122 protein-coding genes and 1 pseudogene (1 of these 123 cut by a window edge) are annotated in these 111,556 nt (G+C 68.7%); 57 read left to right on the top strand and 66 right to left on the bottom strand.

Translation table 11 applies throughout. The annotated features are described in order from the left end of the window. A protein-coding gene (locus tag ACFV1L_RS06370; protein WP_380363411.1) for a TetR/AcrR family transcriptional regulator crosses the window boundary here: on the bottom strand, positions 1-161 show its start. 421 nt of this gene lie to the left of the window's left edge; the window shows 161 of its 582 coding nt (coding positions 1-161); the start codon lies at positions 159-161; its stop codon lies off the left edge, out of view. Positions 162-419: 258 nt separating this feature from the next. Between ACFV1L_RS06370 and ACFV1L_RS06365 the strand changes: the two genes are divergently transcribed. The 3 genes from ACFV1L_RS06365 to ACFV1L_RS06355 all read left to right on the top strand — a co-directional run bounded on the left by ACFV1L_RS06365 (position 420) and on the right by ACFV1L_RS06355 (position 4,775). Beyond that, positions 420-548, top strand: a complete 129-nt coding sequence (locus tag ACFV1L_RS06365; protein WP_380363409.1) for a DUF6408 family protein — start codon at positions 420-422, stop codon at positions 546-548. Between the two features lie 161 nt (positions 549-709). Beyond that, the gene (locus tag ACFV1L_RS06360; RefSeq protein WP_380363407.1) at positions 710-2,782 is read left to right on the top strand and encodes a DNA/RNA helicase domain-containing protein; all 2,073 of its coding nucleotides are present in this window, start codon (positions 710-712) and stop codon (positions 2,780-2,782) included. Between the two features lie 112 nt (positions 2,783-2,894). Further along, positions 2,895-4,775 (top strand): DNA/RNA helicase domain-containing protein, encoded by a 1,881-nt coding sequence (locus ACFV1L_RS06355; protein ID WP_380363405.1) that lies wholly within the window; start codon positions 2,895-2,897, stop codon positions 4,773-4,775. A gap of 167 nt (positions 4,776-4,942) precedes the next feature. On the opposite strand, the gene ychF is transcribed toward ACFV1L_RS06355, so the two are convergent. Next, positions 4,943-6,016 carry a redox-regulated ATPase YchF gene (gene ychF, locus ACFV1L_RS06350; protein WP_380363403.1) on the bottom strand — a complete coding sequence of 358 codons (1,074 nt, stop codon included), beginning with the start codon at positions 6,014-6,016 and terminating at the stop codon, positions 4,943-4,945. Positions 6,017-6,194: 178 nt separating this feature from the next. Here ychF and ACFV1L_RS06345 point away from each other — a divergent pair, with 178 nt between their 5' ends. Then, positions 6,195-6,770: a DUF6542 domain-containing protein gene (locus ACFV1L_RS06345; protein WP_380363401.1), complete on the top strand. Its 576-nt coding sequence runs from the start codon at positions 6,195-6,197 to the stop codon at positions 6,768-6,770. 164 nt (positions 6,771-6,934) lie between these two features. Here the strand turns inward: ACFV1L_RS06345 and ppgK are convergent, their stop codons facing one another. Continuing rightward, positions 6,935-7,693, bottom strand: coding sequence for a polyphosphate--glucose phosphotransferase (gene ppgK / locus ACFV1L_RS06340; protein WP_380363400.1), 759 nt, complete (start codon positions 7,691-7,693; stop codon positions 6,935-6,937). Positions 7,694-7,863: 170 nt separating this feature from the next. Further along, positions 7,864-8,838, bottom strand: a complete 975-nt coding sequence (locus ACFV1L_RS06335; protein ID WP_380363398.1) for a 4-hydroxy-3-methylbut-2-enyl diphosphate reductase — start codon at positions 8,836-8,838, stop codon at positions 7,864-7,866. 75 nt (positions 8,839-8,913) lie between these two features. Between ACFV1L_RS06335 and ACFV1L_RS06330 the strand changes: the two genes are divergently transcribed. The 3 genes from ACFV1L_RS06330 (at position 8,914) to ACFV1L_RS06320 (ending at position 12,341) form a co-directional block, all read left to right on the top strand. Beyond that, positions 8,914-10,287, top strand: a complete 1,374-nt coding sequence (locus tag ACFV1L_RS06330; protein ID WP_380363396.1) for an APC family permease — start codon at positions 8,914-8,916, stop codon at positions 10,285-10,287. A 105-nt stretch (positions 10,288-10,392) separates the two neighbouring features. Continuing rightward, positions 10,393-11,607 (top strand): exodeoxyribonuclease VII large subunit, encoded by a 1,215-nt coding sequence (gene xseA / locus ACFV1L_RS06325; RefSeq protein ID WP_380363395.1) that lies wholly within the window; start codon positions 10,393-10,395, stop codon positions 11,605-11,607. Between the two features lie 167 nt (positions 11,608-11,774). Then, entirely contained in the window at positions 11,775-12,341 is a 567-nt protein-coding gene (locus ACFV1L_RS06320; protein WP_380363394.1) for an RNA polymerase sigma factor, read from the top strand. An 11-nt stretch (positions 12,342-12,352) separates the two neighbouring features. Here the strand turns inward: ACFV1L_RS06320 and ACFV1L_RS06315 are convergent, their stop codons facing one another. Next, a complete protein-coding gene (locus ACFV1L_RS06315) occupies positions 12,353-12,832 on the bottom strand; it encodes a GNAT family N-acetyltransferase (protein WP_380363392.1) in 480 nt (159 codons plus the stop codon). A gap of 61 nt (positions 12,833-12,893) precedes the next feature. Here ACFV1L_RS06315 and ACFV1L_RS06310 point away from each other — a divergent pair, with 61 nt between their 5' ends. Then, the gene (locus tag ACFV1L_RS06310) at positions 12,894-13,124 is read left to right on the top strand and encodes an exodeoxyribonuclease VII small subunit (RefSeq protein ID WP_380363390.1); all 231 of its coding nucleotides are present in this window, start codon (positions 12,894-12,896) and stop codon (positions 13,122-13,124) included. Positions 13,125-13,258: 134 nt separating this feature from the next. After that, entirely contained in the window at positions 13,259-13,852 is a 594-nt protein-coding gene (locus tag ACFV1L_RS06305; protein WP_380363388.1) for a malonic semialdehyde reductase, read from the top strand. Between the two features lie 68 nt (positions 13,853-13,920). Here ACFV1L_RS06305 and ACFV1L_RS06300 read toward each other — a convergent pair whose 3' ends face one another. Beyond that, the gene (locus tag ACFV1L_RS06300) at positions 13,921-14,448 is read right to left on the bottom strand and encodes a DUF4245 domain-containing protein (RefSeq protein WP_380363386.1); all 528 of its coding nucleotides are present in this window, start codon (positions 14,446-14,448) and stop codon (positions 13,921-13,923) included. A gap of 183 nt (positions 14,449-14,631) precedes the next feature. Here ACFV1L_RS06300 and glpX point away from each other — a divergent pair, with 183 nt between their 5' ends. Then, positions 14,632-15,672 (top strand): class II fructose-bisphosphatase, encoded by a 1,041-nt coding sequence (glpX, locus tag ACFV1L_RS06295; protein ID WP_380363385.1) that lies wholly within the window; start codon positions 14,632-14,634, stop codon positions 15,670-15,672. Positions 15,673-15,757: 85 nt separating this feature from the next. Here the strand turns inward: glpX and ACFV1L_RS06290 are convergent, their stop codons facing one another. Next, positions 15,758-16,114, bottom strand: coding sequence for a WhiB family transcriptional regulator (locus tag ACFV1L_RS06290; protein ID WP_380363383.1), 357 nt, complete (start codon positions 16,112-16,114; stop codon positions 15,758-15,760). 242 nt (positions 16,115-16,356) lie between these two features. After that, on the bottom strand, positions 16,357-17,088 hold the full coding sequence (locus ACFV1L_RS06285) for a DUF1707 domain-containing protein (protein ID WP_380363381.1): 732 nt from the start codon (positions 17,086-17,088) through the stop codon (positions 16,357-16,359). Positions 17,089-17,278: 190 nt separating this feature from the next. Between ACFV1L_RS06285 and ACFV1L_RS06280 the strand changes: the two genes are divergently transcribed. Continuing rightward, positions 17,279-18,940 (top strand): fumarate hydratase, encoded by a 1,662-nt coding sequence (locus tag ACFV1L_RS06280; RefSeq protein ID WP_380363379.1) that lies wholly within the window; start codon positions 17,279-17,281, stop codon positions 18,938-18,940. Positions 18,941-19,006: 66 nt separating this feature from the next. On the opposite strand, the gene ACFV1L_RS06275 is transcribed toward ACFV1L_RS06280, so the two are convergent. After that, entirely contained in the window at positions 19,007-19,225 is a 219-nt protein-coding gene (locus ACFV1L_RS06275; RefSeq protein ID WP_380363378.1) for a hypothetical protein, read from the bottom strand. Between the two features lie 208 nt (positions 19,226-19,433). Here ACFV1L_RS06275 and ACFV1L_RS06270 point away from each other — a divergent pair, with 208 nt between their 5' ends. The 3 genes from ACFV1L_RS06270 to ACFV1L_RS06260 all read left to right on the top strand — a co-directional run bounded on the left by ACFV1L_RS06270 (position 19,434) and on the right by ACFV1L_RS06260 (position 25,345). After that, on the top strand, positions 19,434-22,406 hold the full coding sequence (locus ACFV1L_RS06270; protein WP_380363376.1) for a BTAD domain-containing putative transcriptional regulator: 2,973 nt from the start codon (positions 19,434-19,436) through the stop codon (positions 22,404-22,406). A 425-nt stretch (positions 22,407-22,831) separates the two neighbouring features. Further along, on the top strand, positions 22,832-23,569 hold the full coding sequence (locus tag ACFV1L_RS06265; protein WP_380363374.1) for a class I SAM-dependent methyltransferase: 738 nt from the start codon (positions 22,832-22,834) through the stop codon (positions 23,567-23,569). 57 nt (positions 23,570-23,626) lie between these two features. Then, positions 23,627-25,345, top strand: coding sequence for a SpoIIE family protein phosphatase (locus ACFV1L_RS06260; protein ID WP_380363372.1), 1,719 nt, complete (start codon positions 23,627-23,629; stop codon positions 25,343-25,345). Positions 25,346-25,352: 7 nt separating this feature from the next. Here the strand turns inward: ACFV1L_RS06260 and ACFV1L_RS06255 are convergent, their stop codons facing one another. The 3 genes from ACFV1L_RS06255 to ACFV1L_RS06245 form a co-directional block, all read right to left on the bottom strand. Continuing rightward, complete coding sequence (locus tag ACFV1L_RS06255; RefSeq protein WP_380363371.1) at positions 25,353-26,078, bottom strand: HNH endonuclease; 726 nt, start codon at positions 26,076-26,078, stop codon at positions 25,353-25,355. Further along, positions 26,075-26,992, bottom strand: a complete 918-nt coding sequence (locus ACFV1L_RS06250; RefSeq protein WP_380363370.1) for an AAA family ATPase — start codon at positions 26,990-26,992, stop codon at positions 26,075-26,077. The genes ACFV1L_RS06255 and ACFV1L_RS06250 overlap by 4 nt, the downstream gene beginning before the upstream one ends. A gap of 534 nt (positions 26,993-27,526) precedes the next feature. Further along, positions 27,527-28,501: a LysR substrate-binding domain-containing protein gene (locus tag ACFV1L_RS06245; RefSeq protein ID WP_380363368.1), complete on the bottom strand. Its 975-nt coding sequence runs from the start codon at positions 28,499-28,501 to the stop codon at positions 27,527-27,529. Between the two features lie 165 nt (positions 28,502-28,666). Between ACFV1L_RS06245 and ACFV1L_RS06240 the strand changes: the two are divergent. After that, a pseudogene (locus tag ACFV1L_RS06240) lies at positions 28,667-28,801 on the top strand (redoxin domain-containing protein); the annotation flags it as partial. A 129-nt stretch (positions 28,802-28,930) separates the two neighbouring features. Continuing rightward, positions 28,931-30,508, top strand: a complete 1,578-nt coding sequence (locus tag ACFV1L_RS06235) for a recombinase family protein (protein WP_380363366.1) — start codon at positions 28,931-28,933, stop codon at positions 30,506-30,508. 170 nt (positions 30,509-30,678) lie between these two features. Here ACFV1L_RS06235 and ACFV1L_RS06230 read toward each other — a convergent pair whose 3' ends face one another. The 17 genes from ACFV1L_RS06230 to ACFV1L_RS06150 form a co-directional block, all read right to left on the bottom strand. Continuing rightward, positions 30,679-30,927: a hypothetical protein gene (locus ACFV1L_RS06230; RefSeq protein ID WP_380363364.1), complete on the bottom strand. Its 249-nt coding sequence runs from the start codon at positions 30,925-30,927 to the stop codon at positions 30,679-30,681. 129 nt (positions 30,928-31,056) lie between these two features. Continuing rightward, positions 31,057-32,853: a DNA polymerase gene (locus ACFV1L_RS06225; RefSeq protein ID WP_380363362.1), complete on the bottom strand. Its 1,797-nt coding sequence runs from the start codon at positions 32,851-32,853 to the stop codon at positions 31,057-31,059. Positions 32,854-32,946: 93 nt separating this feature from the next. After that, positions 32,947-33,132 (bottom strand): hypothetical protein, encoded by a 186-nt coding sequence (locus tag ACFV1L_RS06220; protein ID WP_380363360.1) that lies wholly within the window; start codon positions 33,130-33,132, stop codon positions 32,947-32,949. A gap of 123 nt (positions 33,133-33,255) precedes the next feature. Continuing rightward, positions 33,256-33,396: a hypothetical protein gene (locus ACFV1L_RS06215; protein WP_380363359.1), complete on the bottom strand. Its 141-nt coding sequence runs from the start codon at positions 33,394-33,396 to the stop codon at positions 33,256-33,258. 67 nt (positions 33,397-33,463) lie between these two features. Then, positions 33,464-33,958: a hypothetical protein gene (locus ACFV1L_RS06210; protein ID WP_380363357.1), complete on the bottom strand. Its 495-nt coding sequence runs from the start codon at positions 33,956-33,958 to the stop codon at positions 33,464-33,466. Positions 33,959-34,181: 223 nt separating this feature from the next. Further along, entirely contained in the window at positions 34,182-34,724 is a 543-nt protein-coding gene (locus ACFV1L_RS06205; protein WP_380363355.1) for a hypothetical protein, read from the bottom strand. 11 nt (positions 34,725-34,735) lie between these two features. Beyond that, positions 34,736-35,548, bottom strand: coding sequence for a metallophosphoesterase (locus ACFV1L_RS06200; protein WP_380363353.1), 813 nt, complete (start codon positions 35,546-35,548; stop codon positions 34,736-34,738). After that, positions 35,545-35,667 carry a hypothetical protein gene (locus tag ACFV1L_RS06195; RefSeq protein ID WP_380363351.1) on the bottom strand — a complete coding sequence of 41 codons (123 nt, stop codon included), beginning with the start codon at positions 35,665-35,667 and terminating at the stop codon, positions 35,545-35,547. Before ACFV1L_RS06195 ends, ACFV1L_RS06200 begins: the two co-directional genes overlap by 4 nt. 80 nt (positions 35,668-35,747) lie before the next feature. Beyond that, a complete protein-coding gene (locus tag ACFV1L_RS06190) occupies positions 35,748-36,209 on the bottom strand; it encodes a DUF3310 domain-containing protein (RefSeq protein WP_380363349.1) in 462 nt (153 codons plus the stop codon). Further along, on the bottom strand, positions 36,206-36,799 hold the full coding sequence (locus tag ACFV1L_RS06185) for a toprim domain-containing protein (protein WP_380363347.1): 594 nt from the start codon (positions 36,797-36,799) through the stop codon (positions 36,206-36,208). The genes ACFV1L_RS06190 and ACFV1L_RS06185 overlap by 4 nt, the downstream gene beginning before the upstream one ends. Beyond that, a complete protein-coding gene (locus tag ACFV1L_RS06180) occupies positions 36,723-37,103 on the bottom strand; it encodes a CHC2 zinc finger domain-containing protein (RefSeq protein ID WP_380363464.1) in 381 nt (126 codons plus the stop codon). The genes ACFV1L_RS06185 and ACFV1L_RS06180 overlap by 77 nt, the downstream gene beginning before the upstream one ends. Positions 37,104-37,111: 8 nt before the next feature. Then, positions 37,112-37,450 carry an endonuclease VII domain-containing protein gene (locus ACFV1L_RS06175; RefSeq protein ID WP_380363345.1) on the bottom strand — a complete coding sequence of 113 codons (339 nt, stop codon included), beginning with the start codon at positions 37,448-37,450 and terminating at the stop codon, positions 37,112-37,114. 79 nt (positions 37,451-37,529) lie between these two features. Then, positions 37,530-37,877, bottom strand: a complete 348-nt coding sequence (locus ACFV1L_RS06170; RefSeq protein ID WP_380363343.1) for a hypothetical protein — start codon at positions 37,875-37,877, stop codon at positions 37,530-37,532. A gap of 14 nt (positions 37,878-37,891) precedes the next feature. Continuing rightward, complete coding sequence (locus ACFV1L_RS06165; RefSeq protein WP_380363341.1) at positions 37,892-38,707, bottom strand: AAA family ATPase; 816 nt, start codon at positions 38,705-38,707, stop codon at positions 37,892-37,894. Positions 38,708-38,824: 117 nt separating this feature from the next. Further along, on the bottom strand, positions 38,825-39,613 hold the full coding sequence (locus ACFV1L_RS06160; RefSeq protein ID WP_380363340.1) for a RecB family exonuclease: 789 nt from the start codon (positions 39,611-39,613) through the stop codon (positions 38,825-38,827). Further along, a complete protein-coding gene (locus tag ACFV1L_RS06155; RefSeq protein ID WP_380363338.1) occupies positions 39,610-39,966 on the bottom strand; it encodes a hypothetical protein in 357 nt (118 codons plus the stop codon). Before ACFV1L_RS06155 ends, ACFV1L_RS06160 begins: the two co-directional genes overlap by 4 nt. 268 nt (positions 39,967-40,234) lie before the next feature. Beyond that, on the bottom strand, positions 40,235-40,717 hold the full coding sequence (locus tag ACFV1L_RS06150; protein ID WP_380363336.1) for a hypothetical protein: 483 nt from the start codon (positions 40,715-40,717) through the stop codon (positions 40,235-40,237). 265 nt (positions 40,718-40,982) lie between these two features. Here ACFV1L_RS06150 and ACFV1L_RS06145 point away from each other — a divergent pair, with 265 nt between their 5' ends. The 22 genes from ACFV1L_RS06145 to ACFV1L_RS06040 all read left to right on the top strand — a co-directional run bounded on the left by ACFV1L_RS06145 (position 40,983) and on the right by ACFV1L_RS06040 (position 61,625). Continuing rightward, positions 40,983-41,315 (top strand): HNH endonuclease, encoded by a 333-nt coding sequence (locus ACFV1L_RS06145; protein WP_380363334.1) that lies wholly within the window; start codon positions 40,983-40,985, stop codon positions 41,313-41,315. Further along, positions 41,312-41,737: a hypothetical protein gene (locus ACFV1L_RS06140; protein ID WP_380363332.1), complete on the top strand. Its 426-nt coding sequence runs from the start codon at positions 41,312-41,314 to the stop codon at positions 41,735-41,737. Before ACFV1L_RS06145 ends, ACFV1L_RS06140 begins: the two co-directional genes overlap by 4 nt. Before the next feature lie 156 nt (positions 41,738-41,893). Continuing rightward, positions 41,894-42,331: a hypothetical protein gene (locus ACFV1L_RS06135; RefSeq protein WP_380363331.1), complete on the top strand. Its 438-nt coding sequence runs from the start codon at positions 41,894-41,896 to the stop codon at positions 42,329-42,331. Positions 42,332-42,702: 371 nt separating this feature from the next. After that, entirely contained in the window at positions 42,703-43,356 is a 654-nt protein-coding gene (locus ACFV1L_RS06130) for a hypothetical protein (RefSeq protein WP_380363329.1), read from the top strand. A gap of 26 nt (positions 43,357-43,382) precedes the next feature. Beyond that, complete coding sequence (locus ACFV1L_RS06125) at positions 43,383-44,828, top strand: phage portal protein (protein ID WP_380363327.1); 1,446 nt, start codon at positions 43,383-43,385, stop codon at positions 44,826-44,828. A 61-nt stretch (positions 44,829-44,889) separates the two neighbouring features. Next, positions 44,890-45,438 (top strand): hypothetical protein, encoded by a 549-nt coding sequence (locus tag ACFV1L_RS06120; RefSeq protein WP_380363325.1) that lies wholly within the window; start codon positions 44,890-44,892, stop codon positions 45,436-45,438. Between the two features lie 751 nt (positions 45,439-46,189). Then, the gene (locus tag ACFV1L_RS06115) at positions 46,190-47,263 is read left to right on the top strand and encodes a hypothetical protein (RefSeq protein ID WP_380363324.1); all 1,074 of its coding nucleotides are present in this window, start codon (positions 46,190-46,192) and stop codon (positions 47,261-47,263) included. A 26-nt stretch (positions 47,264-47,289) separates the two neighbouring features. Next, positions 47,290-47,613, top strand: coding sequence for a hypothetical protein (locus ACFV1L_RS06110; protein WP_380363322.1), 324 nt, complete (start codon positions 47,290-47,292; stop codon positions 47,611-47,613). 8 nt (positions 47,614-47,621) lie between these two features. After that, positions 47,622-47,948, top strand: coding sequence for a hypothetical protein (locus ACFV1L_RS06105; RefSeq protein ID WP_380363320.1), 327 nt, complete (start codon positions 47,622-47,624; stop codon positions 47,946-47,948). A 17-nt stretch (positions 47,949-47,965) separates the two neighbouring features. Beyond that, positions 47,966-48,292, top strand: coding sequence for a hypothetical protein (locus tag ACFV1L_RS06100; RefSeq protein ID WP_380363318.1), 327 nt, complete (start codon positions 47,966-47,968; stop codon positions 48,290-48,292). Positions 48,293-48,315: 23 nt separating this feature from the next. Then, entirely contained in the window at positions 48,316-48,678 is a 363-nt protein-coding gene (locus ACFV1L_RS06095) for a hypothetical protein (protein WP_380363317.1), read from the top strand. A 129-nt stretch (positions 48,679-48,807) separates the two neighbouring features. Continuing rightward, positions 48,808-49,377, top strand: a complete 570-nt coding sequence (locus ACFV1L_RS06090; RefSeq protein ID WP_380363316.1) for a hypothetical protein — start codon at positions 48,808-48,810, stop codon at positions 49,375-49,377. Between the two features lie 75 nt (positions 49,378-49,452). After that, on the top strand, positions 49,453-49,737 hold the full coding sequence (locus tag ACFV1L_RS06085; protein ID WP_380363315.1) for a hypothetical protein: 285 nt from the start codon (positions 49,453-49,455) through the stop codon (positions 49,735-49,737). A gap of 14 nt (positions 49,738-49,751) precedes the next feature. Then, on the top strand, positions 49,752-50,141 hold the full coding sequence (locus ACFV1L_RS06080) for a hypothetical protein (protein ID WP_380363314.1): 390 nt from the start codon (positions 49,752-49,754) through the stop codon (positions 50,139-50,141). 12 nt (positions 50,142-50,153) lie between these two features. Beyond that, entirely contained in the window at positions 50,154-54,653 is a 4,500-nt protein-coding gene (locus ACFV1L_RS06075; protein WP_380363312.1) for a transglycosylase SLT domain-containing protein, read from the top strand. 16 nt (positions 54,654-54,669) lie between these two features. After that, positions 54,670-55,659, top strand: a complete 990-nt coding sequence (locus ACFV1L_RS06070) for a phage tail domain-containing protein (protein WP_380363311.1) — start codon at positions 54,670-54,672, stop codon at positions 55,657-55,659. Between the two features lie 12 nt (positions 55,660-55,671). Further along, positions 55,672-56,901, top strand: a complete 1,230-nt coding sequence (locus tag ACFV1L_RS06065) for a siphovirus ReqiPepy6 Gp37-like family protein (RefSeq protein WP_380363309.1) — start codon at positions 55,672-55,674, stop codon at positions 56,899-56,901. An 8-nt stretch (positions 56,902-56,909) separates the two neighbouring features. Further along, positions 56,910-57,977: a hypothetical protein gene (locus ACFV1L_RS06060; protein WP_380363307.1), complete on the top strand. Its 1,068-nt coding sequence runs from the start codon at positions 56,910-56,912 to the stop codon at positions 57,975-57,977. 9 nt (positions 57,978-57,986) lie between these two features. Further along, positions 57,987-59,570 carry a GDSL-type esterase/lipase family protein gene (locus ACFV1L_RS06055; protein WP_380363305.1) on the top strand — a complete coding sequence of 528 codons (1,584 nt, stop codon included), beginning with the start codon at positions 57,987-57,989 and terminating at the stop codon, positions 59,568-59,570. 107 nt (positions 59,571-59,677) lie between these two features. Beyond that, complete coding sequence (locus ACFV1L_RS06050; protein WP_380363303.1) at positions 59,678-59,842, top strand: hypothetical protein; 165 nt, start codon at positions 59,678-59,680, stop codon at positions 59,840-59,842. 101 nt (positions 59,843-59,943) lie between these two features. Then, positions 59,944-60,963, top strand: a complete 1,020-nt coding sequence (locus ACFV1L_RS06045) for a peptidoglycan-binding protein (RefSeq protein WP_380363301.1) — start codon at positions 59,944-59,946, stop codon at positions 60,961-60,963. Positions 60,964-61,346: 383 nt separating this feature from the next. Beyond that, the gene (locus ACFV1L_RS06040) at positions 61,347-61,625 is read left to right on the top strand and encodes a hypothetical protein (protein ID WP_380363299.1); all 279 of its coding nucleotides are present in this window, start codon (positions 61,347-61,349) and stop codon (positions 61,623-61,625) included. A 297-nt stretch (positions 61,626-61,922) separates the two neighbouring features. Here the strand turns inward: ACFV1L_RS06040 and ACFV1L_RS06035 are convergent, their stop codons facing one another. Further along, positions 61,923-62,240 carry an Lsr2 family protein gene (locus ACFV1L_RS06035; RefSeq protein WP_380363298.1) on the bottom strand — a complete coding sequence of 106 codons (318 nt, stop codon included), beginning with the start codon at positions 62,238-62,240 and terminating at the stop codon, positions 61,923-61,925. 373 nt (positions 62,241-62,613) lie between these two features. Here ACFV1L_RS06035 and ACFV1L_RS06030 point away from each other — a divergent pair, with 373 nt between their 5' ends. Next, positions 62,614-63,219, top strand: coding sequence for a hypothetical protein (locus ACFV1L_RS06030; RefSeq protein ID WP_380363296.1), 606 nt, complete (start codon positions 62,614-62,616; stop codon positions 63,217-63,219). A gap of 597 nt (positions 63,220-63,816) precedes the next feature. Here the strand turns inward: ACFV1L_RS06030 and ACFV1L_RS06025 are convergent. The 16 genes from ACFV1L_RS06025 to ACFV1L_RS05950 all read right to left on the bottom strand — a co-directional run bounded on the left by ACFV1L_RS06025 (position 63,817) and on the right by ACFV1L_RS05950 (position 76,214). Beyond that, complete coding sequence (locus ACFV1L_RS06025; protein WP_380363295.1) at positions 63,817-65,640, bottom strand: hypothetical protein; 1,824 nt, start codon at positions 65,638-65,640, stop codon at positions 63,817-63,819. Between the two features lie 146 nt (positions 65,641-65,786). Continuing rightward, on the bottom strand, positions 65,787-67,262 hold the full coding sequence (locus ACFV1L_RS06020; RefSeq protein ID WP_380363294.1) for a DUF3987 domain-containing protein: 1,476 nt from the start codon (positions 67,260-67,262) through the stop codon (positions 65,787-65,789). A 19-nt stretch (positions 67,263-67,281) separates the two neighbouring features. Continuing rightward, positions 67,282-67,467 carry a hypothetical protein gene (locus ACFV1L_RS06015; protein WP_380363293.1) on the bottom strand — a complete coding sequence of 62 codons (186 nt, stop codon included), beginning with the start codon at positions 67,465-67,467 and terminating at the stop codon, positions 67,282-67,284. 83 nt (positions 67,468-67,550) lie between these two features. Beyond that, positions 67,551-67,787: a hypothetical protein gene (locus ACFV1L_RS06010; protein WP_380363291.1), complete on the bottom strand. Its 237-nt coding sequence runs from the start codon at positions 67,785-67,787 to the stop codon at positions 67,551-67,553. Between the two features lie 77 nt (positions 67,788-67,864). Next, on the bottom strand, positions 67,865-68,047 hold the full coding sequence (locus ACFV1L_RS06005; RefSeq protein WP_380363289.1) for a hypothetical protein: 183 nt from the start codon (positions 68,045-68,047) through the stop codon (positions 67,865-67,867). 128 nt (positions 68,048-68,175) lie between these two features. Then, the gene (locus ACFV1L_RS06000) at positions 68,176-68,532 is read right to left on the bottom strand and encodes a hypothetical protein (RefSeq protein WP_380363287.1); all 357 of its coding nucleotides are present in this window, start codon (positions 68,530-68,532) and stop codon (positions 68,176-68,178) included. A gap of 12 nt (positions 68,533-68,544) precedes the next feature. Beyond that, positions 68,545-68,790, bottom strand: coding sequence for a hypothetical protein (locus tag ACFV1L_RS05995; protein WP_380363285.1), 246 nt, complete (start codon positions 68,788-68,790; stop codon positions 68,545-68,547). 2 nt (positions 68,791-68,792) lie between these two features. Next, positions 68,793-69,110 carry a hypothetical protein gene (locus ACFV1L_RS05990; RefSeq protein ID WP_380363283.1) on the bottom strand — a complete coding sequence of 106 codons (318 nt, stop codon included), beginning with the start codon at positions 69,108-69,110 and terminating at the stop codon, positions 68,793-68,795. Between the two features lie 920 nt (positions 69,111-70,030). After that, positions 70,031-70,786 carry a hypothetical protein gene (locus tag ACFV1L_RS05985; RefSeq protein ID WP_380363281.1) on the bottom strand — a complete coding sequence of 252 codons (756 nt, stop codon included), beginning with the start codon at positions 70,784-70,786 and terminating at the stop codon, positions 70,031-70,033. Between the two features lie 101 nt (positions 70,787-70,887). Continuing rightward, positions 70,888-71,172, bottom strand: a complete 285-nt coding sequence (locus ACFV1L_RS05980) for a hypothetical protein (RefSeq protein WP_380363280.1) — start codon at positions 71,170-71,172, stop codon at positions 70,888-70,890. 364 nt (positions 71,173-71,536) lie between these two features. Further along, complete coding sequence (locus ACFV1L_RS05975) at positions 71,537-71,698, bottom strand: hypothetical protein (protein ID WP_380363278.1); 162 nt, start codon at positions 71,696-71,698, stop codon at positions 71,537-71,539. Between the two features lie 89 nt (positions 71,699-71,787). Beyond that, positions 71,788-72,033 (bottom strand): hypothetical protein, encoded by a 246-nt coding sequence (locus ACFV1L_RS05970; protein ID WP_380363277.1) that lies wholly within the window; start codon positions 72,031-72,033, stop codon positions 71,788-71,790. Beyond that, on the bottom strand, positions 72,030-72,236 hold the full coding sequence (locus ACFV1L_RS05965; RefSeq protein WP_380363275.1) for a hypothetical protein: 207 nt from the start codon (positions 72,234-72,236) through the stop codon (positions 72,030-72,032). The genes ACFV1L_RS05970 and ACFV1L_RS05965 overlap by 4 nt, the downstream gene beginning before the upstream one ends. A 98-nt stretch (positions 72,237-72,334) precedes the next feature. After that, positions 72,335-72,982, bottom strand: a complete 648-nt coding sequence (locus ACFV1L_RS05960) for a hypothetical protein (protein WP_380363273.1) — start codon at positions 72,980-72,982, stop codon at positions 72,335-72,337. Positions 72,983-75,211: 2,229 nt separating this feature from the next. Next, entirely contained in the window at positions 75,212-75,433 is a 222-nt protein-coding gene (locus ACFV1L_RS05955; RefSeq protein ID WP_380363272.1) for a DUF397 domain-containing protein, read from the bottom strand. Next, the gene (locus ACFV1L_RS05950; protein WP_380363462.1) at positions 75,423-76,214 is read right to left on the bottom strand and encodes a Scr1 family TA system antitoxin-like transcriptional regulator; all 792 of its coding nucleotides are present in this window, start codon (positions 76,212-76,214) and stop codon (positions 75,423-75,425) included. Before ACFV1L_RS05950 ends, ACFV1L_RS05955 begins: the two co-directional genes overlap by 11 nt. Before the next feature lie 173 nt (positions 76,215-76,387). Between ACFV1L_RS05950 and ACFV1L_RS05945 the strand changes: the two genes are divergently transcribed. The 8 genes from ACFV1L_RS05945 (at position 76,388) to ACFV1L_RS05910 (ending at position 81,335) form a co-directional block, all read left to right on the top strand. Beyond that, positions 76,388-76,561, top strand: coding sequence for a hypothetical protein (locus ACFV1L_RS05945; protein ID WP_380363270.1), 174 nt, complete (start codon positions 76,388-76,390; stop codon positions 76,559-76,561). A 165-nt stretch (positions 76,562-76,726) separates the two neighbouring features. Further along, positions 76,727-77,311 (top strand): hypothetical protein, encoded by a 585-nt coding sequence (locus tag ACFV1L_RS05940; RefSeq protein ID WP_380363269.1) that lies wholly within the window; start codon positions 76,727-76,729, stop codon positions 77,309-77,311. 121 nt (positions 77,312-77,432) lie between these two features. Continuing rightward, the gene (locus ACFV1L_RS05935) at positions 77,433-78,392 is read left to right on the top strand and encodes a hypothetical protein (RefSeq protein WP_380363267.1); all 960 of its coding nucleotides are present in this window, start codon (positions 77,433-77,435) and stop codon (positions 78,390-78,392) included. A gap of 285 nt (positions 78,393-78,677) precedes the next feature. Then, positions 78,678-78,884 carry a hypothetical protein gene (locus ACFV1L_RS05930; protein ID WP_380363266.1) on the top strand — a complete coding sequence of 69 codons (207 nt, stop codon included), beginning with the start codon at positions 78,678-78,680 and terminating at the stop codon, positions 78,882-78,884. An 18-nt stretch (positions 78,885-78,902) separates the two neighbouring features. Further along, positions 78,903-79,364 (top strand): hypothetical protein, encoded by a 462-nt coding sequence (locus ACFV1L_RS05925; RefSeq protein ID WP_380363264.1) that lies wholly within the window; start codon positions 78,903-78,905, stop codon positions 79,362-79,364. A gap of 143 nt (positions 79,365-79,507) precedes the next feature. After that, on the top strand, positions 79,508-79,687 hold the full coding sequence (locus tag ACFV1L_RS05920) for a hypothetical protein (RefSeq protein WP_380363263.1): 180 nt from the start codon (positions 79,508-79,510) through the stop codon (positions 79,685-79,687). Beyond that, positions 79,687-80,220, top strand: coding sequence for an NUDIX domain-containing protein (locus tag ACFV1L_RS05915; RefSeq protein ID WP_380363261.1), 534 nt, complete (start codon positions 79,687-79,689; stop codon positions 80,218-80,220). Before ACFV1L_RS05920 ends, ACFV1L_RS05915 begins: the two co-directional genes overlap by 1 nt. Positions 80,221-80,408: 188 nt before the next feature. After that, a complete protein-coding gene (locus ACFV1L_RS05910; RefSeq protein WP_380363260.1) occupies positions 80,409-81,335 on the top strand; it encodes a TauD/TfdA family dioxygenase in 927 nt (308 codons plus the stop codon). A 12-nt stretch (positions 81,336-81,347) separates the two neighbouring features. Here the strand turns inward: ACFV1L_RS05910 and ACFV1L_RS05905 are convergent, their stop codons facing one another. The 3 genes from ACFV1L_RS05905 to ACFV1L_RS05895 all read right to left on the bottom strand — a co-directional run bounded on the left by ACFV1L_RS05905 (position 81,348) and on the right by ACFV1L_RS05895 (position 83,988). Next, positions 81,348-82,121, bottom strand: coding sequence for a glycosyltransferase family 2 protein (locus ACFV1L_RS05905; RefSeq protein WP_380363258.1), 774 nt, complete (start codon positions 82,119-82,121; stop codon positions 81,348-81,350). A 310-nt stretch (positions 82,122-82,431) separates the two neighbouring features. Then, positions 82,432-83,121, bottom strand: a complete 690-nt coding sequence (locus ACFV1L_RS05900) for a hypothetical protein (protein WP_380363256.1) — start codon at positions 83,119-83,121, stop codon at positions 82,432-82,434. Between the two features lie 36 nt (positions 83,122-83,157). Continuing rightward, positions 83,158-83,988, bottom strand: a complete 831-nt coding sequence (locus tag ACFV1L_RS05895; RefSeq protein ID WP_380363255.1) for a hypothetical protein — start codon at positions 83,986-83,988, stop codon at positions 83,158-83,160. Positions 83,989-84,325: 337 nt separating this feature from the next. On the opposite strand from ACFV1L_RS05895, the gene ACFV1L_RS05890 reads away from it, so the two are divergent. Both ACFV1L_RS05890 and ACFV1L_RS05885 read left to right on the top strand, forming a co-directional pair. Then, positions 84,326-84,886: a peroxiredoxin gene (locus ACFV1L_RS05890; RefSeq protein ID WP_380363253.1), complete on the top strand. Its 561-nt coding sequence runs from the start codon at positions 84,326-84,328 to the stop codon at positions 84,884-84,886. A gap of 5 nt (positions 84,887-84,891) precedes the next feature. After that, complete coding sequence (locus tag ACFV1L_RS05885) at positions 84,892-85,425, top strand: alkyl hydroperoxide reductase (RefSeq protein ID WP_380363251.1); 534 nt, start codon at positions 84,892-84,894, stop codon at positions 85,423-85,425. Positions 85,426-85,550: 125 nt separating this feature from the next. Here the strand turns inward: ACFV1L_RS05885 and ACFV1L_RS05880 are convergent, their stop codons facing one another. From ACFV1L_RS05880 to ACFV1L_RS05865, 4 genes are all read right to left on the bottom strand, one after another. After that, the gene (locus ACFV1L_RS05880; protein ID WP_380363250.1) at positions 85,551-86,996 is read right to left on the bottom strand and encodes an AI-2E family transporter; all 1,446 of its coding nucleotides are present in this window, start codon (positions 86,994-86,996) and stop codon (positions 85,551-85,553) included. A 403-nt stretch (positions 86,997-87,399) separates the two neighbouring features. Beyond that, positions 87,400-88,074: a transglycosylase SLT domain-containing protein gene (locus ACFV1L_RS05875; RefSeq protein ID WP_380363249.1), complete on the bottom strand. Its 675-nt coding sequence runs from the start codon at positions 88,072-88,074 to the stop codon at positions 87,400-87,402. 408 nt (positions 88,075-88,482) lie between these two features. Continuing rightward, positions 88,483-89,814, bottom strand: a complete 1,332-nt coding sequence (locus tag ACFV1L_RS05870) for a PhoH family protein (RefSeq protein ID WP_380363248.1) — start codon at positions 89,812-89,814, stop codon at positions 88,483-88,485. A gap of 214 nt (positions 89,815-90,028) precedes the next feature. Next, a complete protein-coding gene (locus ACFV1L_RS05865; protein WP_380363247.1) occupies positions 90,029-90,823 on the bottom strand; it encodes an isoprenyl transferase in 795 nt (264 codons plus the stop codon). Positions 90,824-91,160: 337 nt separating this feature from the next. Between ACFV1L_RS05865 and ACFV1L_RS05860 the strand changes: the two genes are divergently transcribed. Beyond that, positions 91,161-92,768: a chitinase gene (locus ACFV1L_RS05860; protein ID WP_380363246.1), complete on the top strand. Its 1,608-nt coding sequence runs from the start codon at positions 91,161-91,163 to the stop codon at positions 92,766-92,768. Between the two features lie 109 nt (positions 92,769-92,877). On the opposite strand, the gene ACFV1L_RS05855 is transcribed toward ACFV1L_RS05860, so the two are convergent. Continuing rightward, positions 92,878-93,543, bottom strand: a complete 666-nt coding sequence (locus tag ACFV1L_RS05855) for a prepilin peptidase (protein WP_380363244.1) — start codon at positions 93,541-93,543, stop codon at positions 92,878-92,880. Between the two features lie 119 nt (positions 93,544-93,662). Between ACFV1L_RS05855 and ACFV1L_RS05850 the strand changes: the two genes are divergently transcribed. Next, positions 93,663-94,877 carry a pyridoxal phosphate-dependent aminotransferase gene (locus ACFV1L_RS05850; RefSeq protein WP_380363242.1) on the top strand — a complete coding sequence of 405 codons (1,215 nt, stop codon included), beginning with the start codon at positions 93,663-93,665 and terminating at the stop codon, positions 94,875-94,877. 81 nt (positions 94,878-94,958) lie between these two features. On the opposite strand, the gene ACFV1L_RS05845 is transcribed toward ACFV1L_RS05850, so the two are convergent. After that, entirely contained in the window at positions 94,959-96,785 is a 1,827-nt protein-coding gene (locus ACFV1L_RS05845) for a phosphoenolpyruvate carboxykinase (GTP) (RefSeq protein ID WP_380363240.1), read from the bottom strand. Positions 96,786-97,049: 264 nt separating this feature from the next. Here ACFV1L_RS05845 and ACFV1L_RS05840 point away from each other — a divergent pair, with 264 nt between their 5' ends. Beyond that, positions 97,050-97,718 carry a hemolysin III family protein gene (locus ACFV1L_RS05840; RefSeq protein WP_380363239.1) on the top strand — a complete coding sequence of 223 codons (669 nt, stop codon included), beginning with the start codon at positions 97,050-97,052 and terminating at the stop codon, positions 97,716-97,718. Between the two features lie 23 nt (positions 97,719-97,741). Here ACFV1L_RS05840 and ACFV1L_RS05835 read toward each other — a convergent pair whose 3' ends face one another. Together ACFV1L_RS05835 and ACFV1L_RS05830 are read right to left on the bottom strand one after the other, a co-directional pair. Beyond that, complete coding sequence (locus ACFV1L_RS05835; RefSeq protein ID WP_380363237.1) at positions 97,742-98,014, bottom strand: hypothetical protein; 273 nt, start codon at positions 98,012-98,014, stop codon at positions 97,742-97,744. Between the two features lie 177 nt (positions 98,015-98,191). After that, positions 98,192-99,139, bottom strand: coding sequence for an NADP-dependent oxidoreductase (locus ACFV1L_RS05830; protein WP_380363236.1), 948 nt, complete (start codon positions 99,137-99,139; stop codon positions 98,192-98,194). 43 nt (positions 99,140-99,182) lie between these two features. On the opposite strand from ACFV1L_RS05830, the gene ACFV1L_RS05825 reads away from it, so the two are divergent. Then, complete coding sequence (locus ACFV1L_RS05825) at positions 99,183-100,214, top strand: GlxA family transcriptional regulator (RefSeq protein WP_380363235.1); 1,032 nt, start codon at positions 99,183-99,185, stop codon at positions 100,212-100,214. 7 nt (positions 100,215-100,221) lie between these two features. On the opposite strand, the gene ACFV1L_RS05820 is transcribed toward ACFV1L_RS05825, so the two are convergent. Then, positions 100,222-101,046: a hypothetical protein gene (locus ACFV1L_RS05820; RefSeq protein WP_380363233.1), complete on the bottom strand. Its 825-nt coding sequence runs from the start codon at positions 101,044-101,046 to the stop codon at positions 100,222-100,224. An 11-nt stretch (positions 101,047-101,057) separates the two neighbouring features. Then, positions 101,058-101,705, bottom strand: coding sequence for a papain-like cysteine protease family protein (locus tag ACFV1L_RS05815; RefSeq protein ID WP_380363232.1), 648 nt, complete (start codon positions 101,703-101,705; stop codon positions 101,058-101,060). Between the two features lie 241 nt (positions 101,706-101,946). On the opposite strand from ACFV1L_RS05815, the gene ACFV1L_RS05810 reads away from it, so the two are divergent. After that, a complete protein-coding gene (locus tag ACFV1L_RS05810; RefSeq protein WP_380363231.1) occupies positions 101,947-102,879 on the top strand; it encodes a hypothetical protein in 933 nt (310 codons plus the stop codon). 9 nt (positions 102,880-102,888) lie between these two features. On the opposite strand, the gene ACFV1L_RS05805 is transcribed toward ACFV1L_RS05810, so the two are convergent. Beyond that, the gene (locus ACFV1L_RS05805) at positions 102,889-103,653 is read right to left on the bottom strand and encodes an SDR family NAD(P)-dependent oxidoreductase (protein ID WP_380363460.1); all 765 of its coding nucleotides are present in this window, start codon (positions 103,651-103,653) and stop codon (positions 102,889-102,891) included. 5 nt (positions 103,654-103,658) lie between these two features. Continuing rightward, positions 103,659-104,390: a DUF4386 domain-containing protein gene (locus ACFV1L_RS05800; RefSeq protein WP_380363230.1), complete on the bottom strand. Its 732-nt coding sequence runs from the start codon at positions 104,388-104,390 to the stop codon at positions 103,659-103,661. Positions 104,391-104,471: 81 nt separating this feature from the next. On the opposite strand from ACFV1L_RS05800, the gene ACFV1L_RS05795 reads away from it, so the two are divergent. After that, positions 104,472-105,008, top strand: a complete 537-nt coding sequence (locus ACFV1L_RS05795; protein ID WP_380363228.1) for a MarR family winged helix-turn-helix transcriptional regulator — start codon at positions 104,472-104,474, stop codon at positions 105,006-105,008. Between the two features lie 120 nt (positions 105,009-105,128). Here the strand turns inward: ACFV1L_RS05795 and ACFV1L_RS05790 are convergent, their stop codons facing one another. From ACFV1L_RS05790 to mca, 5 genes are all read right to left on the bottom strand, one after another. Continuing rightward, complete coding sequence (locus ACFV1L_RS05790; protein ID WP_380363226.1) at positions 105,129-105,977, bottom strand: GNAT family N-acetyltransferase; 849 nt, start codon at positions 105,975-105,977, stop codon at positions 105,129-105,131. A gap of 66 nt (positions 105,978-106,043) precedes the next feature. Continuing rightward, positions 106,044-108,077, bottom strand: a complete 2,034-nt coding sequence (locus ACFV1L_RS05785) for a thioredoxin domain-containing protein (RefSeq protein WP_380363225.1) — start codon at positions 108,075-108,077, stop codon at positions 106,044-106,046. 83 nt (positions 108,078-108,160) lie between these two features. Further along, positions 108,161-108,952 (bottom strand): DUF4365 domain-containing protein, encoded by a 792-nt coding sequence (locus ACFV1L_RS05780; protein ID WP_380363223.1) that lies wholly within the window; start codon positions 108,950-108,952, stop codon positions 108,161-108,163. A gap of 66 nt (positions 108,953-109,018) precedes the next feature. Further along, positions 109,019-109,210: a hypothetical protein gene (locus ACFV1L_RS05775; RefSeq protein ID WP_051653339.1), complete on the bottom strand. Its 192-nt coding sequence runs from the start codon at positions 109,208-109,210 to the stop codon at positions 109,019-109,021. Between the two features lie 54 nt (positions 109,211-109,264). Continuing rightward, positions 109,265-110,134, bottom strand: coding sequence for a mycothiol conjugate amidase Mca (gene mca / locus ACFV1L_RS05770; RefSeq protein ID WP_380363221.1), 870 nt, complete (start codon positions 110,132-110,134; stop codon positions 109,265-109,267). A gap of 159 nt (positions 110,135-110,293) precedes the next feature. On the opposite strand from mca, the gene ACFV1L_RS05765 reads away from it, so the two are divergent. Together ACFV1L_RS05765 and greA are read left to right on the top strand one after the other, a co-directional pair. Continuing rightward, positions 110,294-110,719 (top strand): DUF4307 domain-containing protein, encoded by a 426-nt coding sequence (locus ACFV1L_RS05765; RefSeq protein WP_380363220.1) that lies wholly within the window; start codon positions 110,294-110,296, stop codon positions 110,717-110,719. Positions 110,720-110,979: 260 nt separating this feature from the next. Continuing rightward, the gene (greA, locus tag ACFV1L_RS05760; RefSeq protein ID WP_380363219.1) at positions 110,980-111,477 is read left to right on the top strand and encodes a transcription elongation factor GreA; all 498 of its coding nucleotides are present in this window, start codon (positions 110,980-110,982) and stop codon (positions 111,475-111,477) included. Positions 111,478-111,556 lie beyond the last annotated feature (79 nt).

Below are 111,556 nucleotides of genomic sequence, written 5' to 3'. Positions count from 1 at the left end.
AGCTCCCGGTGCGTCGCGAAGTACCGCCGCGGCGCCCCGTGCGACACCCCGGCCCGCCGCGCGATCTCCCGCAGCCCCACCGCCCCCGACCCCTCCGCCAGCACCAACTCCACCCCGGCATCCACCAGGCGCTCGCGCAGCGGCATCTGCTCATCGCTCATAGACACTGTCTACCAGCACCCAGTAGACAGCGTCTACCCCCACGGGCGGTCGGACGCGCAACGGTGCGTCGCAAGTCGCTGTCGCATGGGCTTCGACATGAGCTAGCGTTCGGATTCGCACCGCGCCACCTCTCGAAGGCGGACGCGACGCGACCTCGGAGGAATCGGCCCCTCGGCCCGATGACACTGCCCACGGTGCGTTCCCGGCGGGAGCCATCCGGCATCCGTCATCGGTCATCACCGAAGGGACGCTCCCCCGTGGCTGTCGTCGAGTACACGCGCAAGCACCGCAGTTGGATCCGCGATGTCCTGGTGGGCATCGCGGCGGGCCTCGGCTCGAATCTGGCGTGGGCGCTGGCGCTGATCGTGGTGCACCGCCTCGGCTGAGCCGGGCGGCGGGCGGGTCCTTCGGGACCCGCCCTTGTCCGTTTCGCCGGCAGGCTAGTCTTCGAATCGTCATTGCGGCCCGCCGGGCTTCCGCTCCACTCCGCTGGAGCCACGAAGGACATGCCCCCACCCGCACGAACCTCTCGTGCCTGGGGATCTTCGTGCTTCTGCAGCTGTCGACGGCCGAACTCGGCCAACTCCTCGTCGCCCGCGAAGGGTCGGAGCGTCTCGCTCTCACCGAGCGGCTGATCGACCTGCACTCCGAGCTTCACGGTACGAAGGCGCAACCCGGTGACATCAACGCCTGGAACAACAGCATTCCCATCGTGGTCGAGGCCTTGCTGGACTGCGGCCTGGGCGAGGTCGTGGTGCAGGTCGAGGTGAACCTGCCGCACACCAACTCGGCCGTCGACCTGGTGCTGTGCGGTCAGCATCCGGGCACTGGGGCCGATTCCTACCTCGCGGTCGAACTGAAGCAGGCCCGCCGTGCCGTCGTCGACCCCCGCTGTCCGATCGCGGTGGATCTCGGATTCAACGACGGCAAGAACCGGAACAAACTGCACCCGGTGCGCCAGATCCAACGGTATTGCGAGTACATGGTGCGCTACATCTCCCATCTCCGGGAGAACGAGGGCAGCCTGATGGGGGCTGCTTTCCTGCACAATGCCCGGGATGCGGACGTCGAGGCGCTGTTCGATCTGCCCGAGAGCCCCTACGGGGCGCTCTACACCCTCGACGACCTGCACCGCTTTCGCCGAGTGCTCACCTCGCGATTTGCTCCCGCGTCCGGACTCCGGGCCGCGACCGCCTTGGAGGATTCACGGCGCGATCCGCTGCTGAAGGTGACCGACCTGGCTCGCCAGCGGTCTGTGGTCCGAGGCGGGCTGGTCCTTCTCGACGAGCAACACCTTGCGACTGACCTGATCGTCCGGCACCTCAAGAGGGCCGATCCGCGCGGCGCATTCAACGTGGGCCTGTTCGACACCTCGGACACCGTGCCCGAAGCCGTCGACGCGGGCCCGGAACACAAACGTGTCTTCATCTTGCGGGGCGGTCCTGGCAGCGGAAAGAGCGCCGTCGCACTCGAATTGCAGCGGTTGCTCGGCAACGAGGGCCACGAGGCTGTTCTGGCGAGCGGTTCGCGCGCGTACACCGAGACACTGCGCCAAATCATGATCAGCAGCGCGCGGAAGGGCCAGAAGTCGGACAAGGAGAAGTCGGCCAGGAGACGCTACCAGTACTTCAACAGTTTCACCGGAAGCGCTCCCAACAGCATCGGCGTCCTGATCTGCGACGAAGCCCATCGGATGCGACGCAGCTCGACCCACCGCAACACCCCGAAGGAACTGCGCGACGACGACCGGCCGCAGGCGACCGAACTACTGGCTGCCGCGCGGGTTCCGGTGTTCCTGCTCGACGATCACCAGTCGATCCGGCCCGACGAAGTCGGCAGCGCGGACTATCTCAAGGAACTCGCGGAGAGCCTCGGCTACCAGGTCAGGGTGGACGACCTCGAGGGAACCTTCCGGGCTGGCGGGAGCAAGCGGTACCAGAGCTGGGTCCGGCGGCTACTGGGACTGGGCACTTCGTCCGATCCGGAGGTCTGGCACCCGGACGGCCGGACGACGCTGACGATCGCGGACTCCCCGGAAGATCTGGAGGAGTTCATCGGAGTGTGCGGCCAGCAAGGATTCACCGCTCGCATCACCGCAGGCTTCTGCTGGAAGTGGAGCAATCCGCAGCAGGGCCGGCTCGTTCCCGATGTGCGGATCGGGGACTGGCACCGGCCGTGGAACGTGAAACCCACACACCACGTACCGGGCGCTCCCCCCTCGTACCTGTGGTCCACCGACCCACTCGGCATCGGCCAGATCGGCTGCGTCTACACGGCCCAGACCTTCGAATACGACTGGAACGGCGTCATCATCGGACCGGACCTGCTGTTCCGGGACGGAAAGTTCATCGTCGATCGGAGCGCTTCCCGGGACCCGGCGTTCCACAGCGGGGTCGAGGAGGCTGTCGTGAACCGGTGCATCCGCAACGCCTACCACGTGCTGCTCACCCGCGGCATCGCCGGCACCATCGTCTACGCGGTCGACCCTGAGACCCAGAACGCCCTGCGGAAGTTCGTCACCGGCACCATCGGCAGGCAGAACATCAAGGGGACCCGGTCCCGGCCGCTCACCGCGGAGGGAGCGCAGCTGCCACCCGCCTATCGCGAGCACCAACGGTAATCTTGCTCCCGTCGTTGTTGCGGCCCGCCGGGCTTCCGTTCCACTCCGGTGGAGCCACGAGGGACATGCCCCCACCCGCACGAGTTCCTTCGTGCTGCCTGGGGGGCCTTTCTTGCTGATCCGCGACTCCGCCGCCACGGTCGCCGCCGAATGTCTGTCCGGCGGCCTGTTCTTCCGCCTCACGGAGCAGTTCGTTCGCGCACACGGTCACCGGCCCAGCCCTTCCGAGGCCCGCTCGTGGGAGCGGAGCATCCCGGTGCTTGCCGGCGTGCTCAACGATGCCGGCCTCGGCCAGGTGGAGGTGCTCCTCGAGTACGGGCTCCCGTTGAACAGCAAGCGGGCCGATGCCGTACTCGCCGGCATCCATCCTGAGACCGGCCTGCCGTCGTACCTGGTCGTGGAACTCAAGCAGTGGAGCAGCGCCGAACCGGACAACGAGGACCCGTCGCTCTGTTGGATCGACGGCTACACCCGCCCCGTGCTGAACCCCGTCGACCAGGTTCGCGGCTATTGCGAGTACCTGGTCTCGTTCAACGGGACGCTTGCGGAGCATCCGGAACGCCTCCACGGCGCGGCCTACTTGCACAATGCCACCGAGTTCGGCGTCAGCGGTCTCTACGAGGCCGACCAGGACCAGTTCGGTGCGCTCTTCACCGGCGCCCGGCGCGGTGAGTTCATGGACTTTCTCCGCACCAGGTTCGCGCCTGTCTCCGGGGCCTCCGCGGCGGACGACCTCCTCGGAGGAAAGATCGGACCGTCCAAGCAGCTGATGGCCGTGGCCGCGAACGAGGTGCGCGAGCGCGAGCAATTCGTGCTGCTGGACGAGCAGAAGGTCGCGTACCGGACGGTACTCAATGCTGTCCGCCGTGCCCGACAGGCCGACCACAAGGAAGTGGTGGTCGTCACCGGTGGGCCAGGAACCGGCAAGAGCGTCATCGCGCTGTCACTCCTCGGCGAGTGCTACCGCCAAGGCCTCACCGCTCTGCACGCCACCGGTTCCAGTTCCTTCACCACCACCATGCGAAAGGTCGCCGGCACGCGGAAGCGCGAAGTGCAGGACCTCTTCAAGTACTTCAACAGCTTCATGACCGCCGAGCGCAACGGCCTGGACGTGCTGCTCTGCGACGAGGCCCACCGCATGCGGCAGACCTCGGCCAACCGCTACACACCCGCCGCCAACCGCTCTGGCAAAGCCCAGATCGAGGAACTCATCGACGCCGCCCGGGTACCGGTGTTCCTGCTGGACGAACATCAGGTGGTCCGTCCCGGCGAGATGGGCACGGTCGCGGAGATCCAGGCCGCTGCGGCCGCCAAGGGACTCGACTGCCGGGTCGTCCCGCTCGACAGCCAGTTCCGCTGCGGTGGAAGCGACGCCTACCTCAGGTGGGTGGTCAGGCTGTTGGGCCTCGAACCGGGCGGGCCCGAGGTGTGGGAGCCGGACGGCAGGATGCAACTCATCCACGCCGCCACCCCACAGGAGATGGAAGCGATCCTGGACGCGCGGCGCGCACAGGGCCACAGCGCACGCATGTCGGCGGGCTACTGCTGGAAGTGGACGAAGAAAGTACCGGTCGGTCAGGCACTGCCCGCCGACGTCGTCATCGGCGACTGGGAGCGTCCCTGGAACGTCTTCGGCGACCGGTCCGTCGCCGGTGCCCCTCCCGCCGCTCTCTGGGCGACCGATCCAGCGGGATTCGACCAGGTCGGTTGCGTCTACACCGCCCAGGGCTTCGAGTACGACTGGAGCGGCGTTGTCATCGGCCCGGACCTGGTCTGGCGCGGCGACCGATGGGTCACCGACCGGACCGCATCCAAGGACCCGGTCTTCAAGTCCTCGACACCCGACGCCGAGGTGGACCGGCTGATCCGCAACACCTACAAGGTCCTGCTGACCCGAGGAATGATCGGCACCGTGGTGTATTCGACCGACGCCGAAACCCGCGAAAAGCTGCACGAACTCACCGGCTCGCTCGCCGCCCTTGCGACCGTCTGACTCGATCCGACCCCGGGGGTGCCAAACGTTGTGCTCGGCACCCCACCACTGATCGCGCACGGATCCGCGCACACGGTTGGGACATGGACGTTTCGTCCGGCAGATACGCCGAGGGGCCGGACGCTACCGCGTCCGGCCCCTTCTGACTTGCTCAGGTGACCTCGTGTCTAGACGTTGAAGCGGAACTCCACCACGTCGCCGTCCTGCATGATGTAGTCCTTGCCTTCGATGCGGGCCTTGCCCTTGGCGCGGGCCTCGGCGATGGAGCCGGTGGCGACGAGGTCGTCGAAGGAGGTGACCTCGGCCTTGATGAAGCCCTTCTGGAAGTCGGTGTGGATGACTCCGGCGGCCTCGGGGGCGGTGGCGCCCTTCTTGATGGTCCAGGCCCGGGCTTCCTTGGGGCCGGCGGTGAGGTAGGTCTGCAGGCCGAGGGTGGCGAAGCCGACGCGGGCGAGGGTGGCGAGGCCGGGCTCGTCCTGGCCCATGGACTGGAGGAGTTCGAGGGCCTCGTCGTCGTCGAGTTCGATCAGCTCGGACTCGATCTTCGCGTTGAGGAAGATGGCCTCGGCGGGGGCGACCAGGGCGCGCTGGGCGTTCTTGAAGTCCTCGTCGGAGAGGGCGTCCTCGTCGACGTTGAAGACGTAGAGGAACGGCTTCGCGGTCATCAGGTGGAGGTCGCGGACGAGGGTGGTGTCGAAGCCCGCCTCGAACAGGGTCTTGCCGGTTTCGAGGATGGCCTGCGCGGCCTCGGCGGCGGCGAGGACGGGGGCGGTGTCCTTCTTGAGCCGGGCTTCCTTCTGGAGCCGGGGCAGCGCCTTCTCGATGGTCTGCAGGTCGGCGAGGATCAGCTCGGTGTGGATGGTGTCGATGTCGTCCTTGGGCGACACCTTGCCGTCCACGTGGACCACGTCGGGGTCGGTGAAGGCGCGGACGACCTGGCAGATCGCGTTGGCCTCGCGGATGTTGGCGAGGAACTTGTTGCCCAGGCCCTCGCCCTCGCTGGCACCGCGGACGATGCCGGCGATGTCCACGAAGTCGACGGTGGCGGGCAGGATGCGCTGCGAGCCGAAGATCTCGGCGAGCTTGTCCAGCCGCGGGTCGGGGACACCGACGACGCCCACGTTGGGCTCGATGGTGGCGAACGGGTAGTTGGCCGCCAGCACGTCGTTCTTGGTCAGGGCGTTGAAAAGGGTCGACTTGCCGACGTTCGGCAGGCCGACGATTCCGATCGTGAGCGACATGGAGAGTGGTGTCCCGTGGCTTGGAGGGCGTCGAGGTGGCCCGTACGGGCCGATCCCCCAGTCTACGGGGCGTGCGGGGGCCCGAGGCAGCGCGGTGGGGCGCGCACCGGCCGGACACGGACCAATTGCTCGGCGGCCATTACACAGGGTGTCGATGATCGGACCGTACGTTGGTCGGGTGGAGCAGAGCATCCGTACCCAGCCGCCAGGGCCGAGGAGACGAGCGCCGGGGCGCGGCGCCGCCGAGGCCGCCGTTCCGGGGCAGAGCGGGCCCCCCGAGTCCAGGTTGCGGTCGGCCTCCGGCGGCCGGACCGGTCCGCCGGCCCTGCAGGTGCTGCAGCGGCTGCTGACGGCCCGTCGGCAGCGCGCCGGCGGCCCGCCGGCCCGGCTGACGGCGGTGGGCACCGGGGTGGCCGCGGTGGCCGGGACGCTGGTGTTCGCGGCGGTGGACCGGCTGGTGTTCGGGGGGCTCGGGGTGCTGTTCGGGCTCGGCTATCTGGTGGTGTGCTTCCAGCTGGCCGTGCGGGTGCGGTACCCGGACCTGCCGGCGGCGCCGATCTGCGGGCCGATCGCGTTCGCGGCAGCGCTGGTGCTGCTGCAGCCGGACGCCGCGAACGGCATCACCGGCCACGTGGTGGCGCTGGCCGGCGGGCTGGCGCTGCGCGCGGGCTGGCTGTTCACCGGTACCGGCCTGGCCGCCGCGATCGTCACCGCGCGTTACGTCGCCCAGCGCCGCCGCCACCGCCCCAGGTAGCCCGCACCGCGGGGGCGCAGCGGCCCGGCCGCTCGGACCCGGCGGTCAACGGTCAGCGCCCGGCGGTCAGCGCGCAGCGGTCACCGCCCGGCGGTCAACGGTCAGCGCGCAACGCACAGCGGTCACCGCCCGGCGGTCAACGGTCAGCGCGCAACGCACAGCGGTCACCGCCCGGCGGTCAACGGCTGCCGGCCGGCGGCCATCGCCGCGCCGACGATGCCCGCGTCGTTGCGGAGTTCGGCGGGCACCACCTCGGCGCGGCGCTCCTTGAGCAGCGGCAGGAACTTCTCGTGCTTGCGGCTGACGCCGCCGCCGACGATCACCAGCTGCGGGGAGAACAGCATCTCGACCAGGTCGAGGTACTCGTCGACCCGTCCGGCCCACTGCGACCAGCTGAGGTCGTGGCGTTCCTTGGCGGCGGAGGAGGCGCGCCGTTCGGCGTCCTTGCCGCGCAGTTCGAGGTGGCCGAGTTCGGTGTTGGGGACGAGCACGCCGTCGGAGAACAGCGCGCTGCCGATGCCGGTGCCGAAGGTGAGCAGCAGGACGACGCCGGAGCGGCCGCGCCCGGCGCCGTGGGTGACTTCGGCGAGGCCGGCCGCGTCGGCGTCGTTGACCACGGTGGCGGGCATGCCGAGGGCCTCGCTGAACCGGGTGGCGGCGTCCAGGCCGATCCAGCCCTTGTCGACGTTGGCGGCGGTGCGGGTGTGCCCGTCGACGACCACGCCGGGGAAGGTCAGGCCGACCGATCCGCGGTGGTCGAAGTGCCGGACGACCTCGCACACCGCGTCGATCACCGCGTCGGGCCCGGACGGGTGCGGGGTGAGGACCTTGTGCCGCTCCTGCGCGAGCACGCCCCTGTCCAGGTCGACCGGTGCGCCCTTGATGCCCGACCCGCCGATGTCCACGCCGAAGACCGTCGTCACTGCCGTCGCCTTCCGTACCGCCGGGGGCGTCCGCTGCCCGCCTGCTCTCGCACCAACGTACGGGCGCGCGGGGGCGGGCGCAGCCGTTCCCGGACGGTCGCCGCCCGCACGGCGGACGCCCGGCCCCCTCGGGAGAGGGGGTCCGGGCGTCGAACGGGGCTGACGGGGGCTCAGACCTTGCCGGCGGCCTCGGCGCGCAGGTCGCGGCGGAGCTCCTTGGGGAGCGAGAAGGTGAGGTGCTCCTCGGCGGTCTTGACGATCTGGACGTCCTCGAAGCCGTGCGCGGCGAGCAGCTGCAGGACGCCCTCGACCAGGATCTCCGGCACGGACGCGCCGCTGGTCAGGCCGACCGTCTGCACGCCCTCCAGCCAGGCGAGGTCGATCTCGTCGGCGAAGTCGACCAGGTGGGCGGCCTTGGCGCCGTACTCCAGGCCGACCTCGACCAGGCGGACCGAGTTGGAGGAGTTCTTGGAGCCGACCACGATCAGCAGGTCCGCCTCGGGGGCGAGCTGCTTGACGGCGACCTGGCGGTTCTGGGTGGCGTAGCAGATGTCGTCGCTGGGCGGGGAGACCAGCAGCGGGAAGCGCTCCTTGAGGGCGCCGACGGTCTCCATGGTCTCGTCCACGGAGAGGGTGGTCTGGGAGAGCCAGACCAGCTTGGACTCGTCGCGGATCTTCACGTTGGCGACGTCCTCGGCGCCGTCCACCAGGTGGATCCGGTCCGGGGCCTCGCCCATCGTGCCGACGACCTCCTCGTGGCCCTCGTGGCCGATCAGCAGGATGTCGTAGTCCTCGTCGGCGAACCGGCGGGCCTCCTTGTGCACCTTGGTGACCAGCGGGCAGGTCGCGTCGATGGTGGCGAGCTTGCCGGCCTCGGCCTCGTCGTGGACCGAGGGGGCGACGCCGTGCGCGGAGAACACCACGATCGAGCCCTCGGGCACCTCCTCCGTCTCGTCGACGAAGATCGCGCCCTGCTTCTCCAGGGTCTGCACGACGTACTTGTTGTGGACGATCTGCTTGCGGACGTAGATGGGCGCCCCGTACTGCTCCAGGGCCTTCTCCACGGCGATCACGGCGCGGTCGACACCCGCGCAGTAGCCACGGGGGGCGGCGAGCAGGACACGGCGCTGAGCACTGGTGGACATGGCTCCATCGTACGGGCGAGTCGGGCGGGCTCGGACGCGCGTCGCCGCCGTGCCGCGGGCGCGGCGCGGGGTGGAATGGCAAGGGTGAACGCACAGGCGCGGACGACGGAACTGCGGCGCACTCTCGGGGTGCGCGATCTGATGGTGTACGGGCTGCTGTTCATCGCCCCGATGGCGCCGGTCGGCGTGTTCGGCGTGCTGGACGCGAAGAGCCACGGCGCGGTGGCGGCCGTGTACCTGGTGGCCACGGTGGCGATGGGGTTCACCGCCGTGTCGTACGCGGAGATGGTGCGCGCGGTGCCGCGGGCCGGGTCGGTGTTCGCGTACGCGCGGGCCGGGCTGGGCGAGGGGCCGGGGTTCGTCGCCGGGTGGATGGCGATGCTGGACTACCTGCTGATCCCGGCCGTGGCGTACCTGTTCTCCGGGATCGCGCTGAACTCGCTGGTGCCGGACGTCTCCCGGTGGGTGTGGACGGTGCTGGCGGTGCTGGTCACCACGGCGCTCAACCTGATCGGGGTGCGGACGGCGGCCGTGGTGGGCTTCGCGGTGCTGGCGATGGAGATCCTGGTGCTGGCGGTGTTCGTGGTCGCCGCCTCGGTGGAGCTCGCCCTGCACGGCGCGGCCCGGAGCTGGGGCTCCCCGTTCGGGGGAATCGGCGGGTTCTCGTTGACGGCGGTGCTGTCGGCGGTGTCGGTCGCGGTGCTGTCCTTCCTCGGCTTCGACGCGATCGCGTCCTTCGTCGAGGAGGCGGTGGGCGCGTCGGCCGCCGTCGCCCGGGCGGTGCTGTGGTGCCTGGCGGTGGCCGGTCTGCTGTTCGTCGCGCAGACCTACCTGGCGGCGGTGCTGGAGCCGACCGCGCCCGCCGAGCTGGCCGCCGATCCGGCGGCGCAGGGGACGGCGTTCTACGACACCGTGGAGGCCGCCGTCGGGCACTGGCTGCACGTCCTGATCGCGGCGTCCAAGGCGATCGGTGCGGCGTTCGCGGCGCTGGCCGGGCAGGCGGCGGCCGGGCGGCTGGTGTTCGCGATGGGCCGGGAGGGGCGGCTGCCGCGACTGCTGGGCGTGGTCGAGGCGCGGTCGTCCGTCCCGCGGCGCGCCCTGCTGACGGCCGCGGTCATCACGCTGGTGGCGGCGGTCTGGGCCGCCCGGCGCGACGACGGGCTCGACCAGCTCACCTCGGTGGTCAACGTCGGCGCGCTGACCGCGTTCGTGCTGCTGCACGCCTCGGTGGTCGGCTGGTACGTGGTGCGGGGCGGCTCGCGGGACTGGCTGCGGCACGGGGTGGTGCCGATGCTGGGGGTGGCGGTGATCGTGGCGGTGCTGGTCGAGGCTTCGCACACGGCACTGGTGGTGGGCGGGGTCTGGCTGGCGGTGGGGCTGCTGGTGCTGGTGGCGCAGCGTCGTCGGGGACGCGGGGAGCCGGGCGACGGGCGCACGCCGCGTCCGTAGCGGCGCGATCACGGGCGGGTCGTCGTCCTGCGGCGCGTTCTCGCGGACGCGGGTGCGTTCCCGGTCGCGCGGTTCCTTGTCCCTTCGTTCGCATAGCCTCGGGGGATGGCGAATGCGAGCAGTCCGGAAGCACCCCTGCCGGTGGGGAAGGTCTCGGCGCTGATCGGCGGGTGGGTCGATCGGCTGGGCGAGGTGTGGGTGGAGGGGCAGATCGCGCAGCTGTCCCGGCGGCCGGGTGCGGGGATGGTGTTCCTGACGCTGCGCGACCCGGGCCGGGACGTCTCGCTGACGGTGACGTGCTTCCGCTCGGTGTTCGAGCAGGTCGCGGACGCCGTGCAGGAGGGCTCCCGGGTGATCGTGCTGGCGAAGCCGGAGTGGTACACGGCGCGCGGCACGCTGTCGCTGCGGGCGTCCGAGATCCGGCTCGTCGGACTGGGCGAACTGCTGGCACGGCTGGAGCAGTTGAAGCGGAAGCTGTTCGCCGAGGGTCTGTTCGAGGAGGCCCGGAAGAAGCCGCTGCCGTTCCTGCCGGGCTGTGTGGGCCTGGTGACGGGCCGCGGTTCGGCCGCCGAGCGGGACGTGCTGGAGAACGCCCGGCGGCGCTGGCCGGCGGTGCGGTTCGAGGTGCGGAACGTGCTGGTGCAGGGTCCGCAGGCGGTGGGTCAGGTGTGCGCGGCGGTGCGGGAGTTGGACGCGCACCCGGACGTGGAGGTGATCGTGGTGGCCCGCGGCGGCGGCAGTGTGGAGGACCTGCTGCCGTTCTCCGACGAGGAGCTGGTGCGGACGGTGGCGGCGGCCCGGACGCCGGTGGTGAGCGCGATCGGCCACGAGCCCGACCAGCCGCTGCTGGACTTCGTCGCGGACCTGCGGGCGTCGACGCCGACCGACGCGGCGAAGCGGGTGGTGCCGGACGTGGGCGAGGAGCTGGCCCGGGTGCGGCAGCTGCGGGACCGGGCGCGGCGGTACGTGGTGCACCGGGTGGACCGGGAGGAGGCGGGTCTGGCGTCGGTGCGCAGCCGGCCGGCGCTGGCGGCGCCGACCGAGGCGGTGGCGGCGCGCGGCGCGGAGGTGACGGCGCTGGTGGAGCGGGCCCGGCGGGTGCTGGGGCACCGGCTGGACCACGCGCAGACCGATCTGGGGCACGCGCTGGCCCGGGTGGTGGCGCTGTCGCCGCTGGCGACGCTGGAGCGCGGGTACGCGGTGCTGCAGCGCGCGGACGGCGCGGTGGTGACGGATCCGGCGCTGCTGGCGGACGGGGAGGCGCTGCGGGCCCGGGTGGCGGGCGGCGCGTTCGGTGTGCGGGTGGCGGAAGAGGGCTGACGGCCCGTCGGGGCGCGCGGGGCGGCTTGCGCGGACGGCCGCGAGCCCCCTCCGGGGCGGGTGTTCCGGGGTGTTCGCGGACCTTTTCCGCGAATCGGTTGCAGGGGTGCGAACCGGGTCCTAGGGTGACGGACCTTCCCATTTCCGGAGCTTTCCCGGAGGTTCGCATGGAGGAATTCCCGCCACGGCGACCGGTGGTGCCGCCCGCGCTGATCGAGGCCGCGAAGCGCGGGGACGGCGAGGCGTGGGCGGAGATCTACCGGCAGTACCACGGCGCGGTGCTGGCGTACCTGCTGCGCCGGACCGGGAGCCGTCCGCTGTCCGAGGACCTGGCGCAGGACACCTTCGTCCGCGCGATAGCCGGGATCCGGGGCTTCCGGTGGACGGGCACGGACCTCGGCGCGTGGCTGTTCACGATCGCCCGGCACGTGCTGCTGGACCACGAGAAGCGCCGCTCCACGCGGAGCGAGTCGGCGGTGGCGGCGGTCGCCGACCGGGACTCGGGGGTGCGGGTGGAGGAGTCGGTGATCGCGGCGGCGGAGGCGGCCCGGGTGTGCGCGGCGCTGGCCGGGCTGACCGAGCGTCAGCGGGCGGTGGTGCGGCTGCGGTACTGGGACGGGCTGAGCTCGCCGGAGATCGCCGACCGGATCGGGCTGCGGGTGGGCGCGGTGAAGACGCTCACCTACCGGGCGCGGCTGAGCCTGCGCCGCTCGCTGACCAGGCCGGCCCGGTAGGTGACGGCGGATCAGTCGGCGAGCAGCCGCTGGCGGGAGAGCGCGGTGGAGTGCTCGCGGAAGCCGAGGCTGCGGTAGAGGCTCTCGCCGCCCTCGGTGGCGTGCAGGTCGATCCGGGTGGCGCGGTTCTCGTCGAACCAGGCGACGAGCGCCTCGGTGCAGGCCCGGGCGTGGCCGCGGCCGCGGTGTCCGGGGTCGGTGCAGATGTTGAAGACGAAGCCGAACAGGCCGTCGGGGTGGCCGGGGGCGGGCAGCCGCTGCTCCAGGGTGCCGACGGCGCAGCTGACCAGCCGTCCGGGGCGGTCGGGGTCGTCGATCACGTAGGCCTGCAGGCGGCGGTCGGGCTCGGCGAGCTGACGGGCCACCAGGTCCTGTGCGGTGTCCTGCCAGGGACCGGGGCGCTGTTCGCCCTGCATGGCTTCGAACATCAGGGTGCGGAGTCGGACCAGTTCGGCGGCGTCCTCGGGCCGGGCCGGGCGTGGGGTGCTCATGCTCGGCAGCGTAGGACGGGGCGCAAGGGGTTTGTCGGGACGAGCGCCTACCCTGGGCGGCATGGCTGATCAGCAGGGTGCGGGTGCCGAGCAGGTGCTCGGGTACGAGCAGGCGCGGGACGAGCTGCTGGAGGTGGTGCGGCGGCTGGAGACGGGCGGGACGACGCTGGAGGAGTCGCTGGCGCTGTGGGAGCGCGGCGAGCAGCTGGCGAAGGTGTGCCAGCGCTGGCTGGACGGCGCCCGGGCCCGGCTGGACGCGGCGCTGGCGGCCGAGGAGTCCGCCGGCGAGTGAGCCGCGGGGCGCAGGTGTGGCGCGGATCACATCCACGTCCGGGAATGGTTTAACTTTCATCGAAGTTGGACGGGACTGTGCGGCGCCCGCCGCACTCCCGGATCCGCCCCCCAGCTTTGAGGTAGGACAACGTCATGACCCTGGCCCTCGACGCCGCCGCCCAGGACCTGCTCTTCCGCGAGGCCCGCACCGCCAACACCTTCACGGACGAGCCGGTCAGCGACGAGCAGATCCAGGCGATCTACGAGCTGGTCAAGTTCGGCCCGACCGCCTTCAACCAGCAGCCGCTGCGCATCGTCCTGGTCCGCTCCGAGGAGGGCCGCGCCCGCCTGGTCAAGCACATGGCGGACGGCAACAAGGCCAAGACCTCCACCGCGCCGCTGGTCGCGATCCTGGCCGCCGACAACGAGTTCCACGAGGAGCTCCCGTCGCAGCTGCCGCACTTCCCGCAGGCCAAGGAGATGTTCTTCAGCGAGCGCCCGGTCCGCGAGTCCTCCGCCGCGCTGAACGGCGCCCTGCAGGCCGCGTACTTCATCATCGGCGTGCGCGCCGCCGGCCTGGCCGCCGGCCCGATGACCGGCTTCGACGCCGAGGGCATCGACAAGGAGTTCTTCGGCGAGGGCGACCACTCGGTGCTGGCCGTCGTCAACATCGGCAAGCCCGGCGAGGACGCCTGGTTCCCGCGCGGCCCGCGTCTGGCCTACGACCAGGTCGTCACCACGGTCTGAGCCCCCGGCCCGGCCACTGCGAAGGCCCCCGCCGTTCCCGGCGGGGGCCTTCCGCGTGTCCCGGTGCGCTACTTCAGCGACTCGGCGAGCTGCGCGAGCTCCTCGTACGAGGCGGTGCCGGTGAGCACCGTGGTGCCGGTGCTGCCGGCCGGGCGGGTCAGGGCCCGGTAGCGGTCGCCCTGCACCCGCTGCCAGTCCTGGCCGGCCACCGTGGAGCTGCCGTCCGGCTTGCCGCCGGGCACGTTCCTGGCGACCACCTCGTCGGCCTTGCCGTCGCTCTGCTCGATCGCCGCGTACTGGCCGGAGGCGGTGCTGAAGCCCAGGTGCCACACGGCGTGGCCCTTGTCGTTCGGGCTGTAGGTCACCGAGGTGGCCTGCCAGCCGGCGGGCAGCGCCTGCGGGCCGAGCAGGGGGTACGGCGCGGCGCGCTTCGCCGACGCCAGTTCCGCCTGGTACGGCACCGGGTGCACGCCGCTGTTGCCGTCCGCGCTCGGGATGCTGAAGTACGCGACCGCCACCACGACGCCGACCGCCGCCATCGACAGGACCATGTCCCGTACCGTCTGGCGGCCCCTCTTGCTGCTGTCTGCTGCCACCCGCCCATGGTAGGCGGCGCTTACGGAACGCCGGTGCACCGGGAGGCCCGCCGCCGTGCGCGAGGAGTGCGCCACAGACACCCGTCCCACCTGCCGATACGATCGCAGCAACCCTCGTAGCAGCGCCGGTGACCCTCCGCGACCCGGTGCTGACTGGCCGTCGCGTACAGAGAGGTAACGACGATGACCACGCAGTACCCGCACCACCTTCCCAGCGCCCTGGAGGTCGCGCCGGAAGCCCCCGACCGCAACCTGGCCCTCGAACTGGTCCGGGTCACCGAGGCCGCCGCGATGGCCGCCGGCCGGTGGGTCGGCCGGGGCGACAAGAACGGCGCCGACGGCGCGGCCGTGAAGGCGATGCGCACGCTCGTCTCCACCGTCTCGATGAACGGCGTCGTCGTGATCGGCGAGGGCGAGAAGGACGAAGCCCCGATGCTGTACAACGGCGAGCGGGTCGGCGACGGCACCGGCGCCGAGTGCGACGTCGCGGTCGACCCGGTGGACGGCACCACGCTCACCGCCAAGGGCATGAACAACGCCGTCGCGGTCCTCGCGGTCGCCGACCGCGGCACCATGTTCGACCCCAGCGCGGTCTTCTACATGGACAAGCTGGTCTGCGGCCCCGAGGCCGCCGACTTCGTCGACATCACCGCCCCCGCGGCCGTCAACATCCGCCGGGTCGCCAAGGCCAAGGGCACCTCCGTCGAGGACGTCACCGTCGTCGTCCTCGACCGGCCCCGCCACGACGACCTGGTCCGGGAGATCCGCGAGGCCGGCGCCCGGATCAAGTTCATCTCCGACGGCGACGTGGCCGGCGCGATCATGGCGGCCCGCGAGGGCACCGGCGTCGACCTGCTGATGGGCATCGGCGGCACGCCCGAGGGCATCATCGCGGCCTGCGCGATGAAGTGCATGGGCGGCGTCATCCAGGGCCGGCTGTGGCCCAAGGACGACGCGGAGCGGCAGAAGGCGCTCGACGCCGGGCACGACCTGGACCGGGTGCTGCACACCGACGACCTGGTCAGCGGCGAGAACGTGTTCTTCGTCGCCACCGGCATCACCGACGGCGAGCTCCTGCGCGGCGTCCACTACCGCTCGGAGACCGCCACCACCTCGTCGCTGGTGATGCGCTCCAAGAGCGGGACGATCCGTCAGATCGACTCCACCCACAAGCTGTCCAAGCTGCGGGCCTACAGCGCGATCGACTTCGACCGGGCCAACTGAGCCGGGGGCGTCCGGGCCCGCCGAGCCCGGACCCGCGGGTTCGGGGGCGCTGGGGAAGACCCCAGTGCCCCGGCCCGCGTCGGCCTCAGCCCGCTATCCGCTCCGTCAGGCGCCTGGCGTCCAGCAGTTCCGCGTCCCGGCGGCGCCGGCGGGCGAGCACCACCCGGCGCTCGGCGGCCGTCAGCCCGCCCCACACGCCGTACGGCTCGGGCTGGGCCAGCGCGTGCTCGCGGCACTCCAGCAGCACCGGGCAGCGTGCGCAGACGCGCTTGGCGTGCTCCTCGCGGGAGAGCCGGGCTGCCGTCGGCTCCTTGGACGGAGCGAAGAACAGCCCGGCCTCGTCGCTGCGGCAGGCGGCGGAGGTGTGCCAGGGGCTGTCGTCCGGATCCGGCTGGGCCGCGGGGCGGCGGGCGGCGGCGGTGGACTCGATCGGATGCAGCACGGTTACTCCTGACCAGGCTCAAAGGCTCGGGGATCGGTCGCCTCCTGCCCGACTGCCCCGTGCTCCCTCGCCGTGGCACCGTCGCCGACCCGCGGGGTCACAGCCGTACAGGAACGATGTGCGATTGGAACTACCCCGCCGCCCGCGGATTCATGCACACCGCACGCAATCGACTACCCAGTGCACTCGGAACAACGGCGAGTGCCGCCAGGCGAGTTGACGGTACGTCGGATCGCCGCAGGTCAGCCGTCGAGCTGCTTGCGGACCCACTCCTTGAGCTTCTTGCCGCGCTTCGGCTTGGCCTCGCAACCGCCGAACACCGCCGCGCCCTTGAGGCGCACCACCGGCGCGTACGGGTCCGGGGCGGTCTGCTCGCGGACCTCGAAGCCGCCGAAGATGCCCGCGCCGCCGCCCTGCAGGCTGACGTTCTCCGGCACCCGGATCTCGACGCCGCCGAACACCGCGTACACCTCGATGACGACCTCCGGCGACTCGAACACCGCGTCGGTCAGGTCGATCTCGATGCCGCCGAACACCGCGACGGCCTTCAGGTGCGAGCCGACCCGCCAACGGCCCTTGCGGGCCGCGCCGCCGAACACCGCCAGCATGGTCGGCGCCTCGGCCCGGGCCGGCGGCAGCTGCGGCTGCGGCGCGGGCGCCGGGGCGTCCAGCGGGGCCTTGGTCAGGTTGTGGCGGATCGGCCCCGGGTGGCTGGGGAGGTCGCGGGTGAGCGGCTCCAACTCGCCGAAGGTGCGGGCGCTGTAGGCGGCCTCGATCCGTTCGGCGTGCTCGTCGGCGGTGAGCCGGCCCTCCGCGTAGGCGTCGCGCAGCAGGTCGGCGACGCGTTCGCGGTCGGCGTCGGCGGCCCGGAGCTCGGCGGCCAGGTCGGTGGGGGCGGGAGCCGTCGCGGGCTCCTTCTTCTGCATCGGGGCGGGCGGCTGGCCCTGCGGCTGCTGCGCGGGAGAGTTGTCCACGTCACAAGCCTAGCGAGCCGCCCCGGGAACCGAACGGCGGTTCGACGCAAAGCGGGTGGCGGCGCGGCCGCGGACCGGACGGGCGTGACCCCTGTCACGCAGGCCGACCTGAGCGCCGGGCCCGTGCGCCGTGCGCCTAACCTGGAGGGTGCCTCGTCGACGACGCCGAAAGAACTGAAGGATCTCCCCCATGGCTTCAGAGTTCGCCTACCGCGACCTGCTCCCGCTCGGTGCGGACACCACCCCGTACCGCAAGCTCACCTCCGAGGGCGTCTCCACCTTCGAGGCCGGCGGCCGCACCTTCCTGCAGGTCGAGCCGGAGGCCCTGCGGCTGCTCACCGCCGAGGCGATGCACGACATCTCGCACTACCTGCGCCCGGCCCACCTGGCCCAGCTGCGCCGCATCCTGGACGACCCGGAGGCCAGCCCGAACGACCGCTTCGTGGCGCTGGACCTGCTGAAGAACGTCAACATCTCGGCCGGCGGCATCCTCCCGATGTGCCAGGACACCGGCACCGCGATCGTGATGGGCAAGCGCGGCCAGAACGTCCTGACGTCCGGTCAGGACGAGTCGGCGATCGCCCGCGGCGTGTACGACGCGTACACCAAGCTGAACCTGCGCTACTCCCAGATGGCCCCGGTGACCATGTGGGACGAGAAGAACACCGGCAACAACCTGCCGGCCCAGATCGAGCTGTACGCCACCGACGGGGACGCCTACAAGTTCCTGTTCATGGCCAAGGGCGGCGGCTCGGCCAACAAGTCGTACCTGTACCAGGAGACCAAGGCGATCCTCAACGAGTCGTCGATGCTCAGCTTCCTGGAGCAGAAGATCCGTTCGCTGGGCACCGCGGCCTGCCCGCCGTACCACCTGGCGATCGTGGTCGGCGGCACCAGCGCCGAGTTCGCCCTGAAGACCGCGAAGTACGCCTCCGCGCACTACCTGGACAACCTGCCGACCGGCGGCGACGCGAAGACCGGCCACGGCTTCCGCGACCTGGAGCTGGAGCAGAAGGTCTTCGAACTCACCCAGAAGATCGGCATCGGCGCGCAGTTCGGCGGCAAGTACTTCTGCCACGACGTCCGCGTCATCCGCCTCCCGCGGCACGGCGCCTCGCTGCCCGTCGCGATGGCCGTCTCCTGCTCGGCCGACCGCCAGGCGCTCGGCAAGATCACCGCCGAGGGCGTGTTCCTGGAGCAGCTGGAGACCGAGCCGGCGAAGTACCTGCCGGAGACCACCGACGCCCACCTGGACGGCGACGTGGTCCGGGTCGACCTCAACCAGCCGATGGCCGCGATCCGCGAGCAGCTCTCCAAGTACCCGGTGAAGACCCGGCTCTCGCTCTCCGGCACGCTGGTCGTCGCCCGCGACATCGCGCACGCCAAGATCAAGGAGCGGCTGGACGCCGGCGAGGGCATGCCGCAGTACATGAAGGACCACCCGGTCTACTACGCGGGCCCCGCGAAGACCCCCGAGGGCTACGCGTCCGGCTCCTTCGGCCCCACCACGGCCGGCCGGATGGACTCCTACGTCGACCAGTTCCAGGCCGCGGGCGGCTCCATGGTGATGCTGGCCAAGGGCAACCGCTCCAAGCAGGTCACCAAGGCCTGCAACGAGCACGGCGGCTTCTACCTCGGCTCGATCGGCGGCCCCGCCGCGCGACTCGCCCAGGACTGCATCAAGAAGGTCGAGGTGCTGGAGTACCCCGAGCTCGGCATGGAGGCCGTCTGGCGCATCGAGGTCGAGGACTTCCCGGCGTTCATCGTCGTCGACGACAAGGGCAACGACTTCTTCGCCGAGGTGACCGACGGTCCGCTGATCACCAACCTGCGGGTGCGCTCGGCGCAGTGACGCCCCGGAACGGGACGAGCCCCGGCCGGTGAGGGTCGGGGCTCGGTCTGAGTGTGCGGACGTCGGTCACGGGGTGTTCGGGATGGTGCCGAGCGGCTCGAACTTCTCGTCGTCGTTCGGCGCGACCGGCTCCTCGACGCGCTCCACGGCCGGGGCCGCCGGCTGGCCGGCCAGCACCTCGAAGGCGCGCTCGATCGCGTTCTGGTCGGTGGGCTCGGCGAGGTGCTCGACCGGGGCGCCGGTCCGCTCGGCCTCGGGAACGAGGGTCGTGGTCTCATCGGCCATGGGGTGGGCCGCCTTTCAGCTGAGGATGGATCACCCGGACGAATCTCCCCGGGCGTCGGGCCAGTATCGTAGGGGTCGCTAAATGTCTCATAAACGTCGTGCCGCGCATCCGCTTGGTGGACGTTTGCTCGCACCCTCATAAGCTGACGCCTCCACACGACCGGCGTCAGGGTGGGGGACAGACGGTTCATCGGCCACAGGGGAGGACATGGAGCTTCAGGGCACGCGCTCCGCCGAGGCGTTGCGCTTCCAAGTGCTCGGCCCTGTCCAGGCGTGGCGTGGTGACACTCCGTTGGCGCTCGGATCGCCGCAACAGCAGGCGGTCCTGGTCGCCCTGCTGCTCGGCGAGGGCCGGCCGGTGGCCACCGACGACCTGGTGGACGGCATCTGGGGCGACCGGACCCCACCGCAGGCGGTCGCCGCGCTGCGCACCTACATCTCCCGGCTGCGCTCGGTGCTGGAGCCGAACCGCGAAGTCCGCAAGCCCGCCGAGGTGCTGGTCTCGGTGAGCGACGGGTACGCGCTGAGGATCTCGGCGGACTCCCTGGACCTGGCGGTCTTCGAGCAGCGCGTCGCGGAGGCCGCGAACGCGCGCGCCGAGGGAGCTTTCCGCGCCGCTCACGACGGGCTGGTCTCGGCGCTCGACCTGTGGAGCGGACGCCCGCTTCCCGGAGTGCCCGGGCCCTACGCCGAGTCGCAGCGCAACCGGTTGACGGAGCGCCGGCTCGCGGTGGCCGAGGAGCGCTGCGCGATGGCGCTGGAGATCGGCCTGCACGCCGATGTCGTCTCCGAGCTCAACTCGCTGGCCACCGCCCACCCGCTGCGCGAGCGGCTGCGCGAGCTGCTGATGCTGGCGCTGTACCGGAGCGGCCGGCAGGCCGAGTCGCTGGGCGTCTACGCGGACACCCGGAAGCTGCTGATCGAGGAACTCGGCGTCGAGCCCGGCACCGCGCTGGCCGCGATGCACGGCCGCATCCTGGCCGGGGACCCGGAGTTGATGGCGGTGCTCGCCGCCCCGCCGAAGGTCGCCGGGGAGGATTCCGCCTCCTTCGTTCCTCCGGCCCAACTCCCGGCCGACGTATCGGACTTCTCCGGTCGCAGCAAGCTGGTCAACGAGCTCCGGGACGTGCTGAGGGCGGGTTCCGGCCAAGCCGTGGTGGTCACCTCGCTGGCCGGCATCGGCGGCGTCGGCAAGACCACCCTCGCGGTGCACGTGGCGCACTCGCTGCGACCGGACTTCCCGGACGGGCAGCTGTACGTGGACCTGCGCGGCGCGGGTGCGTCCCCGGCCGACCCGACCGTGGTGCTCGGCGACTTCCTGCACGCCCTCGGATGCCCGGAGGCCCCGGACTCGCTCGACCAGCGCGCCGCGATGTACCGCTCCCTGCTGGCCGACAAGCGCATGCTGATCCTGCTCGACAACGCGCGCGACGCCCAGCAGTTGAGGCCGCTGATCCCGGGCGTCTCCGGCAACGCCGTGATGGTGACCAGCCGTTCGCGGCTGGCGGAGATCCCCGGCGCGCACCTGGTGGACATCGAGGAACTGACGCCGGACGAGGCGCTGGCGCTGTTCTCCGCGATCGTCGGCGTCGAACGGGTGGCCGCCGAACCCGAGGCCGCGCTCCAGGTGGTGACCTCGTGCGGATTCCTGCCGCTGGCGGTCCGGATCGCCGCCGCCCGGCTGGCCAGCCGGCCGCGGTGGAGCGTCTCGGACCTCGCCCGGCGGTTAGCGGACCAGCGCAACCGGCTCCAGGAGCTCCAGCTCGGCAACCTCGCCCTGGAGACCACCCTGGGGCTCGGTTACGCCCAGCTCCAGCCCGAGGAGGCCCGGGCGTTCCGGCTGCTCGCGCTGGTGGACTCGCCGGACCTGCCGCTGGCGGCCGTCGCCGCCCTGCTCGGCACCGCCGAACAGCAGGCCGAAGACCTGGCGGAGGCCCTGGTCGAGGCGAACATGCTGGAGTGCTTCACCCCCGGCCGGTACCGCTACCACGACCTGCTGCGCCTCTACGCGCAGCGGCAGAACGTCAAGACCGGTGACGCGGAGAACCAGCAGGCGGCGCTGCTGCGACTGCTGGACCTGCTCCACGCCACCATCCAGAACGCCGTGCACGTGCTCGAACCCGACGACGAGCCGATGGAGGCGCTGCGCACCGCCCAGGCGCCCGGCCTGCCGTTCTCCGGCACGGCCACGGCCCGCGAGTGGCTCCGGTCGGAGGTCGCGGTGCTGCTCGGCGCTGTCGAGGCGGCGGCCAGCGCCCCCCTGGACCTGGTGCAGCCCGCGGTGGAGATCCTCCAGAGCATGACCAGCGTGGTCGAGGACCCGTCGCTCGCCCCGCGCATCCGCAGCGTGCTGCACGCCGCCGCGGCGAACCCTGCGGCCCGGAACGACGCGGGGACCCTGGCCCGCGTGCACTACGCGCTCGGCCACATGCACCAGGTGGCGGCCGAACTCACCGAGGCCGAGGAGGCGTTGGCGGCCAGTCTGGCGCTCCAGCCGACCGAGCGGGCCAGCATGGTGCGGGTGGTCACGACCTACAACATGGCAATAGTCCTGGTCATGACGGGTCGGCCGGCCGAGGCGCTGCCGTTCTACGAGCAGGCCCGCCTGCTCGTGGCCGAACTCGACGCGCCGATCAGCGAGGCCCGGATGCTCGGCAACATGGCGCGCTGCTACGTCGGGCTGGACCGGCACGAGGAGGCGGAGGAGGCCGCGCGTGCGGCGGTGACGGCGGCCCGGGCGTCCGGGAACGTGCCGTGCCTGGCGGACACCCTCTACCAACTGGGCGTCGTCCTGCGCTCGACCGGCGAACCCGGTGAGGCGGCCATACACCTCCGCGAGGCGCACCAGCTGTACCGTGACCATCAGCACCCCATCTGGGAGGGCTACTCGCTCGCCCGGCTCGCGGCCTGCCTGCTGGCGGACGGCCAGTTCGCGGCGGCGGCGGAGGCGGCGGAGGAGTCGTTGTCGATCGCTCAGGAGATCGAGGCGGCGTACTGCCAGGGGATGGCGAACGCGGCACTGGGTGAGGCGTTGCTCGAACTCGGTCAGCCCTCCCGCGGACTGGCGTGTCTGCAGGAGGCGCTGACCGTGTTCACTCGGCTCGGTGTGCCCGAGGCCCAGCCCGTGCAGGACCTCATCGACTCGCGGCACACCGAGCCTTCCCCTCCCCCTGCGCCGTAGGCCTTCGCTCCCCCGTGGTACCCCCCTGGTCCCCCCTGGCGAAGGCCTGTCCCCCCGGGGCGTCGGCGTCCCCGCAGCCCCCCGGCTGCGGGAACGCTTTGACGCTTCCCCGGCGCTGAGGAAACTCTGCCAGGCGGCAATTGACGTTCGATAAACGTCTGCGGCAGCGCCGTTGATCGGGCATCTGTCCTGGTCAGGGGCGTGGTGGGAGCGCGTTGTGCGGCGCGCGGGGTGGTGGCGTGCGCCTTGGCGGGCACCGGTGTGCTTCCCCTGGCGGGCGATATTCGCCCAACGGGTTACGAGTTGGCCGGAAACGGACTCCACGGTGCGGTGATCGCGTTTATTCTCGTAGGCCAGGGTCGGGAGTGGTGTGCGGACCACTACGGGTGTCGCAGGACGCGCGCGGGAGAGGTGCCCAGATCATCGTGACGGACGAACAGACTGTTGTCCCCGGCGACGCCGCCGGGGCGTCCGACGGGGAGGGCCGCCGGGCCGAACGTGCGGGCCAGGCCGCCGCGTTCGACGCGATGGGTGCGCGCTACCAGGAGGTGTTTCCGGCCAGGTCGGGGCAGCTGGCCTGCGCGGGCTGGCTGGTGGAGCAGCTGCCGGCCGGTGCCCTGGTGCTGGACGTGGGCTGCGGCGCCGGCGAGCCGACGGCCCGTCAGCTGGTGGACGGCGGGCTGCGGGTGATCGGCGTCGACCTGTCGGAGGGCATGCTCGCGCAGGCCCGCACGGCGGTGCCGGACGCCCGGTTCCACCGGATGGACGTGCTGGACCTGGCCGGTGTCGAGGCCGAGAAGCGTTGGGGCGTGCCGGAGTTGGGCCCGGCCGGGGCGGGGTCGCTGGACGGCGCGGCGGCGTTCTTCTCGCTGCTGATGCTGCCCCGGGCGGAGATCGCCGCGGCACTCGGCCGGATCCGTGAACTGCTGCGCCCGGGCGGCCTGCTGGCGCTGGGCATGGTGGAGGCGGACCTGGACGACGCGCCGCTGCCGTTCCTGGACCGGGAGATCCGGGTCAGCGGGTACCCGCGCGAGGAACTGGTCGGGCTGCTGGAGCGGTCCGGGTTCGCGGTGGAGGCGGTGGACGGTCACACGTACGCCCCGGCGGGCTCGGCGATGCCGCCGGAGACCCAGCTGTACCTGCGCTGTCGGCGCACCGACTGACTCCGCGTCGGTCTCCGTCTCCGACTTCCTCCACATCTGCACAGAATCGGGCAGCCCGTGCGCGACCACCTGGAGCCTCTGGCGGGGCAGCAGCCCGCCGTACCCGTCCAGCGGCATCCGCCGGCGGACGGGCGGCTCCGGCTGGCCGAGCGCCTGGCGTACCTGGACGGTGCGGCCCGGCGGATCAACAGCGCGCTCGACCTGACGGCCACGCTGCGCAACCTGGGCCGCGTCCTGGTGCCCGAACTCGCCGACGCCCTGGTCGTGCTGGTGCGCGACCCGGTGCCGGACGTGGAGCGCGACCTCGGCCGCCCGCAGGCCCTGCGGGTTCGGCACACCTGCGGCACCCGGCTGGGCCGCCGGGGCGGGCTGCGCCCGGTGCTGCCCGGCAGCGTGCTGGAGCGCGCCCTGGAGCGGCGCGCCCCGCACGGTCCGACGGTGCTCGACGGGCAGCGCGGCGGTCTGGCCGCGGAACTGCTCGGCGCCCGGGCGCTGGGCCGGCTGCCCGCGGGGACGGCGCTGCTGGCGCTGCCGCTGCACGGGCGGCAGGCGGCGCTGGGCATGCTGCTGCTGATCCGGCGGCCGGCGGCGGACGGGGCCCCGGTGTCGTTCGACCCGGCGGACACCGCGACGGCCGCGCACCTGGCGACCCACGCGGGCCTGGCCGTGGACACCGCGCTGCGCTACACCCGCGAGTGGGAGATCGCCGACGAGCTGCAGCGGTCGATGCTGCCCGCGCACCTGCCGCAGCCGCACGGGGTGCGGCTGGCGCACCGCTACCTGCCGGGCGAGCGCGGCGCGCAGGTCGGCGGCGACTGGTACGACTCGATCCCGCTGCCGGGCAACCGGGTGGCGCTGATCGCCGGCGACGTGATGGGCCATTCGCTGACCTCCGCCGCGGTGATGGGCCAGTTGCGCACCTCCGCGCAGACCCTGGCGGGCCTGGACCTGCCGCCGCACGAGGTGCTGTACCACCTCGACGAGCAGGCCCAACGCCTGGGCCGCGAGCACCACTTGGCGACCTGCGTGTACGCGGTGTACGACCCGATCGGGGGCCGGGTGGTGATAGCGAACGCCGGTCACGTGCCGCCGGTGCTGGTCGGCCCGGACGGCTCCAGCGAGCTGCTGGACCTGCCGCCGGGCGCGCCGATCGGCGTCGGCGGGGTGGACTTCACCTCCGTGGAGTTCCCCGCGCCGCCCGGTTCGGCGCTGCTGCTGTTCACCGACGGCCTGGTGGAGACCCGCCGCCGCCCGCTGGGCACCGGCCTGGAACTGCTGCGGGCCCGGCTGGAGGGCGCGCACCGGCTCACGCCCGAGCAGCTGTGCCAGGAGGCGCTGCGGATCCTGCCGCCGGGCGACCGGGCCGACGACATCGCGCTGCTGGCGGCCGCCTTCGACGGCATTCCGGCGGACGACGTCGCCTTCTGGGACCTCCAGCCCCGGCACGAGACCCCGGGCCGGGCCCGCCGGCTGGCCGGGCACGCGCTGCACCACTGGGGCCTGGACCACCTCCGGGAGAACTGCGAGCTGATGGTCAGCGAGCTGGTCACCAACGCGATCCGGCACGCCACCCGGCCGGTCACGCTCCGCCTGGTGCGCACCACGCTGCTGCGCTGCGAGGTCGGCGACGACTCGCCGGCGCTGCCGCGCACCCGCCGGGCCGGACCGGACGAGGAGCGCGGGCGCGGCCTGCAGATAGTCGCCCGGTGCGCGGACCGCTGGGGTGCGACCCGGCTGGGCGCCGGCAAGGTGGTCTGGTTCGAGCAGCGCCTCTGATCACCCGTCAGGTGCCGAACCGGCCGTCCGCGGCCACCAGCCGGTCGAGCGCGTCGAGCACGTCCGGGCCGAGCACGGCGAGCGCGAGCGGGCGGCTGCGCCGCAGCCCGAGGACGGTGCGCAGCACGTCGGCGTGGTGGATCTCGCGGAGCGCGGCCGCGTACTCCCCGGCCTCGGCGGGGGCCGCGGCCCGCCAGGTCAGCAGCAGTGCCTTGACCACGGCGAACATCAGCCGCCGGCCGCGCACCAGTTCGGGCCGGTCGTTGAGGCCGAACACCTCGATGGTGGCCTCGCCGCGGACGGTCAGCGGGTCGTACGCGCCGGAGTCCAGGTAGAGCCGGAGGTGGTCGGCCGGGTCCTCCCGGCACGGGTCGACCAGCAGGCCGTCGCCGGTGGCCGGGTCGCGCGGGAAGCGGTCGCGCTTGCGGTTGCTGTTGCAGTGCGCGCAGGCCAGCAGGTGGTTCTGCCAGTCGAAGGTGCGCAGCGGGGCCTGGGCGATCGGCTCGAAGTGGTCGATGTCGGTGCCGAGGTTGTCCCCGCAGTACATGCAGCGCTCCAGCCCGGGCGCCATCTGCCGCAGCATCAGCCGCAGTTGGGCCTTCGGACGGACGGCCCTGCGCCAGGCCGCGCGCCCGGACGCGGTGCTGGGGCCGGCCGCCCGGATCCCGGCGGTGGCGCGGTCGAGTTCGGCGGCCAGCCGCGGCTGCAGGGCGGGCCGCTGGAGCGGGATCACTCGCCCCGGCCGAGCAGCCGCGCGGTGACCTCGTCGACCCGGGCGGTCAGCGAGCTGTTGAGCTTCGCCCCGAGCTCCCGGTACTCGGCGAGTTCCGCGTCGGTGGCCCGGCCCGCGTACATCTTGCGCTCCAGCCGCACCAGCAGCCGCCGTTCGGCCTCGGCGGTCGGCGAGTAGGCGCTCGGCAGGCCGAACAGCTCCGACAGCACGGTGTCCTCCCCGCTGCCGTACAGCACCCGCTGCCGCAACTCCTCGTCCAGCCGGTGGGGACGACCCGACTCGTCCGGGCCCGGGAGGCGGATCAGCGCGCCCGGGTCGGCGGCCTGGCAGACGTACGGGCTGTGGGTGGCGACCAGGAACTGGGTGTGCGGGAAGCGCTCGGTCAGCCAGAGCCCGACACGCTGCTGCCAGACGGGATGCAGGTGGCGGTCCACGTCGTCGATCAGCACCGGGCCCGGGTGCGGGTCCTGCGCGAGACGGCTCACCAGCCGGGCCAACGCGGCGGTGCCGTCCCCGAGTTCGTCGAGCGGCAGATCCAGCACGCCGTCCGTGACGCGCTGCCGCCGGGCGTCGCCGACCCGCCAGCCGGACGGCAGCACCTCGGCCACCAGATCGGCGTGCAGCGGGACGTGCGGGCCCTCGGCGTGCTCCACGAACGTGGCCCGCGGCTCGCCCCGCCCGTCGCCGACCCGCCAGCGCGGCGCGGGCGACGCCTCCACCCAGCCGTCGCCCCACCGCGAGGCCGGGCCGCCCGGCAGCGCACCGAGCGCCGCCCCGAGGGCCCGCAGCAGCGTGCTCTTCCCGCTTCCGTTCGGCCCCGCGAACACCGTCCACCCGGGGCCCTGAGGGATCGTCAGGTCCACCTCCCGCGGCCCGACGAAGCACTTCACGCCGGACACCCTGATCCGCGACACGTACACCGGCCACCCCCTGGCTCGTTCCCGCCACGAGTAGGTGTTCCCCGCCCCTCGCCCACCCACCCACCCGGCACCCCACCGCCGGGCACGGACGCGAGGACGACCCGCTGCGCGGAACCGAGAACGGCGAAGCCGAACAACCGCGCCCCGCGCCCACCCACCCACCCGGCACCCAACCGCCGGACACGGACCCGAAGACAACCCGCTGCGCGGAACCGAGAACGGCGAAGCCGAACAACCGCGCCCCGCGCCCACCCACCCACCCACCCACCCGGCACCCAACCGCCGGACACGGACGTGAGTACGACCCGCTGCGCGGAGCCGAGCGCGGACACCCGCCGCAGTGCGTGCCCCGACCGCCGAACGCGGACCTGAAGACGACCCGCTGCGCGGAGCCGAGCGCGGACACCCGCCACAGCGCGCACCCAACCGCCGAACGCGGACCCGAAGACAACCCGCCGCACGGAGCCGAGCGCGGACACCCGCCACAGCGCGTGCCCCTCGTTGCCCTTCCGCCGGGGGGTCGTGGGGTCACGTCTGCGGTGGGGTCAGGGGTGGGTGGGCGGGCGGGGTGATGCGGACCGGCAGCCCCCGGAGGGCGTCGCGGAGGGCGGCGGCGAAGCGCTCGTACTCCGGGGTGCGGGCGGAGCCGGGGCGGTGGGCGAGGCCGATGCGGCGGCCGGGGGTGGGGGCGGCGAAGCGGACGGCGGCGAGCCGGTCGGTGCGTCCGGTTTCGACGTCGAGCGCGGTGGCGGGGAGCAGGGTGACGCCGAGTCCGCCGGCCACGAGCTGGACGAGGGTGGAGAGTCCGGCGGCGCGGGTGCTGCCGCCGGAGGCGTCGGCGCCGACCTCGCGGCAGAGGTCGATGGCCTGGTCGCGCAGGCAGTGGCCTTCTTCCAGCAGGAGGACGTCGAGGTCGAGCAGGACGTCCCGGGGGACGTCCCGGCGGCCGGCGAGTTCGTGTTCGGGCTGCACTATCAGCACGAAGTCCTCGTCGAACAGCGGGATTTCGGCCACCGGCGCGGTGCCGCCGGCGGGCAGGGCGAGGAGCAGCAGGTCGAGTCGTCCGGCAGCGAGGCCTTCGAGCAGGGAGGGGGTGCGTTCCTCGTGGACGTGCAGTTCGAGGTCGGGGTAGGAGTCGCGGACCAGGCGGAGCACGGTGGGCAGCAGGTACGGTGCGACGGTCGGGATCACGCCGAGGTGCAGCGGCCCGGTGAAGGGGCGGCGGGCGGCCTCGACCTCCTCGGTGAGGGCGTGCAGTTCGGCGAGGACCCGGCGGGCGTGTTCGGCGACCCGCTCGCCGAGCGGCGTGATCATGACGCGGCGGGTGGTGCGTTCGACGAGTTGTGCGTCGAGGGTCTCTTCGAGGGCGGCGATCGCGCCGGACAGCGCGGGCTGGCTGGTGCCGATGGCGGTGGCGGCCTCGCGGAAGTGCAGGTGTTCGGCGACGGCGGTGAAGGCCCGCAGTTGGGAGAGGGTGGGGGTGCGTTGCGTAGGGTGCTTCACGTGCGCGTTCCTGCCTGGTCGGGTGCTCCTTCCAGTGTGCCGCACTGATCGGGTTTGCCTATCGCGACGCACACCAGATCCGATTTCACTGATCAGTAGGGCCTGTGCGAGGCTGGGAATGTCCGCAATCCGGACAACCCTCATCCCAAACCCTGGAGAAGCGACGTGCTGACGATCGGTGACAAGTTCCCCGAGTTCGAACTCAACGCCTGCGTGGACCTCGACGCCGCGAACGCCTTCGCCGAGATCAACCACAAGACCTACGAGGGCAAGTGGAAGGTCGTGTTCTTCTGGCCGAAGGCAAGCGTCTAACCCATCTGACAAACCCTTTGCCAGCGTGGGGATAATCGCCTTCGGGTGGGGGTTCGGGCTGCTGACCAGCATGAACGCCTGCGTAAGCGCAGCAGAGCAAGGGGGAGTCGCGTGACAGTGGCACCAAACCTGATCTCGCCGGGGGCACTTGTGCCTCTCGGCATCTACCGCCGAGTTTCTGAGGACAAGGCGCTGAAGGGCTCAGACTCGGCCTGGCGAGAGGTCGAGGAGCAGGTCGTGATCCAGGATGGCAAGCTCCGCACGCTTGCCGCCTCGCTGCCCTTCGGCACGATCCTGCACGACTATTGCGACAACAACACGCCCGCCTCCGACCCGTACGTCGTCCGCGTGCACTTTGAACGGATGCTCCGGGACCTGGAGGCCGGCGTCATCCGCGGCATCCTCTTCCTGCACAGCGACCGCCTCGCCCGCCTCACCTATGATGCCGCCCGCGTCTGCCGCATCTTCGAGATGAACCCGACCTATACCGGCCTCAGCGCCGAGGGCGGGGTAAATCTTGCTACCGTCGAGGGTCGCGGCATGTTTATCATGCAGGTCGCCGTCGGAAATATGGAGATCGGCAACAATAAGCGCCGAGTTGCTGGCACGAATAAGCACATCGCAGAAAAGGGCATCATGCATGGTGCCCCTCGCGCATTCGGGTGGAACGAGGATCGCCGGACTCTTCACGTGGAGGAGGCACCGATGATCCGTGATGCAATCCTTGCCATTCCGGGTGGATATCTCATCGCAGATTTCCGGCGCGCTCTTCGTGACTACGGCTACGAGCCCACCAAGACGAAGCGATCCCGCACAGACCAGCCGCGAATGATTCAGCACTCTGCCGCCGAGCACATTCTCATGAGCCCTCGCGTGTGCGGCCTTCGGTTTCACGTGCCTGAGGATGTTCGGCGTCAGGCCGAGGGCCGACTCTGGCTCCCCGACTTCATCGTCCACAAGGACGGAGAGCCCGTCCGGGGGGACTGGGAGGCCCCGGCCTCCTACAGTGAGTGGTTGGCCGCGGTAAACGAGATCAAGCGCCGCAAGCAGTCCAACAAGAGCGGTAAGAAGGGCAAGCACGACACCACTGCGGTCTACCTCGCTTCCGGAATTGTTCGCTGTGGCAAGTGCGCAAGCCCGATGTGGTCCAACCCGTACTCCAAGAAGACGAACCCGGGCGCGTACGAGAAGTGGGGTTTTCGATACGCCTGCCTGTCGAACCAGGGCGGGTGCGGCGGCGTAACACGCGTCGGCCCGCCGATTGACGACCTCATCGAGACTGCTTTCCTGCTGGAGACTAAGGCCACGATCGGTAACGACGTCGCGGCCCCAACCGAGATTGACGAGACGGTACACGATGGACGGCTCGCGGAGATCGCAGCAGAGATCGCGGACGTCAACAGCCGGCGACGCGAGAAACGGATCTCCACCTCTTCGGCGCTCGACATGATCGAGGAGCTGGAAGCCGAGCGCGATGATCTCGCCTCGAAGCGCGGAGCGCTCTCCCTCCAGAAGCGAAAGGCGGCGCTGCTCACGCCCGATGCCCTGGCTGGATGGAAGGGCCTCACTATGGCGGAGAAGCGTACGCGCCTAAAGGCCGCTATCCGAGCGGTAATCGTCCATCCCGCCGGCCGAGGCCGCCGGTTCGACCCGGACCTGATCGAAATTGTTTGGCAGGAAAACCGGGCGGCGTAACGCCAGGAAGCCCCCTCCCGTTCTCGGGGAGGGGGCTTCTTCTACTTGGTAGGCTTCAGACCCCAGAGCTTCATGACGTAGCGGCGGTGGGCCTCATTGCGAACGGGAGCCTTAGCAAGTTCTCGCTTTAGCCACTCTTCCTTACTCATTGCCAACGGCGCTTCCCGGCCTCAATCTTCGTTGTCTACCGGTTCGGCGTCCGGTCCGCCCTCGGCCGTCCAAACTTCCGCGGCCATCGCCTGAGCCAGGTCATGGGGGACACCGTTGGTGATGGCTTCCACGTACACGACGCCGGCACCACGTGCAGCCAGGATGCTCCGCATGATCCGCCGTTCGAACAGCTGCTGCTCGAACTGCTCGGAGAGGCCGTTCAGCAGCTCCTCAAAGCCGCCATCGTCGCCGTTCAGGCTCTCATTCACAGTCAAATTCCTCCGCTTCGGTTTCGTCGGCGCACGGGTCACAGAGGCCCATATCAACGCCGTCCAGCATGTACAGGCCCTCCGCATCACGGCCTTCGCAGTGTGCGCACAGGTCCACGTCGCTTCGGCTCAGTGCTTGCTCTCTTCCATGTCCAAGATTGACCCCCAACTCCGCTCCCCGATTTCGGCCTCGGCAGGGATTAGAACGCCCTTGACCGTGAATTCCATGATTCGGGCCGCCCGCTCGGCCAGCTCGGCGGCCTGTTCCCGGGGGAATGAAAAGACGATTTCATCGTGGATTACGAGGCGCATATAGGGGCCGTACCCGGCCTCAAACAGACCGATGAGGGCCCGGGCCGTGATATCTCGACTACCGCTCTGGACGTAGTAGTTCTGCGCGGCGTAGAGGCGACCCCGATCAACCGGAATTCGACGCCCTGTCACGGTGAAGATGTGGCCGGTGCGCTTTGCCTCGTCCATGAGCCTCTTGGCCAGCTCGGCAACATTTTTGTAGGTGTCACCGAATGCCTTGATGACTCTGGTCGCCACTTCCAGCGTGACGCCGGCCTGAGTCACGAGCGCCTTAGGCCCACCGCCAAATACGGTCAGGAAGTTCGCCATCTTCCCGGTTTTACGGGGAACTTCCGCCGCATCTGCGGTGATCTGATGCAAGTCCTTGCCGTGCTGGAAAGCGTCCACCATGACGGGGTCCTGCGATTCAGCCGCGAGGAACCTCAATTCCATGTTGCCGAAGTCGATAGAGACGCTGACGTGGCCTTCCTCCGCCAGGAACATGTGTCGCACATATCCGTCTCCGGCAGGGAACGTCTGTGCCGGCACGCTGCCCGTAATCGACATGCGAGCCGTCACGGCCTGCAACGAATTGACGCTTGCGTGCACCCTGTCTTGCGAGTCGCGCCCATTCAAAGCATTCTCAAACCATGTCTTCCTCCACTTTCCGGCCTTGGTGGCTTTCTTGACGGCTTCCGCCAACGGGTGGTCGATGGCATCGAGAACTTCCGCATCGACCGAGAGGTTTCCCTTAGCGGTCTTCTTGGTCAGCCTGACCCCGAACCCGGTCAGGGCCTCGATCAACTGCCTGTCGGAGTTCACGTTCTCAACCCCGTATTTAGCAGCCTCCGCCTCCCAGTGCGCTTGTTCGGCCGTCAGCTCCTCGACCCGCGCTTCGGCATACTCAACATCCAGCAGATAGCCAGTGCGCTCCATGTGGGCGGTCACATAGGCGAGGCGATGCTCCCAGGAGAACAGGCCCTTGCGCTTGGAACGCAGAGGGATTAGCGGATAGAGGATATGGAATAGGCGGAAGGCCAGGATGGGATCCATGCCTGCATAGAGGAGGTACTCCTGATCTGAGATCTCCACCACTGGCCAAACATCGGCCTTCTTGACCTTGTAGCGCTTCGCTATCCGAGCCATGGAGCCCTTGACTTCGTCAGCCAACTCCGGCGAGATATAGTGCTTCGTCAGCTCTTCGAGCTTTAGGCCGGGCCCCTTTTCCTTGACTTGCCTCGGGTCCACCAAATGGGCCGTGATCTTGCTACACAGCATTTTCGGGCCCGTCTCTTCAAGCTCTACGCCCAGGGTCGCTTCCGCCACGTGCTGATCAAATGTCCCGTTGTGGGCAATCAGGCGCTCAGCTTTACGAAGGGCCCACGCCGCAGCCTCCCGGAACTCAGCTCCCTTTTCCGCTGGCAGAACCCAACTCTCCAACGCGTTACCGAATTGGGCGAGCCGGATCCGAAACCCCCTGTCCGAATCCCACCAGTTAAGCCCTGTGGTCTCCGTGTCGAACCCCATGACCGGGTTGTCCTCGACCCAGTCGATGAAGCCCCAGAGGTCCATCACCGTCTCGACTACGTTGATCCGGACTACCTGACGGCGGATCGCATATTCAATGACCCGCAATCAGCTTCACCTACTTTCGGAGTTCCAGAAACAGATAGATGGCCAAGGCGACGAAGCCGGACCCGAGAGAAGCCCAGCCGGCGGTTGCCTCGTTCATCCTGGAATCCCCTCGTAGTTGACGGAGACGATTTCGTCCGAGCCGTAGTCCTCCGGGAATTCCCGGATATTGCAGATCTCGGCATCGAGCTGAGCGGCCTCATGCACGTCGTTGCAGCCGTGGTAGTACTTCATGTTCGGCTTGTACTCGTAGACCACCGTGACGCGGATGCGATCGGCCATCATTTCTCCTGTGAGTCAGTCGGTTTGGGGAGTCGCGCTGGTGGGCTTCCGCTGCTGTGACGAGCTGAGCGAGCGCTACGGCCTGGCCCGGGCCCTCGACGGCGTACTGATCAAGGCTCGGCGTCAGCGCAGGCACCTTCCGGGGGTGTTCCCTGCGGACGAGAATGCCCAGAGCTCGCACGGTGCGTGGGTCCAGACGAACAGGCAGCCGGCCAGCAAGAGGACGGCGACCAGGCCCGCCAGGAACGTAAGCAGGTTCTTCATGGGTCCTCCGGGGTCGGCGGGGCCGGGCGAGTCCCGGCCCCGCGCTTCAACTACGTTGCTGGGGCGGCTAGTTGGCCTTGTAGCTGCCGTCCTTCTGTCGCCACAGCGGCGGGCACTGCTCCGCCTTGCTCCGGGCGGAGCAGAACAGCGCCGCCCAGGTGTCGCCCTCGCGGGGGGTCCGCCCGTGCGGGCAGTCGTCGTCACCGGGGCCGGCGGTCTGGGCCTTGACGACCTTGCCGCCCTCGAACCGCTTCGGGGCCGAGTTGGAGGCCGCAGTACCGCTGCCCTTGTACTGGCTGCGGGTGTACTCGGCGGCCCTGGACGTCAGGTCAATCAGCCCTTCGGCCTTCATTGCGGTCAGCAGCTCTGCGCCGCGCCGGGCTGCCTCCTCGGCAGTCGCGCCGTACACGCGGGGGGTGAGCCACTCACCCGCGAATCCCGCATCGGCCTTGAGGGTGAAGCCGATCACGAAGGGCTCTCGGGTCGGGTTGGTGGTGTCGGTCAGGGCGGCCGGCGGCTCACCCCACGGGCTGGTCTGGTCGAACGGGTCGGGGTAGGCCAAGGGCGGAACTGCCTTTCGTCAGAAGGGGGGCGAGTCGGACTCTGCTGCTTGGAGCATGTCGATCAGCGCACGAAGATCGGTCAGGCCGATCAGGAATGCAGCGGCATGGGCTCCGCGGACCACTGAGACGCCGACCTGGTTTTCTGTGTCGTCCCAGGTGACGGTGATTTCGATATCTCCGGCCAGGTCGGGTCGGGTGTAGGTCTTCCGGGTCAGGATCGCGTCACCGGCCGGTGCGGAGGTGGGAGTTCATGGCGAGTGCCAGAGCATCAATCGCGCGGTATCCAGTCCGCAGTTCGGCATCGTCCCGGGCCGGCAGGCCGAGGACGTAGAGGCGGGTGAGGACGTCGCGGTACCGCTCCGTGAGCCGCTTAAGGCCGGCTTCCGCGTCCAGGCGGGCGCTCACGATGTTGTCAGCGATGGTGCAGCGGCTGAGATCGTCCCGCTTGCCGATCAGGCTGGAGACCTCTTCTTCGGTGTAGATCAGGCTCCGGAGAGCTGTACGCGCCTCGGAGGGCGTGTAGTAGTACTGGTCGTCCTCCAGGTCCCGGCGGTTCTGCTCCCGGCTGGCTGCCTGGTTTCCGACCCGCCGCGCGACCCGGCGAAGGAAATTCTCGTCATCCGCCTTCTTCGCCAGGTGCTCGGCCTGCTCCACCAGGTGGACCATGATCTCCTGGTGGACGTCGTCCGCCTCGACCACCGGCCAGGCGCGCGCCAGCTCCCGGGCAACCTTGAGCGCGATTTCGCTGGTGCGCTCCCAGTCCATTACGGTCTCCGTCACTCGGGCTTCCCCTTCTTCGGGGCGAACTTCCCGCCCGTGCGCTTGATTTCCCCGTATCGCTCCCCCTCGACCACAAATGATCCGTCGGCTTCGACAGGAATAGCGTGGGGGGTGGCGGCGGACTTCCCTACGTAGAAAAGGCCAAATCCCTTCTGCCAGTTGGCCGGGCCGTTCTTCAGATAGCCGGCCTGTCGGACGTCCATGAGGTGGCCGACTTCAAACCCGTAGATCGTCGTCAGCTTGCCGTTGTGCCCGGTGGTGTGAGGCGAGATGGCGAGCCGGTGAGTGTGGCCCATGACCACGGAGATTCCTGCCTTGATTGCCTTTCCTCGGGCTGTCGCGCCGGGCACCTGATTAAGCCCTGGAGACTCATGGCCGTGGATGGCTACCCAGCCGGGAGCGAACTGGTAGTACGGCTCCACCAGGTCCACGCCGTAGGACTTGAAGTCCAGCAGGCGTTCAAACCGGTAGAACTGGTCTTCTGCCGCGAGGGCCGGCGCGCGGCTTGCGAGGTATTTCCGCGGCCTCTCGTCGTGGTTCCCTTCCAGGACCCGGATCGGGCCGTCGTAGGCGGCTCGCAGGGGTTCCAGGAACACACGCTTGGCGTACTCGCTGTCCCGGATAACGTTGCCCTCGAACTCGGCCCTGGTGCCGGCGCTCCAGCGCGAGGGGGCCGGGTAGTCCACCAGGTCACCGATCTGGATGACTTCGTCCGGACGGTATTCCCCAATGAAACTGATCACGTTCCGCAGAGCACGCTTGTCCTCGAACGGAATCTGGGTGTCGCTGATGACGACGACTCGCCTCACTCGTCGGCCTCCATTTCCTGGATGGCCTGCTTGAGCTTGCGGCGAATCTCCTTGGCCTCCCGGATCGAGATGTTCGCGCTGGAATGCCGTATGGGCGACGCAGCGTCCACCAGGTCCACCCCGATAAAGTTGCCAGGATAGGGCTCTATTCGCAAATGAACCCGCATTGAGTCGGCCTGGTCGCCGAAGTAGATTCTCGTCAGGACGCTTCCTCCAGTTCTCGAATTCGGTAGTCGAGATACCACCGCGCCTTGCGGAGGTCTTCCAGCTCCCGGCCCTTGTGTTCGGCTCGAAAGATGTATTTCAGGACGTTTCCCAGGACAAACGGAAAGTGCCGGGTAATGTCGATGACTTCCAGTCCGCCCGGCAGCCAGTTGTAGTGAGAGGGATGGTTGACCGGATCCCCGCCGACGTTCGCGCCCTCGACGGTCGGCGACGCCTCGGCCGGGGCGAGTTCGTCCACCCGCACCAGCTCATCCCACGAAAATGCAAGCTGGCTACCGTCCGGGAATCGGACGGAGTACGGATAGGGAACGTATTCGGGCTTGATCTCCTCGACCTCCCCGCGTCGGCCCGCGTGGAGCCGAGCCGCAGGCGACAGCTCTTCGTCAAAGGAGGACGCCACCACTACCCGGTCCCCCACTGAAAATCGCAGCTTCACAGGCCCAGCCTCTCCCTGTACTCGTCCACGCCGTTGGTGTGAATGAATGAATTAACGTCCTCGCCAAGACAGATCACGCTGGCGTTCGGCATTTGAGCGGCCCGCTTGTCTGCTGCCTTGAGCCCCGCGTCGTCGGGGTCGGCGAGAATGAAAACGCGCTCATACCCCACGAATGCGGGCGCGAAGTGCGGCTTCCACGCCCCAGTGCCCTGAGTTCCTACGGCCGGCACCCCGGCGAGCTCGCTGGCCTGAGCGTCAAACTCACCCTCAGTCAGAACGATGTGCGGACTCTGTCGAATCAGGGCGGCGGTGTTGTAGAGGCGCGGATGGTCGCCGGGAAGCGACTGGTATTTCCCATGCTTCTCGTGCCGCTCTTTTCGCGTAGGCGCGAAATAGAATCCGTTGTCGTCCATGACACACTCGTCTCGGATACAGCGGTATCGGACGGTTGCAACGCCGTGTTCTCCTCCGGCCGGCCGCTGGTAGGGGATGGCCAGCATTCCGGCCATGCGCTCATGACCAATGAGCGCCGAACCGACGTACCCCACTCCGAAGCGCGCTGCTGCCGGCCCCAAACCGCGGGCGGTCATGTACGCCTCCGCCGGGCTCCCCGTGTACTGCTCGAAGTACGTCCTCGCCGCCTCCACCGAAGCGGCCATGTGCGAATTTTTGTGCTTCTCGGAAGCCGACCCCAAGTTCCCTCCTTATCACGTCGTAGGCGTCCTCTTGCAGGTCGCAGACAAAGCAGGACCATCGCTGCCGCTCCGTGTGCACGGAAGCGCTCGGGTTTTCCTCCGGATGGAGAGGGCAAAGAATCTTCTGCCAGCCCTCCTGCTCCTCCACCTCGACCCCGTAGAAGTGGCCGAGGACTTCGCGGATGCTCGGCTTTTCCACCACCACTTTCAGCCCCCTTCCGGTGCGTATCGCGGGCCCAGCACCTTCCAGGCCGGATAGTCCTCCAGGTAGTCAGCCGCCCGCCGCAGTACTTCCGGCCGGTCCCGCGCGCCGCGTGCCAGCAGCTGGCCATTGCAGCGCTGGCAGAGCAGTCCCCGAAGAGCCTGGGTCTTGTGGCAGTGGTCCACCGCGAGGTTGGTTCGGCGGGTCTCCTGGCAGATGGCGCACGCGCCACCCTGGGCCTCGAAGAGGCGCTGGTACTCCTCTGCCGTCAGGCCATAGGTCGCTTGGAGCCGAGCGCCCCGGGAGGCTGCTCGTCGGGACGCCGTCCGGCAGGTGGAGCACACCGTCCCCCTGGTCCCCGTGAAGAACCTCCCGGCCCTGTTCTTGCCGCACCGCTTACAGGACCGGTAGCCGGCTCGCGGCTCAGCCACAGGCCCTCACCAGCCGCTCCAGGTCCATCTGGGTCCTGAGGTCACAGGCCACCGCAGCCAGGTGCAGCAGATCCGTCAGGGGCATCGCCCGCCAGGCGCGAGGCTCGCTCTGGAGCGAGGCCGAGACCGCTGCTGCCGTCAGGCCGGCCGCGCTCAGCTGCCCCAGCTCCTGGGCGAGTGCGGCCAGGTCCAAGAACCGACGGCTCCGGATCCGCACAACAACGACGGCGAGTTCAGCGCCGATCGCTTCGAACTCGGTCGCGTCGATCCCGGTTTCCGCGCAGAGGCTCGCGGTCATCGCGCGGGCTTCGAGGATGTATCCGGTCTTGCAGTGGCCCATGAGAACTCCTCAGATCAGAAAGTGGAGAGGACGTCTTCGAGCCGGAGGCTCGACTTGTTCAGGTCGAAGCTGGCGAAAGTTTCGCCGCTGGAGTCCTCGAACCCTTCGCGGTTCTTCACCGGAGAGATGTGCAGGACTCGCCCATCCATCCCGTCGATTTCTTTGAAAATGGTCAGGATCAAGCTGGGAACTCGTCCGATCTTTCCCTTCACCCCGCTGAGCGGGATCGGCTTGAGGCCGTCACTGTGTTCCCCTGTCACGTGGTGGAGAGCGAGGACATGGGCCCGGGTCTCTCGGGCCATGTCCGCCATGTATTCGCATAGCGCCTCCAGGGAGAAAGTGAAGTGCTCGGCGTCGTCCGCGTTTCCCGCGTCCACGTTGGTGATGTTGTCCACCACGATCAGATGAGGGAAGCACCCGAAAACCTCGAAGTAGCACGAGAGGGTTTCCTCAATGTCCCCGAGGGTGGGACGGGCCCCGTAGTGGAACCGCATCCACCAACGTTCCGCCAGAAGATCGGCATATGCCTCGAAGTCGCCTTCGACCAACGCTGTTTTGATCTCCTTGACGTTGTCTCCTGTGATCATCGCGGTGGCACGTGACAGCTGAGTCGCCGCACCAGAATCCGCAGAGAAATACAAGACGGGGATGTTCATCGACACTGCCAGAAAGAGTGCCAGCAGCGACTTTCCAGTGCCCGGGCCGGCAGCGGCAAGGCTGAACTCTCCGCGCCTGAGCTCAACTTCGAGCTTTCGCAGGCCGTCGAGCTGGTGCGGCAGTGGCTCGCCTGCCGCGCCCTTGGCCAATACCGATTGAGCTAGCGAGTACATCTCATCCCACCCTTCCCCACAAACCCCCCCGTGCAAGTTTTGCCGGAAAAAAATATCGCCGTCTTTCGGCGACTTGCTACACGGAGGACTCTAGGACTCAAACTCCCCCCGTGCAAGTTATTTACGAAAAAAAGAGCACGCGTGCTGTACGTCACAGAACCTACACAGGAAGCCGGGCTTGGCCTCGAACCGGCCGGCCTTGACCCCCTCATCCATAGCCGCATAACGCTCCCCCACCTGCTCCGCGGTGACCTTCGAGAGGTCAACCCGGCGCGACAGCCCGCCCCTTGAGGCCAAATACCAGTCACCCCAGTTCACGGTGACACCGTGCACCAACTCGATGGCGGCCTTGTAAGTCTCAAGCTGGAAACGGGACTTGGTGCTCCCGGTCTTGAGGTCCCGGACTCGAACGGAGTTGCCGGCCTCCTTGATGAGCTGGTCGATGTACCCCCTCACTGCGACGCCGCCAAGTTCGACCTTGAAGTACAGCTCAAGCGCGGGCTTCTCCTGTTCGCCGGGGACAGCCCAGATCGCCGGCTGATGCTTCTCGGCCCACTCCACATACTCGGCCGTCTGCTGCTGGCCGAGAACGTAACGGCGCTCGATGTCGTCGCCGCCGGAGCCGGAGGCACTGAGCCACCGGCCTGTGTCGGGCTCCTCACCCAGGGCCCGATTGACCAGCGCGGAGTACTGGTCACTGAACAACTGGACCGCCTCCTCCGCACTCATCCGCCGGTTCGAGCGCTCAACCGCCTCCGCAGCTGAGTGGAACGCGGTGCCATGGTGACTCCACGCCGCGGGCAGCGGCGTCACGCGCTCGATGCGCTGGAGGTAGTACCTGTGTCCACACTTTTCATACTGCTCCGTCTGGCTGACACTGCGGGGCTGGGTCTCGATACTTGTCATGCATTCACCATCCTGAGGCTCAGTCGAACGTACGTGTGTGAAGGGCTCTGCGGAAAGTGCGGGTTGGGCCATGCGTTGCGCCGGTGCTTCACGACCAGATCTTCAACGGTCCGGCCCGTTCGTTGGGCCAGCTGCGACGCCAGCTCTTCGAGTACGGACCTGTCATCGTCAGTGAGCTGGGATCCGTACGCGATGTCCCAGAACTCTCCTGCGGGACGGGCCTTGTGATGGATGATCAGGACTCCATCGCTACGGGTCACGCGCGTGGCGAGGATCTGGCTCGCACTGATCTCTTCCGCGACTTCCGTCCGGCGACTGTCCCGGCACGAAGCGAGGTCAAGGGCTGCGGTCACCGACACCTCCATGTCGTGGCGATGCTGTACAGAAACGGCTTTGACCGTAGACCACACTGCTGACGCTCCGCGACCCTTTACTTACGGATTACATGCCATCTCAATGTGTGATCTAGCTCACAACTGCCATCGGCCTTACCCGCAACGGATTTTGACAGTCAGTCAGATGTGGACGAACTTGCGATCCGATGCAAAAAAGGGCCCCGCGGCGATTCGCGGGGCCCTTTGGCATGTTCTGGCAACATCACATCTGCGGCAGGTCAGCAAGCTACGCGGCGGTCTCGGGGATCGACCAAAGGGCCTCCAACTCACCGGTCGGCCTCGGAACCTCGGCCGGCCATCGCACGACGAGCCTTGCGTCCGACGGCTCCCGCTTCACGTAGCCGAAGCCCGCCTCCGGGTCATAGGCCAAAACCTCTCCCTTTCGCCTCAACCGACTCTCGAACCTCAGAGCAGTCAGCGCCTGTCTTTCGCTGAGGGTGTCCCCGAGCTTGCTACGCAGGTAGTAGCGGAGAGATTGGCACGGGTGCGAGTGCATGTGAGACCCCGCCCCAGAGCTGGTCTTGACCTCCCACAGCTGCCCCAGCATCTGTACCACCTGAGAGGCAATGGGATACCGGAACAGCCCTCGTTGAATCCACCTCAGATTGACTGCCTGGCGCGTAACGCCGTACATGTCGGCGACTTCAGAGTCGCGGTAGCCCAATGTGAACAGTTCCGACAGATCCGCGTCCGACGGCAGCGATGCCATGCGGCCCCCTTACGTTTTCGGGCGACAGATTCACCAAGGATCGGACACATCCGACTGTGATCCAGGTCTCACATTCGACGCGCGGCGTCCATCGACTGGTGTCGTGACACATACACCCTATGTGAGAGCACGATGCAAAGTATCCGACCCCACAACCCCAGTCTAGTGCTCTTCTCTTCCAACGACTTGTTGAAGCCTCAAGCTCTAATCGCCAACGGGTACGGGCAGTTAGTGCGTTCCGCCGAGGCTCCGGCCTAGGAGGCCCATGCCACGAGCCAAGAGCATCTGTCTTCGCCACGGGTGCATTCGAACAACTCTTCGAAATGGTCGATGCGGCAACCACCAGCTACGGCGCGGGTGGGACCGTACGTCCCCTCGGAATGCCGCCAGACCGGGCGACTGGTCGAGTCGGCGTGCCCGCGCGCTTGCGCATGATCATTTCCGCTGCCGCATCTGCGGTGCACGCGAAAACCTAGAGGTAGACCACATCGTGCCGGTGAGTCGCGGTGGCTCGTGGGAGCCTGCCAACCTTCAGACCCTGTGCCGTTCCTGTCACCGCACGAAAACCTACTCAAATACGGAGGGGGGTATTTCTTGACCCGAGGACCGCAGCCGAAGCCGACCGCGGTTCGCCGCAACAAGCATCCGACTGCCACCAACCTGACGAACACCGCCCAGCCCGGCCGGGAACTCCCCCGGGGCCTAGGCATCACCACCGCCGGCGCGAAGCGCTTTTGGATGGTCTGGTCCACCGCGCCGCAGACTGCCGACTGGGCGGAGACCGACTGGGCAGAGCTGGAGATCACCACGCGCCTTGTCGATGCCCTCTATCAAGGGGATCTACGCCAGGCCGCAGAGGTCCGGCAGCGAACAGCCAAGTGGGGCGGCACAGTTGAGGACCGCGCCAGGCTCCGCATGAAGTTGGAGGCCCCCGAGGAGGACCAGGGCCAGGCCGCCGAGCTGGTGGCCGACGCCGACCAGGACGCCGCGCTGTTCCGTCTCCTGAGTGGGGAGGGGTGACGGCCCATACAGACCGGCAACATACCTCCCGGCGTCCCGCCTCCGAACCGCTCCCTCGGCTACCAGATCATCCGTTGGGCACAGAAGTACATCGTTCAGCCCGATGGCGAGGACGCCGGCAAACCGTTCCGGTTCAGCTCCGAGCAGCTTCGCTTTGTGCTCTGGCTCTATGCCATTGACGAGCACGGGAGGTGGAAATACCGAACCGCTGCCCTTCGCCGTTCGAAGGGCTGGGGGAAGACCCCTCTCCTTGCAGCCCTGGCGATCGTTGAATTCATCGGCCCCTGTCGTTTCTCCCACTTTGACGAGAACGGGATGCCGGTCGGCAAGCGGGTGCCGCTGCCCCTGGTGCAGATCGCCGCTACTTCCCTGGATCAGACCGCGAACACGCGGGACATGATTCGAGGCATGCTCGCCGAATCCCCCGCCGAAGCCGAGTACGGCATCGAAATCGGCAAGGGGCTCATCCAGTTCAAGGACGGCAGGCCGGGCCGTATCGAGCCCGTCACGTCCTCCTCCCGGGGGCTTGAGGGGGCGAGGCCCACGTTTGCTCGGGCCCCGGCGGGAACGTTTCTGCTGGGGCCCGGCGAATGAACTAATTCGTAGTCTGCGACGAAGTCCATCACTGGATCGAGACGAACCAGGGTGTTTACGTCTGGGAGACCCTGGACCGCAACGTCCAGAAAACGGCCGGTGCCGGTTCTCGGCTGATCGAGACCACCAACGCCTACAACCCGAACGAAAACAGCATTGCCCAACGAACCCATGAGGCGGTCCAACTGGGTGCCGGCCGAATCCTGTACGACTGTGTTGAGGCCGTCGGCGAGATTGATTTCTCCGACCGTGCCGCCGTTGAAGCAGCGGTCCGCGAGGCGTACGGCGATTCTTACTGGGTCGATGTAGCGGGCATTGCCGATGCCATCCAGGACCCGCGTACGGCTGCGGCCGTAGCATTCCGTTTCTACTTGAACCGGATCCAGGAGAACGCTGACGGCTGGATTTCCAAGGACGTCTGGTCGGCATGCCTTTCCGAAGACGACCCGATCACGCCTGGCGATCAGATAGCCCTCGGCTTCGACGGCAGTATCCGCGGCGACGCGACCGGACTCGTAGGCGTTCGCCTGCGGGACGGAAAACTCTTCGTGTTGCACCTCCAGGAGAATCCCAGAGACCCGAATCGGCCGGATTGGGAGGTTGACGCCCTGGCGGTCGAGGCCGCCATTGCGAATGCCTTCAAGACGTATCGGGTCGAGTGGTTTTACGGAGACCCGCCGTACTGGCAGGAGACCATCGGGCGCTGGGCTCTGGAGCACGGAGACGACCGTGTTTTCGAGTTCTGGACGAACAAGCCGTTGCGGATGGTCAACGCTACAGAGCGGTTCCATTCTGCTGCGGCTGTCCAGGACCTTTCCCATGACGGCGACCCGCGCCTAACCGGGCACATCCTCAACGCAGTGACCCGCGAGGTTCCGCAAGGGACCCTGATCACCAAATCATCTCCCCGCTCCAAGAAGAAAATCGACCTAGCCGTGTGCGCCATCCTGGCTTTTGAGGCGCGAGCCGATGCCATCGCCGATGGCCGTTTGAAGATCAAGCGCCGACGTGTCGTAGGGTTCTAGAAGCCCTCGTGCAGAAAGGGGGATGGGTGGCCTATGGAGTAATCGGCCTCGCGCCCACAAATCCGAAGCAATGGCTTGACCACCTTTACTCAAAACTCCTCCGACAGCGGGCCAACGCCCGCATGTACTCCCGCTACTATGACGGCGAGCACCAGAAACTCGCCTTCGCACAGGCCCGGCACCTGAATGAATTCGGCCAGGTCTTCGAGAAGTGGCGGGACAACTTCTGTGGCCTTATCGTTGATTCCGTCAACGAGCGGATGGCCGTAGACGGCTTTCGGATGACCGACGAGCCGGACGCCGATAAGGACGCTCGGAGCATTTGGCAGCGGAATTTCATGGACGCCGAGTCCAACGCGGGCCACCTGGACGCGATGGTCCAGGGAAGTGCCTACGCGGTCGTCTGGGCTGACGGTGACGGACAGCCCGTCATCACCATGGAGTCCGCCGAAAACGTGGTCGTTCAATACAAGCCCGGCAGCCGCCGGGAGTTGCAGGCCGCAGCGAAATTCTACACGGACGACTGGGGCCGAGAACACTGCACCCTGTGGTTCACGAACCGGGTATACACCTTCGAGGCCGGCACTTTCAGTTGGACCAACGCAGCCGCCAAGCGCAGCGAGAAAAACCCCCTCGACCAGGTACCGGTCATTCCGCTCAACAACAGGTCTCGGCTCACCGGCGACCCGCTGTCCGACCTGGTTACGGTGCTCCCTCTCCAGGACGCGATTAACAAGATCGTGTCTGACGCCCTTCTCGCGTCCGAGTTCGCGGCCTGGCCGCAACGGTACGTGACGGGCCTTGAGATCGTAGAGGACGCCCAGGGAAATCCTGTGGAGCCCTTCCGGGTGGCCGTGGACAAGCTCCTCCAGGCTGAGGACCCCAATGCCAAGTTCGGCCAGTTTGAGGCCGCCGACCTCGGGAATTACGTCAAGTTGGCGGACATGCTGGTCCAGCACATGGCCAGTTCCTCCCGCATCCCGTTCCACTACTTCCTGAATGGCGGGACGGTCCCTTCCGGCGAGTCGATTACGGCCGCCGAGGCCGGACTCATCGCCAAGACCAGGGAGCGAATGCTCCACTTCGGAGAAGCGTGGGAGCGCGTAATGCGCTTGTGCTTCAAGATCCTCCGGGACAAGCGGGCAGAGGCATGGGGGGCTGAGGTCATCTGGCGCGATCCGGAGAACCGCACCGAGGCCCAGCACATGGATGCCCTTCTCAAGTTGAAGATGATCGGCGTTCCTACGGACCAGCTTCTCTCTGATGCAGGCTACACGCCCCAGCAGATTGCGCGGTTCAAGACGATGCGCGAGGACGATGCCAAGGCCGAAATGGAACTGGCGCGCAAGTACCCCGCGCAGTTCTCTCCCCAGCACGACAATACGGCGCTCGACGCCAAGAAGGCGGCCAGCAAGCCGCCGCAGGGAAACTACGGCAACCAGGCCCGAAAGTCTGCCGGCCTGGTGAAGTAGCACCCTCTCCGGCTCCCACAACCGGGGGCCGCCTTTGAACCCACCGAAATGGATGGACACTATGGCTGACACCCCCTCTGAGAACACTCCTCCGGCTGAGGCTCCCTCGGTCGAGGATCTACAGGCGCAGGTTGAGAAGTGGCGGAACCTGTCCCGTACCAATGAGAAGCGCTGGAACGACACCTCCGCCGAGCTGGAGACCCTGCGGCAGTCGCAGTTGAGCGACGCTGAGCGGGCCATCGAGGCCGCGCGCGACGAGGGCCGCCGCGCGGCCCTGGCCGAGGCCGGCACGCGCCTGGCCGATGCCGAGCTGCGGGCCCAGGCCTCAGCCGCCGGGGTGACCCTGCCGTCCGCTGAGTTCCTGAACATGGCCGCGTTCAGCGGCCCGGACGGGGCCGTGAACTCGGACGCCATCAAGGCGTTCGTCACCGGCCTCCCGGCCGCAAAGTCGGCAGAGCCGGAGTTCGCCCAGGGCCTCGGCCTCGGCCGCCAGGGCGGCAGTGGTGCCGGTCAGCTCACCCGCGACGACCTGTCCCGGATGACTCCCCGGGAGATCAATGCCGCCCGCGCTGCGGGCCTCCTCGATGCCTTGATGCTTGGTCAGATTTAAAGGGCGGAAGCCGTCAACTTCCCCAGCTTCCGCCCCTTCCCTACTACAAGGGCCGTCCTACTGCCTTGGGCCGCTTAAGGGTGGGGAACCAGAAACCCAAACTGGTTGAGGCGGTCGTGATGAAGAATGCCATCGTCGTACCGTCCCAGCCCCACCGAGCTCCCAGGAATGTTGCGGTGATGAGCCCTCCGCTCAGCAGAACCCTGACCCCGAAGCGCAGGTATTCGAGGATCTGAGCGTGTCGCTGAGCAGACCGAGCAAGCTCAATTTCGGAACCGTCAACGCGTTCGAACCGACCGCCCGGAAGCTGTGCAATGTAACCCTCCTTACTCCCCAACGGGTGAAGTTGCAATCCCTTTACCAGACCAGCACTGGCCGGGCTGTCAGCTTTAGTTCCCGACTCTGCCGCGTTCATTTCGGCTGGCACCGGCACTTGTGAGTGGGAACGACTCCGGTGACTACTCATCCTATTGCCTTTCTCTCATTCCTCCTGTTAGTCGCAATTCGGTCCCCGGGGCGGGATCGGCCCACACCGACGCGTCTGCCTGACTGGCCGTCAAGCCGACTGACCAGAGCACGACTTGCTCATGGTAGCCGGTCACCTCGGTCGGCGGGGGCAGGATGTTCAAAGCTCCACACGTTCCAGACCGCCTGCCGCTGATCATCTCTCGACACGAAGAAGCGTTCAGTCGGCGCAAAGCGGCACAGCAAGTAACCTTTAAAATATCTCGCCCTTAACGAAAGGCATTGAATGGCCCTTTACACCCAGGCAGGCAACAACTCCGGCGCTGGCAAGCTCCAGACGACCCCGGGCCAGTTCATTCCCGAGGTCTGGACCGCGCAGCTGCTCCAGGACATTGAGGAGAAGCTGGTTCTCTCTGCCGCCCCTTTCACGAACCGTGATTACGAGGGAGAGTTCCGCCGGTCCGGTGACGTCGTGCGCATTCCGCATTTCGTTGACGGAACCGTCGAGGACAAGGGCATCGTCAAGAGCTATGGCGAGATCGGCGAGGCAGACCACGCCGAGCTGGAATACATGAAGATGACTGTGGCAAAGGGTTCCAGTTTTCACCTGGAGATCGATGCCCTTCACCAGCTCCAGACTCAGGCCGGCATCGACCTGATGACCAACCTGGTCCAGCAGCGCGCCCGCGCCACCGCCCGCGCCATTGACGAACTGGTGGCCCTCACCCTGCTGGCGGCGCTTTCTGGCAAGGACCTGAACGGTGCCGAGGACCGCAACGCCGCAGTTACCGGCCTCCCCGCCCTTGAGCTGGGCGCGATCTCCGCCGTCCAGGCCGCCGACATCAACCAGCCGGCCAAGGAAGTCCTGTCGGTCTACGACTACGTGGTCAGCATGATGGAGACCCTGGACACCCGCTCGGTCCCCGACGACCGGTGGCTGTTCGTCTCTCCGCGGATGCGCTCCCTGCTCCTGCGCGACCCGAAGTTCATCGACGCCAGCAAGCACGGCGGCGGCTCCAGCGTCATCGCTACCGGCCAGATCGGCACCATTCTCAACCTGCCGGTCATCGTGGCGAACGCCCTGGGCAGCCACACCCGCCCGAACTCGCCGGTCATCAAGAAGGGCAACGAGAAGTTCGGATCGGTCGATCTGATGATGGGCGCGACTTCCGCCGTTTCCGTCCTCATGCCGTTTGCTGAAATGGAGGCATACCGACCGGAGAAGAAGTTCACCGGCGCGGTGAAGTCCCGCATCATCTACGACGCGAAGATCTGCCGTCCGGAGCAGCTTCTCGTTGCCAAGGGTGTGGAGGCCGAGATCCGAACTCACAATGCGGACCTGTACGGCCTGGCGGCGTAATGCTGCGCTTCTGCACTGCTGCTGACGTGGCTGTGCGCCTGGGCCGGCCCCTCGCGGACGACGAGGCTCCCCGCGTCGAGGCCCTGATCGAGGATGTCTCGGCCTTCATCGTCGAGTACTGCACGGGAGCGTGGGACCGAGACAACCCGCCCGCCTTGTTCGGTGCCGTTGCTGCTGCCGAGGTGATCCGAGGCCTGTCCGTGACCCCCGGCGTCCTCATGGAGAAGACCGGCGAGCTGGAGGTGCAGTTCGGCGCGTCTGCGGGGGTGCTTGGCCTCTCCCAGCCTGCCAAGGATGCGCTCTCCCGATACCGCCGACGGGTCGGCACGATCACCACCACCCGCACCTAGGAGCCCAGTTGCGAGTCACTCACCTGGTCGAGGTCCGTCGCGCGCCGATCGTCGCGGACGCCTACACCAAGCAGCGCGACTGGGACTCCTCGGTGAAGGTCTGGTCCGGCTGGGCGAGCGTCCAGCCGGACCGGTCCGCTGGCACTCGGTCCCCCGAGAGGGAGACCAACTTCGAGCGCCTAGCCCTGTTCTTCCCTGCGGATGCCGCAGTCGAGGCGGCCGACCGCGTCACCGTGGACGGCATCGTCTACGAGGTCGAGGCTCCGCCGCAGCCCTGGACCCAGCGCCGAGCCATCTCCTATTCCCGAGTCACCGTCTGGAGGACGAGCCGATAGCCAAATTCACGCTCCGAATGCACCGGGCCTGGGAGGACGAGCTCCTCAGCTCCCCCGAGGCCCGCCAGCTGGTAGAGCTCCACACCGCGGACGTCGCCCAGCTGGCCATCAAGGAGGCCCCGAAGGCCAGCCACAAGCGCAACTGGAACTCGATCAAGAACAACATCTCGGCCATGGTCACGCTCTACGACCGTGGCGGCTGGTACGGCCAGGTCGTCATCGAGGCCGACCACGATGTACGGCACGCGATGCTGCAAGAGGAGGGCTGGCGGGACCGGCACGGCCGCCGGCACCCTGGCCGCCTCTACCTCAAGGCCGCGTTGGAGAGGGCAAGAATCGAGTGATCGACGTCGATCCCGTTGCAGTCGTGCACGAGTACCTGGCCGACCGTCCGGAGATTCCGGCCGGGGCCCCCATCGGGGACCTGGTGGGCCGCGAGGTCGGCGACGTGACGGTCTACCTCAACCAGTCCGGGGGTCACCGCATGGTCCGGGACCGGATGGACCGTGCGGACGTCGAGTACGACGTCTACCACCTCGACCGGGCCAAGGCCCGACGGCTGGCCGGCACCGTCCGGGAGCTGCTGCTCGAAGACCTGCCCGGCCGGGACGTCGGCGGGGCCCTGGTCCTCGACGTCACCGAGATCTCCTCTCCCCGCTACCTGCCGGACTTGACGTCTCGGGAACACGTCTACGGCGGAGAGATCACCCTCTTTTACGTGGAGGACTAACCTCCCATTTCTCAGCACCGCATCTAAGCCCCGTGACCGTCTTGGTGCCGGGGCTTTTTTCATGCCTGGAGGCAGCCCCTTTTGAACGATGCCCGCAAGATTCGATTTGCCCCTCACGGTGGAATTTACATGGCCCCGGCTCCGGACGGTACTGCCGGCTCCACGGTCCTGCCGGTGGATCTCGGTGACGGCAACACCGCGCCCGCCGGTTACCAGGGCCTCGGCTATGTGGACGAGGGCGGTGTAACGATCACGCCGTCGATCGAAACCGACCCCGTAAATGTCTGGCAGAGCGCCGTGCCAGTCCTTTACAACGTCAAGTCGGCCGCTTTCCAGATCAAGTGCACGCTGGTCGAGACTTCGGCGGTCACTACCGAGCTTTTCTGGGGCGCGTCCTGGGTTCCGCAGCTGGACGACAAGGGCCAGGAGACCGGAATCTACCGGCTCGACCTGGCAAGCACCCCGGATCTGAATGAATTCAGTTTCGTCGTGGACTGGTCCCACAAGGGGATCCTGTCCCGGGCGGTCATTCCCCGCGCGATGGTCGCCGACCGTGGAGCGATCACGCTTCAGCGTACTGAGGCCCAGAAGTACGAATTGACGATCGATGCGCTGGACCACAGCGGCGATCTCGGCTACGTGCTCACGAACAACAACATCAAGGGCACCGGCCCCACGCCGCCGAACCCCGCCGGCTGATCAGTTGGCCGCCCTTGCCGGGGAGGGCTCGTAGTCCCCGGCCCCCAACCACCAACACCTGTACTGGAGTTGCGCATGCCCACCGCCAAGAAGACCACTGCCGATGCCGCCGTCGAGGCGGCCCAGGCCGAGGCCACCGAGTCCCCCACCGTTTTCGAGTACCTGGGGATCGAGTTCACCGTTCCGCCTTTCCTGGACATTCCGATGGATCTACTGGAGGCCACTGACGAACTGGAGGCCGTCCGGATCGTCATCGGTGAGTCGAAGTGGGCGGAGTTCCGCGCTGCCCGCCCGACTATTCGTGACTTCCGTAACCTCTCCGAGCTGATCAACAGGGCTCAGGCCGGCTCGGGAAACTGATCCAGGTCCTCGGGGTGATCCGGCAGCACCCCGAGGAACTCGAAGCGGATCTGATGGAGTTCTTCGGCCTTGATCTCCTGGACGTCTGGCGCGGCCGGCTGTCCCTCCGCCGAATCCACGTCTGTGTTCTCAGCCTCATGGCGAAGCCCGGGCGCTCCACGCTGCTGGCGGCGATGGACGAATCAACACGGTGGGGCTCTGCGGAGTACCTCCTCGCCCGCGTCTCGGACGCCATGGAACTGAACAACTACCTGTTTCTGAAAGCGAACTCCGAGAAAGCGGACGACCTTCCGCTACCTGTCCCGCTCCCCCGTCCTGGCGAGCCGGAGGCCGAAACACCGGAACTCGAATTCGCTTCCAGCGCTGAACTGTCTGACTTCTTCGCCCAAATGAGTAGCCTTTAGGGAGGCGACCGTATGGCAACCAGTCGCGGACCTATCAAGGTCGGCAGCGGCTACATCGAAATCAACACCCGCCTTTCCGAGGAGACCATCCGAAAATTCCGCTCGGAGATCACCAAGGAGATGGAGCGGGCCGGCCAGCAGGCGGAGAAGGCATTTGCCAGCGGCATGGCCAACCTCCCCAAGGCCGCCGCTGCGGCGGCCAAGAAGGCAAGCCAGGCGATCGAGGCCGAAGCCAAGGACTCCGCCGAGACCCTGGCCGCGATCGAAGCCCAGCTCACCCGCCAGTACGGCGAACAGGCTGTACGGCGCTTCCGCGAAGCGCGGCAGCTCGAAGAGCAGAAGCAGGCCCTGGCCGAGGAGACGTCCAGCGTCACCCGGGCCGCCCTGGCGGCCACGGTCCGGCAGACTCAGCAGCAGGAGCGGGAACAGGTCGCGTCGGTGCGACGGGTCGCCGCGGAGCGCCAACGCGCGCTTGAGGACGAGGCCCGGATGGATCGGGAGATCGCCGCCACGCAGGCTCGTCTCGAACGGGAGCGCCAGGCGCGGATCCTGGAGACCGCCCGAATCCAGCGGGACGCCCAACGAGCGGCGATCCAGGGGCAGTTGGAGGAGACGAGTGCTCTCCGGGCCAGCTTGAATCAGCAGCTGGACGCCGTACGTCGCAACATGCGCGAGGTCCAGGCGGAGCACACGTCCAGCGTCACGGGCATCCGCAAGGGCTGGCAGTCGCTCGCCGGCGACGTCGAGCACGTCGGCACCACCGCTACCGAGCTCGGGAACCTGGTCACCCACAACGTGATCGCGCCCCTCGGCCTGGCAGCCGGCGCGGCGGCCACTTTCGGCATCAAAAGTGCCGATGCCATGATTCAGGCCCAGACTGGCCTGAAAGGCATGGGAATTGAGCTAAGGGACGTCAATTCCCTGCTGGAGCAGATGACTCAGTACGGCATTCAGACCCCGTACTCCGTCAATGACATGCTCACCTACGCGACCCGCTATGCGCGGGCCAATGCCTCGCACAACGACGCAATGGAGTCGAAGGATCCGCTCGTAAGGGCAGAGGCTTCACGGAGCGTCGCCCAGCGGTCTGCCGACATGGTCAAGATGATCGGCGACTCCGCCGCTTACGGCGGCATCCTCGATCCCACGATGGTTTCTCAGGGCATGTACGCCCTGGAGGTCATTCAGGACATGGGCCGTACTCCGCTGCGAAACCTGAAGCAATTGGAGAGGGCCACCGGCATTCCCAGTCAGCAGATTGCCAAGCTGATGGGTTTCCGGGACCGCCCGTACACCTCGGCCGAACTCGACGCCATGAGGGAGTCCGACAAGAAAGAGGGCGTCTCCCGGGAACTCCCGGTGACCAACGAGGCATCGTCCCAGATGATGGCCTTCATGGCCGATGCCAAGAACACCGGCGGAATCTCGGGCGAGACCCTGATCCAGAAGCTTTTGGAGCACTGGCGCGACCCGAATCTCCAGATCATGGGTGCCGCTTCTCGCATGGGTTCGGCGACCATTTCTGGCCGCATCGAGCAGATGAAGGAAGCCGGACAGTACAAGCTGGGCCAGCTCTTCTACACGAAGGACAAGGAGGGGGCTTACCAGTATTCCGGCCTTGGCCAGGCCATCATGGGGAAGCAGATTCAGGACGAGAATGGAACGCGTTTCGAGGGCGGCCTCCTCAGTGACGCTAAGGAAATCGGGAAGAACGTGTTCCCGTTCCTCCAGCAGGTTCTTGAGCAGACGATCGAGGGCCTGACCAAGTTCACGGGCTGGGTGAAAAAGATATCCCAGTACCTGGAGGACCATCCGGCGCTCACGGAGATGATTGCCAAGGCAGCGAAGTTTGCGGCTTTGATGGCTCCGGTCCTTCTCGGCCTCGGCGCGCTCGGGAAGATTCTCGGCAAAACGATGAAGCTTTTGGACACCTTTGTTGCCACGCCCGCAGCAGCGGCGTTCAAGGGGGCCCGTGGGGCGGTCCGGACGGGCCGGCAGGCGGCCAGCGCCGCATTCGGCTCCCGTACCGACGAGGACGGCAACCGGACCACCGTCCGCAGCCGCTACCGGGACACCCGCACCCGCCTGCGCGGCGGAGACACCCGCGGACCTCTGACCCGAGCTGCTGATCGAGTTACAGGCCGGAACACCCAGGAGGACCGAGCGCGCGGCCAGATGCGCGATCTGGAGCGGCAGATCCGGGAGACCGAGCAGCGGTCGGATGCCCTCCGGACGAGCCTCCGCGAGGTCAGTTCCGTGTCGATGCGCGAGCTCGCCGGGCAGCTGGCGGGGAGCGCCGGCGGCCGGTCCGTGTCCAGCGCGGCTCAGGATGCCGAGCGCCAGGTGCACCAGATCCAGACCCAGGGCCTAGACCCGCTCAACCGGGTCAGCCTCAACCACGTGCAGAACGAGCTGACGGGGACCCGCGAGCGGGCCACTCAGCTGGAGAACACGATCCGGAACATCCACTCCGCCGTCACCAGCCTCGACGGCCGGAACCTCAACGCCCTTACGGGAGAGTTCCGTTCGGTTGATCGAGCTGCCACCGACCTGTACGAGAGGATCGGTCAGGGCACCGGGGCCGGCAGTGTGGCCGGCCGTGTCGGGCTCCTCAACGGCCGCTCGCTGAGCGGGCTCAAGGACGAGTTCCAGCACGCCGACAGCGCTGCTACCGCGCTGTTCGAGCGCATCGGGCAGGGCACCGGCAGTGGTTCCGTCGCGGGACGGGTCGGGCTCCTCAACGGCCGGACTCTCTCCGGCCTTAAAGGCGAGTTCGACGGCGTGCACAACGCCGCCACCGGGGCCTACGAGCAGGTGGGCCAGGGCACCGGAGCTGGTTCCCTCGCGGGTCGAATCGGGCTGCTGAACAACCGCAGTTTGAGCGACGTCACCAAGAAGGTGGACGGGCTTGCGGAGAGCCTGACTACCGCCAGCGCCGCAGCTAAAGCCCTCGACGGCGCGATCGACAACGTCTCCAAGCGGGCCCCGGGCGGCGACAAGGCCGGTCCGACGAAGAAGACCCGGCTGAGTACCGGCGGCATCATCCCCGGCTACCAGCCGGGGGTGGACACGGTGCCGGCTCTCCTCTCCAGGGGCGAGGCCGTCCTCCGCCCGGAGGTCACTGCGGCCCTCGGTGCGGAACGAATCAATTCGTGGAACGCTGCGGCCCGAAAGGGCCAGATCGCGCGGTACTCCAAGGGCGGAATCGTCGGCCAGCTCCGGGGGATCAAGGACGCAATTCAGACGTTCAACATTCTCCCGATCGGCGAGGCCGCATTGGCGACCATGGCCTACGACTCCACCACGGACGAAATCGGAGGCGATACCCGGAGGGGAATGCTCGGCGTCACCTCCCTCTCTGACAGGTGGCTGGGCTCCCAACTGGCGGACCGTTTCCGAGGAATGTACCAGTTCACCGCCCGGGATTCCTGGGGCTACATGAAGAAGATTCCCACCGCCGTAGGCCAGGCGATCGGCATTCTGGGCGGCGCGGTGGGCCCGACTTTGGGTGACTATTTCTGGGATGACGTGTGGAAGGGCCAGTGGAACATCGTCGATCGAGGAGGGAAGTTCCTTGACGACACCTTCTCGTGGAAAACCGTGACGAGTGTTTTCGGGGACCTCTTCGGCGGACTCTGGGATTCTGTCAAGGCCATCGCCGGGACAGCGAGCGATCTGGTGACGCACCCGATAGACACCGTCTCCGGGGCATTCGATGCGATCTGGGAAATCGGGTCGTCCGAGATTGACGGACTGGTGGACATGGTCCGTACCGCCAAGCAGCTCTACGAATCCCCGCTCGACTATGCCGGCCAGGTCTTTGGCGATATGTACGACACGGCCAAGGAGGCCCTGCCGAACACCGACGGGCTGTTCGACTTTTCCCCCGACCGGAAGGTTTCGCGGAACAAGCCAGATTTCTCAAAGATCTTGAGTGGCGGCGACACCCCGGACGGCGATCCGATCCGGCGGTGGACACCGCTCGTTCAGCGCGTGCTCGGGGAACTCGGCCTTTCCGGCTCGTACACGGATCTGGTGCTGCACCGAATCGGCGTCGAGTCCGGCGGCAACCCCCAGGCCATCAACACCTGGGACTCCAACGCACAGGCGGGCACCCCGTCCCAGGGCCTGATGCAGACCATTCCGGCTACGTTCGCGGCCTACGCTGGCCCGTACCGGGATCTCGGCATCATGAATCCCCTCGCCAGCATCTACGCCGGCCTGAATTACGCAGTGCACCGCTACGGCTCCAAATGGACCGAGGCTCTGGCGGGAAACAAGGGCTACTGGACGGGTGCCCTCTCCGCTTCGCCGGGCTTGCGCCTGGTGGGCGAGAACGGTCCCGAACTGGTGAATTTCCGGGGCGGTGAACGAGTCTATAACGACCGCGCGACAGCCCAGATGTTCCGGGGCCGGCGGTACGAAATCCACGTTCACGAGGCCAAGAGCGAGGACACCACCCAGGCCACCTTCCGAGCCCTCCAGCAGATGGAGGCGCTGTACGGAATCTAGCTAGAAGGAGAACGTATTGCCGATCCCCGCAGTAAAACGACTCGTAGACGGGAGCCAGCCGCCGCCGCGGCCCGGCCCCCCACAGCGGGTGCATTGGCAGCACACCTACGCCAGCATCACGGGCAGCAATGGTGAGGGGGAGGAAATCCCCCTCACCGGCTACTCAGGCAACCGGTGGCCGGCCATCTTCATGCAGGACGGGGCCACCGGCCTGGACACCCCGCCCTACGAGCTGCATGCCGACGACTCCCCGAACCTCGACGGAGGCCTGTTCCGGGGCGTCCGGGCGACCCAGCGGGAGATCATGATCCCGGTCTACATCTACGGAATCGACCGTCGGACCCTGCTGGAGCAGAAACGGGAACTCGCCCGGGCCCTGAATCCGAAGAACGGATATTGCGTCCTCAAGTTCACGGAGTCCGATGGACAGGCCCGATACCTGAACGCCTACTACAAGGGCGGAATGGAGGGCAACGAGTCCTCCGACCAATCCGGTTTCCGCTGGATCAAATACGCGCTGCTGTTGACGGCCTACGACCCCTGGTTCTACTCCGACGAAATGCGGGTCGCCAAATGGTCGTTCGGCCAAGGCGTCCCGTTCCTCGGCCGGCCCTTTCTCCCTCTGCGCCTCAGTGAGGGCTACAAGTCGGCCGTGACGCTCCCGGTGTACAACCCGGGCGACGTCGAGGCGTGGCCCGTCTGGGAGATCAGCGGGCCCGTGAAGTCCTTCCGGATCACCTCGCAGACGGGGCAGAAGTTCGGAATTCCGTCGGCCACCAGCGGCGGCGACGTGATCGCCCTGGGCCGGACTCTGCGGATCGACACCCGCCCCGGCGTGAAGACGCTCAAGGACGACCGCGGAACGAATTATTACCCCGATATGGAAGCGGACCCGAAGTTGTGGAGCATCCCGTCCGGGGACAGCACGATGACTGTGGACGTGGTGGCCGGCAGTGGCCAGGCCACGGTCACGCTCACGTTCAAGCCGCGATACGACAGCTACTAGAAGGGAGGTCGGTTGGGGTATCGGATAGAGGTCCGCGACAGAAACCTGAGGCGTGTCGGCGAAATCGACACGTGGATCAAGCTGGATTTCACGGTCCGGTTCAGCCAGCAGGGGAGTTGGATGCTGCTGATCAAATCAGGGACCGAACAGGCTGATCTCCTGGAAAAGGGAGGCGGCGTCGCCATATTTCAGGACGGCGTTCCCGAGCCGGTGCTCACCGGGCAAATCGAGTCCTTTCAGAACTACTGGACCGTCCAGCAGCACACCGAGGGGGGCAGCCTCTACGTGGGCGGGCGGTGCGACAACAAGATTGCGTACAGCCGCCTGGCCTGGCCGGACTTCGATCGGCCGATCTCCCAGCAGTACAAGGCCCCGGAGTCCCGGTCCGTTTCCGGCCCGGCCGGCGGACTGATCTGGAAAGAGCTGAACCGCTCCGTGGGCGGCGGCGCGCTGCCGGACCGCCGTCTCCCGGGCGTCACCACCGGGGACACGAACCTGATCGGATCGCAGGTCGCGGACTCGCTCCGGTTCGACCTGATCGGCACCAAGCTGGAGGAGTGGACGGCGGGCCGGGACGTCGGTTACCGATTCGTTTACAATCCGAACACCCGCAAGATCGACCTTCGGATCTACCAGCCCCGGGACCTCTCCAAGAAGATCCGATTCAGTAAGGATCTGGGGAATCTGCGGGAATTCGTCTGGACGCTCACGGCCCCTCGCGTGACCCGAGTCATCGTGGCCTGCCAAGGCGATGGGGCCGAGCGGTACATCTACCAACAGGTGGACGCCGAGGCCGAATACGAGTGGGGCGTCTCGATTGAACAGTTTGTGGATCGCCGGGATCTCCCCCTTAAAACCGATCCGGCTACCGGCCTTCCGATGAAGGCGACCCCTGACGTCGCAGACGCGGATTTCGAGAACGCAAAGAAGGCGGTGATCAGCGCTGCTGAGACGGTGCTCACCGAGGGGGCGAAGAACGGCAATTTCCAGATTTACCCGATCGACACTCCCCAGTGCACCTTCGGCCGTGACTATTTCGTCGGGGACATTGTGACCGTCAGTATTGACGGCACCGAGTACACGGACATTCTCCGTGAAGTCGTGATCTCCGTCGAGGACGGCGGCAAGACGACGTCGGTAGCGCCGAAAATCGGCGACCAGGGCACCGGCAACCCTCTGAACTTGTACAAGACCGTGTTCGAGCTGCGCGAGAAGCTCCGGCGACTGGAAGCAAGGAAGTGATGAATTAATTGGGTGAGACCAGCTACCCGTTTTCTGCGACGAGTTCCACCGGCGGCAGCGAAATGGTTTCTCAATTGCAGTGGCAGAAGATGAACCACATGCAGGGCGACCGGATCGACTTCCGGCTGACAGCCGCCACGTACGCCACAGGTGCATTGCCCTTCGCGGCTAAGGTCCTGAATGGGAAGACGGTGGAAATCCAGCCCGGCCGGGCGATCGTCGGCGGCTTCTTCTACGAGCTGGACGCACCGTTGACGGTCGCCATCGCAGCGAACCCCGGTGACAAGGCGAGGTTGGACACCATCGTTCTGCGGGCTGACATGGCCAAGGGCAGCGTCAACCTGGCGGCGGTGCAGGGCCAGCCGGCGGCCCAGCCCATCGCGCCACAGCCTCTGCGCGTGCTGGGGCAGGTGTGGGAGATGGTCCTCTATGAGGTCCAGGTACCAGCCGCCAACGGCGCGGTAGTTCTTTTCGCCAGGCTCCAGTTCGACGCGCCGCCCCGGATCCATTCTCCCTGGAACTCCGGGGACACGGCGAAGTTCATCGAGCCGAATTCATTCATCTACGACCTGAACGTCAACGGCGGTGGCAGCCAGCGGGAGCAGTTCCGGGGACGGGATGGCCTGGTGACCGCCCGCGACCTCGGCGGAATGCGAACCTTCACCACCACCGTGGGCAACGTGAATTTCCAGCCGGCCGCAGCAGACCGCGTAGTCCGCTGGCGCTGGATCGCACCGAACGTCGTGTATTTCGCTATGCGAGTGTCCAACACTTCCGGCAACGACATTCAGTGCACCAACGGGAACTGGTACATCAACCTGGAATTGCCGCAGCCCGTGAACGGAAAAGCAACCGGCGCTTTCACCGGCTACGTGGAGAACACCACGTGGGCCGGCGGCTACCCGTACATGACTCAGGTCGTAGCCATGCCGTGGGCCGGGGACACCGCGACCGTTCACTGTTTCACGCCGAGCCGCAAGGCTGCGGGCGAGGGGATGAGCGGCCTGGACAAGATTCCGGCCCGCTCGAATCTGTACCTCTCGGGAACGTACGAATCCACGTCATTCGCCTATTAAGGAGGCCATTTGGCACGCAACATCTTCGGTGGCACCGCCGCCGACGTCGCTGAGACCGTGGACGGCGCTCGTGTGCCGGGCGCGGTAGGAACGGTGTGGGACGGGCCGTCCGACGGGGCCCGCCAGCTGCTCGACCTCCAGTCCGCCGACGGCGGCCCGATCACTCAACTCGTCGCGGACTCAAGGGGGTTCGTCGCCCCCTTTCTCGGCCCGGACGGAGTAGAGCGGGTCTGGGTCGATTTCGGGGCCGGCCGCGTGGCCCTGCTCTCCGGCTCGACCGGCGAGCACCTGGCCGCGCACCTGGTGGCACCTGATCCCCACGGCACCGCGGCCTCTGTCCAGGCGATGCGAGGCGTCCCGAACGGGTTCGCCGGCCTCGACCAGGCCGGCCAGGTCCCCGTACAGCAGCTGCCGACCGATGGCCGGTACGCGCCCGCCGGGGCGACCGGTGTCTACGTGCCTCCGGGCTGGGGCCAGCACTGGCGAGCGAAGCGCGACGCCGCGCAGGCCGGAAAGGGAACGGCCGTCGTCGCGGCCGTCGGCTCCAGCTCGACCCAGGGCCTCTACTCCGGAGACCTGCTGACGGACTCGTACGTGTCGAGGATCCGAACCTCGCTCCAGGAGTCCTTCGGCGACGGCGGCAGCGGCTTTTTCGCCGCCTCGCGCAGCCTCACATTTTTCGGGGCCTCTCCGACGTCCAACGCCTGGAACAGCCTCCCCGGCAACTTGGTGCAGACCACCGGCACCTGGAGCAACGGAAACGTCTTCGGCCCGGGCGCTCAGTACATCTCGACCACGGCCAACGGCGCTACCGCCGCATTCAAGGTCCGGGGCACCACGATCCGCGTCTACACCATGTCCGGCGGCGGCCGGGTCGGCTTCACCTACGCCGTGGACGGCGGCACAGCCGTGCCCGTTGCGGACAGCGGCACCCCCAGCATCCAGGTCACCACGATCACCGGCCTGCCGGCCGGCAACCACACTGTCACCCTGGCCCACAACGGCGCGGCCGGCTCGTCCCTCGCGGTCTGCGGTGTTTCCGGTGAGAACTCGTCGGGCGTCATCGTCAACAATTTCGGCGTCTCCGGTGCGCAAACTGGAACCTTTGCCGCACCTACGGCCGAGACCTACCAGCCTACGACGTGGAACGGTGGGCCCGATTATCCCTGCGACCTGCTGATCTATGCATTGGGAGCCAATGACGCATCGGCCGGTATCGCAATCGACACCTACACCGCGAATCTGCGCAAGTTTCTGAGCACGGTAAAGGACGGAAAGTCGGTCAGCGGAGCAAAGGCGTCCGGCGACACCGACATTCTCATCCTGATGCAGCACATCGGCAATTACGACCACACAACCACCCCGAGGTGGCACGACTACTGCGACCGGGCCCGTGGAATAGCTGAGGCGTATGGCGCTGCTTTCGTCAGCCTCTGGCCCATGGGCCGGAATTCGTGGAACAACTGGAATTCTCTGGGCTTCTGGGGCAACGCCGCAACCCCCGGCGGCGGCCCCGGCGCGGACCCGATCCACATGAGCAATGCGGGACACGAGTTCACCGCCAATGCGATTCTGCCGATTCTCACCAGCTAGGAGGCCCTCTGACTGCCACTGACCTGCTCGGCTACGCAGCCACCGCAGCCTCTCTGGCTGCCGCCATCGCCACCATTCGCGCGGCATGGTCCCTGAATACCGCCCAGGTGTGGAAGGGCGAGGCGGAGGCGCAGAAGACCCGCGCCGACCGCCTACAGAGCGACATGAATGAAATCAAGGAACGCCTGACCAGAATCGAGGCAGAAAACCAGCGCCTGATCGAGCTGCTGACAGCCATCGACCCCTCCAGGATTCCGCACCTACACGTCTGACAGCCCCTCTACCCGGGGGCCGGCCAACCGGTCGGCCCCCTTTTTCATGCACACGCACAGGAGTGATGAATTAATTGTCTCAGGCCGCCGACGTACTGAGCATGGCCCGAAGTCAGGTCGGCTACCGAGAGGGCCGCTACGGCTCCGGCAGCTACAACAACGACCAGAAGTATTCGAAGGAAGTTCCGGGCCTTGAGTGGTCCAACTTTCAGCCCTGGTGTGCGACTTTCTGTTCCTGGGTCGCCATGCGGGCGAGCGTCTCCCACCTTTTCCCTCGCACTGCTTCCTGCCTGACCGGGGTTGCCTGGTTCAAGGACAAGGGCCGGTGGTCCGCCTATCCGGCCATTGGTGCCCAGGTCTTCTACGGGAACAACGGCGGAACTCACACCGGACTGGTCTACGCCTACGACGCGGATTACATTTACAGCATCGAGGGAAATACCAATGATTCCGGCTCTCCGGAGGGCGTCGGTGTCTTCCTCCGAAAGCGCGCACGCCGCGACGGCTACGTGTATGGCTACGGCCTCCCGGCCTACGCGGAGGGCGTGACCACTGCCGACCCCGCGCTCAAGGGCCGGGCGGGCTTCGCCTACTCGGCGACCGCGAGCGACCCGAACGGCGGCAGCTCGGGCACCAGCGCCCGGACCGTGATCGTGCGGGCCGGCCAGACCCTCGGAGCGATCGCGGCGGCGGCCGGAATCTCGCTGGCCTCTCTGCTGTCCGTCAATCCGGATCTCCAGTCGCACCCTGACGTGATCCACCCCGGGGACACGGTGACGATCCCGCCGACGGCACCGACCCAGCCGCCGGCCACCTCCCCGAGCACCAGCACCCCGCCGGCCTCCGGCTCCGGCTCGAACGCGGGCTCCAGCTCCTCCGTGCCGTCGTTCCCGGGCACCCCATTCCGCTACACCGCCGGCCGAGCTCCGGTCTACAGCTCGGCCGTGAAGAAGTGGCAGGCCCAGATGGCAGCCCGCGGCTGGTCCATCTCCGTGGACGGCTACTACGGCCCCGCGAGCGCCAGCGTGGCCAAGCGGTTCCAGGCCGAGAAGGGGCTCATGCCGGATTCCGTGGTTGGCCCGCTCACGTGGCGGGCGGCGTGGACCGCCCCCGTCACCTGATCGAGTGAACGGCTCACCTACCGTCGGTCAGCGGTGCTACGGTCTTTCTTGTCTGACCGAGGCACCATCGCAGTGCAGCGTGAGCGAGGTTGGGAACAACCACTTCACGATTCTCCTCCGAGCCCTGTGCACAGGGCTCGGCACCATCGGATTGAAGCGCAGCACCTTCGGACGTCAGCAAGATTTGGACGTCGAACACCCTCCTCGGTCGGATGCTAGAGGCCCCTCCACTTCGGTAGAGGGGCCTCCGGCATTTCCGGCCTGGCAGCGTGAACTCACCGTGCCGGCCCGATCACCTGATCCCGTCACTAGATGGCCCTCTCACTCGCCGAGGGGGCCATTCCCATTTCCCCAGCCCCTCTTCCCCCCTAAGGACTTTGCGAATGAATGAATTCATCTCCAAGCACGGTGTCCGGCTCCTGGCCGTCGTCGCGGCCCTGGTCCCGCTGCTGGTGACCTCTCTCCCGGGCATCCCGTGGGAGGCCCTGGCGGCCGTCGTCGCGGCCCTGCTCGGTGCCGGTGAAGTCGCCCAGCGGCATGAGGACTCCAAGACCTCGACTGCGCTTCACACCACCGCCCCGTGGGACGCCGCCGCTGCGGCTCAGGCCGAGCTGACCGAGCTGGAGCTGTCCAAGCGCCCGACCGCCGACCCGACTGCCTGAGGAGACCGCCATACAGACCACCGCCTACGACCGGTACGCCCTGACTCCGCCGTCCGCCTGGATCGGGCGTGAATGGGTCCTGACCCGCACTGACGCCGAAGGGCGGTACCTGCGCGGCGTGATCCTCGACGTCCGCGCCGGTGAAATCCAGGTGCTGACGCCGGCCGGCGTCAGCTGGTGCGCCACAGACAAGGGCACCCTGGCGAGGGCGTGAACCGTCCGGTAAAACTAAAAAGAAGCCCCCTCCCGTCTCCGGGAGGGGGCTCTTTGCCGTGCTCAAACGCCTTACTGCGGTTGTCAGTTCGCCTTAGCGTACGCGTCGTACACGTGCCCCGGAATGCGGCCCCGGTTAGACAGCTCGATGCCGTTCGACGCGGCCCAGGCGCGCACTACGGTGGCGTCTGGGGTGACCACCGCACGGCGGAACGCCTTCCCGTTTCGGGCCTGTCGCCGGCCGCTCTCGACGTACGGGGCGAGAAGCTTGCGCAGCTTCTTCGCGTTCTTCTCGGTCAGGTCGATCTCGTACGACTTCCCGTCCAGGCCGAAGTGGACGGTTTCGGCGGCCTCGCTGCCGTCCAGGTCGTCAGTGAGGGTGACGACAACACGCTGAGCCATGGGGGGCACTCCAGATCTACGGGAACAACTACTCGCATAGTACAGGTCGGTACTTCGCCTTTGCGCAAGTTATTCCCATTCACAGATTCACAGCGTCGGTCGCAGACAACTGCTTCGGGTTTTCTGACAAGTCCCTGTGTGCCCTTGGCTGCATCTGCCCAAAGGCGGCCCGCTGGCCGTCACTCTCACGGACGACCCCCCAGCCAGGACCCTTGCTTCGACCGGACGGCTGTGCAACAGTGCCGCTTGCACCTGCTCTCCGCGCTAGCGGAGGTCCCCCTTTGGAACATGGCGTCAGGACAGCTCGTCTGTCTGACTGACCTCCCCGCAAGCGCGGGGGTCACCTACCGGGAACCCGCTGACCCTGGAGTTGATGTTGCCTCACCCTCTTAGCTCGGTCCGCAACCGGATCGACTCTGACGCCGACTACACGGTCAAGACCCTGGCATCTGCCACCGGCTACAGCCGGAGTCACATCAAGACCCTGGCCCTGGCAGGTGACCTGCCCGGGACGACAAGGCCGGGAGTCGGGTACCGCTGGGCAGGCAAGGATGTGCTGGACGCAATCAACGAAGGGGCCGCCAACCCCGATTTCGACCACGACAAATACGCGCCTTCTTCACTGTGGCGGATGGGTTGCAGGTGCAGCGACTGCGCGAATGAGCATCTCGCCGATCTGCGAAAGTGGCGACGCGAAATTTCGCAAAGAGATTTTCCGGAGCCGCTTCAAAAGCGGCTCTTGGCGCTGGTCGGGGCTGGTACCTCGGTGAAGGAAGCTGCCGAACTGCTTGGATTGACCTCAGTAAGGGTGTACGCGGAAGCGCGGGTCGATGAGGAGTTCGGGGCGCTCCTCGACAAGGCTGCGGAAGCTCTGTGCGTAGACGCGGCCGACCACCGGTGCGGGACACCTACGGGGTACCGCCGGTTGGCATGCCGAGGGACGGCATGCCGGCTGGCGCACTCACCCGTGACCCGGTGACGACGGCCCAACTCTCTTGAGCACACGCGGCAGGGCATAGCCGCCCGGTCCCCTTCGGGGCCGGGCGGCCTCCTCGCTCAGCGGTCCAGTACGGTCATCCGCTGGAGGTACGTCCAGTTCTTCCGCCCCGTCTCCACCTCTTCGTAGTGGACCAGCGGCACCATGGGCCGGCTGACGTTCATCACACGAATCCGCCCGGTCCAGTCGCTCACATCAGTCGTGATGCGGACAGTCACCTCAGCGCCCAAGGTGAGGCGGTCGTCAATAGCGGTTCCCATGCTTGCTCCTTGTTCATCGGCTTGTCTCGCGCTGTCTGGCTCGGCCACTCGTTGGCTCCGCTGCCGGATCTGCGCCTTTGTCGCTACTCACTGCGGCTGCGCCTCTCACTCATTCACCGCCCGCGCCACGGTAGCGGCCCGCGCGGGCGCTTCGCCGGTCATCAGTCTTTCCACTCCCCATCGGCCCACTTCACGGCCAGGGAGGCGAAGCGCCCCCGGACGCCGGTCCGGGGGCGCTTCTGCTTCGGCATGCTGCTGGGGGCCGCCCGGGCCGCCAGAGGCGGCCCGGCTGCTTCGGGTTGAGCCCTGTCCGGGGCGGTCACTCCGTGCACCAGTCGGAAACCTTCCGGGCCCACCAGGCTCGCGCCGTCGCGGTGATGGCGTTCTCCGCCATGTAGACCCAGTTCTCCGGCACAGGCCCGACGCTTCGCGGCCGGCCCTGCTGCGGCTCATCCTCGGCCCGGTCCTGCTTGTCCTCGACCGCAGGCACCTGTTCCGGCCCAGCCGTCAGGGCGTTGAGGACTCCCATCCCCTCCAGCTCTTCCACCAGTGGCAGCGGTGCCCACCAAAGCCGGGAGTCGAGCATGACCGTGGCCAGCACCTCATCCGTGCTCAGGTCGTAGATCTCGTATCGGCTCTCTCCGGTGTAGGTGATGCCCGCTCGGGTCTGCATGGTCGGTTGTGGGTTCCGCCGATCGGCGCGACCGCCGTACAAGATCCGAGCCTTCTGCCCCCGCAGCCTGTAGGGCAGCTCTCGCAGCTCTGTGTTCCGCCACTCAGGCTCAGAAACCTCCAACTCCGGTTCATGCTTGGGCTGCTCAGCCTCGGCCGGGTCCTTGGCGACCTGGCCTCCGTTCGCCTTGCTGGCGGCCCAGATCCGGGTGTTGCTGTGCAGGGTAGTCAGCACCTCGCACGTGCTTATGTCCACCAGATCGTTGTGCCCGCCGCTGCCGCGCCTCCACCGCACCAGCACCAGCGGGCCGCCCTGGTCACACGGACCCTTCGCCGGCCCGCCGTAGTAGACGTACCCCCGTCCGCTCACGCTGCTCACGGTGACGGACTCCCAGTGCCGGACCGGCTCAGGCCCGGGGGCCTGGATCTCGTCCTCCTCCGGCTTCTTTTGACCCTGGTCCGCGAGAGCCCACCACGCCTTGGAGTAGAGCGAGGCCGCGTGCACCACCGTGTCGCCCACCGACAGGTGGATGTGGCTGATGCTCCGCTTCACCGTCACCAACTGCGGGGCGGCAGCGCCGCCCTGGTCGTCGCCGCCGAACCAGACCTGCTGACCGCTGGTCAGCTCGTGCAGCCATTCCCACACCAGCTCGGGGGTCTGCTCGACCGCCGACTCCACCGCGCTCGGCTTCGGTTCCGCGTTGCCGGCCTCGAACTCGGTGATCTCCCGCAGGGCTTCCGCGTAGACCGGCCCGTAGGTCTCCAAGAACTTCCGGCCAGCCCGCTGCGGCGCGGAGGCGTCCTGTCGGGTTGCGGCCTCGGCCTGCTTGAGCAGCCACCGCAGGGCTTCCGGACGAACCCGGCCGGTGCCGCCGGTGCTGGACCAGGCGCACGCCTTGAGGTCAGCCAGGGTCTCGGGGTCGTCCTTCAACTGCCAGTACTGCTCAGAAATGCTCCGGCCGATGCTGGCGGGCATCTTGAACTCGAATCGCCGCTCTCGCGGGTCTTCGGGGATGTAGTCCAGCTCATGGCGGATGAGGGTCGTCTTCGCGGCCACCACACGGCTGTTGTTGCCGTCGTTCAGCCACCCCCGAGCGATTTCCAGCGCGACCCCGAGCGCTCCATTGGTGACCCACACGGTGGTGGAGTTGTTCGAGCGCCCCATCCGCAGTTCCTTGCATGCCGTGATCAGGTCGTGGTGGTCGTCCGTGTCCGGCGTCAGGTAATCGGTGATGTGCTTGCGGAGAGCCGCGTGAAGGTGCATCTCAATTCGTCCGGCAGTCACAATCTTCTCCTTGGGAGTCTTTTCGCCCTCTTGGCTGTCCATGAGGACTTTCAGGCCAGGTACATTCAGCACTTCGCGGCACACGTCGCAGTCGCATTCGTGGCGCATGCAGAAGCAGCCGCCGTCATCACACAGGCGGTCGGGTCCGTGACCGGTCCCCCGGTCGTAGTAGGTGGGATAGAGCACATGCTCACGGTCGCACTTGTGGCCGTGAGGAAGCGGAATTTCCATGCAGGGAGCAACAGAAAGCCGGGCCGACTCCTTATCGGAGAATGCGGCCCGGCATTCGGTGCACTGCAAGTAGCCCTGCGGTCGTCCTCGAAGTTGATGCCTCACAGCAGGCTGAGGAAGGGGTTCGAGTTCGCGGCCGGCGCGGGCGCGGGCTTCGGTGCCGACGGCCTACGGGTCGCCGGCCTGGCGGTCGGCCGGGCCGACCGCTTCGCGGCGGCAGGCTTCCGGGGGACCGTGGCCCGAGCGGGGGCCGCGTGGTCCACAACTCGCTTTCGGGTCAGCTCAGTTCGGGGGGCGATCTCCGGGGCGCGCTCCGGCACAACCACCACGACCGATTCCGCGGGTGCCCGCTTCTCCGGTTCCGGGGCCACCTTCGCAGCCGGGTCGATCAGCCGATACATGGTCGGCTTGGCACCGCGACCGGCCGTCTCCGCCTTGTACACCTCGACGTCCGGCATCCGCTCGACTGCCGCCCGCAAGCTGGCGGCCGTGACCCTGGATCCCAGGGCCCGGAGCATGACCGTGCTGTTGGCCTCCCCCTCGTAGCGCTCCAGCACCTCGCGCACCAGGTCCTCAGTGCTCTTGACCGGCTTGGTCTTCTGGTCGGCAGCCTCCCGGACCAGCTTCTCCACAGACGCCATGGAGTAGGAGACGAAGGCCCAAGCCGACTCGACGGCCTTCCGCGTGATCTTCGTTCGCCGGGTGGTGGCCGTGAGGACGGCCGCAATCCGGTGCACCTGTTCGGCGGCCCTCTCCATGTAGGCCGCCAGCAGCTCGGGCAGCTCGGCCATCCGGTCCTCGACCTCGGCCCGGATCTCGTCGTACCGGCGGCCGGCCGCAGCGTCGAACTCCATCACGCGCGGCTGGTCCGACTGGTCTGCCCAGTTGTAGGCCGCCCGGATCTCCTGCACCTCGACCACCGCCGCACGGTGGTTGTAAGGCAGCATCTTGGACCGCTCCACCAGGACCGGCAGCAGGCGGTTGAACGAGCCGCCCAACGCGTCCGTGCTGCTGACGTACTTGCCCCACTCGCCCGGCGTGACGTGGGCGTGGAATCCGAGCAGGGGCCTGCTGACCGACTGGGTCTCCTTCTTCGTCCGGTTGCTGATGGTCTTGCCGTCCCACGCGGTCCGGAACAGCGTGCTGAACTTCGGGCAGCGCTTCTGCGTCCGCAGGACGGCCGCCCACTCCTCCTCGACGACCATCGCCCGACCGTCGATTCCGGTCGGAAGTCCGCTCGTCTCCAGCTCGAACTTGTTGAGCATGTCCACCAGGGACGGCCCGGACGAGATGCCGTCCCGGGTGCGAACGTCGAGAAACCCGCCGATGGCGGGGTGAAGCAGCCTCTTGGCGGTGTTCAGCGCGTAGCCCTTGCGGCCGATAGCGGACCGGCCGGCCAGGACCGTCCACACCACCACGGGACGCCCGTTGTCCAAGCGCACGTTCCGGCTGATCGCCGCGCTGTACAGGCTCAGGGCCGCCGCCCACACCCCCACCGGGTCCGCCTCGCTGGTCGGCATCGCCGCCGCCACGGCGTCGCCCAGGGGGCCGAACTTCATCGCCTCGAATGCAGTCATCTTCGTGTTCCTCTCTCCGTTACGCGGCAAGGGTGTGGGAAGGGGCCAGCGCCTCGCTAAGGAGGCCCCGGAAACGGTCGTAATGCGTCTCACACAGGTCGTACTGGTCGGGTCCGATTGTCAGCACCTCGACGGCGGGAACCTCGCTCCCATCCTTCTTCAGGCAGGCGTCACAATCGGTCGCCTTGATAAGCTTCTTGGCCATGGCTTGTCCTCCGATATCTCGGGTGTCCATGGCAAAGGCCGGAATCCCGAAGGATTCCGGCCCTCACCAAAGGCAACCGGGTGTCAGTTCAGCTGGTTCAGCTGTTCCTGGATGTCCTCGACGGTTCGGTTTCCGAACTCCTCCTGAACGATGCTCGGCAGGTGGAGATCATCCCCGTGCTTCAGCGCCTTCTTAAACGCTGCGGTGTACAGCGAGATCAGGTCCGTGTACTCCTCCCCCAAGTCCAATCCCTCCTCCAAGAGGTCCCGAGCGTGGTCAATCGCGTTGTTGATCTCCAGCGTGGCCCAGTATCCGGACATGTTCCGTTCTCCTCTTTGATTTCGTGCATGCAAAAGGCCGGGCCCCCGATTAGGGCCCGGCCATCCGACTTGCCTATCTACTTCTTTTTCTGCTTTGGCCCGGTCACTGCCACCCATCGGGTTGACTGCTCCACCGGGTATCCGAGTTCCCTCAGGGCCTTTGCGTACTTCCCTACGAACTCGGCGGCAAGGGCGTCGCGTTCATCCTCCGGCATGCCGAAAGTGTCGCTCCCCCTGTTCCAAGTCACCAACACCACCATGCTGTGCGGGCTGGCAGAGAATCCGGATTCCGGGTCAGACCGCCAGGATTCATACCGCCGGAAGCCCGCTTGGAACAGGGCCCGGGACACAGCCGCCGCCGACGGCGCGCCCTTCTGCTGCCGCCCCACTACTCGTGCACGATCGCGCCGAGCGTGACCAGCTGGAGCACCTGGTCCCCGGACGCGGCGTCCCAATCGGCCGGCTCCGGGTCCGCCAAGAACCGCTTTGCCAGCTCGAACGTCTCGGCCGTAATGCCCTTGGCCTCATCGGCCGCAATACGCTTGATGGCGTCCAGCACCTGGGCATGGGTCACCGCGACGTCGCGCACGTCGCCAGCACGGTCCTCGACCCGCACGACGACGCTCCACCCGTTCGGCACGTCGTCCTCACTGTCCCATTCGGCGGGGAACGCCCACCACCACGGATACGGCCCGGCCGCCGTCAGGAAGGCGACCGCGTACGTCTGCTGCTCGCTGGGGCTCATCTGTTCTCCGTTTCAGGCCGCGAGTGCGGCGGTCGTGTGGTGGCGGATCAGCCACCGCTCTTCCCGGTACGCGTCCGTGACGTCCTTCACCAGCGTCAGCGCCGCCCAATCCGGGTCAGCGTACTCAGCCGCGAGGACACCGCACCGGCCGTACAGCAAAGCCAGCTCCCCCAGCGCGGTCCGAGCGTCCTCGATGCGCGCCACCAGGCGCGCCGACTCCTCCACTTCGTCCGCGTCCTGCATGTAGCGCTTGATCATGCTCACAGCTCCACCCCTGTTTCCGCCCTGTAGGCGTCTCGAACTCGCTTCGGTATCGGGCCCCGGGTGCCGACCCGAAACCCGTTCGCTTCGCCGAACTTCCGGCAATTGGCCATGTGGTAGGCGTGATCGGCTGCCCGCTGGCGGGACTCCTCCGCCTCCGCCCACATCTCGTCCCACTCTTGGCGACGGGCTTCCTCACGCGCCTTGATCGAGTCGTACATCGGCTTCCACGCGAGGTAGTACCGGACCTCCGGCGGCAACACCGGGCCGTCGTCCCCAACCTGGCGAAGCCCACGTTCGACCGAGAAGGCACGCACCTGGTCATCCGTTGGGGCATCCATGCTCAGCTCTGCCGAAGCAGCTTGGTGCGGGTCTGGATGTACGGGTCATCCGTCCACTTCTTTGCGCACGGTTCGCACATCGGGGATCGGGAGTGCCAGCGCTGTCCGTACTTGTCGATCCCGAGCCAAACCACCGCCTCTCGACCGCAGTTGGTAGAGCACTTCCCCGAGTAGTTGTCCGGGTAGGGCAAGGCCGTCTCCTCTCTCCAGTGGCCAGCGCGACCGCCAGGCCGGACCCGGGGCCGGCCGCGGAGAGGCTTCTCCCCGGGCCGGCCGTTGGGCCTGGCGATCACGCAGGCGGCTAGAGCCGCTGCGCGTCCTCGCGCGCGACGGTCAGCACATCCCGGTACAGCCGGGGGCTCGCGTCCTTCCCGAGCGACCCACGGGCCCGCACGTGCATCCGGCGAAGCGCCGTCCGGCAGTCCTCGCACAGGAACTCCTGTGCACCGCCCGGCACTCGGGTCAACGGACCCCGACGCTTCCTCACCGCCAGACACGGACCGCACCAGCCCGACGCGTCCCGTTCATGCGACCTGTGCGTGGTCTGGTGCCGCCTCCAGCAGCCCGCACACTGCCCGCCTCCCGTGATGTGCTCGAACACCGTCACGCCCGTTTCGTCGGGCTGGCGACGCCGCCGCACCCGAGCGTGCGGCAGCCGTGCCGCCGCCTCGAAGGACCGAATCCATTCGCCAGCCGGAAACACCGCGACCTGGGCCCAGAAGTCGCACGAATCGTCGTGATCCTCCGGAGCATAGTCGCAGCGACATTCCCAAACCTCGTATCGCCATGGGCTCACTGCGCCGCTCATCCTGAATTCCTCTCAGAAGCCCATCCGGGCATGCGAAAGGCCGCCCCGGGTTGGGGCGGCCTGAAACTGCTCGGCCGTCAGCTCCGTGCTATCCCTGCCGGAACGCCTCGTCGCTCGCGGCGGCGATCCGCTCCGTCATGATCCGCCGCGCGGAATGCGGATCGGGCCTCCCACCGGCCGGGAGCCTCTCCAGCACCCAGCGAATGATGTGCAGCTCGGTCTGCCTGAGATACCACGGCCCCGAGTTGGGGAGATGGGAAATCAGTTCCCGGGCCGCCTCTAGGCATCCCGCATTGGCTCGCCGAGGGCGGCCCTGCCTGAGGGCCCTTCTGATCAACAGCCCCTGGCACGGGCAGTCCACGGCGATTGACCACGTTCGCTCCCCGCCCTGAGCCTGCCCAAGGCAGCCCCCGGTTTTAGCCCTGTCGTCAGGGATGATCTTCCGGTCCCGGAGGTACTCCGAGATCGGTGTCAGCGTCCAGCCACTCAGGGATCCGGCATGCTCGGAGCAATACGTAACCCGGACGTGGCGCGCCCCGGGCGCGGCCGTGGTCCACCTGACGAAGGTGGCGGTGTTCGGGCAGCGGCCGGCAAACGCGTTGAGCGCCTCTTCACAGAGAAGGCCGGAACACGTCTCTCCCGTGTATATCTCCAGAACCGTCCGGGCCCGGTGCTCCGTTTCAGTACCCGCCACCCACGTATGGGATGCGCTCGCTGAGTCCCACGCGTAGGCATACCATTCCTGCCCGATCTCCGAGATGTTGATGACATAGCCGCGATACTCGGGCGTGAATTCCTTGCCGAGTCGCGCGTACCCCTCGCGGGGGTCGGTCCACTGGACCATGTGATTTCCTCCTTTACAGGTAGAAGGCCGGTCGGCTGACGGGCCATGCAAAAGGCCGCCCTACGGGGCGGCCCAGAGCAAAGCGGGTCAGTCAGGCAAAGCTAGGACTTACTGTCTCCCCGGTAGATGTCGCCTTCGACGTAGCTGATCAGCGAGCCGTCCGGGGCCTTCATGCACCAGTAGTAATCGGCCTCGGCCCACACCACCTTCCACCCAGCCGTTTCCAGGGAGTCCCACACGGTCTCGTCCCCGCCGCCCCCGCCAAAGAAGGCGTCGCCCGCGCTGGCGTTCTCCTTGCCCCCCAGGATCCGAATCACATCGTCGGCCGACTTCGCCGACTCCAGCTCCTTGAGCTGGGCTTCTATGAGCTTCCAAAACCAGTCCATGAAGGAATTCACTCTCTGACAAGGGAGGCCCGCCGGTTGCGGGCCCCACGTATCTACTACGGCTTACGGGCGGTCGGCAGACGGAAGCGCGGAAGCGGGGAACCACCGAATGTGTTCCCGCGCCTCATCCAGGCGGAGCAAGGGCCCGTATCCCCATTCCCCCTGTGCCCGGACGTACTTCAACACTCCGGCCACAATCTCGGCCGGTTCGGCATCCTGGTGAACAGCGGCACGGCTGCAGTAGGACATGCCTCCCGTACTCACCTTCGCTCCATCCCGTCCCCACTCAACGACGTGGCGAAGTTCCCGCGTGACCGATTCCTGGGCGTTTTCGCCAGCGACCCCAACAGCCGCGTACTCGTAATCAGACACGGGATTCCTTGATCTCGTCGGCGAGGTTCCCGGCCGCCGTCGCGTAGCGGGTGATAGGGCAGCGCGGGAATCCGTGGTGCCACATGTCCCGAATCGCTTGCCGAGCTTCCAACTCCGCAGCCACGAACTCGACGGGGTGGTGTGCGAGGTCCATTGCTCTCTCCATTCTCCTGGCATGGGTGTGTCTGTCGGATTGACCGACCGTGGATGGGCCGGGAATTCGCCCGGCCGCACCAAAGCCATTCAGTTCTCGCGGGCGTAGTACGCGTGCCCCTGCAACACCGCGACGCGACGGAGTTCCCGGAAGGTCTCACGGCCGAATTGCTCGACAGCGCACTCGTCACCCCTCTCGGACGCGTCGTCAGGGTCGGATGCCCACACCTGGTACACCGGTGCATCCGGTGCACTGAAAACCTGCTCGGAGTAGTAGTCCTGATACCTGTCCGACCAGTCGAATATGACGGTAAAGGGCTGCGGGTAATCAATCACTTGGCGCTCTCCAGCCACTCACAGGCGAGCCGGAAACCCTGCTCGCAGTCGTCCTGCTTGGCGTCCCGAAATCCGCTGTTGAACTGGACCACGGACGCGGGATCGCCGTCCGTCGTCCCCGTTCCCTTGTCCAACGCAAAGCCCAGCGCGTAGGCAACGGCTACCGCCACAACCAGCACAACGCCGCGAACTATTGTGGTCATCTTCATCTCCTCGTATCGCTGGTCGGGCGACCAGACTTAGCCGCGCCCGGGCAATTCGGATACCCGGGTACGACTAGGCGCGTTCGCCCTGTGCGCTGCTAGAAGAGGCGGAGCTGCCCGTTCTGCTCCGCCTCATAAAGGCCCGCCCGGAAGTGCTTCTGTGCGATTTCATGCCGCTGCTCGGGAGTAATCTCGTACCACGTGGAGCAGTATTCGCAGTACCACTCGTCCATCAACAGTGCGATTTTCCCGCAGCCAACGGCGGCTGCCATGACGTCCGAACATTCGTGGGTGTTCGCGTAGCAAGGACATTCGCCGTCCGCATGACAGGTCGTCTCGTCCGGGTGGTACTCGTCGTAGACCTCTTCCTGGTAAGAGTCCTCATTCAGGAACGGGTAATCCGAGAGAGCCGACTCGATTTCCTCGACCACGGCCACAATTGCCGGATTGTCCAGGTCATAAACGAAGCTGTCAGCCGGTCCGTACTCCCACCCACACCCGTTGTCAGCCTCTTCGAGCAAGTCACGGATAGCACGGGCATTGGTGACGTGCTGCCACTTCTCCTCCGTGTTGTTGTAGAGGTTGTCCCCGTAGGTGTCGGACGACACCATGTGCCCGTCGGGCCCCTCGATAACGCCCATGCGGCGGAATGGGGCAGCTGCCTCAAAGTCCCGGCGTCCGTAGTGCGGAGAGGCGTCGCAGAGACGCTGAATGGCAGGCGAAAGCTCAATCTGAATAGTAGACATGGTTCCTCGTTTCGTAGTGGCAGGTAGGGCAGCGCGAGATACCGCACTGCGAGTTTCAGGACATGGCAAAGCCCGGGACCGCGCTTTCAAGGCAGCGCAGGCACGGGCTCAGGACGGTGCAGCACTTGCCGCGCTTCACAAGGAAGCCGAGGCTGCGATAGATCCACGTGGGCGCACTGAATGCCTGCGCACGAGCCTTTCGGACAGCGTCCGAGTCATCAGCAGCAGGCAGCTCGACAAGGCGAATGAGCGTGCCTCGCACGTCGCGGACCTCGACCGCATATTCCCTGTACTCCCACGTGTGCCTGTTGCCGCGAACGGTGCAACCGCAAGTGGACTCAAGCGTTTTGGGCATACTTCTCCCTAGATTGCCGGCAAAAGTTTCCAACCAGATAGGCCGGATTAAGCCGCACACGGGCCCGAGGGACCGCGCACGACTTGACCCGACATTCCGAGTCAGCCTCACGCGCTTAAGGCACTGACCAGGACCGGTGAGTATCAGTCACGGAAAAGCCCATGTCAGGCCGGACACGCGGTGTCGGCTAAGTTGTGCTGGTGGTGCAGTAGGTAATTCCGCATCCTCGCTGCGGCTGGCTAGCTGCCCTTTGTGCTCGTATCGGCAGCCATACGGGACACACGCCTAGGTGTGCCTCTGGCTTCGGACAGTCTCGTTTTCCCGTGCTCCGTATCCGGCTGACCCCGTTAGGGGTGGCATGTGGTCGGGCGATCAACGTTCATCCCGCATCTGTTCGCTTCAGCGGGCATGTCCTGTGCTGTGTTCGGTGCCGGTTTCTCCCTTTGGCCTGCCAGCCTCACAAGGGGACCTCTGCACCTGCATGTGGTGTGCGGCCCGAAAGCCGCTGTGCGCCGTTCTGCGGCTCGTTTGCGGCGAGCCCGGTCATTCACTTAGTGGGTTTGGGGGCGGCATCTTCACGCCCCGCTGGAGAGCTTCCCTACTTGCCTTCGGCGCTTTCCCTTGTCCCCTTCTGAGGCGGTACTCGCTGCCGGGCCTTTCGGTGTTTCGCTCGGTCCAACACCGAGAACACAACCAAAACCCCCCCGTGCAAGCAACCAGGGGGCTGATAGGTGGCCCGGAAAGGCATATCTCTGCGAGTAGTCAAGTGACTACGGTGCGCAATTGACCCAACCCTCTTGGGCATTGATGGAACGCGCGATATCATGGATTCCAGGAATGTCAATAACCCAAAGCGGACACTTTCCGGGCCGGCCTTTACTTTAGTAACCAAAGTAACGCGGAGAGTAACCAGAATCCGTTATCTACACGTGCTCACTCAGAGACCTACTCGTTACCACTTGCACAAGAGCCACATCTGACCCACATGAGGAATGCATATTCCCTACACACATCCATCACATTCATGGACACGCCAAGCTGATGCCGATAACGGACATAAACACGCATAGCCGGTAAGCACCCGCTTAACTGACGCCCCATCAGGCATGAATCTGACGCACAGTCAGGATATGTCCAGTGGTCTAGTCCACATGCCCGGCCCTCGCGGCCGGACCAGAGCTGACCCGCCGTCAACTGTGCTGCTGCACGAATGAATTCGCTGGTCAGAGGCTTAATTCATTCATGAGGTCGCTCTCCTGTACACCCGGGGGTAATACATGCATACATACACACAGGACCCACCGGGGGTGCCGTCCTCCGACCGTGTACGGGTATGAATTTTTCACAAGCGCACAAGTTTGCAGTCTCTTTACCATTGCCAAGGCCCCTTGCAGAGTCGGCAGGGGGCTCGGAGGCCGGCCGGAGGGGCTCCAGCAGCCCAGGAAGCGCCCGCGGAAGGGCCTCGCGGCGCGATGAATGAATGAATTAGGGCCCCGAAGGCCCCTTGCGGTGTGATCTGAGCCGCTCTTTCGAGCCTGAGGACCATCTACCGGCGGATTGACACATACATCTTTTATGTGGGGGTTCTCTATACCCCCTCTCAGAGGGGGAGTTCGGAGTCTCAGCCCTCTACGAAGACGCTACAAGGGGCCTCCAAGCGAGTTTCTGGCCTACCTGGTCCACGGAGACCGAGTTGAGCCAGTGCCGGCCTCACAGGGCCTCCCAGGGCAGCAGAAAGCCCCCTCCGTGAGAGAGGGGGCCTTGTAGTGGTCTCAGCTTCTACGTACCGTCAGCCCAGGCTAGGGCTCGGGCAGGACGCATGAAGCCCCTCCGGTCACCCGGAGGGGCTTCATCAGCCAGCGTCTTGCCAGAGGTCAGACCTCGCCGAACTCGCCGGCCGCAGCTGCCGCCGCAAAGGCAGCCCACGCACCGGGAGTCACCGACAGGGCGGGTCCGTGCGGGTCTTTGCTGTCCCGTACGAACAGTGCATCGTGCGACGCCACGAAGTCAGTGGTGATCTCCACACACTGACCGCCATTGCCACTAAAGCTGCTCTTGAACCAGCCAGCGGCACTCAAGTCAACGTCATGTTCCATCGTGGGATAGTTCCTTCCGGGCCCGGCGGATCAGTGCGCGCGACGATGTTCGGGAGAGCGCGTCCACCTGTAGCCGATCGTAGTCCCTGCCCCAGGCTGCGACCGAGCCCTTATCCCGCTCCAAGTAGCCGCGCTGATGAGTCTCGGTGTAGCCCAGGACAGTACCGTCAGGCATCGCCAGCAGCGTGATGGCGTGAAGGAACGGTTGGGTGGCCCCCATCTCGAACGGCGCTACTTGCAGGATCACGTTCGGCCGGCACGACAGCTCCTCCAGGTGCGCCAGTTGCCGGCCCAGGACTTCCCGGCCGCCTACCTGGGTGTACAGGCAGCTCTCGTCGAGGACCGCATGGATCAAGGGCGGCCGAGTGCGTTCAAGTGCTGCCGCTTGGCGCGCTTGCAGGTGGGCGGCCCGTTCTGCGGCTTGTTCGGCCGTAGCGCTGCCACGCTCAACGGCCGCCCGCTCCAGCTCCGCTGTGTACTCAGGCACCTGTAGCAACCCGTGTGGGATGACTCGCTCGTACAGCCGGATGACTTCGGCCTTGCCCTCGGCTACGGCGTACTCCGGGAAGCCCTCGATGAATGCCCGGTTCCCGATCTGCCAGAACATCAACTCCAGCGTGCCGCCCGTATCAAGTTCGGCATCTGCACGCTGCGCAAGTTCGAGTGTGGGATTGCGCTCCGCTCTTTCGATGGACGACAGGTAGCTGTCGCTGTACTGCATCAACCGAGCCAGTTTGACCTGTGACAAGCCCCTTGCCTCGCGTGACCTGCGGAGCTGCACCCCGAAGGCCGCTGATGGACTTGACGATGGGTCAAGTGTGGTCTTTCGCACGCTTGATCGCCTCCCCCTGCCTGAATCCCACACCACCGAACTGTGCAGTTCGAGTGGCTTCCGATCGTAGTGCCCGATGCCGATCCTGGTTACACACCGGCGAGAGAACGGAGCAGACGGTGATGGAGAGCAGACGCGCGCTCAGGCGCGGGGACCGGATCAGGCAGCGCCCCAACGGGCCGGTGGGCGAGTGCATGGACGTGCGCGGTTCGCTGGTCTTCTGGCGGAGCCTCACCGGAGGTGTCGAGCGGGAAATCCCGCTCGACCAGGTGGAGCTGCTGGTCAATGCCGCGTAGGCCGTTTCGCGGCCTCGGCCAGTTCTCCGCCGGGGCCAGGAGCGCGCGGGAACAGCTGGCCCAGGCCCGGCGGATACCCCCTCCGCCGCCGTTCCCGCCGCTGGTTCCGGCACAGCCTCGCCCTCAGTTCCAGGTGTCCAAGCCGATAGTCGAATCGAGACCCGCATGCCCGCCCTCCGCTATGACTCTGAGCCCCGCCTCACTCGTGACTTCGAGGCAGACCCCGCCGAACACTTCGTCGGCGTGCTGGCGCTGATCGAAGTACAGGACGAGCCGGCGCACAGTCAGCAGGCCGGCAACGAAGTGTTCGTGTTGGTGAGGGAGTACACCCCCTCCCAGATCCGGTGGAACCTCCCCGGCGGCGCGTGGGGACAGGACACGTCCGAGACCCCCGTTGACACCGCGCGCAGGCTGCTCAAGGCCACGCTGGGTCGAGCGCTCAGCGTCAGTCCGCGGGTCCTGTTGACGGACTGGGTGCCCAACGCCGCCAGCTGCCCCCCGGGAATCGTCGTCGTCCTGGACGGCGGGGTCATCACCTCCAGGGAAGCGGCGTTGCTGCGGCCCATCGTCGGTACGGGGGCGGAGGAGGTCCGATTCGTGCTTCTGTCGGAGCTGGGTGATCCCGAGCTGGGCATCGATGCCCACACCCGCCGCCGCATCGAGATCGCGGCGGCGGCGCGCAGGGACGGGCGGTGGACGTCGATGACGACCCTCGGCGTGCCGGCCGCCCAGCCAGTACACGGGGCGTAGCGCCCCGTTCAGACTCCCGCCCCGGCCCTCCGGAGTCCGGGCCGGGGCGGGGTACCACCGCTCGGAATTGGGGTTCGGGGAAATCGAGTGCTGCCGCTCAGCGGCAGTGGGGAGGGGCCACGTGGAGACGAGTAGCACTGTTCGGGAGGGCGTCCGCGGAGACGGCCGGTACGCCCTCGGGTACTGGACGCTGGAGCACGGCGAAAACCTGCCGGAGGTGATCGAAGCGCTGCGCCGGCTGCGGCTGGACGGCGTGATCCTGTCCGAGCTGCTGGCGGACCAGGTGGACGAGGTGGCCGAGGCCCTCGACATGCGTGCCTACCGCAGCGCCGAAACGGACGTGACGGCCAACCGGAACTTCCTCTTCATGCGCGAGGGCGGTTGTTTCCGGGTGACCGCCTCTTACGCGGCCCCCTACAGCCGTGCACCGCGAATCCCCCCGGTCAACGCGTCCGTGGCCCTGGTCGGGGAGAACGGCGAGGATCTTCCGGGCACGCTTGCGCTGGTCGGCCACCACGCTGCCTACGTGGGGTGGTTGTGGCGGCTGTGGGAGGCACAGGGCATGTTCGCGTTGATTCAGGACGGATGGCGGGTCATGCTCGCCGCCGACTTCAACGAGGCTGTCGCCGGGTCTAGTTGGGACTTCTCTCGGGTCACGGACATGCAATACGTCGCCAGTCGGACGCGTCCGGTGTTCGACGGCACTGACAAGCGGGTGACTGCTGACCTCGCGGACCTGGAGCTGAGGTCGGCGGGATATGTGGACCTTGCTGAACACGTGGGGTCTGACGAAGCCCTGGTCTCCACGGCGGGCTACGCGGCGCACGGGCAGGGTGCCCACCGCCGCACCGATCGATGGATGGCGGACCGGCACACCGCGGCGTCGGTCGAGCGGGTCGTCACGGTGACGGGCCTCGAACACCTCTCGGACCATCGCCCCGTGGTCGTCCTCGGGTCCCTTGCGAAGTTGCACGCGAGCACCCTCAGCGGGGCCGAGCGCTTGGCCGAGCGCCAGCACATCAAGGCCGCCCGCCAGGCGCTGTGGCGCGAGGCTGCGAAGGCGTGGACGCCGCCGGTGTAGCTCTACCTCTGAACAGCTCTGATCTCCCGGGGCCTTTCCTGCACCCCGGGTAGCTCCCCCACCGCTCCCAGCAACCGCCGGTGGGGGTGATGGTCGCCCCGGCCCCACCACACCTCAGGTCGGGGCGACCGATTCTCAGCTCCCGACGGACACGCCCCGTCGGGCAGCACAACCCCCGCCCCCGGTGACGCGACTGGACGGACGCGGATGGCCGGGGGCGGGGCCCACATCGCTGTAACCGGGAGGTGAAGTGCCGTGCCACGAAGGAAGCGGCGGCGGGTTGTCGTGGTCGAGCTGACGCCGGCTGAGGGCTATGTCCTGGAGATCCCGGGGACGGACAAACACCCGTTCGTTCCGATGGCCGCCGCCGCTGAGAACCTGACCGGCTCGGTCGAGGCCAAAATTCGGCAGGCGTTAGGCATCACAGGCCGGCTCACCATCCGACTCGTCGTCCCGGACGACCCGCGCGACTGGCCACCGCGCCCCAGTTGAGCCGTGGAGGGCTCCGACATGACAGAGATCACCAAATGGGCCGCTGCGCTGGCGGTTCCGCCGATATTGCTGGCAGGCGCGGCGGCCTGGTTCATAGCCGGGGATCCCGGCAAGCCGAAGGGCCGTCACCGCGCCGGAGATCATCCGGCGGAGCCCGTTCAGGTGGAGGTGCGCGGCCTGCGCCGCGCGCCGTGGGACGAGTGCGACCGCGTCCCGATCAGCGCCCGCCGCCCTGTGGCACGCCAGGAGTTCGCCAGGTCGAGGCCGGCCGACGACGACCACAGCAGGCAGGCCACCGAACTGCACGTGAGCATCCGCGAGGCGCGGGCGCTCTCCCCCGACACGCTCGAACTGCGGCTGCTGCCGACCGCGACCCCGCAGGTTGTGTGTCCCTGGGTCGTCCGTTTCGAGGAACAGCAGTCGGCGGCGGCCCGACAGGCCGCACTCGCGGCGGCGGGGGCCGGGTCCCCGCCGCTGTAGGCCCGTGAAGCTCCGCCCGGGTTCCACGGGCGGTGCCGTTCTGGGATTGCTGGGGAGCACCCGAAGACGGCAAATGCGCCCGCCCCCGAGGGAACAGCTCGTCCGGGGGCGGGTTCCAAGCCCCCGAACACCGGAGAAGTGCCATGGCCTTTGGCCGCAAGCAGAACAGCAACAACGACACGAGCAGCGGAGGGGACGCCGACGCGATGGACGACGACACCTTCTTCGCCAACCTGGGCGACCTGACGAAGGCCGTACGCGAGGGCAACGACGACGCCGCCGCCGAGGCCGCCGACAAGTTCGGTCAGGAGGGGCGGCTCTAATGGCGCACGCCGATATTCCGGCCGACCGGCACCCGCGGCGGCGGATCGGGTGTGTAGTCCTGATCACGCTCGCCACGGACGACCCCAGGGATCCCCGGGCCGGCTCGGTTCTCATGGTGCAGCCCAGTTACAAGAACTGGCCGATCCTGCCCGGGGGCGCTGCGAACGGGCACGAGCTGATCGGCCACGCCGCCGCACGGGAGCTGGCGGAAGAGACCGGGCTTGTGCGGACGATTATGCGCGGCCTGCTCGTGGACCAGATCGATGAAGACCCGCTGACCGGTTCCTGTGAGGGAATCAACGTGGTCTGCGATGGCGGCACGGTGACCGAGGCCGAGGCAGCCCGGTTGACCGTTCCGGCGGGCAGCACTGAGATCACCAAGCTCCTCTGGATTCCCCCGCGCCGGCTCGATGCCCACACGGCCCCCTATCAAGCGGCACGTGTTTATCAGGCCCTCGACGCACGGGCCACAGGTAATGGGTTCCCGCTGTTGCACGTCGGCCAGCCGTACGGCCCCGCCGACGCCGCGTAGCAGCACCGAAGACCCCGCCCGGTCACCCGGGCGGTGCCGGCCCCCGGATCTGCTGGGATCCGGGGGCCGGCAGCACCAACGAGTACGACGTCTGCTCTCTCCGCCCGCCAAGACGCCCGCGTTCTGGCCAAGGGCGTGTGCCCCCTCCACCCGGCCGGGTGGAGCAACTCACAGAAAGGGACGGCACGATGCACGAAATCGAAAACGGTGCCCGAACCAACCTGCTCGACCTGCCGGAGGAGCTGGAAACGGCTCTTGCCGAGGTGGGGACGTCGCTCCCGGACTGGGAGATGAACGGCACGTTTCTCTCAGGCCGCACGATCCAGCAGTACCGAGCTGCCCTGGACGCGGCCCCCGAGTTCCGCGGGCTCAAGAACGCCGCCATGTCCGCGCTCAGCTCCGAGGGCGGCGGCTACGCCGTGGTGCGCCTGGGCGGCATCGCCCAGGCGCTGGGGGTCGAGGGAGAGCCGTTTCTCCGGCTGGTGACCGCGATCCTGGCCCACGTGGCCATCCCCTTCCAGCCGTTCCTGCGGTGGCCGTTGTGGAAGGCACTCGGAACGAACCTCGACGCCAAGCCCGGCATGTCCACCGGCATTGGCCACAATGCCTGGCACATCGACCTGGTCAACGCCACCCAGCCGCCGGACTACTCCGTTCTCCTGTGCGTCCGGCCCGATCCGCTCGGGGCCGGGGAGAGTATCGTCTCCGACGCCCGCGCGGCCGTCTCGCGTCTGTCGGAGTCCGTCCGCGCCCTGCTGGCGGACCAGGAGTACCGCTACGGCTCGTTCTATGGCCTGTCCGACGTCGGAGAGGAGTTCACGCCGTTCCCCATCCTGGACGGCGAGCGGGACGACAAGGGGTTCGTCCGGTTCACCGCCAAGATGCTCGCCGATGGCGAGTTCAGCAAGGCCCACACCTTCGCCGCCCAGGAACTCGCGGACGAGCTGTCCGCCGGCCAGGTCGCCTTCACACTCCAGCGCGGTGACCTCCTGATCGTGAACCAGCACCAGGTGGTTCACGGCCGCCTGCCTCTCGCCGACGGCCAGGAGAGCGTGCCGGCCGGGGATCGCCGCCTGCTCCAGCAGCTCTTCCTGCGTAGCCCCCAGCAGGTCTGAATCTGCGCAGGTCTAAATCTGCGACTTCCGCACCGAGTGCCATGCCGCCCCGGCCAGCGCCAGCGCTGACCGGGGCACCGACAGTCCCTCGTGGTCGCGGTAGAGCCGCCAGTTGTAGGGGATCAGGGACAGCTTGTTCGACGAGAGCGATCCTGCCTGGTGGGAGCGGTACACCGCCAGCGGCTCCGGCAGTCCTCGGGCCTCCGCCCCGTCACGCATGATCGACAGCCACAACGCGTAGTCCTGTCGTTTGCGCATCTCCGGCATCAGCCGAGTACCGAGAACCTTGCGGGAGTACATGGCGGTCAGGGCCCCAATGTGGTCCTGGACCAGCATCGCCCGGTAGTCCACGTGCGTCCGTACCTGGACGACGCGCCCGTTCGGTTCGAAGTCGGCCCCCTCGCCGTTGAAGTCGGCGTCCACCTTGTAATAGGCCGTGTACGTCAGGGGCACACCGGCCGCCTCGGCAAAGGCGGTCTGCTGTTCGAGCTTGCCCGGTAGCCACAGGTCGTCGCTGTCCAGAAAGGCAACGTAGTCACCGCGGGCCCGGCTGATGGCGAGGTTGCGGGCGCGGCCGGCTCCCCCCTGCTCGGGTGCCTGCTGCGGAAGAACGCGTTCGTCCTGCCGAGCGAACTCCATCAGCAGGTCCATGGAGTCGTCCGAGGACATGTCGTCCGTGACCAGCAGCTCCAGATCGACGTGGGTCTGTGCGAGCACCGAGCGAATCGAAGAAGCGAGAGTGCGCGACGAGTTGAACACAGGCATCACGACAGACACCAGCGGCACGGGGAGGCTCCTAGCTTGGCCAGAGGCAGCGAGGCGTTTGGCCTGGAATTCTAGTGCCACGCCGCACGGCGTACGTGCCGAGGAGCTGACTGTCCCTCGGACCGTTCGGGCTCACCGATCTGCACGCAAGCCCGCTTGGCGCCAGTTGGCCAACGGCCCGCTGAATGAATGAATCGGTCGGGTACTCTGGCGCTGGCAATGCAGGAATTTTCGACTACGGTCTATTGCCTTCCGCAGCCGACGGCCGGCTTGCCCGCCGATGGACCCTCACAATTCGGATGTGAGGGTCCATCGGCCTTTGGCCCGTCCGTTAGCCGGCCCGCAACTCGGGCGGGAGGCTCTGGCAGTACCGCGTGCCACTTCGACGGCTCACACCCAACGCCTTGCCAAGGGTGGCCCCGGTGACCTTGGTACCGGCGGCCCGCAGTTGCTCGGCGGCGGCCAGGACGGCAGCCTCCTCCCGAGCACGAGCACGGCCACCTCGCTTCCCTGTCCTCCGGGGCCCCGGTTCGCTGTCCCCGGCCAGCAGCTCGTCAGACTCGGTGTCCTCCTCGGGCTCGACGTGCGAGGCCAGGGCGACCGGGGCGGCGGCCATGTGAAGCATGTGCGCGGCCACAAGCGGCGGGATCGCGGAGACGGCCAGTACCAGAATCCACCCGGAGCCCAGGTAGTTCAGTTCGATCAGGTGGCTGATGCCCTGGGCGGCCAAGGCCAGGGCCAGAGCGACGGCGGCACCGGCCAGTGCGGATTTCCGGCCGGGGAGCTTGAGCCGTTTGGCCACATCCGCGATGACGGCGGAGCAGGCCGCGTACACGCTCACGCAGACGGGCATGAGCCCGGCCACGTTGAAGGTCCAGTCCCCCACTTGCACGCTGTCCCAGCCGGCCACGGCGGCCAAATGCACCTCGCCGGGTATGGACATGAGCAGCGCGGCCACCAGGACCACGGGGCGGCCGAGCTTGAACACCAGCGTGGCGTACCAGGGCAGTTCAATAGTCACGACAGTTGTCCCCTTCTCAGGACAGATTGGGCCAGGTCAGATTCCGGCGAAGCGGCTACGCGCGCCAGCTGCGAACGCGCCAGTGGCCCGGCGTTCACGGATGGCCGCGAGCAGATTCATGGCCTCGGACGGGGCCGGCCGCGAACTGGCCATCGGCCGAACGGCCTTGGCCACCCCGGCACAACCCGAGCAGATGCCGGCCACCTGGCCACGCGGCAGCGGAGCCCGGCACTGGCCGCAGTCCGCCAGCGGCGGAATCGGCGCTGCGGGAAGCGGCGGCATCTTCTTCTCCAGCCGCCACCTGACCACTCCGGCGGGCCGCTTGACGTTCGCCGGCAGGCCAGCCGTCAGCGCCTCACGGATATCGGCCTCGGTGGCCCCTCTGGCGAGCCACTCGGCAGCCAGCGGAGCCAGCTCCAGCAGCTCCGCCACGCCCAGACGAAGCCGCCGTTCGACGCGCCCCACACGGGCCAGGACGGCCGCGCCAGCGGCGTCCTGCTCGGCGGCCTGATCCATGTCCCCGCCCTCCCCCTCGGCCGCTTGAGCGTCCTTCTGGTTCTCTTCCTCGACGGGGGTAGAGGGGGTTTCTTCACCCCGGTTCTTTCCCTCAGGGTTGGGCCCGGTGCTCCGGACGTCCCGTCCGCCGGAGCGCGGTGCGCCGGTTTCCGGCCGGTCAGACTGCGGCCGGTCGTAGACGGTGACGTGCGTTGCCCAGTGGCCGGACTCGTTCTGCCGCTTCGTGCAGACGACGTATCCGGCGGCCCGCAGCTCCCCTACGGCGGCGGTGACACGAGTTGCCCCCTCGGGCGCGTCCTCGGTCAGGCTGCGGATCGTTTCGGTGCTGTTCTCCCGCTGGGACAGCAGCATGACCAGGAGCCCACGAGCAACCAGGCTGAGCCGAGCCCCCTGAGCTATACGGTTGGGAATTACAACAAAATCTCGACTGTGGTGCGTTCGGTTGACTCGCACAGACACCGCTCCCCTTGATGCACGCATGTAGCCCCCGCGAAGTTGCACGGGGGGACTTTCTTGCATGGGGGGACCGTAGCACAGCTGATCATCGTGGGGGCGAGCCGCGACACCGCTGATCGGACTTGCCTATCAAAGTGTGCTGTAGGTCCGATTTCATCGATCAGTTCTCCTGTGCAACGCTGGAGGTGTCCGCAGTCCGGACAACCCTCGTCTCAACCTTTGGAGTAGCAACGTGCTGACGATCGGTGACCAGTTCCCCGAGTACAACCTGCGGGGCGTGGAGGGCCCGTCGGCTGACAAGTTGGAGTTCAAGGACTACTCTTCCGAGGACCAGAAGGCCAAGAAGGGTTGGTCAGTGGTCTTCTTCTGGCCGATGGACTTCACCTTCGTGTGCCCCACCGAGATCGCCGCGTTCGGCAAGCTGAACGAGGAGTTCGCCGACCGTGACGCCCAGGTCCTCGGCGTCTCCGGCGACTCGGAGTACGTGCACCACGCCTGGCGCAAGGACCACAAGGACCTGCGCGACCTGCCCTTCCCGATGCTGGCCGACGTCAAGCACGACCTGATGCGCGCCTGCGGCGTCGAGGGCGCCGACGGCACCGCCCAGCGTGCGGTGTTCATCGTCGACCCGAACAACGAGATCCAGTTCGTCATGGTGACCGCCGGCTCCGTCGGCCGTAACCCGAAGGAGGTCCTGCGGGTGCTGGACGCCCTGCAGACCGACGAGCTGTGCCCGTGCAACTGGAACAAGGGCGAGGACACCCTCGACGCCCAGGCCCTGCTGGCCGGCTGACCCCGATGGCTCTCGACGAACTCAAGGCCGCCCTGCCGGACTACGCCAAGGACCTGAAGCTCAACCTGGGCTCGGTCATCGGCAACTCGGACCTGCCCGAGCAGCAGCTCTGGGGCACCGTGCTGGCCTGCGCGATGGCGACCGGCTCCCCGGCCGTGCTGCGCGAGCTGGAGCCCGAGGCCAAGTCGCACCTGTCCCCGGAGGCCTACCAGGCCGCCAAGGGCGCCGCCGCGATCATGGCGATGAACAACGTCTACTACCGGACGCTGCACCTGCTCTCCGACAAGGAGTACGGGACGATGCGCGCCGGTCTGCGGATGAACATCATCGGCAACCCGGGCGTCGACAAGGTCGACTTCGAGCTGTGGTGCTTCGCGGTCTCCGCGATCAACGGCTGCGGCCAGTGCCTCGACTCGCACGAGGGCGTGCTGCGCAAGGCCGGCGTCGAGCGCGAGGTCGTCCAGGCCTCGGTGAAGATCGCCGCCACCGTCCAGGCCGTCGCCTCGGTGCTGGACGCGGAAGCCCAGCTGCCGCAGTAGTCGCAGCGACGGACGAAAAGGCCCGCCGGGGATCCCCCGGCGGGCCTTTCGCCGTCCGCTCGCCCGTACTCCTCGGCCACGGGCCGGACTTCCCGGCCGCAGCCCGAACCCGCCGGCCGGTGGCGCTACTTCTGCTTGGCGGCCTCCAGCGCCTGGAAGACTTCCTGCCCGGCGGCGTTGCGCTGCCGCAGGTGCCCGGTGACGGTGTTGGTCACGGCGATCAGCGGGACGGCGACGATCGCGCCGGCGATGCCGCCGATGATGGAGCCGGCGGCGACGCCGAGCACCACGGCCAGCGGGTGGACCCGCACCGCCCGGCCGAGGATCAGCGGCTGCAGGATGTGGCCCTCCAGCTGCTGGACGGCGACCAGCACGACCAGCGCCATCAGCGCCTTGAACGGTCCGACGGTGACCAGCGCGATCAGCACCGCGATGGTGCCGGTGACCAGCGCGCCGACCAGCGGCACGAAGGCGCCCAGGAAGATGATCACGGCGAGCGGCATCGCCATCGGCACGCCGAGCAGTTCGAGTCCGATGCCGATGCACAGCGCGTCGATGAAGGCGACGGTGACGGTGCCGCGGACGTACGCGGTCAGCGTGGCCCAGGCCTTGGGCCCGGCCCCGGCCATCGCGTACCGGGAGTGCCGGGGCAGGCCGCGCAGCGTCCAGCTCCAGATCCGGGCGCCGTCGTAGAGCAGGAAGAACGTGGTGAAGGCGGTGAGGGCGATGCCGGTGAGCACCTCGACCGCGATGCTGACGCCGGTGAAGCCCGCCGAGGTGAGCTGGTCGGAGTTGGTGCCGATGGCGGTGGTGATCTGGTTGGTGAAGTTGTCCAGCTGATCCTGCGTCAGGTGGAACGGGCCGGTGACCAGCCAGTCGCGCAGCTGCCGGACGCCGTCCTGGGCCTTGACGGTGACCCGGTCCAGGTTGGTCGACACCTGCCAGAACACGAACCAGCCGACCAGCCCGATCCCGGCCAGGCCGGACAGGAAGGTCGCGGCGGCGGCCACCGACCGCGGGACGCCGTGCCGGCGCAGCCAGGAGACGGTGGGCTCCAGCAGGGCGGAGATCAGCAGTGCGGCGACGGCGGCGAACGCCACCAGGCGCAGCGTGTCGATCACCCGGAACACCACGTAGAGGGCGACGCCGAGCAGCAGCAGGCGCCAGGTGGACTCGGCGGCGACCCGCAGCGCCCACGGCACCGCGTCCACCGGGTCGGCGGGCCGGCCGGGGGGCGCGGCGCCGAGCGGGTGTTCGGCGGCCTGCGGGGCGCGCGGGGGCGGGATGGTGTCGTCGGTCCGCACGACCGCTCCTTCCGGGGGTGCCGCGGCGAGGGCCTGGGCGCCCGCCGGTGCGCTGCCGTGTTCGGCGAGTTGACGGGCCGTCTGTTCGGCGGTGCGCCGGGCGGCCCGTTCGGCGGCGAGTTCGACGGCCTGCTCGGTGGCGAGCGCCTGCGCCTCGGCGGAGATGACCGCCCGGCGCCGTCGTTCGGCGGCGGCGAACAGGCCCGCCGCGACGGCCCCTATCTTGGCGAGGCCGCGCCAACGGCCGCCGCTCGTCTCTTCCGTCACTGCCCGGTCTCCCCCGCGTTCGTCTGCCGCGCGGCCGCGGGTCGCACGGCCGTCGGTGAGGAACGCTACCTGCCGCCGGAGCCGGGGTCGCGCGGGTATCGCGGACCGCCTCCCGGAGGTTCCGGGCAAAACGCCACCAATTCGCCCGTTTCGTCCGGCCGGTTCGGGGAAGGGGCCTGGCAGACCTTCTGTCCGCGGACCGGCCGGGAGCGGAGTACACCAGGACCCGCTCCGCTTCCCCGCGTCCGCACCGGACCGTCGCCGCCCGCCGCGCACTGGTCAGCGCCGCCCGGGCGGCACGGCCCGCCCGGTGGCCGCTGTCTCGCGGCAGCACGGAGGGCCCCGTTCTCGGCCGTGCGAGAACGGGGCCCTCCGGTACGGACTGCGGGTACCGGCTGTCGGCCTAGTACCAGTGGTGCGACTGCCAGAACGACCAGGCGCCGCAGGGGCTGCCGTAGCGGTCGTTCATGTAGTTGAGGCCCCACTTGATCTGGGTCGCGGGGTTGGTGCGCCAGTCCGCGCCGGCCGAGGCCATCTTGGAGCCCGGCAGCGCCTGGACCAGGCCGTAGGCGCCGGAGGAGGCGTTGGTGGCGGTGTAGTCCCAGCCGCTCTCGCGCTTGACGATCTGGCTGAAGCACTGGAACTGGTTGGCGTCGCCGACGATCTGCAGCGCCATGTCCTGGACCGAGCCGGGGCTGATGGTGGCGAGCACGCTGCGGGCGGCGGCGCGGTTGGCCTCTTCCTTCGCGCGCTTCTCCTCGGCCGCCTTGGCGGCCTTCTCCGCGTCGGCCTTCGCCTGGGCGTCGGCGGCGGCCTTCTGCCGGGCGGCCTCTTCCGCGGCCTTCTTGGCGGCGGCGTCGGCGGAGACCTGCTGGGCGTTGGCCTGACGGCTGATGCCGTCGCTGACGTTCTGGGCCTGTGCACCGGTGGGCGCGTCGGCGAGCAGGGTGGCGCTCGCGACGTCGACCGTGTGGACGGTCTTGCCCTCACTGCCAGAGGCCGCACCTACGACAGCACCGACGGCGGTGACCGCGGTGGCGGAGGCGACAGCGACTCCCCGGACCGAGATCCGAGTCACATGGTTTCCTTCCAGCGTCGCCCGGCGCGTGACCGTCCGGGCGCATATCTGCCCCTGGTCACTAGGCCTCCGTCGAGCTCTGGTCACGGGAGGCACTGGCTCGGCCGTCCCCCCGGGCGGGCCCGGAGCGGCGGTGGGATCGAGCGGCGTACGGCCTTGCGGTGTTCAGTTTTCCGCCCGCCGACCGGAGTCGCCGGGCGTGGAATTGCCGTACGCGGGGCCTGACAGAACCCTCACCATGCCGCACGCGACGGTGTCTACGCAATTCCCTGTGCCGTGGCGGATCTCACAAACTTCGCCACCTGGGCGTTTGGTGGGCGAACGGCCGAAGGCCCGTCAGTCGGGCTGACAGCAAAGGGGCCTGACGGTACGTGTCAGACCCCTTTGCCCCGGTGTGTCCGGTTATGGCTACGGCTGGATGTCCTCCAGCATCTCGGTCACCAGTGCGGCGATCGGCGAACGCTCCGAACGCGTGAGCGTGATGTGCGCGAACAGCGGATGGCCCTTCAGCTTCTCCACCACCGCGACCACGCCGTCGTACCGGCCGACCCGCAGGTTGTCCCGCTGGGCGACGTCGTGGGTGAGCACCACGCGGGAGTTCTGGCCGATCCGGGAGAGCACCGTGAGCAGCACGTTGCGCTCCAGGGACTGCGCCTCGTCCACGATCACGAAGGCGTCGTGCAGCGAGCGCCCGCGGATGTGGGTGAGCGGCAGCACCTCCAGCATGCCGCGGGAGATGACCTCCTCGATCACGTCCTGGGTGGTGACGGCGGAGAGGGTGTCGAACACCGCCTGCGCCCAGGGGCCCATCTTCTCGGCCTCGCTGCCCGGCAGGTAGCCGAGCTCCTGGCCGCCGACCGCGTACAGCGGGCGGAACACCATCACCTTGCGGTGCTGGCGGCGCTCCAGGACGGCTTCGAGGCCGGCGCACAGGGCGAGCGCGGACTTGCCGGTACCGGCCCGGCCGCCCATCGAGATGATGCCGATCTCCGGGTCGAGCAGCAGGTCGAGGGCGATCCGCTGCTCTGCGCTGCGGCCGCGCAGGCCGAACGCCTCGCGGTCGCCGCGGACCAGCTTCACCCGGCCGTCGGGGGCCACCCGGCCGAGGGCGCGGCCGCGCTCGGAGTGCAGCACCAGGCCGGTGTGGACCGGGAGTTGCTCGGCGCCGTCGAGGCCGAGGGCGTGGTCCTGGCCGGCGAACAGCTCGTCCACCTGGTCGGCGGGGACGTGCAGTTCGGTCATGCCCGTCCAGCCGGAGGTGATCGCCAGCTCGGCCCGGTACTCCTCGGCCAGCAGGCCGACCGAGCTCGCCTTGATCCGCAGCGGCAGGTCCTTGGAGACCACGGTGACGTCGTAACCCTCGGCCTGGAGGTTGCGGGCGACCGCGAGGATCCTGGTGTCCGCCTCGCCGCCGCCGGCCCGGTAGCCGGCCGGCAGGATCGACGGGTCGGAGTGGTTCAGCTCCACCCGGATCGTGCCGCCGAGCTCGCCGACCGGGATCGGCTCGTCGAGCCGGCCGTGGCGGATGCGGAAGTCGTCCAGCATCCGCAGCGCCTGACGGGCGAAGTAGCCCAGCTCCGGGTGGTGCCGCTTGGCCTCCAACTCGGTGACCACGACCACCGGGAGGACCACCTCGTGCTCCTCGAAGCGCGTCATGGCGAGAGGGTCGGCCAGGAGCACGCTGGTGTCGAGGACGTACGTGCGCCGGTCTGGTGTCCGGCGGCTCTTGGTACTGACCACTAGCCCTCCAGAGCGGGTGACCCGACGTCACCCGCGGCCCACCGGTCCCCGCGGCCCCGCTGGCCGGGGGGACGGTCTGAGTGGAGTATTCCCAGGCGAGGAGGCCCGCATTCGCGCCGGAGCGAACGGCGGGATCACAACCGGTGAACGTTTTCCCACGCGCCCCACGGGTACGGGGGACTGACCGGGCGTCAGCGGCCGCGGCGGCCCGGCGTCAGCGGCCCATCCGCCGGTTGCGCAGCTGGTAGTCGCGCAGCGCCCGCAGGAAGTCGACCTTGCGGAAGGCCGGCCAGTACGCCTCGCAGAAGTAGAACTCGCTGTGCGCGGACTGCCAGAGCAGGAAGCCGGACAGCCGCTGCTCGCCGGAGGTGCGGATCACCAGGTCGGGATCGGGCTGGCCCTTGGTGTAGAGGTGTTCGGCGATGTGCTCGACGTCGAGGATTTCGGCCAGTTCCTCGATCGAGGTGCCGCGGTCGGCGTGCTCCTGGAGCAGGGAGCGGACGGCGTCGGCGATCTCCTGCCGGCCGCCGTAGCCGATGGCGACGTTGACGGTCAGTCCGTCGATGTGCGCGGTGTCCTGCTCGGCCTGCTTGAGCAGTTCGGTGGTGCGGGCGGGCAGCAGGTCGAGCGCGCCGACCGGGTGGACCTTCCAGCGGCCGGCGTCGACCAGGCCCTGGACGGCGTCCTCGATGATGCCGAGCAGCGGGACGAGCTCGTCGGCGGGGCGGGACAGGTTGTCGGTGGAGAGCATCCAGAGGGTGACCACCCGGACGTCGGTCTCCGCGCACCAGCCCAGGAACTCGCTGATCTTGTCGGCGCCGCGCTGGTGCCCGTACGCGGTGGTTCCGCCGGCGGCCTTGGCCCAGCGGCGGTTGCCGTCCAGGATCACCCCGATGTGGTGCGGGGTGTTCGCCAGGTGCACCTCGACCCGCCGGCCGTACAGCCGGTAGGCCCGGTCCAGCAGGGTGCGCAGTCCCGGCGTGCGCTCGACCACATCGCGCAGACCCATCGTGAACGTGCCCCTCCGTGCTGATTGCTCCGGGTGCGAAATCCCTGCGGCAGCCTACTCCGCCCGGCATTGGCGGAGGTAAAACCGCAGGTACCGGTCTTGTCACAGTGCGCGCACGAGGTCGGATACGGAACGGTCTCCGAATCCTTAAACGGTCCCTAAACCGGATTCCGGGTCTTGACGCTTGCCATTGGTCTAGTCCAGCGTGTGGTCAGCACCACAGCGGACCCACCCCCACAGCGGAGCCGCCGCGACCCCCACCGCGGCGGCTCTCCCCTCCCCCGCCACGTCTGCTCTCCCCCACACCCCTCCCCCATCTCCTGCACTGGAGCCTGTCATGGCCCGTACCCTGCAGCAGCCGTCCCACCGGCGCCGCAACACGTTCCCGGCGGTGCTCGCCACCGCGACCGCGCTGGCGCTGGCCGGCACCGGCCTGGCCCTGTCGGCCGGCGGCGCGAACGCCGCGGTCGGCAACCTGGTGACCAACGGCGGCTTCGACTCCGGCCTCTCGGGCTGGACCTGCACCGGCAGCACCGCCGCGGTCTCCACCCCGGTCCACTCCGGCAGCGGCGCGCTGGCCGCGACCCCGGGCGCCGGCGACACCGCCGAGTGCACCCAGACCGTGTCGGTGCTCCCCAACACCGCCTACACGCTGAACGGCTGGGTCCAGGGCCAGTACGTCTACCTGGGCGCCCGCGGCACCGGCGGCACCGACCCGTCCACCTGGTCGGCGCAGAGCGCCTGGAACCAGCTGAACACCACCTTCACCACCGGCGCCTCCACCACCAGCGTGACGCTGTACGTGCACGGGTGGTACGGCCAGCCCACCTACTACGCGGACGACATCCAGCTGATCGGCCCGGGCGGCACCGCCACCCCGACCCCGTCCGCCACCTCGGCCTCGCCGAAGCCGTCCGCCTCGGCATCGGCCTCCCCGTCGCAGAGCGCCTCGCCGTCCGCGTCGGCCTCGCCCTCGCAGAGCGCCTCCCCGTCGGCGTCCAACTCGCCCAGCCCGTCCGGCTCCCCGACCACCCCGGCGCCGAACACCGGCCTGCCGAAGCACGTGCTGACCGGCTACTGGCAGAACTTCGACAACGGTTCGACCGTGCAGCGCCTGCGCGACGTGCAGTCCGCGTACGACATCATCGCGGTCTCCTTCGCCGACGCGACCACCACCCAGGGCGCGATCTCCTTCACCCTGGACCCGGCGCTGGCCACCAAGCTCGGCGGCTACACCGACGCCGACTTCAAGGCCGACATCGCCGCCAAGCACGCGGCCGGCAAGAAGGTCGTGCTCTCCATCGGCGGCCAGAACGGCGCGATCTCGGTGGGCAGTTCGGCCGCCGCCACCGCGTTCTCCGACTCGGCGTACAAGCTGATCCAGCAGTACGGCTTCGACGGCATCGACGTCGACCTGGAGAACGGCGTCAACGCCACCTACATGTCGCAGGCGCTGCACACCCTGCAGGCGAAGGTCGGCTCCGGCTTCGTGCTGACCATGGCCCCCGAGACCATCGGGATGTACTCCACCGCCGGCGCGTACTTCCAGCTGGCGCTGGCCACCAAGGACATCCTCACGGTCGTCAACACCCAGTTCTACAACTCCGGCGGCATGAACGGCTGCGACGGCAAGGTCTACACCCAGGGCACCGTCGACTTCATCACCGCGCAGGTCTGCACCCACATCCAGGGCGGCCTCCGGCCCGACCAGGTCGGCATCGGCGTCCCCGCCTCCACCAAGGCGGCGGGCGGCGGCTACGTCAACTCGACCGTGGTGAACAACGCGCTGGACTGCCTGGCGACCGGCAACCACTGCGGCAGCTTCGTCCCGCCGGCCAAGTGGCCGACCATCCGCGGCGCGATGACCTGGTCCACCAACTGGGACGCCAACAACGGCAACGACTTCTCCAACAACGTCGGGGCGTTCGTCCACGGCATGCAGTGACTCTCCGCCGGTGCACCGCTCCTTGAGGGTGGGGTGGGTGCACACCAGGGGCCCGTCGTACCGCTGGGGGTACGACGGGCCCCGCCCGCGTCCGAGCCCTGACGGCCCGTCAGTCCGCCGCCAGCACCGCCGCCAGGGCGCCCAGCAGCATCGCCGGGCCGAAGGCCAGCTCGGTGCGGCGGCCCGCCCGGCGCAGCACCAGCAGCAGCACCGCCCACAGCGCGGCGACCACCCACATGAAGAGGACACCGGCGTAGACCGTGCGCCAGCCCCCGAGGCCCAGCACCGCGCCGAGCGACGGGGCGAGCTTGACGTCGCCCAGGCCCATCGGCGCGAGCAGCGCCAGCAGCAGGAACAGCCCGCCGAGGACGCCCGCGGCCAGCGCGCAGCGCAGCCACACCGCCGGGCGGTGGTCGGCGAGCGGGACCAGCAGGACCGTCCCGGCCAGCAGCGGCAGGGTCAGCGCGTCCGGCAGCCGCTTCACCGCACCGTCCACGAAGCCGAGCACCACGCCGAACAGCGCGACCCACACCAGCAGCGGCAGCCAGCGCGGCGGCGCGTCCGCCGCGAGCGCCGCGCCGACCGCGGCGGCCACCGCCTCGACGGTCAGCGGCGGCGGACCGGACCGACCGCCGCAGCGCACGCAGCCGCCCAGCGGCGTCACCGCGCAGGTGCGCCACGGCTGCCCGGCCGGCACCGCGAACCGCACCACCAGCGAGCGCAGCGGCACTCCCGCCAGCAGGCCGAGCACCGCTCCCAGCGCTGCTCCGAACATCCGGCACCTCCCCTGACGGCCCGCCGCGACCCTACCGCCGCTCCGCGGCTCGTCCGTCCGTGTCCAGGTGGCGAACACCACGCGGGTATCGGCCCGGCCCGGCCGTAAAGTAATCGGGTATGCAGGTCATCCAGTCCAGCAAACTCGCCAATGTCTGCTACGACATTCGCGGCCCGGTGCTCGACGAGGCGATGCGGCTGGAGGAACAGGGCCACCGCATCCTCAAGCTCAACACCGGCAATCCGGCCGCCTTCGGTTTCGAGGCCCCGCCCGAGATCCTCCAGGACATCCTCCGCAACCTGTCCTCCGCGCACGGCTACGGCGACTCCAAGGGCCTGCTGTCGGCCCGCCGCGCCGTGGTCATGCACTACGAGGAACGCGGCCTGCACGGCCTCTCGGTCGAGGACGTCTACCTGGGCAACGGCGTCTCCGAGCTGATCCAGCTCGCCATGACCGCCCTCCTCGACGACGGCGACGAGGTGCTCGTCCCCGCCCCCGACTACCCGCTGTGGACGGCGTCCGTCTCACTGGCGGGCGGCACCGCCGTCCACTACCGCTGCGACGAGCAGGCCGAGTGGTACCCGGACCTCGCGGACATCGCCGCCAAGGTCACCGACCGCACCCGGGCGATCGTGGTGATCAACCCCAACAACCCGACCGGCGCGGTCTACCCGCGCGAGGTGCTGGAGGGGATCGTCGAACTCGCCCGCGAGCACCGGCTGGTGGTGTACGCGGACGAGATCTACGACAAGATCCTGTACGACGGCGTGGAGCACGTCCCGCTCGCCACCCTCGCCCCGGACCTGTTCTGCGTCACCTTCAACGGCATGTCCAAGTCCTACCGGGTGGCCGGCTTCCGCAGCGGCTGGATGGTGCTCTCCGGCGACCGGCAGCGCGCCCGCTCCTACATCGAGGGCCTCAACGTGCTCGCCTCGATGCGGCTGTGCGCCAACATGCCCGCCCAGCACGCGGTCGCCGCGGCGCTCGGCGGACGGCAGTCCATCCGCGACCTGATCCTGCCCGGCGGCCGGCTGCTCGCCTCCCGCGACGCCGCGTTCGAGCTGCTCAACGCGATCCCCGGCGTCTCCTGCGTGAAGCCCAAGGGCGCGCTGTACGCGTTCCCGCGGCTCGACCCGCAGGTGTACAAGATCAAGGACGACGCGCAGATGGTCCTCGACCTGCTGCGCTCCCAGCGGATCCTGATCGTCCAGGGCACCGGCTTCAACTGGCCCGACCCCGACCACTTCCGCCTGGTCACCCTCCCCCGGCCGGAGGACGTCGCGGACGCGGTGACGCGCATCGGCGACTTCCTGTCCGGCTACGTGCAGCCGTAGTCGCGCCCCGCAAGGGGCGGGAACGGCAGGATCCGCCCGGGGAGGGAAGCTTCCCCGGGCGGATCCGCCGGTGGTCCGGACTCAGCCGAGTCGCTTGACCAGGGCCTGGTACTCGTCCCACAGCGCCTTCGGCGTGTGGTCGCCGAACATCTCCAGGTGGGCCGGGACCAGCGCGGCCTCCTGCTTCCAGATCTCGGTGTCGACCGAGAACAGCAGCTCCTGGTCGGCGGCCGGGATGTCCAGGCCGTCGAGGTCGAAGCCGTCGACCTTCGGGAGGATGCCGATCGGGGTCTCGACGCCCTCGGCGGTGCCTTCGAGGCGCTCGACGATCCACTTCAGGACGCGGCTGTTCTCGCCGTAGCCCGGCCAGACGAACTTGCCGTCGGCGTTCTTGCGGAACCAGTTGACGTAGTAGATCTTCGGCAGCTTCGAGGCGTCGGCCTCGGCGCCGACCTTCAGCCAGTGCGCGAAGTAGTCGCCCATGTTGTAGCCGCAGAACGGCAGCATGGCGAACGGGTCGCGGCGCAGCTCGCCGACGGTGCCCTCGGCGGCGGCGGTCTTCTCGGAGGCGATGTTCGCGCCGAGGAAGACGCCGTGCTGCCAGTCGAAGGACTCGGTGACCAGCGGGACGGCGGTGGCCCGGCGGCCGCCGAAGAGGATCGCGGAGATCGGCACGCCGGCCGGGTCCTCCCACTCGTCGGCGATGGTCGGGCACTGCGCGGCGGGGACGGCGAAGCGCGCGTTGGGGTGGGCGGCGGGGGTGCCGGACTCGGGGGTCCAGTCGTTGCCGCGCCAGTCGGTGAGGTGGGCGGGGGCGTTCTCGGTGAGGCCCTCCCACCACACGTCGCCGTCGTCGGTGAGGGCGACGTTGGTGAAGACGGTGTTGCCCCACAGGGTCTTGATGGCGTTGGCGTTGGTGTCCTCGCCGGTGCCGGGGGCGACGCCGAAGAAGCCGGCCTCGGGGTTGATCGCGTAGAGGCGGCCGTCGGCGCCGAAGCGCATCCAGGCGATGTCGTCGCCGATGGTCTCGACCTTCCAGCCCGGGACGGTGGGCTGGAGCATGGCGAGGTTGGTCTTGCCGCAGGCGGACGGGAACGCGGCGGCGACGTACTTGACCTCACCGGACGGCGGGGTGAGCTTGAGGATCAGCATGTGCTCGGCCAGCCAGCCCTCGTCGCGGGCCATGGTGGAGGCGATGCGCAGCGCGTAGCACTTCTTGCCGAGCAGGGCGTTGCCGCCGTAGCCGGAGCCGAAGGACCAGATCTCCTTGGTCTCGGGGAAGTGCGAGATGTACTTGGTGGTGTTGCACGGCCAGGCGACGTCGGCCTCGCCCTCGGCGAGCGGGGCGCCGACGGTGTGCACGGCCTTGACGAAGTCGCCGTCCTCGCCGAGCTGGTCGAGCACGGCCCGGCCCATGCGGGTCATGACGCGCATCGACACGGCGACGTAGGCGGAGTCGGTGATCTCGACGCCGTACGCGGCCAGCGGGGACCCGACGGGGCCCATGGAGAACGGCACCACGTACATGGTGCGGCCCTTCATCGCGCCGCGGAACAGGCCGTTCTCACCGGAGAAGATCTCCCGCATCTCGGCGGGGGCCTTCCAGTGGTTGGTCGGGCCGGCGTCCTCCTCCTTCTCCGAGCAGATGAAGGTGCGGTCCTCGACGCGGGCGACGTCGGACGGGTCGGAGGCCGCGTAGTAGGAGTTGGGGCGCTTGGTCTCGTCGAGCTTGGTGAAGGTGCCCTGGGCGACGAGCTGCTCGGCGAGGCGGTGGTACTCCTCCTCGGAGCCGTCGCACCACACCACGCGGTCGGGCTGGGTGAGGTCGGCAATCTCGTTGACCCACTCCACCAGGCGCTGGTGGCGGGTGGGCGCGGACTCGGTGATCGCAGAGATCTGAGGCGACACGATCGCTCCGTTTCACACCATCTCGGCCAGGAGACGGCTTCGCGGGGGTTGAGGGTGCTTACACGGTAGACCCGGCGCGCCGTCGCTCATTCGTCGAAATGGCGTCATTGACGAGATTTTTACTACGGACTGTCTGATTCGGAGGCCCCGAACCACTCGACGGATGCCCCGTCCGGGTCTCGCACACACCGCTCGAACACTCCAGAACGTCTAAAAGTGAGGATCGCCACTTTCCTACGTGCCGGTAACCTACGGTTCCGTAAGATGCTGCTCATGACCGCGGAAGCCCTCGAGCTCGTCAAGCCCAAGTGGCGCGGCTGGTTGCACGCCGGAATGTTCCCGGCCGCCCTCGCCGCCGGAATCGTGTTGATCTGCCTGGCCCAGACGACGGCGGCGCGAATCGCCTGCGTCGTCTACTCGGTGAGCGCCTGGATGCTGTTCGGGGTGAGCGCGGTCTACCACCGCTTCACCTGGGGGCCGCGCGGCGAGGCGGTGCTGCGCCGGCTGGACCACGCCAACATCTTCCTGATCATCGCCGGGACGTACACCCCGTTCACCATGCTGCTGCTGGAGGGCGCGCGGCAGCAGGTGCTGCTGTGGCTGGTGTGGGGCGGCGCGCTGGCCGGGATCGCGTTCCGGGTGTTCTGGGTGGGCGCGCCGCGCTGGCTGTACACCCCTTGCTACGTCGCGCTCGGCTGGGCGGCGGTGTTCTTCCTGCCGGACTTCCTGCACAAGGGCGGCCCGGCCGTGCTGACGCTGATCGTCGTCGGCGGCGCGCTCTACACCGTGGGCGGAGTGATCTACGGCCTGAAGCGGCCGAACCCGTCACCGCGCTGGTTCGGCTTCCACGAGGTGTTCCACGCCTTCACCCTGGGCGCGTTCATCGTGCAGTACGTGGGCGTCTCGCTGGTGGCGTACACCGTGGCGACCTGACCCCCCGCAGCAACGTTCCCCCCTCAGTACCGCGCCGGCTGGGCGGCCCTCGCCTCCAGCCGCTCCCGGGCCCGACGGCAGCGCTCGCAGTGCGCCGCGTCGGGCCCTTCTCCTGCCGCCCGCTGGTGGGCCCGGCCGCGGAACCGGTAGGCGACCCAGGCCATCACGGCCAGCACCTCGACCGCGGAGACCACCCAGACCAGGCGGGCGCCGCCGACCAGGTACCCGGCTATGACAGCCAGCGCGGCCAGCACACCGGCCACCCCGCTCCAGAACCCGGTCGCTCCGTACTCCATTGGCAAACCTCCCGCCGGCCGACAGGTCATCTGACAGGTCGTCAGAGAACTCCCCACCTACAGTGACACGTCCGGCACGGAGCGCGGGAGAACGGGGGATCAACAGCGCATCAATTCCAGAAGTGGGGATCCCGCAGCCCGGACTCCGGTTGCCCTCGCGGGAGGCGCGGCGGGGTGTCAGTCGACCAGCAGCACCAGCTTTCCGGTGGTGCGGCCGGTGTCGCCGAGGGCGTGCGCCTTCGCGGCCTCCGCCAGCGGGAACGTGCCGGCGATCTCGGCCCGCAGCAGGCCGCGTCCGGCGAGGTCGGCGACGGCCGCCATGCCCGCGTGGTCGGCCTCCACCAGCATCATCGCGGTGCGCACGCCGAGCCGGTCGGCCTCCTCGGCCAGGCCCTCGACCGGGACGGGCAGGATCGACACCAGCAGGCCGCCGCGGCGCAGGGTGCGCAGCGACCGCAGCTGGTACTCGCCGCCGACGGTGTCCAGGACGACGTCCGCGTCGCGCACCGCCTCGGCGAAGTCGGTGGTCCGGTAGTCGATCGTCTCGTCGGCGCCGAGGCCGCGCAGGAAGTCGTGCTTGGCCGCGCTCGCGGTGCCGATCACGTACGCGCCGCGGGACTTGGCGATCTGCACGGCGAGGTGTCCGACGCCGCCGGCCGCCGCGTGCACCAGCACCCGGTCGCCGGGGCCGATCCCCGCGGTGTCGACCAGCGCCTGCCAGGCGGTGAGCGCGGCCAGCGGCAGGGCGCCGGCCTGCACCGCGTCGACGCCGGCGGGCCGGGCGGCGAACGCCCGGGCGGGGCCGGTGACGTACTCGGCGTGGGCGCCGACGCCGTGCGGGTAGGGCAGCATGCCGAAGACCTCGTCGCCGGGCCGGAACAGGGTGACGCCGAAGCCGACCGCCTCGACGGTGCCGGCGACGTCCCAGCCGAGCACGAACGGGGGCTCGCCGAGGAAGAGGCCGCTCGCGCGGTGCTTCCAGTCCGTCGGGTTCAGGCCGGCGGCCCGGACCTTCACCAGGATCTCGCTCGGCCCGGGTTCGGGGCGCGGGAGTTCCACCTCCTGCAGGACTTCGGGGCCGCCCAGGACGTCCTGGCTGATCGCGCGCATCGTGTTCGTCGTCATGCCCCCAGCCTGGCCCGTGCCGGACGCCGGCGGCAGTGGCATGATGGTCACTGTCCGATGGGATCCTGCCAGGAGGGCTGTCGTGCCGCACACCCCGGAGCCGAGCGAACCGCAATCGCCGCCGCACCGCATCGCCGTGCTCGCCCTGGACGGCGTGTACCCGTTCGAACTCGGCATCCCCCGGCGGGTGTTCGCCTCCGCCGGCGGCCGCTACGAGCTGGCCACCTGCACCGTGGACGGCCGGCCGGTGCGCTCCGACGCGGACTTCACGGTCGGCGTCGAGCACGGCCCGGAGCTGCTCGGCACCGCCGACACGGTGGTCGTCCCGCCGTTCGCCCCGGTGCCGGCCACCGACCGGCTCGCCCCCGGCGTCGCCGAGGCGCTCGCGCTGATCCGCCCCGGCACCCGGCTGATCTCGATCTGCACCGGCGCGTTCGTGCTCGCCGCCGCCGGCCTGCTGGACGGCCGGCCCGCCACCACCCACTGGGCGCTCGCCGACCACTTCCGCCGGCTCTTCCCGCGGGTGCTGCTCGACCCGGACGTGCTGTTCGTCGACGACGGCGACATCCTCACCTCGGCCGGCGCGGCGTCCGGCGTCGACGTGTGCCTGCACGTGCTGCGCCGCGACCACGGCGCGGCCGTCGCCAACCACGCGGCCCGGCTGTGCGTCGTCCCGCCGTGGCGCGACGGCGGCCAGGCCCAGTACATCGAGCACCCCGTCCCGGCGGTCGGCGCGAGCGGAACCGCGGCGACCCGCGAGTGGGCGCTGGCCCGGCTGCACCTGCCGCTGACGCTCGCCGAGCTGGCCGGGCACGCCGCGATGAGCACCCGCACCTTCGCCCGCCGCTTCCACGACGAGACGGGCCAGAGCCCCGGCCGCTGGCTCACCCAGCAGCGCGTCGCCCTGGCCCGCCAGTTGCTGGAGGCCACCGACCTGACGGTCGACCAGATCGCCGGCCGGGTCGGCTTCGCCAACGCGGTGTCGCTGCGCCAGCACCTGCACGCCGCGATCGGCGTCTCACCGCTCGCCTACCGGCGGACCTTCACCGGAAGGGCCTTCGCCGGCACCGCCTGACGCCCCGTCACCGTGCGCGGGCCCGGCGCCGGCGCACCCCGGTCACGGCTCCGGCCAGCACGGTCGCGCCCAGCGCGGCTCCCGCGGCGAGCAGCGGCCCGGTGCGGTCGGCCCCGGGCGCCCCGGCCGGCGCGGCCTCGAAGCCGCCCGCCCTGCCCGCGGCGTCGTACCCGGAGCCCGGCAGCTTGTCGCCGTACCGCTGGTGGACCAGCTGCTGGTAGGCGGCGACGGTGGCGCCGTGCTCGCCGACCGAGCGGCGGGCGGTGTCGTCGAGCGGCAGCACCCGGCCGTCCTTGAGCTCGTACCAGGCGCCGAGCTGCGGTTCGCGGAAGGCGGTGCCGCCGTCGGCGGCGGCCCTGGCCGCGTAGTCGCTCTCGTCGCTGCCGGACGCGATGTTGACGACCCGCCAGGCGCCGCCCTGCCGGGCCGTCCACACCGAGGCGGTCCGCCCGTCGGCGGCGACGGCCCTGGTGGCGGTGAACTCGACGGTGGCGACGGGCGCCCCGGGCCGGCCGGCCACGAACCCGGCGTCGAGGGTGCGGACCGGCACGGTGTCGCCGGTGAGCCGGGGCGCGGCGGCGCTCGCGGCCCGCGCCTCGTCGTTCGCGGAGAGCGCGAGCGGCTGGTTCGGCGGCACTCCCTCGCGGGCGAAGAAGTGCCCCAACCGGTCGAGCACGGAGGGGTCCTGGGCGGCGGCCCGGGCGGCGGCGAGGTCGCCGGCGCCGGGCTGCGGGTCGGCGGCCGTCGCCGACGGGGCGGCGGCGAGGCCGAGGGCGGCGGCCGCGGCGAGTGCGGCGGCGGCGCGGGCGAGTCGGACGCGGTGGCTGCTCATGTCGGGTCTCCTCACGCGCCGATCCGGTACAGGGAGTGGGTCCAGGAGAACGACCCGTTGCTCACGTAGTAGTTGTAGTCGCCCCAGTTGTAGCGGTAGTTGGACGGCCACGGGTCGCCCCAGTACAGCCAGTTGTTGCCGCTGTCGTAGCCGTACAGCACGTTCATGTGGCCGCCGCCGGAGCTCCACTGGATCCGGGTCTCCACCGGCCGGCCGGCGTCGATCTCGCCCTGCACGGTGGCGTACCGCAGGTAGCCGCTGACGTACGAGCCCGGGTTGATGCCGATCCAGTACAGCGCGTTCTGCACCTCGGCCAGGCTGGCCTGGCTGTTCGGGCAGGTGGAGTTGACCGAGCGGCCGAACGCGGCGTTGCAGAACTGGTTCTGGCTGTAGCTGTAGCCGTAGTAGGCGGCGATGGTGTTGCCGCCCGCCGCCCAGCACCAGTTGCTCTGCTGCTGGGCCTGCATGGTCAGGTTGAGGGTCCGCGAGGTGCCGGCCGCCAGCGGGGCCGGCGGATGCGCGGCGGTCGCGGTCCGGGCCGCGGCGGGGGCGGGGGCGGCCTGGGCGGGGGCGGTGGCGGCCGCGCTCAGCGCCGGGGCGAGGACGCCCAGGGCGAGTGCGGCGACCGTCCGACGCAGCCGCATCGGGGTGAGTGTCATGGGGGTACGGCCTCCTGGCAGGGGCGAGGAGTGGATGTGGGGGCGGCGTCCGGACGCGCTGCCGACGAGCATCCGGCCGTTGCCGTCGAGTGGTCAACGGCCTTGCCGCGCACCGGAGTCGGGGTGTGAACGGGCCCCGGCGGGTGTGAACGGCGGCGCGCTGGGCAGCGCGGATATCGCCCGCGCCGGTGACAAGCCGTCCACAAGGTGTGAATATTCACGCTCAGTCGAGGAGGTGGCCATGCAGCAGCCCACCGCACCGTCCGAGTTGGCCGCGGTCCTGCGCACCGGGCCGTTCCACCTCGCCCTGCGGGCCGCCATCGCCGCCCGCGGCCTCGCCCTGCACCGGCTGCGCGAGCGGCTCGCGCAGCGCGGCGTGCACGTCGGCGTGACCAGCCTCAGCTACTGGCAGCAGGGCCTGCGCCGCCCCGAACGGGCCGAGTCGCTGCGCGCCGTCGCCGCGCTCGAAGAGGTGCTGGAGCTGCCCGAACACTCGCTGACCCGGCTGCTCGGCCCGCGCCGCGGCGGCCCCGACCCGGCCGCCCGGCCGGTCCGCCCCTACCGCGACCTGATCACCCCCGCCGAGGCGGTGGACGGCCTGCTCGCCGTGCTCTCCGGGCCGCCCGACACCGGCCTGCACACCGTCACCCACATCGAACGGATCCGGGTCGGCGCCGACCGCCGGCTGCAGCGCCGCGACTCCCAGCACGTGCTGCGGGCCCACCGCGACGGCGTCGACCGCTACCTGGCGATCTACCAGGGCGATCCGGGCTGCGACATCGACCGGGTGCGGGTCCGCGCCGAGGAGAACTGCCGGCCCGGTCGGATCCGCCGCGACCCGGCCGCGCACCTGCTGGTCGCCGAACTGCTGCTCGACCGGCGGCTGCGCACCGGCGACACCCACCTGCTGGGCTACGGCTTCGACGAGTCGCCGTCGCCGCAGCCCAGCCGCGAGTACGTGCGCGGCTTCAACGCGGGCGCCGGGCAGTACGTGCTCCAGGTGACCTTCGACCCGGCCGCCCTGCCCGTCCGCTGCGACCGCTTCACCCGCCGCGCCCCCGACCAGTCCCCGCTGGAGACCGAGGAGTTGACCCTCGACGGGCACCACTGCGCGCACCTGGTGGCCGCGGACCTGCCGCCCTGCCTGCTCGGCCTGCGCTGGGACTGGGAGTGACGCCCGGCGTCAGCCGGTGATCCGCCCGCCGGCCACGTCGACGGTCAGGCCGGTCAGCCAGCCCGCGCCGTCGGAGGCCAGGAAGAGCGCGGCGTCCGCGACGTCCGCCGGGGTGCCGAGCCGGCCCAGCGGGTGCGTCGCCGCGACCTTCGCCTGCATCTCGGCGGGCATCCGGGCCGCCACCCGCTCGGTCAGGATCGCCGACGGCGCCAGGCAGTTGACCCGGATGCCGTGCGGCCCGAGCTCGGCCGCCAGGTGCCTGGTCAGCATCACCACGCCCGCGTTGGCCACCCCGTACGCCAGGTTGGCGCCGCTGGGCTGCCGGCCGGCCGCCGAGGACATCGTCAGGACCGTGCCCGACCCGCGCTCCAGCATGCCGGGCAGGAACGCCTGCACGGTCAGGAACACCGAGGTCAGGTCGGAGTCCAGCACCTCGCGCCAGCGCTGCTCGGACAGCTCCGCCGTCGGCACCGGGAACCCCTGGCCGCCGGCGAACACCGCCAGCACGTCCACCGCGCCGAACCGCTCGGCCACCGCCGCCCGCACGCCGTCCAGCGCCCGGGCGTCCGTCACGTCGGCGGTGGCGGCCATCGCCTCGCCGCCCGCGGCGGTGATCTCCCCGACCACCGACGCCAGCGCCGCCCCGTCCCGGCCGACCACGCACACCGACGCGCCCTGCGCGGCGAACGCCCGAGCGGTGTGCGCCCCGATCCCGCGCGAACCGCCGGTGACCACCACCGTCCGGCCCGCCAGCTCCGCGTACGTCCCGGTCATCTCGCTCAACTCCCCTGTGTCGATGCTTCGTTCGATCGTTGATCGGCGGATCGGCGGCGGGTCACCGGCAGCAGGGCGGCCACGAACAGCAGCCACACCAGCCCGCCGAAGCGGACCACCGGCAGCAGGTACATGAAGCCGTCCGCCACCAGGGCGAGCAGCGCCAGCATCCCCGCCGCGGCCACCACCAGGCCCGACCAGGTGACGGCGCGGGGCAGCAGGTCGGTGATCATCGCCGACACCGAGACCCCGGCCGCCAGCAGGCCGAAGCCCGCCGCGAACGCGGGCCCGCCCGCCAAGAAGGACACGTCCGCCAGGGCCCGGCCGAGCGCCGGCGGCGCGTCCGCGGGCAGTCGGCCGCCCGCCCAGGCCACCGCCGCGCTCAGCACCAGCGCGGACGCCGCCAGCACGCCGCCGACCAGCGTGATCGCCGAGCCGGGCGCGGTGATCCCGAGCGCCCTCAGCCGCCGGTAGAGCAGGGCCGCGCACAGCGCGAGCGGCACCGACGCGGCGAGCAGCAGCAGCGCCCCGAGCCGGGCCGACCCGCCGTGCTCCTGCGCGTACCGCACCACCTCGGCGCCGGTGGCGTCCGGGTGCGGGGTGGCGCGGTTGACCGCGGTGTAGGCGATCGTCAGCGCCGTCGTCGAGACGGCCGGCACGAGCAGCGGCGGGCCGGTCTGCGGGCGGCTCTTCGGGCGTCCGGCCGGGGCCGGGCGGGGCGGGGCGGCGGTGCTCATGGTTCCTCCCGTGGCATCCATCGATACACTCGGAATAATGATTACACCGTGGAACGATTGTCAAACGGGTACGATGTCGGCATGAGCATGGATCGAGAGGCGGACCGGCACGGCGACGACCAGCGCCCGGACACCCCGCCCCCGGCCGGACGGCCCGGGCCCGGCGGCGGAGCCGCGTTCCTGCTGGCCCAGCTCGGCGCGCACGCCGCCGAACGCTTCGCCCAGCGGATCGCCGAACTCGACCTCACCCCCGCCCAGGCAGGCCTGCTCCGGCTGCTGGTGCAGAACCCCGGCCGCAGCCAGCGCGAACTCGCCGACGCGCTCGGCATGCCCCCCAGCCGTTTCGTCCCGTTCGCGGACGGCCTGGAGCAGCGCGGCCTGATCGAGCGCCGCCGCAACGCCGAGGACCGCCGGCTGTACGCCCTGCACCTCACCGACCGGGGCCTGGCCCTGCTCGGCCGCCTGCGCGACACCGCCCTCGCCCACGAACAGGACGTCACCCGGTCCCTCACCCCCGAGGAGCACGCCCGACTGACCGCCCTGCTCACCCGGATCGCCGCCCAGCAGGGACTCACCCCGGGCGTCCACCCCGGGTACCGCACCCTGCGCGGCCGCTGACGGGACGTCGGGCGACCCGGCACGGGCCGGTGCGGCGGGAGCTGCCGCGGGCACGAACCGCCGCCGGGCACGCGAAAGGGCCCCGGGTCGGTGTCGACCCGGGGCCCGTCCGGCCGCCCGCTACCGGAAGGCGACCTCGACCGCGTCCGAGACGGGCCGGTAGCCGAGGCGCTGGTAGATCGCGTTGCTGACCGGGTTGGCCAGGTCGGTGTACAGCAGCACCTCGTCCGCGCCGCCGGCCTGCGCGTGCCGGGTGACGGCGGCGGTCAGCGCGCTCGCGTAGCCGCGGCCGCGGTCGGCGGGCGGCGTGTAGACCGGGCCGATCCGGGACATCCCGGCGGCGGCGGGGCTGGCCCCGGCGAGGGCGACCGGGCGGCCGTCGGCCTCCCAGAGCAGCAGGGTGCGGCCGGCGATCCGCTGGTCGGCGTCGGCGGCCGGGTCGGCGGGCGGCTGGAGCCCGGCCTCGACGCAGAAGTCGACCAGCCACCGGGCGACGGTCTCCCGGTCGGCGGGCACGGCGACCCTGGCGTGCCCGGCCGGCGGGGCCGGCGGGGGCGTCAGCTCGCCGAGCCGGAACAGCCGTTCGTTGTGCTCCACCTGCCAGTCGCGTCCGGTGATCCGCTGCCACTCGGCGGCGAAGGCCAGCGCGGTGCGGTGCTCGCCGGCCACCGCGTCGGGCCGGTCGCCGTCCTCGGCGAGTCGGCGGGCGAGGTCCTCGGCGGCCGCGACCGGCATCCGGCCGAGCCGCTGCCCCCACGGCGGAGTGCGCAGGCAGGCGCCGGCGACGGCGCCGTCCGGGTCGCGCCACCAGCCGAAGCGCGGCGGCAGCTCGCCGTACACGTTCAGGCCGTCCCGGCCGAGGCGTTCGACGATGGTGAGCAGCACGGTGTTCTCGGCGGGGTCGGCCGCGAGGAACTCCCCGGCCGCGCTGCGGAATTCGTCCAGTGATGTGGTGAGAGTCCAGCCCATGCCGCATCCTCCCCCACGGACGGCGCCGTCGACCAGCGGGTTTTCCGGTCGACGGCACCGGGCCCGTCACCGGCCGCGCAGGCGTTCCTCGAGGTCGGCGACGTCCGCGGTGGGGCGCTCGCAGACGAAGTGCCGGCACACGTAGGCGGCGGCCTTCCCGTCGAGCAGCGGACGGTCGGCGAGCAGCGGCACCTCGGTGTCGCCGGCCTCGCCGACCGCGACCACCGCGCCGGGGGCGGTGGAGCGCAGCGCGGCCAGGTGCAGCGCGGCACGCCCGGCGTCGCCGGCCGGGCCGACCACCGCGACCTCGCGCGGCCCGTCGAGCAGCGCCTCGGCGACGGCCAGGCCCCAGCCGGTGAACCGGGGCGCGCGGGTGCCGAGCGTCGAGACGATGCCCAACGCCCGTTCCGCGGCGGTGCGGTGGCGTGCCGAGCCGGTGTACGCGGCGTACCCGAGCAGGGCCCCGGCGGCGGCCGTCCAGCCGGACGGGACGGCGTTGTCGGTGGGATCCTGCGGGCGGCGGATCAGCTGCTCGGCGTCGTCGGCGGTGTCGTACAGCGCGCCGGACTTCTCGTCGGTGAAGTGCAGCAGCACCAGGTCCAGCAGCTCCCCGGCGAGTTGCAGCCAGGACGCCTCGCCGCCGACCGCGTACAGCGCAAGGAAGCCCTCGGCGGTGTCCGCGTAGTCCTCCAGCACGCCCGCGTTGGCGCCCGCCGCGCCGTCCCGGGAGGTGCGCAGCAGCCGGCCCTCGGGGGTGAGGTGGACGGCGATCAGCAGGTCGGCGGCGCGCTCGGCGGCCTCGACCAGGTCCGGGCGGTCCAGCAGCGCGCCGGCCTCGGCGAGGGCGGCGATCGCCAGGCCGTTCCAGGCCGCGACCACCTTGTCGTCGCGGGCGGGGGCGGGGCGCCGGGTGCGGACCTCGAACAGCTTCCGCCGGATCTCCCGGTACTTCGCCGGGTCCTCGGGGTCGCGCGGCAGCTGGAGCACCGAGGTGCCGTGCTCGAACGTCCCCGTGACGTCGAACAGTTCGACCGCGAGGGCGGCGTCCTCCGCCCCGAGCACCTCGGCCAGCTGCTCGGGCGTCCACGCGTAGTACGCGCCCTCGGCGTTCCTCCCGGTCGCCGGGTCCGCCGAGTCGGCGTCCAGCGCGGACGCGAACCCGCCCTCCGGGGTGCGCAGTTCGCGCAGCAGGAAGTCGGCGGTCTCCAGCACGATCCGACGGGCCTGCTCGTCGCCGGTGGCGCGCCACAGGTGCAGGTAGACCCGCATCAGCAGCGCGTTGTCGTAGAGCATCTTCTCGAAGTGCGGCACCGTCCAGGTGGCGTCCACCGCGTAGCGCGCGAACCCGCCGCCCACCTGGTCGTACATCCCGCCGCGGGCCATCGCCTCGCAGGTGCGCCGGGCCATCTCCAGCGCGGCCTCGGATCCCGTCCGGGCGTGGTGGCGCAGCAGGAACTCCAGCACCATCGACGGCGGGAACTTCGGCGCGCCGCCGAAGCCGCCCCGCCGCTCGTCGAACGACCGCGTCAACTCGACGACCGCGCCGTGCAGTTCGGCCTCTCCCGGGGGCTGCGCGAGGCCGCTGCCCACCGCGTACACGGAGGCCCGCTCGGCGAGGTCCTTCCCGATCCGCGCCGCGACCTCCGCGACCTCGGCCCGCCGCCCCGTCCACGCCTTGTCCACGCCCTCCAGCACCTGCCGGAACGACGGCATCCCGTGCCGCGGCTCGGGCGGGAAGTACGTCCCGAAGTAGAACGGCTCCTTCCCGGGCGTCAGGAACACCGTCATCGGCCACCCGCCCTGCCCGGTGGCCGCCTGCACCGCCTCCATGTACACCGCGTCGACGTCCGGCCGCTCCTCCCGGTCGACCTTCACCGCCACGAACCGCTCGTTCAGGAACCCGGCCGTCGCCTCGTCCTCGAACGACTCGTGCGCCATCACGTGGCACCAGTGGCACGCGGCGTACCCGACGCTCAGCAGCACGGGCACCCCGCGCCGCTCCGCTTCCGCGAACGCCTCCTCCCCCCACGGCCACCACTCCACCGGGTTGTCAGCGTGCTGCAGCAGATACGGCGACGTCGCGCCCGCAAGACGGTTCACGGCATCACTCTGCCACGGGGGAGCGTCGGAGCCTGCCTTCGCGGCGCTGAGTGTCCGGAAGGTCTCCGGCCGGCGTGGGCGGGCTATTCCGTCGCGGGGGCGGGCTTCGCCGCCTGGGAGCGGGTCCACTCGGTGGTTTTGAAGCAGGCGGTCAGCCAGTGCGCTTCCGCGGAGTCGAGGACGATCCCGCCGATCTTCGGGATCGGGCCCAGCATCGGCAGGGGTTCGAGGTGCAGCATCGATTCGGTGATCCGGAAGGGTTCCCAGTCGAGGTCATGGTGGAGCAGCACGGCGAACGTCTTGCCGTGGCCCTGCTGGAACACCATCGGTTCGCCGCAGTCGTTGACGAACGACTTCACGGTGTCGTTGTGCGCGAACTCGACGTCGGCCATGTCCGCCCACCTGGCGACGCCCTGCCGTTCCCAGCGGAGGTAGGTGCGGATGCTCTCCACGAAGGAGGGGAGCGAGTGGTCGTCGAGCAGCGATTCGGCCTGGACGACGATCGACTTCGGTGTCTTCCGCAGTGCCTGGGCACGGCGGAGCTGCCGGGTGGCGTGGGCCCAGAACAGGCCGCCCCGTTCGGGGTCGTGGACGACGCACAGGACGGGCGGGATCCCGTCGCGCCAGTTGTCCCCGTGAGTGCCGATCCTGACGCGGTGGCCGCGGCGGGTCCGGGTGGAGGTCCCGCCCTTGACCTGGATCGCCACGGCGTCCGCGGTGCGCCGCCCGTCCTGGACGAAGGTGACGTGCAGGTCCTCGCCGAAGTCGTTGCCGCCGTCGATCTCCTGGACGATGTGGCCGTGCCGCTCCAGCAGTGCGCGCACCTCGTTGACGGCCATCCGCTCGACCCGGCGGCTCTCCGGCACCTTTGGCATCCCGCTGCCCCCCTCGTGCTGTGGAGGGCCAGGCTATGACAGCCGGTCGTGGCGGCGGCCGGCGGCTCAGTCGTCCTTGGGGTCGGGCTGCTCGGTGAAGTCGATCTTCTTGAAGCGGGCGTTCATCGACTTCAGGAGGAACCAGGTGGCGATGCCGAGGGCGGCGAAGACGACGAAGCCGAGGAGGCCGGGGGTGACCTTGGTTTCGTCGAGGGCGAGGTCGGCGGCGAGCTGGGTGACGTTCACGGGGGTGCTCATTCGTCCATGGTGACCCGGCCCTACGCGGGCCGGGTCACCGGGGGGTGGTACGGGTTACTTGCGGAGGCCGGCGAAGAGGTCGGTCTCGGGCAGGTCGGTGGCGACCAGGGACTTGGCGAGCTCGTAGTCCTCGGTGGGCCAGACGTCGCGCTGGATGTCGAGCGGGACGCGGAACCACGGGCCGTCGGGGTCGATCTGGGTGGCGTGGGCGATCAGCGCCTTGTCGCGGATCTCGAAGTACTCGCCGCACTCGACCCGGGTGGTGATCTCGCGCTCGGCGCGGCCGGACTTCTCCCAGCCCTCGATCCACTCGCCGTACGGCGAGTCGTGGCCGTTCTCGGTGAGGTAGGCGTGCAGGGCGCGGATGCGCCCCATCGGGAAGCCGTGGTTGTAGTACAGCTTGGACGGCTGCCAGGGCTCGCCGGCCTCGGGGTACGCCTCGGGGTCGCCGGCGGCGTCGAAGGCGACCATGGTGATCTTGTGGGTCATGATGTGGTCGGGGTGCGGGTAGCCGCCGTTCTCGTCGTACGTGGTGATCACGTGCGGGCGGAACTCGCGGATCAGCTTGACCAGGGTGCCGGCCGCCTCGTTCACGTCCTCCAGGGCGAAGCAGCCCTCGGGGAGCGGGGGCAGCGGGTCGCCCTCGGGCAGGCCGGAGTCGACGTAGCCGAGCCACGCCTGCTCGACGCCGAGGATCTCCCGGGCCGCGTCCATCTCCTTGCGGCGCACCTCGTGGATGTTCTCCTCGACCCAGGGGTCGCCCTGGAGCTTGGGGTTGAGGATCGACCCCCGCTCGCCCCCGGTACAGGTGGCGACCAGGACCTCCACCCCTTGGGCCACGTACATCGCCATGGTGGCGGCGCCCTTGCTGGACTCGTCGTCCGGGTGCGCGTGGACCGCCATCAACCGCAACTGCTCGCTCAACGCCTGGGTTCCCTTCCAGGTACAGGTATGTCCGCTTCGTCGGGCCGACTCCCCCGCCGCCTGTGGCGCGGACGTGCCCCTCCTATAGTGACGGACTGGAGGGCGCGTCCATTCCCGCGGACGGCCGAACGCTCCTCCGCGAAAGGACCGAGCCGAAGCATGGACCAGAGCCCTACGCCCCAGACCCCCCTCGCGCCCCCGGCCGGCCGCTACAGCCGGGCCGACGACCGGTCGGCCGACCGCAGGCTGCGGATCGCCGGCGCGGTCTTCGGCGTGCTGCTGGTGGGCCTGATCGCCTGGCTGGGCGGCTCGTACCTGATGCGGGAGACGAAGCTGAACGGCGCGGTCCCGACGTTCCAGCCGGTGTCGGACACCGAGTTGCAGCTCCAGCTGTCGGTGCGCAAGAGCGACGGCACCTCGGGGGTGTGCACGGTCCGCTCGCAGGGCACGGACGGCTCGGTGGTCGGCCAGTCGGACTTCCAGGTCCCGGCCGAGGGGTCGAGCTACGACAAGGTGGTGACCCTGCGGACCACGGCCCGCGGCACCACCGCCGAGCTGCTCGGCTGCACCCCCGACGAGAAGTAGCGCCGGGCGCCGCGGTCACGCGGACGGTGGGCGGAGGGCCTTTGCCCCGCTCACCCTTTCGAGCGCATAGTCGGAGGGGTGGGGCGGCCGCGCCGCCCGCGGCCCTTCCCGCCCGCACCGGGAACTTGTTAGGCTCGTGATTTCGCCCCTTCCCATGCCGTACGGCACGGAAGCGGGCGTTGCTTTGCATCTGCCCAGAAAATCGCCCACTGCTGCCGAACCACCCTCGCAGCAGCGCCAGCACCGACGAGGAGCACCCTGTGACCCAGACCAACGATGACGTGACCTGGCTCACTCAGGACCACTACAACAAGCTCAAGGCCGAGCTTGACCACCTGACCGGGCCCTGGCGGATCGAGATCGCCCAGAAGATCGAGGCCGCGCGCGAGGAGGGTGACCTCAAGGAGAACGCCGGCTACCACGCGGCCAAGGACGAGCAGGGCAAGACCGAGGCGCGGATCCGCCAGCTGACCCAGCTGCTGGAGCGCGCGAAGGTCGGCGAGGCCCCGGCGGACTCGGGCGTGGTGGCCCCCGGCATGCTGGTGAAGGTGGCCTTCGACGGCGACCTGGACGACACCATGGAGTTCCTGCTGGCCTCCCGCGAGGTCACCGACGGCGACATCGACGTGTACTCGCCGCAGTCCCCGCTGGGCAAGGCCATCATCGGCAAGTCGGTCGGCGAGGACGCCCAGTACGAGCTGCCGAACGGCAAGAAGGCGGGCGTGAAGATCATCGACGCCAAGCCGTTCTCCGGCTGACCCACGGCCACGGGAACCGCGACAGCGCCGGACGGCCGCTCCCCCGGGTGGGGGGGGCGGCCGGCCGGTGGGTACCGGC

Origin of the sequence: Kitasatospora sp. NPDC059646, assembly GCF_042734615.1 — a bacterium.
Taxonomy (GTDB): domain Bacteria; phylum Actinomycetota; class Actinomycetes; order Streptomycetales; family Streptomycetaceae; genus Kitasatospora.
This window is presented reverse-complemented; position numbering and strand designations above follow the sequence as displayed.

Excerpts from the sequence above, each read along its gene's own strand:
- ychF (WP_380363403.1), bottom strand. The coding sequence starts at position 6,016 with ATGTCGCTCACGATCGGAATCGTCGGCCTGCCGAACGTCGGCAAGTCG.
- ACFV1L_RS06335 (WP_380363398.1), bottom strand. The coding sequence starts at position 8,838 with ATGTCCACCAGTGCTCAGCGCCGTGTCCTGCTCGCCGCCCCCCGTGGC.
- ACFV1L_RS06330 (WP_380363396.1), top strand. The coding sequence starts at position 8,914 with ATGGCAAGGGTGAACGCACAGGCGCGGACGACGGAACTGCGGCGCACT.
- xseA (WP_380363395.1), top strand. The coding sequence starts at position 10,393 with ATGGCGAATGCGAGCAGTCCGGAAGCACCCCTGCCGGTGGGGAAGGTC.
- ACFV1L_RS06320 (WP_380363394.1), top strand. The coding sequence starts at position 11,775 with ATGGAGGAATTCCCGCCACGGCGACCGGTGGTGCCGCCCGCGCTGATC.
- ACFV1L_RS06315 (WP_380363392.1), bottom strand. The coding sequence starts at position 12,832 with ATGAGCACCCCACGCCCGGCCCGGCCCGAGGACGCCGCCGAACTGGTC.
- ACFV1L_RS06310 (WP_380363390.1), top strand. The coding sequence starts at position 12,894 with ATGGCTGATCAGCAGGGTGCGGGTGCCGAGCAGGTGCTCGGGTACGAG.
- ACFV1L_RS06305 (WP_380363388.1), top strand. The coding sequence starts at position 13,259 with ATGACCCTGGCCCTCGACGCCGCCGCCCAGGACCTGCTCTTCCGCGAG.
- glpX (WP_380363385.1), top strand. The coding sequence starts at position 14,632 with ATGACCACGCAGTACCCGCACCACCTTCCCAGCGCCCTGGAGGTCGCG.
- ACFV1L_RS06280 (WP_380363379.1), top strand. The coding sequence starts at position 17,279 with ATGGCTTCAGAGTTCGCCTACCGCGACCTGCTCCCGCTCGGTGCGGAC.
- ACFV1L_RS06275 (WP_380363378.1), bottom strand. The coding sequence starts at position 19,225 with ATGGCCGATGAGACCACGACCCTCGTTCCCGAGGCCGAGCGGACCGGC.
- ACFV1L_RS06270 (WP_380363376.1), top strand. The coding sequence starts at position 19,434 with ATGGAGCTTCAGGGCACGCGCTCCGCCGAGGCGTTGCGCTTCCAAGTG.
- ACFV1L_RS06220 (WP_380363360.1), bottom strand. The coding sequence starts at position 33,132 with ATGGCCGATCGCATCCGCGTCACGGTGGTCTACGAGTACAAGCCGAAC.
- ACFV1L_RS06215 (WP_380363359.1), bottom strand. The coding sequence starts at position 33,396 with ATGAAGAACCTGCTTACGTTCCTGGCGGGCCTGGTCGCCGTCCTCTTG.
- ACFV1L_RS06205 (WP_380363355.1), bottom strand. The coding sequence starts at position 34,724 with ATGGACTGGGAGCGCACCAGCGAAATCGCGCTCAAGGTTGCCCGGGAG.
- ACFV1L_RS06185 (WP_380363347.1), bottom strand. The coding sequence starts at position 36,799 with ATGACCGCCCGCGGTTTGGGGCCGGCAGCAGCGCGCTTCGGAGTGGGG.
- ACFV1L_RS06170 (WP_380363343.1), bottom strand. The coding sequence starts at position 37,877 with ATGGGCCACTGCAAGACCGGATACATCCTCGAAGCCCGCGCGATGACC.
- ACFV1L_RS06165 (WP_380363341.1), bottom strand. The coding sequence starts at position 38,707 with ATGTACTCGCTAGCTCAATCGGTATTGGCCAAGGGCGCGGCAGGCGAG.
- ACFV1L_RS06160 (WP_380363340.1), bottom strand. The coding sequence starts at position 39,613 with ATGACAAGTATCGAGACCCAGCCCCGCAGTGTCAGCCAGACGGAGCAG.
- ACFV1L_RS06150 (WP_380363336.1), bottom strand. The coding sequence starts at position 40,717 with ATGGCATCGCTGCCGTCGGACGCGGATCTGTCGGAACTGTTCACATTG.
- ACFV1L_RS06145 (WP_380363334.1), top strand. The coding sequence starts at position 40,983 with ATGCCACGAGCCAAGAGCATCTGTCTTCGCCACGGGTGCATTCGAACA.
- ACFV1L_RS06120 (WP_380363325.1), top strand. The coding sequence starts at position 44,890 with ATGGCTGACACCCCCTCTGAGAACACTCCTCCGGCTGAGGCTCCCTCG.
- ACFV1L_RS06115 (WP_380363324.1), top strand. The coding sequence starts at position 46,190 with ATGGCCCTTTACACCCAGGCAGGCAACAACTCCGGCGCTGGCAAGCTC.
- ACFV1L_RS06100 (WP_380363318.1), top strand. The coding sequence starts at position 47,966 with ATGCACCGGGCCTGGGAGGACGAGCTCCTCAGCTCCCCCGAGGCCCGC.
- ACFV1L_RS06090 (WP_380363316.1), top strand. The coding sequence starts at position 48,808 with ATGGCCCCGGCTCCGGACGGTACTGCCGGCTCCACGGTCCTGCCGGTG.
- ACFV1L_RS06085 (WP_380363315.1), top strand. The coding sequence starts at position 49,453 with ATGCCCACCGCCAAGAAGACCACTGCCGATGCCGCCGTCGAGGCGGCC.
- ACFV1L_RS06075 (WP_380363312.1), top strand. The coding sequence starts at position 50,154 with ATGGCAACCAGTCGCGGACCTATCAAGGTCGGCAGCGGCTACATCGAA.
- ACFV1L_RS06045 (WP_380363301.1), top strand. The coding sequence starts at position 59,944 with ATGGCCCGAAGTCAGGTCGGCTACCGAGAGGGCCGCTACGGCTCCGGC.
- ACFV1L_RS06040 (WP_380363299.1), top strand. The coding sequence starts at position 61,347 with ATGAATGAATTCATCTCCAAGCACGGTGTCCGGCTCCTGGCCGTCGTC.
- ACFV1L_RS06035 (WP_380363298.1), bottom strand. The coding sequence starts at position 62,240 with ATGGCTCAGCGTGTTGTCGTCACCCTCACTGACGACCTGGACGGCAGC.
- ACFV1L_RS06030 (WP_380363296.1), top strand. The coding sequence starts at position 62,614 with ATGTTGCCTCACCCTCTTAGCTCGGTCCGCAACCGGATCGACTCTGAC.
- ACFV1L_RS06020 (WP_380363294.1), bottom strand. The coding sequence starts at position 67,262 with ATGACTGCATTCGAGGCGATGAAGTTCGGCCCCCTGGGCGACGCCGTG.
- ACFV1L_RS06015 (WP_380363293.1), bottom strand. The coding sequence starts at position 67,467 with ATGGCCAAGAAGCTTATCAAGGCGACCGATTGTGACGCCTGCCTGAAG.
- ACFV1L_RS06010 (WP_380363291.1), bottom strand. The coding sequence starts at position 67,787 with ATGTCCGGATACTGGGCCACGCTGGAGATCAACAACGCGATTGACCAC.
- ACFV1L_RS06005 (WP_380363289.1), bottom strand. The coding sequence starts at position 68,047 with ATGGTGGTGTTGGTGACTTGGAACAGGGGGAGCGACACTTTCGGCATG.
- ACFV1L_RS06000 (WP_380363287.1), bottom strand. The coding sequence starts at position 68,532 with ATGAGCCCCAGCGAGCAGCAGACGTACGCGGTCGCCTTCCTGACGGCG.
- ACFV1L_RS05995 (WP_380363285.1), bottom strand. The coding sequence starts at position 68,790 with ATGATCAAGCGCTACATGCAGGACGCGGACGAAGTGGAGGAGTCGGCG.
- ACFV1L_RS05985 (WP_380363281.1), bottom strand. The coding sequence starts at position 70,786 with ATGGTCCAGTGGACCGACCCCCGCGAGGGGTACGCGCGACTCGGCAAG.
- ACFV1L_RS05980 (WP_380363280.1), bottom strand. The coding sequence starts at position 71,172 with ATGGACTGGTTTTGGAAGCTCATAGAAGCCCAGCTCAAGGAGCTGGAG.
- ACFV1L_RS05975 (WP_380363278.1), bottom strand. The coding sequence starts at position 71,698 with ATGGACCTCGCACACCACCCCGTCGAGTTCGTGGCTGCGGAGTTGGAA.
- ACFV1L_RS05965 (WP_380363275.1), bottom strand. The coding sequence starts at position 72,236 with ATGACCACAATAGTTCGCGGCGTTGTGCTGGTTGTGGCGGTAGCCGTT.
- ACFV1L_RS05960 (WP_380363273.1), bottom strand. The coding sequence starts at position 72,982 with ATGTCTACTATTCAGATTGAGCTTTCGCCTGCCATTCAGCGTCTCTGC.
- ACFV1L_RS05955 (WP_380363272.1), bottom strand. The coding sequence starts at position 75,433 with ATGGAACATGACGTTGACTTGAGTGCCGCTGGCTGGTTCAAGAGCAGC.
- ACFV1L_RS05945 (WP_380363270.1), top strand. The coding sequence starts at position 76,388 with ATGGAGAGCAGACGCGCGCTCAGGCGCGGGGACCGGATCAGGCAGCGC.
- ACFV1L_RS05940 (WP_380363269.1), top strand. The coding sequence starts at position 76,727 with ATGCCCGCCCTCCGCTATGACTCTGAGCCCCGCCTCACTCGTGACTTC.
- ACFV1L_RS05925 (WP_380363264.1), top strand. The coding sequence starts at position 78,903 with ATGACAGAGATCACCAAATGGGCCGCTGCGCTGGCGGTTCCGCCGATA.
- ACFV1L_RS05920 (WP_380363263.1), top strand. The coding sequence starts at position 79,508 with ATGGCCTTTGGCCGCAAGCAGAACAGCAACAACGACACGAGCAGCGGA.
- ACFV1L_RS05915 (WP_380363261.1), top strand. The coding sequence starts at position 79,687 with ATGGCGCACGCCGATATTCCGGCCGACCGGCACCCGCGGCGGCGGATC.
- ACFV1L_RS05910 (WP_380363260.1), top strand. The coding sequence starts at position 80,409 with ATGCACGAAATCGAAAACGGTGCCCGAACCAACCTGCTCGACCTGCCG.
- ACFV1L_RS05895 (WP_380363255.1), bottom strand. The coding sequence starts at position 83,988 with ATGCTGCTGTCCCAGCGGGAGAACAGCACCGAAACGATCCGCAGCCTG.
- ACFV1L_RS05885 (WP_380363251.1), top strand. The coding sequence starts at position 84,892 with ATGGCTCTCGACGAACTCAAGGCCGCCCTGCCGGACTACGCCAAGGAC.
- ACFV1L_RS05865 (WP_380363247.1), bottom strand. The coding sequence starts at position 90,823 with ATGGGTCTGCGCGATGTGGTCGAGCGCACGCCGGGACTGCGCACCCTG.
- ACFV1L_RS05860 (WP_380363246.1), top strand. The coding sequence starts at position 91,161 with ATGGCCCGTACCCTGCAGCAGCCGTCCCACCGGCGCCGCAACACGTTC.
- ACFV1L_RS05855 (WP_380363244.1), bottom strand. The coding sequence starts at position 93,543 with ATGTTCGGAGCAGCGCTGGGAGCGGTGCTCGGCCTGCTGGCGGGAGTG.
- ACFV1L_RS05850 (WP_380363242.1), top strand. The coding sequence starts at position 93,663 with ATGCAGGTCATCCAGTCCAGCAAACTCGCCAATGTCTGCTACGACATT.
- ACFV1L_RS05840 (WP_380363239.1), top strand. The coding sequence starts at position 97,050 with ATGCTGCTCATGACCGCGGAAGCCCTCGAGCTCGTCAAGCCCAAGTGG.
- ACFV1L_RS05835 (WP_380363237.1), bottom strand. The coding sequence starts at position 98,014 with ATGGAGTACGGAGCGACCGGGTTCTGGAGCGGGGTGGCCGGTGTGCTG.
- ACFV1L_RS05830 (WP_380363236.1), bottom strand. The coding sequence starts at position 99,139 with ATGACGACGAACACGATGCGCGCGATCAGCCAGGACGTCCTGGGCGGC.
- ACFV1L_RS05825 (WP_380363235.1), top strand. The coding sequence starts at position 99,183 with ATGGTCACTGTCCGATGGGATCCTGCCAGGAGGGCTGTCGTGCCGCAC.
- ACFV1L_RS05820 (WP_380363233.1), bottom strand. The coding sequence starts at position 101,046 with ATGAGCAGCCACCGCGTCCGACTCGCCCGCGCCGCCGCCGCACTCGCC.
- ACFV1L_RS05815 (WP_380363232.1), bottom strand. The coding sequence starts at position 101,705 with ATGACACTCACCCCGATGCGGCTGCGTCGGACGGTCGCCGCACTCGCC.
- ACFV1L_RS05810 (WP_380363231.1), top strand. The coding sequence starts at position 101,947 with ATGCAGCAGCCCACCGCACCGTCCGAGTTGGCCGCGGTCCTGCGCACC.
- ACFV1L_RS05805 (WP_380363460.1), bottom strand. The coding sequence starts at position 103,653 with ATGACCGGGACGTACGCGGAGCTGGCGGGCCGGACGGTGGTGGTCACC.
- ACFV1L_RS05800 (WP_380363230.1), bottom strand. The coding sequence starts at position 104,390 with ATGAGCACCGCCGCCCCGCCCCGCCCGGCCCCGGCCGGACGCCCGAAG.
- ACFV1L_RS05795 (WP_380363228.1), top strand. The coding sequence starts at position 104,472 with ATGAGCATGGATCGAGAGGCGGACCGGCACGGCGACGACCAGCGCCCG.
- ACFV1L_RS05790 (WP_380363226.1), bottom strand. The coding sequence starts at position 105,977 with ATGGGCTGGACTCTCACCACATCACTGGACGAATTCCGCAGCGCGGCC.
- ACFV1L_RS05780 (WP_380363223.1), bottom strand. The coding sequence starts at position 108,952 with ATGCCAAAGGTGCCGGAGAGCCGCCGGGTCGAGCGGATGGCCGTCAAC.
- ACFV1L_RS05775 (WP_051653339.1), bottom strand. The coding sequence starts at position 109,210 with ATGAGCACCCCCGTGAACGTCACCCAGCTCGCCGCCGACCTCGCCCTC.
- ACFV1L_RS05765 (WP_380363220.1), top strand. The coding sequence starts at position 110,294 with ATGGACCAGAGCCCTACGCCCCAGACCCCCCTCGCGCCCCCGGCCGGC.